Consider the following 115,343-nt stretch of genomic DNA (forward strand, 5'->3'; position numbering starts at 1 on the left):
ATGCCTGACGCACCAAGGCAAAGAGGGCCTGGTGGGACCGATCACCAAGATTGACGTTTGCCGCCTTGGGTTTGTTTTCGTTTTGCAAGGGGTGAGCCATGATTCTTGAAAGAATGGCCGGACCCTAGCCGCCGCAAAGCGCGCGGAAATTCACATATGTTATATGTTTGCGGAATTGCCGATACCAAATGTGTCGACGTAACGCATGTTACTTAAAACCAATCTTTTCCGTTGCTTAGAGGAGCCAGGCGCAGCCGGTCAGGCGGATGACAAGGACTCTTGATCGCCCATGTCGATCTTTTCCGCATGACGTCGCGCAGCGGCGCGGAGGGACGCCGACATGGCACGAACAAGACGGATGCGACTGGTGACTTCGCCATCGTCGAGCCGCACCGGTTCAGGGTCGAATTCGCGCGGCGCGGGCTCGGAGCGCTTCTGTGTAAGAAGCGTCGAGACGACATCGATGAGCACTGCTTCGTCATAGGGCTTATCGAGGCGCGGAACGCCACAGAACCTTTGCGGCACCGGCGCACCGGTGGCGGTGAAGACGACCGGTACGCTACGCCGGACGAGTTCGTCGGCGAGGCCAAACACCGGGATGCCATGAAGGAGATCGTCGAGAATGGCCAAATCGACGCCCCGCCGGCCGAGGAGATGCATTGCATAATAGGGTGTCGGCGCGGGGCCAAGAACCACCGCTCCGAGGCGGCGAAGAGCCTGAGCCAGATCATCGGCGAGGTGCTGATCGTCTTCAACGAGAAGAATGCGCTTACCGTTGAGCAAGGTCTATCTCTCCCATCGGAAAATTCTTTGAAAGCGGACGCGACGGCACGCTGGCGCACCGGTGAACGGTTCATAGAGTTAAGTCGGAGAAACGGCTGTGACACGCCCCTTATGTGTAAAAGACACTAACCTAGTTTAATGCGGGTGCGTTGACGAGACCGGTACTGTGAGGGCCATTCGAAGGGAATCGGCGTGAACGAATACACCGTGATCGACTGCCGTGCCGCGGTCATCAATTCAGAACAAACGATCAAGGCACGCTCGCCCGAAGAGGCAGCGATGCTGGCCATTGGCGAGCCGCTGGCGCGCGGCGGCCACCACCGTCATCTCGTCTGCCGCGTCTACTGGCACCATGAAGGTCAGAAAAACATGGTCCGGCTCTATGCCAAGGCCGCCGCGTAAGGGCAAAAGCCGAGCATTTCTCCAGCGATGACGCTGCGCGGGGTTTGCACCGATCATAACAAGGAACGCTGTCATCGCCGCAAAGATTTTCTGCGGCTGAAGTAGGCCGTGCGCCCTGGCGAATTTGCCATCAGCTGGCAGGAAACCGGCGGACCGCCGGTTTCGCCACCCGAGCGTAGCGGGTTCGGCACGACGCTGTTGCGCCGCGCCCTGCCCGATGACAGGTTACCCTCGAGTACCGTCGAGAAGGACTGGTGTTTCAAGCGGTGGCGCCAATTGTTGGTTGAGAGGCTGTTCGACAGCCGGCAGGGCGCCGGGGCGACCAAAAAGGTAGCCCTGAGCAATGTGGCACCCGAGAGCGGCCAGAAGATCGAACTGGGCTTCCGTTTCGACGCCTTCTACGACGACGACGAGGCCTAGGCGACGGCCGAGCGAAACGATGGTTTCGACGATGCTGGCATTGCGCGGATTGGCCAACTGGCGGACGAAGGACTGATCGATCTTGAGCTTGTCGAGCGGCAGGCTCGATAGATAGTTGAGCGAAGAATAACCGGTGCCGAAATCGTCTATGGCGATCGAGGCGCCAAGGTCACGCAGTTTTTCGAGCGTCTCGACGATCGCGCCGCCCTGAGCGAGAAGGCTCTCGGTCACTTCGATATCGAGCCGGTTTGGCGGGAAGCCACTTTGCAGGAGCGCCGAGGCGATCATGGCGACCACGTCGTCCTGGGTGAATTGAAGCGGCGAGACATTGACGGACAGCCGGCCCGGCCAGTTGTTGGCGACGGCAAGGCGGCAGGCTTCATGCGCGACCCAGGCGCCGATTTCGACAATGGTGCCGTTTTCTTCGGCAAGCGGCACGAAGACGGCCGGCGAGACCGCGCCATGCTCGGGACTGGTCCACCGAAGGAGCGCTTCGACGCCTATGGTGAGGCGCGTTTCCATATCGACCTGCGGTTGAAAGACGAGGCTGAACTCGCTCCTTGCGACGGCACTGCGCAAGGCGAGATCGATCGACTGACGATATTTGAGATCGGCATCGAAGGCGGGATCGTAGTGCGCGCCGCGCTCTGCACGATGGGTTGCAACGGCAAGGGCCATGCGCGCCTGATTGAGGCCAGTTGCGGCCGTTTCTGCATCGCTCGCCCCCCAGCGCAACTCGACGATGATGCGGTGGCCATCTACCTCATAGGGCTGTTCGAGACGGGACAGAATGGTCTCGATCTGGCTCGGGACAAGCGGCTGATCGAGAGCGACGGCAAAGATGTCGCTTTCCATCCGGCCGATGGGTGATGGCGACAGGGCATGAAGGCGCTCGAAAAGCTGGCTGACAGCGGCTTCGACGGTTTGAAAACCGAGGGCGGCGGCGACCTGATCGAGCCGGCGAATCCGCAGAAGGAAAATCCAGACGAGCTGGGTTTCGAGGCGATGATCGACTTCGTCAAGCCAGGCCGCGTGGGACATGGCGCCGGTGCGGACATCATGATTGGCGAGGTAGGCCAGCCGGGCCCGATGCTGGGTCAGTTGCCGGCGGCGGATGGCGCGCTCTTCGAGAAGCCGGATGACCAGGACCGCGACCCCGGCGAGATGGATCGGCATGATCGACAGCGTCAGGCCATAAGCTTCGAGCAGGGCGAAGGCGGCGATCTCCGCGCCGATGGAGATAGCGGCAATCGAGGCGCTGATGCGGACGAGGGCAATGCGCGGCAGGAGGGCGCTGATGGCAAGAAGCAAGGCGCCGACGAGAAGCGTGGGCCAGAAGCCGGGCCACTGAAGGCTGCGGCCGAGCTTAAGTGTTTCGGCGGCGGCGATCTGTACGACCGGGCCGGGAATGATGCCATAGCGCGGAACGAGGAAGAGATCGTGCAATTCGAGCGCGCTGGCGCCGATAACCACCTGGCGATCGCGGATGAGATCGGTATCGACATTACCCGAGAGGAGATCGACTGCCGAGATGCGGGGAATACGCGTCAGATCGATACTGTAGTCGATGCGGATTTCGGCAGGCAGCGGACTTCCGGGCGAAAAACGAGCGGCAATGGATGGGATGTCGCGATCTCGCGCGCGGGCGGGCAGCGCCCAGAGGAGACCGCCTTCGATGGAATCGACATTGACGAGCGCCAGATCGGCATGGGCGGCAAAATCGGGGATCGGAATGTTCCAGACCTCGCGGCCCCCGGCATCGAGCTGACGGAAGGCGGCGAGGTAAGCGTAGCCCCCTGCCCGTTCGAGGCTATCGGCAAGGGCCTGATCTTCGGCGGGGCTCGAGCGGGTGCTGAAATCGATATCGAAGGCGACCTCATAGGCGCCGAGATCCATCAGGCGATCGAGGAGGCGCGCATGGATTGAGCGCGGCCAGGGCCACTGGCCGACTTCCAGCAGGCTGCGCGCGTCGATGTCGACGAAGACGATGTCGCCGGTGGGGACACGGTTCTGCAGGGTGAAGCGGGCTTCGGCAAGACGCGCATCGGCGGGGCCCCAGACGCCGAAGCCGGTGCTGGTGAGGAGAAGCAGCATCGCGAGCGCAGCGGCGATCCAGCGAAACTTGGCGCCGACGGACAGAGGAGCGGTCAAAGTGGCCTGCTTCTGGTCAAAGGGTTTGAGCCTACGATGTGAATGCAGCGCCTGCATTCACATCGGGCCATAAGCACAATCCCATAGCCAGGCTTGCAGCACCTTTAAGCGGGACAGCGGGGATAAGATGAATGCAAACGCGGTGAACGAAGCGTTGCCAATTGAATCTGTTGGCAAATGGCGCCGTGAAGCTGACAAAACGCTGACAAACCGACCTTAATTCCTGTTGATATTGCAGGGGGTTATGGAAACCGGTGAGGGCTTTCGGCGTTGTGGCGCTAGATAGGGTTCGCGGGTGCAGACTGGCTCTCGCGACGGTGGACGAGCAGCGAGGACGATCATGATGATGATGACACGGCGCGCCCGGCAAAGGCGGATGAAACTTGCCCAGATGGCGCTTGTCGCGGGGCTCGCGACGATCATTTTCCTGCCGCGCCTTGAAATGCCGAATTTCGACGGGCTGCAATTGCCGATGGTTTCGACGGTCAACGCTGCGGAAGCCGGCGCGGAATAATTTCTCCGAGCCGCCAAATCCCAGCCAAGCCGCCTACCAATATTAAACATTACAGTTTGCTGACAACGCTAGCCATCTGAAAACAATAATAAATATTTCTGCCTTTCGGAACTTCGATATCGCGGCTGAGTTTCCATCACCGTTGCCTTTGCGACTTTTATGGAGACTTAAAATGCGAAAGCTCGTTATTGGCCTTATGGCTTCTGCTGCTTTTATCGTTCCGTCCATTGCCATGGCGCAGGACGTCGTTGTCGTTGACTCGACTGAAAAGGCTGCCGGTGGCGCCGTTGTCGGCGGTACGGCAGGCGGTGCGACGGGCGCAATCGTAGGCGGCCTCATCTTCGGGCCGATCGGTGCTGCCATCGGCGGTTTTGCCGGCGCGACCATCGGTGCTTCGGCTGGCGTTGAAGCCAACGACATCGACTATGTCCGCATGCACCCGACCGATCCTGTCGTGATCGACGGTACGGTTGACGTGGGCTATGCCATTCCGGAAGCCATCGTCGTGCATCCGATCGAAGGCAATGCCAATGTCGGCTACTTCTATACCAATGACCGCGTGTATTTCGTCGACCTGTCGAACCGCACCGTTGTCTACTCGCCCGGCACGGTTGTTGCTGCGCAGTAATCCCGGAGATGCGGCTGCTCCGGCAGCCGCTCCTCCCACCGCTCAAGCGCCCACTGCCTAGAGGCGGTCAGGGCGCTTATTCATGCCGTCCATCAGGGCCTGTTCGAGGTCCATCTGCTCGAGCACTTCGCGCAGGACGTTGTCATCAAGCTCGCGCGCATCGCGGGCAGCGATAAGTCGGCTGCGGCGCGCCTCAAGAAGACGCTGACCGAGGGCCAGGGCTTCACGCGGATCGGCAGCAAAGCCGCTTTCCTCATTGGACGACGTGCGTAGCGAGCGCCGCGTCATGATATCGGCGAGCCGCTGGGCTTGGGGCGATGGATTGGCCTGGCGGAAGGCTGCCAGCACTTCGAGATTGGCTTCGCTGGCGAGGCGCCGGGCGAGATCGTGTTGCTCCTGAGCAATGGCTTTGTCGTGTCCATCGTCGAGATCGAGCCGTTCGATGAGCCAGGGCAAGGTGATGCCCTGGACGAGAAGGGTCGCGATGGTGACGAGGAAGGCCAGAGCAACGATGGCCTCGCGGTACGGGAACGGCTCGCCGCTGGCGGTGAAATAGGGAACGCCCGCAGCGGCTGCGAGGGTGACGACGCCGCGCATGCCGGCCCAGGAGAGCACGATGTTTTCCTTCGATGTCAGCGGGATCTGGAGGGTCACGCGGCGGCGCGGATCGGGATGCGTCGAGGCTGCAAGGTAGCGGCGGCGCGCGAGAAACGCGGTGGTAAAGACCCAGGCGAAGCGGATGAGAACGGCTGTGGCGAAAATCGCGAGGCCCGCGGCCAGCAGGTCGGTCATGTCGAGGCCGGCATCCATGGCGTCGTCGATGACGAAGCGCAATTGCAGGCCGATATAGGCGAAGACGAAGATCTCGAGGAGCGTGTCGATGGTGCGCCAGAACTGACGCTCCTGCATGCGCTCTTCGTAGCCGGACTGGGTGCCATGATGACCGAGGGCGAAGCCGGCAGCGACGACGGCGAGGACGCCCGAGGCGTGGAGCTCTTCAGCCAGGAGATACGCGGCGAAGGGCACGATGACCGAGATGACGGTGGCGAGCGACGGATTGGAGAGGTGCCGGCGCGCGAACTGGGCGCCCTGCCCGATAATGAGACCAAGGGCGATGCCGACAAGCGCGGCATAGATGAAATAGGTCGGGGTATTGTCGATGAAGGCGTGCGTGCCGGTGGTGGTGGCGACGGCAACGGCCAGAAGCGTCAACGCGGCGGCGTCGTTGATGAGGCTCTCGCCCTTGAGGACGGTCATGAGGCCCGAGGGAAGCCCTGACCTGCCGCCGATGGCGATGGCGGTGACGGCATCGGGCGGGGCAACGATGGCGCCGAGGATCAGCGCGGTGGCCAGCGGCATGCCGGGGATGGTCCAGCTCGCGACAGTGGCGATGGCGATGGCTGAGGCGAAGACCAGGAAGACGCCGAGATTGACGATGGAGCCCAGGCGGCGGGCAAAGCTCGTGAACGAAAAGCCGGACGCGGCCGAAAACAGCAAAGGCGGCAGCACGATGCCGAGAATGACTTCGGGGGCGAGCTCGAGCCGGTGGAGGCCGGGAATAAAGGAAGCGGCGAGCCCGACTATGGCGACGAGAAGCGAGGGCTGGAAATTGCTGCGCTCGGCAAAGGCGCTGATGCCGATGGCGACGATGACCACGATCAAGATTTCGGCAAACATCACGCACTTCCGATTGGCGGATAGACTTTCGGTTTAGCCTGCGTTAAGCCTAAGTGAAGCAGTTTCACCTATCAAAATCAGCAAAACTTAACATTTCCACGGCAGCCTGTTGCGGACTGCAATCGGCAGGCTGGGCTAGGCCGGGGGACGTTTTGGCACTGTCTGATACGCAAAAGGAATTGGTCAGTATCGCCTTTGCACTCGTTGCGCTGGGTGGATGCGTGGCATTTGCCGCCGAGACGGTGACGGTGGTGCAAAAGGATCGGCGATTTTCGTCTGACAGCGTGACGATCGCAGCGGGAGACACGATCCACTTCACCAATGACGACCCCTTCATCCATCAGCTTTATACAGAATCCGACGCGTTCAGTTTTGCGACGCCCGAACTGGCCACCGGTGTTCCGACCGATGTGACTTTTCCGGTGGCGGGCACGTATCAGGTGCTGTGCAAGATTCATCCGCGCATGAACCTGACGGTCAACGTCGAATAGGCCCAGCCGCCGTGCCGGGAGGCACCGTTTCATGTCCATCCGCGTCAAAATCCTCATCGCCTGCCTTAGCCTCACACTGATTACGGTGTTGATGGGCTTGTTCAGCCAGCGCTCGCAGCACGAGCTTGGGAACATCGCCACGCGCATCTATGACGAGGCCTTCATGGCCGTGAGCTATATGCGCGAAGCGCAGAACGGGCTGATGAGCCTTGCCGTCGAATATTCAAAACTCGGCGAGAATGCCGGGCAGAACGAGACGGCCAAGCTGCTGACAGCAAAGGTGCCCGATATTCTCGAAAGCCTGCAGGTGGCGCACGACCGGGCAATGTCCCGCGAAGGCTCGGCGGCGACCGAGAGGCTGATCGGGGAAATCGAGCATCTGGGCAATGGTGCAAGCTCGCTCGTGCCGGGCGGGCTCTTCCCCGAATTCGTGCATCTGCAGGATGGGTTCAACACTGCCGTCGAAGTCTATGCCGGAGACGGCTACCTTTACCGGCAAAGTGTCGAACAGACGATCGAGCGCTCGACCCAGGATATCGGCATCGTCATCGCGCTTTCCGTCATCGCGGCTTTCGGCATCACCATCATTCTGAGCCGCTCGATCATGCCGGCACTGCACGAAGTGGTGCGGATCGCCAAATCAATCGCCGGGGGAAAGCTCGACAATGCCATTGCCGAGGGCGGACGCGGCGAAACCGGGGAAATGCTGGTGGCGCTATCCGCCATGCAGACAAGCATTGCCGAGAACGTGGCGCGCATCAATGCGTTGATGGCCCAGCAAGCCTCGAGCCATGCCGGAGAAATGGCGATCCAGCATGGCCGGTTCGAAGCGGCCCTCAACAACATGACGCAGGGCCTGTGCCTCTTCGACGCAGACGGCAAGCTGACCATTTTCAACTGGCGTTTCGTCGAGATGTTCGGCGAGCCGACGGTGGGCACGGCGGGCGACACGCTGATGGCGGCGCTCGAACTCAGCCCGCGACCAAGCCTTAAGGATAGCGGCGTATCGCTCTGCGACCTGCCTGACGGGCGCGTGGTGGCGGTGGCGCATCAGCCGGTCGAGGGCGGCGGTTGGGTCGCGACCTATGAAGACGTGACCGAGCGGCGGCGCGTCGAGGCGCGCTTTGCCCATATGGCGCGGCACGATGCGCTGACGGGCCTGCCCAATCGCGTGCTCTTCCGCGAACATATCGAAGCCGCCCTCACCCGCAGCCGGTTCAAGGCCTTTTCGGTGCTGAGCCTCGACCTCGACGGCTTCAAGACTATCAACGATACGCTCGGCCATCCTGTGGGAGACCGGCTGCTCGAGGGGGTGGCCCAGCGCCTCCAAACCGAAGCGGCCGAGGCCGATATCGTCGCCCGGCTCGGCGGCGACGAATTCGTGGTCATCCAGCAAAATTCGATCGACATGCCCGCACTGGCGCAAAGGCTGATCGACGCGCTGCGCCAGCCGTTCTCGATCGATGGGCACACCGTTACCGTCGGCGTCAGCATCGGCATTGCCTCGACCGACGACCTCAAGGAAGAGCCGGATACGGCGGTGGCCGATACCCTGCTCAAAAATGCCGACTTGGCGCTTTATCGAGCCAAATGGGATGGCCGCGGCACTTATCGCTTCTTTGAAGCGGAGATGGATGCACGATTGCAGGCGCGGCGCGAAATGGAAATGGACCTGCAAACGGCGCTCGAAAGCGAGCAGTTCGAGGTCTACTACCAGCCGCTGGTCGACACCGAGCGCAATCGCGTCGCCAGATTCGAGGCTCTGCTGCGCTGGCATCACCCCACGCGCGGCAAGGTGCCGCCATCCGAATTCATTCCGGTGGCCGAAGAAACCGGCCTCATCCGCGCCATTGGCGCCTGGGTGCTCGAGCAAGCCTGCCAGCAGGCGGCCAACTGGTCGGATGACGTCAAGATCGCGGTCAATCTCTCGCCGGTGCAGTTCAACGGCAATCTCGTGAATATCGTCGCGGGGGCGCTGATGAAATCGGGGATCCGGGCGCAGCGGCTGGAACTCGAAATCACCGAGAGCCTGCTGCTGCAGGACAATGGCTCGGTACTTGAGACGCTTCACCAATTGCGTGCACTCGGCGCCCGTATCGCCATGGACGATTTCGGCACCGGCTATTCATCGCTGAGCTATCTGCAGCGCTTCCCCTTCGACAAGATCAAGATCGACCAGGCGTTCATCCGCCAGCTGCCGGAGAAACACGACAGCGTCGCGATCGTGCGGGCGGTGATCGGGCTCGGCAAATCTTTGGGCATGGCGATCATCGCCGAAGGGGTCGAGACGGCGGAGCAGCTCGCCATGCTGCAGGCTGAGGGGTGCTGGGACGTGCAGGGCTACTTTTTCAGCCCGCCGCGCACGGCGCAGGACGCGACGCGCTTTGTCGATACACTCGAACTGCGCGCCGGCGCCGCCTAAGCCAGGAGACCGCGGCGAATGGCTTCGGCAACGGTATGCACGCGGTTGCGAGTGCCGAGCTTGCCGGTGATATTTTCGATGTGCTGATTGATGGTGCGGGTGGAAATGCCGAGCTCGGCAGCGACCGCTTCGGAGGTGAGGCCGCGCGCCGAGAGCTCCATGATCTGGCGTTCACGCGGGGTGAGGATGGCTTCGCTCGTCGTCGCATCTTCACGCAGACCACGCGCCTGCATCAGCAGGGCATAGCAGACGATCTGCAGCGGCAGGATGAGTGCGGACAGATCGCGCTCCTCGCCGACAAAGGCGGCGACGCCGCGCGTCTTGCTTTCAAAGGTGATCGGCACAAGCGTTGTGCTCACGAAGTCGTATTGGACTGCAAACGGATGACGCGGATCGTCCACTGCAATGACATCATGCTGGACGCCTCCACGCGCGAGATTGTCGGCGAGTGACCGGCTGATGGAGTTGCTGCCATTGTCGGTCACAGCGAGCCACCAATCGCGGCGGGCTGGATTGCTGTCCCAGAGGCGAACCGAGTCTTTTTTAGCAAGCGGGAAATCGAGCAGGAAGGCGCTACGGTATAGAAGTTGGGAGGCCAGATCGCCGAGAAGCTGTTCGATCTCGGCGTCGCTCGCAGCAAGATGAATGCGCTGGAGCATATCGTCTACGAATGGCAGCATGCCGCGCGGGTCCCTCCCCCGGTAGTCGTTCTAGAGTAGATCGCGCTTGAGCGCTTCGGCGACCGTGTGGACGCGATTTTTGGTGCCGAGCTTTTCGGCGACGTTATCCATGTGCTGCGTGACAGTGCGGGCGGACATGCCCAATTCCTCGGCCACTTGCTGGGCACTGAAGCCTTGCGAGGAAAGCGAGATCACCTCCCGTTCGCGCGGCGTCAGGCTCGGCCGGCCAGCGAAAACGCCGGATGTGCGCAGGACCCTCGCCTGCGCAAAAAGACTGTAGCTCAGCATCTGCAGCGCCCGTTCCTCTTCGGGCGACAGGTGCTTTTCGCCGCAAAGGGCAATGAGACCGGCGACATCGTCGGTGAACTTGATCGGCACGATGGCAAGGTTAATCATGTCCGTCTTGCGGGCGAAGGCGAACACGGGATCGCGCGGGTCGGAAAAGCGCGTTTCGTCGAGATATTGTACGCCGCCTTTATCGACGATGTCCGCGGCGACTTTGGTCGAAGTTCGGAGACCGTTCGAGACATATTGATCCCACCAACCGGCGCGCGCGGAGCTGCTGTCGAGGATCAGCGCGGCGGACTTGAACGCATTGGCATATTCGACGAGATAACCGCTGCGGAAACCGAGGTCGGCCGAAAGATCAGCCAGGATATCGATGATATCGGTGTCGTTAAGGGCTTTGCGAATGCGCCCGAAATAGGTCTCGGCAAGAGCGAGCATGTTTGGCGTACCGAACCGCGAAAACGGAACAATCGGCTGCTTGGACTAGAATCCTTCTCCAGAATACGCATGCATTGGAAGAACTTCCATCGTCATTTTTACGGAGTACAGACAATGGCCCCGGCAAAAAAGACGATGTCAAAGCTACCGATTTTCCGAGATATCCGAGAGGGTTAGTGTGATCTGGCATGACGCCGATAGCGTCACGCGAAACCCGCTTCGGTCTTGAGGCATTTGCCTGCGTCCCCCCGCGCCGAAGCGGGCTCGCGCGATTCGTTCAGCCCCTGTCCGCTGCCCCCGGTTCGATCAGCGAATGCGCTTGCCATCCTTGCCGAAGACGAGGAGCGCGGAGGGATGGAAGCGCGCCTGATAGCGATCGCCGGGCTTGAGGGTGCGGTTATTGTCGGTGGCAAGGGTGAGAAGCGTACGGCCTTCGCCGCGGGCATAGGCATAGGTTTCGCCGCCCAGATGCTCGATAATCTCGACCTTGGTCTCGAGCGCGGCGGCGCCTTCGGGATCGAAATGTTCGGGACGGATGCCGACGGTTACGGGCGTGCCGGCGGGGACGGCGACCGGAGACGGCAGGAGCTGGCCGGGGAAATCGGCCAGGCGAATGCCGCCCGCTTCGGCGGTGCCATCGAGAAGGTTCATCTTGGGCGAGCCGATAAAGCCGGCAACGAAGAGATTGTCCGGATTATCATAGAGTTCGAGCGGCGAGCCGGCCTGCTCGATGATGCCATCGCGCAGCACGACGATCTTGTCGGCCAAGGTCATGGCCTCGACCTGATCGTGGGTGACATAGATGATGGTGGTCTGGAGTTCCTTGTGGAGCCGGGCGATCTCGATGCGCATATGCACGCGCAGTTCCGCGTCGAGATTGGAGAGGGGTTCGTCGAAGAGGAACACATCGGGATGACGGACGATGGCGCGGCCAATGGCGACGCGCTGGCGCTGGCCGCCCGAAAGCTGCTTGGGGAAGCGGTCGAGCAATGCGCCGAGTTCGAGAATGCGGGCGGCTTCGCCGACGCGCTGGGCGATTTCTTCCTTCGAGGCGCCGGCGAATTTGAGCGCGAAGCCCATGTTTTCACGCACCGTCATATGCGGATAGAGCGCATAGGACTGGAACACCATGGCGATGCCACGATTGGCGGGATCGACGTCGTTCATGCGCTTGTCGCCAATGAAGAGGTCTCCCGAGGAGATCTGTTCAAGCCCGGCAATCATGCGCAGGAGCGTGGACTTGCCACAGCCCGAGGGGCCGACAAAGACGACGAACTGCTTGTCTTCGATATCGAGATCGACGCCCTTGATGACGTTGACCGAGCCGAAGGACTTTTTCACATTGCGAAGTTTCAACCCGGACATGCGAGCACTCCTCAGACAGCGGTGAGCGTTGCGACGGTGCGGCCAAGCCGCTCGTTGGTGACAGTGACGGTGATCGGGCCCTTGCCGGTCGAGCGTAGCCAGAAGCCGGTGGAACCCGCGCGGAGCGGGACAAGACCGGGGCCGATGCGGGTGGCGGCACCCGAGACTTTGATCGAGACCGGTTCTGGGAAGAAGGGCAGCTTCTTGCCGGACTGATCGAGAGCGCGGACGAGAACACGGACCGTATCGCCTTCCGAACCGATCTCGGTGGCGTCGGGCACGACCTGCAGTTCATGGGCGATGGGGTCGGCGATGAACTTGACGGTTTTGACCGCCTTGCCATCGATATAGCCGGTGATGGTGGCATCTTCCCAGGACATGCCCCAGAGACCGAGCTCTTCTTCGCTGAGGTCTTCGCGCTTGATAACGACCGGCGCGTGGGGGAGATGCGGGAAAGCCTGACGATCGGGGCCGAGGCGCTTGGGCGTGTTGTTCCCGTAGGCGAGTTCGACTTCGTCGCAATTGGTGAGGATCATCAGCGGCAGAACGCCACCGATATTGCGCTCGCCACGGGCCCAGAAGGTGACGGGCTTGAGGATGATCTCGTCTTCCGGCTCGCATTGGCTGGCATAGGCGAAGGCAGCAAATTTCGGCTCACGGAACATATCCATGACGCCGTGGTGGCAGAGGCGATCACCCGAGCCAAAGTCCTTGTGCGTATTATAATCGAAGGCGCACCAGCCGATGCAGCCGGCGATCTGCGGATCGCCATAGGCAGCATTCATGACTTCGAGGTGCCGGCGCACATGCTCGGCCTGGCGCTGCTCCTGATCGTAGGACTTGGTCGGGTACATGTGACCACCATATTCGGTGATCATGTAAGGCACGACGCGGTCCAGGCCGGTGACTTCCTGCTGCGGACGCAGCGGCGTGCGCGGACGGTTGCCGCCCCATTCCTCGTTGCCGAGGATAAAGTCGTTCATGGTGTAGACGTCTTCGAGCAGTTCGCTATCGGTGATGTAGCGGACGCCGCCGGTGGGGCGGGTTGGGTCGAGTTCGCGCGCCAGCTTGTTGGTGCGGACGTAGAAGTCGTGATTGTCCTGCGATTCATTGATGCGGACGCCCCAGATGACGATCGAGGGGTGGTTCCAATCGCGCGTAACCATGCGGCGGACGTTTTCGACCGATTCATCCTGCCATGCGAGCGGACCGATATGCTGCCAGCCGGGGATTTCCTCAAAGACGAGGAGGCCGAGTTCGTCGCAGGCGTCGAGGAAATAGTGGCTCTGCGGATAGTGCGAGGTGCGCACCATGTTGAGCTTGAGCTCGTGCTTGAGGATTTCAGCATCCTTGACCTGGGCCGATTTGCCGAGGGCATAGCCGATATAGGGGAAGGACTGGTGGCGGTTGAGGCCACGAAGCTTAAGCGGCTTGCCGTTGAGCTTGAAACCTTCGGGGGTGAACTCGGCGCTGCGGAAACCGAAGCGGATATTTGCTACGTCCTGGCCGGTGGCGGTGTCGACGGTGACTTCGAGGCTATAAAGGGTCGGGGTCTTGAGATCCCAAAGCGTGATGCCTGAGAGGTCGTTGAAAGCGACTTCGACCGTCTCACCGGTGATGGCGGCATCGGTCGTGGCGATGGTGTTGCCTGAGGCGTCCTTGATTGCCGCGACAAGCGTGCCCGAGAGCGCTTGATCTTGCGGATTGGCCAGCGCGATGCGGGCGCGGACGGATTTTTTGTCGGCGAGGACGTTCGGCGTTTCGACTTTGGCATTGCCGACAAAGATGGGCGCGGTGACGCGGAGCCAGGCTTCGCGGTAGAGGCCGGCATAGGTCAAGTAGTCGATCTGGCCGCCGAAGGGCGGGATCTCAGGGTTTTCACTGCCATCGATCGTGACGGTGAGGACGTTTTCGCCATCATTCAGCTTGCCCGTCAGGCGGCCTTCGAAGGGCGTGTAGCCATCTTTATGGGCCGCGATTTCCTCGCCATTGAGGAGAACACGGGCATTGGCCATGGCGCCATCAAACACGACTGAGACGTCCTTGCCCTGCCAGGCGGGGTCGGCGGCGAAGCGCTTTTCGTAGGTGAAGACGCGCTGATAGGTCTTCTCGTCGAAATAGGAGAACGGCAGCTCCACGGCGTTGTGGGGCAGGCGAACGGTCTCGCTGCCTTCGAAGAGCCAGCCGGAGTTAAAGTCGATCAAGGGACGCATATTCAGTTTCTACTTAACGGCGCCCAGCATGCCTTCGACGAAGCGGCGCTGGAGCAGGAAGAAAATAACGAGGGTGGGAAGCGTGGCGAGCACGGTGCCAAAGAGCAGCATGCCGTAATCGGGCGTGTAGGCCGAAGTCAGCGCCGAAAGGATCAGCGTGATCGTCTTGTTGTCCGCCGTTTGCAGCACGATCAGCGGCCAGAGGTAATTGTTCCAGTTGGCCATGAAGACAATGATGGTCGCGGCCGCATAGGTCGAGCGCATCACCGGCATGTAGACGTAAAGAAAGATCTGCCACTCGTTGAGGCCGTCGATCTTGGCAGCATCGCGCAGCTCGCTCGGGAACGCTTTGGTTGCCTGGCGGAAGTAGAAGATGATGAAGATCGAGGCCACGGTCGGCAGGATCGCCGCGACGAAGGTGTTCACGAGCTTTGCCTGCGAAAACATGACAAAGAGCGGAACCATCATGGCAGCAAACGGGATCGAGAGCAGGAGCAGCAGCAGCGCGAAGAGCTTTTCGCGGATGCGCGAGCGGAACATCTCGAAGCCATAGCCAGCGAGCGAAGAAACGACGAGCGTCAGCGCCGTGCCGACGACGGCGATGATGGCCGAGTTCATGAAGATGCGAGGGGCATCGACCGTGGCAAAGAACGTGGCGGCATTGGCAAAGAGCGCACCGCCGGGTGTGGTCTTGCCGCGGATGATATCTGCCGACGCGTTGGTCGCGCCGATGATCATCCAATAGAACGGGAAGACCGAGATAAAGGCGGCAAGGCTCAGAAGCGCATAGACGAGGCCGCGGCGGAGAAGAGCGGGGTTCATGACGACTTCACCTTGCGATCACGCGCCACGAGGAATTGCAGGAAGCTCAGGATGGCGACCACCAGCACGATGACCCAGGACACGGTGGCCGAATAGCCGAAGCTGGGCATGAATTTGAAGGTCAGGTTGTAGATATAGAGCGACAGGGTGACGGTGGAATCCGAAGGGCCGCCAGTGCCGCCAGTGAGGTTGAAGACCTCGTCAAAGAGCTGCAGCGTGCCGATGGTGGAGACGACAGTGGTAAAGAGGATGACCGGCTTGAGCATGGGGATGGTCAGGTAGCGGAACCGGGCCCAGGCTGGAACGCCATCGATGCGCGCAGCTTCATAGATCGAGCGATCGATGTTCTGAAGCGCTGCCAGATAAAAGATCATGTTGTAGCCGGTCCAGCGCCAGGTGATGGCGATGATGATGGTGACCTTGGCCCAGAAGGGGTCGCCCAGCCAGGAAATCGGCGAGGCGATGAGATGGAGCGCCATGAGCGTCTGGTTGATGATGCCATCGACCGCGAACATCGACTTGAAGATGGTGGAATAGGCGATCAGCGAGGTGACGCAGGGCAGGAAGATCGCCGTGCGGAAAAGACCGCGGAATCTGAGGGTCGAGTCATTGAGCGCGACGGCAAAGAGCAGCGCCAGCGTGATCATGATCGGCACCTGCACGATGAAGAACGTGAAGGTATTGATCAAGGCGCGGATAAAGACGGGGTCTTTGGTGAGGCGCTGGATATTGGCGAAACCGCCGAAGCTGAGGTTCATGCCCTTGCCGACCTGGAAGCTCATCCAGAGCGACCAGACGATTGGATAGATCATGAACAGCCCGAGCAGGACCAATGCCGGCATGACGAAAAGCCAGCCATTTATCCGCTCACTGCGCGCGAGACCCGATTGCGCCACGACAGACTCCTTGCCCTTGGAGTGATCTCATAGCCATCCCTCAAGCCGGCTCATCGAACCTAAGGATGGCATCAAACAGAACCGTCCAACCCACACCATGGGTGCGCTCCAAGGCCCCGCGATCGCTCGCGAATCCCAGGGGAGGACGGAAAAAGGGGAGCGGATGAACCGCTCCCCTTCGCCATTACTGCATCTGCTGCTGGGCCTGATCGTTGATGGCCTGGAGGGCCGCATCGATATCGCCACCCTGGATGATGGTGGGCAGCTGGGCCGCCACGGCGGCATCGACTTCGGCAGTAAAGGTGCCGTAGTCAACGCTCGGGATCTGACCGAGCCAGGTCGAGAAGTTCTGCCAGACGGGCGCGCCGCCGAAGAACTCGTCGGATGCCTTATAAGCTTCGCCTTCACGCGCCGAGAGGAGCGAACCGACGGCACCGCGCTTGATCAGGATGTCCTGGTAGAAATCCTGATCGCCAGCCCAAACGGTCTTGAAGAAGTCGATGGCTTCTTCCTTGTTGTCCGAGGAGGACAGGAGGAACCAGCTCGAACCGCCCTGATTGGACGCATTGACCGAGCCTTCCATGTCAAGACGCGGAATGGGAGCGACAGCCCACTTGCCGGACTGATCGGCATTGGCCTTGATGGTAGCGGTGATCCAGACGCCGACCGGCACCACGGCAACTTCGCCATTGGTGAAGGCACCGGTATATTCGGCCCAGCCGGAAACCGGCTTGACGAGGTCAGCCTGATAGAATTTGGCGTAGGTTTCGAGGGCCTTCTTGAGGGCGGCATTGTCCGTGATGTGAAGCGAGCCGTCTTCGTTGAAGTACCATTCGCCAGCCGACTGCATCATCATGCGGATGACGCCGGTGTCGTTCATGTCGAGGTCGAGAAGTTGCTTGCCGGTCTTTTCCTTGACGGCCTGGCCGATTTCGACAAGGCGATCCCAGGTGATGTTTTCGAGATCGGCAGCGGTAAAACCGGCTTCTTCGAGGTAGTCCGAGCGGTAGAAGAGACCGGTCACGCCGGAGTCGAACGGCACCGAGTAGGATTTGCCATCGAGAGTTGCGGCAGCGACCTTATAGGGCGCGAAGACCGACATATCGATCGAGTCCGAGAGCGGCTCGAAGGCGCCAGGGAATGACTGCAGGTATTTCTGAGCAATGTCGTCCTGGATCAGAACGATATCGGGAAGACCTTCGGTGCTGCCAGCAAGAAGCTGGGTCTGGAGCTTGGCGCGGATGTCGTCCTGGCTCGCAGTGTCATCGACATTGAAGGTCGTTTCCGGATGGGCCTTGGTGTAGATTTCACCAGCTTCGCGCATGGTGTCGCCATTGAAGGCCTTATCCCAGACCCAGACCGAGATTTCACCGGCCGAGGCAGACGCCGCAGCGACGGTCACGATGCTGATACCGGTCAGAGCAACGCAAAGGGTGCGCTTCCAGCGCGTGGACATATCTGTCATAGTTTCCTCCCATAGAGGTGGTCCTCTCCACCTTGAAGGAGACTGTAGCCGCTAAAATTCCAGCGCGCAAATAATTTCAGTAAATTTTTACTGCGTTATTTTTCAACGGGTTGGCGGGTGCTTGCGCGCCAAACCAGTTTGGATGCCAGGGTGATCTGCTTGGCAAGATCACGCCCCCCTACCCGCTCGAGCAGAAGCTCGATTGCCGCCTCGCCGATCTCTTCGGCGGGCAGATGGACCGTGGTCAAAGGCGGATTGAGGAACTGGGCCACGGAAATATCATTGAAGCTCGCGACGCCAATATCAGCCGGAATCGCGAGGCCGCGCTCATGGATGGCGCGATAGGCGCCGATGGCCATTGAATCGTTAAAGGTGACAATGGCATCGAACGGACGGCGATCGGCGAGCAGTTCGCGGGTGAGGCGATAGCCGCCTTCTTCGGTATTGTCGCCGGAGCGGAAAAGGCGATCATCAAACCAGCCGGCAGCCGTCATCCAGTGAACGAAGGCCTGAGCGCGCCGGTCGCCCCAACCGATATAGGCAATGCGGCGATAGCCGCGCTGAGAAAGGGCCGCAAGCAGCTTTTCCATCGCCGACCAGAGATCGGCCGAAACGGAATCGATGTCGTCATCGGGCGGGACGTGATCGGCAAAGACGATCTGGCGCGAATGGTGGCGGAGCCACTCGGTTTCTTCTTCGTCGTGGCGGCCGATGACGATGGTACCGGATGCATCCTGAAGGAGGTTGGCAGCGGGACGCGCGTCTGTGTGGTAAACTTTTACCGTTTCGATCTTGAGGGCGGCGCAGCGGCGCTCGATGCCGAGGCGCATGGCGACATAGTATGGATCGACCAGCTCGCGTTCTGGAGCAAGGAAATGCACCAATGCAACCTTGGTCAGGCCCTGCTGCTGGTTGGCGCGATTGCGGCTCCGCGGGGTCGAATAGTTGAGCGCTTCCGCTGTCTCGATGATCGCCTGGCGCTTGCGGGTCGAAATCGAGAGCGTCGTATCGTAATTGAGGACGCGCGAAACCGTAGCGCTCGAAACGCCGACTGCCGCTGCGATTTCCTTGAGGGTGACCATGGGGCGGCACGCTACAGGCAGGGGCCGCGCCGGGTCAACATCGCGTGCTAACGACACGCTGTTCGGTCAAGTGAGTTTTTCTCACCGTTTTGGACGGCGGTAGTGCTGATCGACGCGGCGAACGTTTCTACGCCTAGGCACCGGGGCGGACGAGCACCCGGCCCTTGATGGCGCCCCTGAGGATGCGGGAGGCCGCTTCGGGGAGTGCGTCGAGGCCGATCTCTTCGACCATTTCGGCATAGGCGGCAATATCGAACAGTCCGGTAAGGCGCGCCCAGGCGGCGATGCGGCGATCATAGGGTTGCATGACACTATCGATGCCGAGGAGATTTATGCCACGCAGCAGGAACGGCAGTACGTTGGTGTTGAGGCCGATGCCGGCGGTGTTGCCGAGCGCGGCGACCGAGCCGCCATACTTGACCTGCTTCAGCGCCTTGCCCAGCACATTGCCGCCGACGCAATCGACGACGCCGGCCCAGCGCGCTGGCTCAAGGGGCTTGTCTGGTTCATTTAGGAAATCCTCGCGCCCCAGGATGCTGGATGCGCCCAAGGCAGATAGAGCGCCGGCATTTTCCGGGCGGCCGGAAAGGGCGGTGACGGCGTAGCCGAGGCGCGAGAGGATCGAGACGGCGATGGAGCCGACGCCGCCGGATGCGCCCGTGACCAGGACGTGTCCGCCAGCGACGTTGAGGCCTTCGGATTCGAGCCGATCGATCGCAAGCATCGCGGTTAGGCCGGCTGTCCCGACAATCATGCTGTCGCGGGCAGAAAGGCCCTTGGGGAGCGGCACGAGCCAATCTCCATTGACGCGGGCGCGCTCGGCGTAACCGCCCCAATGGTTTTCCCCGACGCGCCAGCCGGTGAGCACCACAGCATCGCCGGGGGCATAACGGGCGTCGGAACTTTCGCGGACCGTGCCGGTAAAATCGATGCCGCAGATATGGGGATAGGTGCGGACGAGACCGCCCTGCCCTGTCAGGCACAGGCCATCCTTATAGTTGAGGCCGGCCCATTCGATGTCCACGGTGACGTTGCCCTCGGGCAGGCGGACATCGTCGAGGGTTTCAACCGCACTGGCGACGGAGCCGTCATCGGCCCGATGAGTGACAAGGGCACGGAAACTCATGGGGCACTCCTCAGCGCGGGGTTTGACTCAAAATAGACTTGATGGGGACAATGTCAAAACCGGGTTCGGGCCACCGGATCGGAAAGGGCGATATGTAGAATTGTCCGGAAAACCGGCCTCGGATGACGGAAATATTGCAGGCGACTTGATTGGTTCAGGTTTTTTGATAGACACTGGATATCCTTCAGCCTGAAAGCTTTATGTCCCATGAGCCGCAATTTTCTGGTCGTCGACCCGGAAGAGGACATCGAGGTTCTCAAGGGCCTGGCCTCGCCGATCCGGGTGCGGATATTGAAATTGCTGCATCTGCAGGGGCCGATGAACGGCAATGACATTGCCGACAAGCTAGACCTGCCGCAATCGACGGTTTCGACTAATCTGCAGATCCTTGAAAGCGCCGGGCTGATCCGCACCGAGACGCAGAAGGCGCGCAAGGGCAACCAAAAAATCTGCCACTCGACGTTCGACGAAGTGCTGGTGATGTTCAAGGACGACATCCAGCCGCTCAGTTCGAACACCATCGAGGTGGCGATGCCGCTCGGGCTTTATACGAGCTGCGAAGTTTCAGCGCCGTGCGGGCTTTGTTCGACCGAGGGGATCATCGGGCTGCTCGATGTGCCCGAGACCTATCTCGAGCCCGATCGCATGAAGGCGGGGCTCATCTGGTTCACCAGGGGCTTTCTCGAATATCAGTTTCCCAACAATGCCAAGCTGGCTCAGAATACAATCGAAGTGCTTGAATTTGCACTGGAATTGAGTTCGGAAGTGCCGGGCACATCGGCAGATTGGCCGAGCGATATCACGCTTTCGGTCAATGGCAACGAGATCGGCACCTGGACCTCGCCGGGCGATTTCGGAGACAAGCGCGGCGTCTATACGCCGGACTGGTGGAAGCTCAAGGGCAGCCAATATGGCAAGCTCAAGAGCTGGCGGGTGACCAATGAGGGCACCTATGTCGACGGGGTCAAGATTTCACCGGTTTCACTGGTGGATCTAGATCTTTCCAATCACCACTCTATCCGCCTGCGGATCGCGGTGAAGCCCGAAGCCAAGCATCCGGGGGGCATCAATATTTTCGGGCGCGGTTTTGGAAACTATGACCAGGACATCATCATGCGGCTGCAGACGGCGCGGTAGCGCTTGGGCGGACCATTGGCGGCTTTGAAGCGGCGCCGATCAAAAATCATACAAAAGCGGACTTGGCGCCTTGCGCAGGCCGATATGCGTCCTCTATAACCGTTTTACTGATCCAAATCAGAAAAACGGATTGAATGGGAGGACGGGGTGAAGGCTTCTGTCATTGCAAATAAGGACTACACGATCTCTAAAATCGATGATCGTGTCTATGGGGCATTTTTGGAGCACCTCGGCCGCGCCATTTACGAAGGGATTTACGAGCCTGACCATCCGACGGCCGACAAGGACGGGATGCGTGGCGACGTCGCCAAGCTCGTAAAGGACCTCAATGTACCTGTGGTGCGCTATCCCGGGGGTAACTTCGTTTCCGCCTATAACTGGGAAGACGGGATTGGACCGCGTGAGGAGCGCCCGGTTCGTCTCGACCTTGCCTGGCACACCTCGGAAAGCAACGCCGTGGGCGTGCATGAATTTGCCGACTGGTGCGCCACCGTCGGCACCGAGATGATGCTGGCCGTCAACCTTGGTTCGCGCGGCGTCGACGAGGCCCGCAGCTTCCTCGAATACGTCAATCATCCCGGCGGCTCCTATTGGAGCGACCTCCGCATCAAGAACGGCCGCAAGGAACCGTGGAACGTCAAGATGTGGTGTCTCGGCAACGAGATGGACGGCCCCTGGCAGGTCGGCCACAAGGATGCCGATGAATATGGCAAGCTCGCCGCCAATACCGCCCGCGCCATGCGCATGTTCGACAAGAACCTCGAACTAATCGTCTGCGGTTCGTCGCATTCGGAAATGCCGAGCTTCCCCGATTGGGAACGCATCGTGCTCGAACATACCTATGACCATGTGGATTACATCTCGCTCCACATGTATTTTGCCAACCGCGACGACAATACGCCGAACTATCTCGGGCTCAGCGAAAAGCTCGACCGCTATATCGAGACGGTCGCTTCGACGATCAAGCAGGTCAAGCACAAGAAGCGGTCCAACAAAGACATCTACATCTCCTTCGACGAATGGAACGTCTGGTACCATTCGAACAAGAAGGACCGCGAAATCCTCGACGGCAATGGCGGCTGGCCGCACGCGCCGGGGCTGCTCGAAGACATCTACAACTTCGAAGACGTGCTGATGGTGGGGCTGATCCTCAACACCTTCATTCGCCGCTCGGATGTGGTCAAGATCGCCTGTATCGCCCAGCTCGTGAACGTGATCGCTCCGATCATGACCGAGAAGGGCGGCCCAGCCTGGGCGCAGACCATCTACTACCCCTATTACTTTGCTTCGGTCTTTGGCCGCGGCACGGCCTTGCAGCTCGTCACCAGTTCGCCGGGCTATGAAACCACGCACGCCAAGGACACCGCTTTCGTCGACGTCTCGGGCGTCCACAACGAAGACGAGGGCACGCTGACCTTCTTCCTCGTCAATCGCCACACGAGCGACAGCATCGAAACCGAAGTCAGCCTGCAGGGCTTTGCCGGCGGTTCGGTGATCGACCATCAGGTCATGACCCACCCCAACCTCAAGGCCGTCAACACGGCCAAGAACCAGGATGAGGTGAAGCCGCGTAAGGGTGATGGCGCCAAGGTCGACAGCGGTAAACTGACTGTGACGCTGCCGCCCTATTCCTACCAGATGGTGCGTGTGAAACTTTGACCGCTTCCGCTAACATTCCGTTAGCATCGAAAGCCTCCCAAGGCCGATATGGGCACACATCAGCAATGGTGTGTGCCCTGTCATTTCATATCATGTTTCCCGATTTATATCAGAAGATAGGTTGACACTGCGCAACCCCTGGTTAAGTATGACTAATGACGGCACTGGAGGGTGCCGACCGGGGCCTGCAAGCGCCCTGACATGGGAGGAAAGATATGGATAGACGTAGTTTCCTGATCGGAACCACGGCAGTCGGTGCATTGATGGCGGCGGGCAATGGCCTCGCCTTTGCGCAAGAGGCTGCAGAAGGCAGCGCGCCTGACCTGACGCAATTTCCGCGCAACGAGACGGTGATCGTCCACAATCCGGAAGGCATCATCCGCAATCCGTCGTGGTTCAATTTGTGGGCCGTGGGCGCCGGCAATGGCGTATCCAATGGCCTGCATCAGCTGACCACCGATACGCTCTGGTTCATCGATCCCGATGCCGGCATCGAGGGCGCGAGCGAGAACGCGGTCTACAATTCGCTGGCCGACGATATCTGGCAGTACAACGAAGACTTCACGGAAATGACCGTGAAACTCAAGCAGGGCATCTATTGGAGCGACGACGTCGAGTTCACCGCCGACGACGTGGTGTTCACCGTCCAGAAGCAGGCGGCAACGCCCGGGACGCCTTATAACGGCGCGTTCTCCGTACAGGTCGCCGAAGTCACCGCGCCGGACAAATACACCGTCCACTTCAAGCTCAACAAACCCAATTCGCGCTTCCATACGCTGTTCTCGGTGCGCTGGACGGCTGCGTGGATCATGCCCAAGCATGTCTACGAAAAGGTCGAGGACATCCTCAGCTACGAAGCGAACCCACCAGTGTCGATCGGGCCCTATACGCTCCACTCGTTCGACCCGAACGGCACCTGGTATATCTGGCAGCGCCGCGAGGACTGGCAGCGCACGGCCATGGGCATGATTTCCGAGCCCAAGCCGAAGTTCATCATCTACCGGAACAATATTTCGACCGACAATCGCCTCATCGAGATCCGCAACGGCAATCTCGACATGGTGCACGACCTGACGCCGGAAGGCACATTCTCGGTGGTGCAGCAGGACCCGCAGATCCAGGGCTGGTTCCCGGGCTTTCCCTATGCCCACCCCGATCCGACGCTGGTCATGGCGATCCCGAACCACCAGAACCCCAAATTCCAGGACAAGCGCGTCCGCTGGGCTCTGGCGCTCATGCTCGATGCGCGCACCATGTCGATGGCCTCCTATCGCGGCGCGGCAACGCTCTCGGCCATCTCCGTGCCGCCCACCGGCACGCATCCGCGCGACTACCATGCGCCGCTGCAGGACTTCCTCATCAATTACGAAGTGGAAGCGGGCGGCAACAAGGTAAAGCCCTATGATCCCAATGTCGGCATGCAGATCGCCGACATGGTTCGTGGCCAGTTTGGCGACGCGGTGCCGACCGACGAACAGGCCGTGCGCAACGCGTTCGGCTATGGCTGGTGGAAGCAGGACATTCCGACTGCTGAAGCCCTCCTCACCGATGCCGGTTTCACCAAGAACGGCAATCAGTGGATGATGCCCGACGGCCAGCCGTTCACCTTCTCGGTGATGGTGCCGCAGGAAGGCGTGGTCAACCGTCTCGGCGTGATCATCGCCCAGACCTGGGCCCAGCATGGCATCGGCGCCACCGCCGAAGTCGATGCGGACACCTGGGGCCGCCAGCGCGTCGGCAATTTCGAAGTCAACATCGCCTGGGCCGTGGAAACCTGGGGCGGTCACCCCGACCTCTCGTTCTTCCTCGACAGCTACCACTCGGCCTATGTGGCAGAGCCTGGCCAATCGCAGCCGGACCGCAACTGGATGCGCTGGAAGGATCCGCGTCTCGACGCGATCATCGAAGAAATCCGCGGCACCGACTTCAACGACCCCAAGGGCACCGAGCTCGGCCACGACTTCGTCAAGCTTCATCTCGAAGAAATGCCGAACATTCCGATCATGGCCTATAACGTGTTCTCCATTCAGTCGAACCGGTTCTGGACCGGCTGGCCCAATGCGGAAAACAACTATGCCAACCCGGTGACCAACTGGTCCAACGGCCGCTACATCTTCACCCAAATCACTCCGGTTGAAGGCGCGGCGTAACAGTCCTCCCTGGTGACCCGGTCTCTTGAGGCCGGGCTGCCCCCGGGATGCGCGGGCCACTGCGCATCCCGTGGAGTTTCTGGTTTTTCGACCTGCTTGTTTTGCTGAGGCAAGTCGCGTCGAATTGCCGCTCTCGCGGGAATGACGCGGTGTACCGGGAAAGCTCTGACCGTTTCATTTCACTGGATGTCACCCTGGCTCTGGGCCGGGGCCCAGCCTGAGATGACGTCGCGGCAACCGGGCTCGCGATCTGCAGGGGATGGGCCCCGGCCCAGAGCCAGGGTGACATCGGAGAGTTGGCGGCCTTCGTGGATTTGCCGCTCCCTTTCCAAAAGAATTGGGACGAGGAGTCCGTATGAACGGTTATCTAGTATTTGTCGGGAAGCGCGCGCTGCTGATGTTTGCGGTGATCTTCTTCGGCATATCGGCCATGTTTCTGGTCACTTATCTCTCCCCGATCGATCCGGTAGAACAGGTCCTGGGCCGGCTTTCGGCGCGGTCGAATCTTTCGCCTGAAGCCATTGCCTCGACGCGCGAGGCGCTGACGGCGATGTTCGGCACCGGGCAGCCGATGCATGTGCAATATTGGAATTTCTGGACCCGCCTTTTACAGGGCGATCTCGGCGCTTCGCTGATGGCGTTTCCGACACCGGCCATGGAACTGGTGATGCGCGGCATGCCCTGGACGCTCGGGCTCTTGCTCACTTCGACTGTCATCACCTTCGTCGTCGGCAACCTGATGGGCGGCCTAGCCGGCTATTTTCAGAACAACCGCTTCTTCAAGGCCTTTGGCATCGTGACCATGGGCCTCCAGCCAATCCCCTACTATATCGTCGCCTTCATCATCCTCATCATCTTCGGATTCCTCTGGCCGGTGCTGCCGATTTCGGGCGGGTTCAGCATGGACGTGCGGCCGAGCTGGACCATGCCGTTCATTCTTTCGGTGCTGCAGCACTCGCTGCTGCCGGCCTTTTCGCTGGTGCTCGTGGGGCTCGGTGGCTGGTTCATCGGCATGCGGGCGCTGGTCTCCAATATCGTGACCGAAGACTATGTGACCTATGCCGAACTCGCCGGGGTCAAGCGCGAGACCATCGTCAGCGGCTATGTGATGCGCAATGCGCTGGTGCCGCAGGTGACGGCGCTCGCCATGGTGATCGGCGGGGTTTTCTCCGGTACGATCATCACCGAGCAGGTCTTTAATTATCCCGGCATGGGCTCGCTGCTCGTCGATGCGGTCAATGCGGGCGATTATTCGACCGTGCTGGCGGTCTGCACCGTCTCGATCACCGCCGTCGCCTTCGCCATCTTCATCGTGGACTTGCTGCATCCGCTGCTCGATCCACGCGTGCGTACGGAGTAAGGCCATGTTCGCCGTTTTTCGCGACCTTATCCGCTACAACCTCGAATTCACCATCGGCCTCGTCCTGGTTGGGATCGTGGCGATCTTTGCGGCGCTGTCGTTCTTCTCGCCGGTCGATCCGACCCTGATCTACATGGCAATCCCCGACCAGCCGCCTTCGGCGCAATATTGGTTCGGGACCAATTCGCGCGGGCAGGATCTCTTCTGGCACCTCTCGGCCGCCTTCCGGAACAGCTTGATGTTCGGCATCACTGTCGCCGTGCTCTCGCGCATCATTTCCATCACGGTGGGGCTCGCCGCGGGCTATCTCGGCGGCTGGGTCGACCGGATCCTGATGTTCATCAACGACATCTTCGTTGCCGTGCCGATCTTCCCGATCCTCGTGCTGTTCTATTTCGTGCTGCGCAACAACATGGACAGCTTCACCATGGCGCTGATCCTCGCGTGTTTCGGCTGGCCGTTCGACGCCCGCCTGATCCGCTCGGTGGCGCTGGGGCTGAAACATCGCGAGTTTACCCGCCACGCCGTCTTTGCCGGCATGTCGACGCGAAAAGTGCTGCTCGAAGAACACCTGCCCTATGTGATGCCAATCGTCTTTTCGACCTTCATGAACAACATGCTCTGGTCGATCGGCATGGAAGTGACGCTCGCCGTCCTCGGCTTCACCAATATCAACAATCCGACGATCGGCACCGTGCTCTACTGGGCCAATTCGCACTCGGCGATGGTGGTGGGCACCTGGTGGTGGATCGTCATTCCGGTGATCCTGATCGTCATCACCTTCCTCGGACTGTTCCTGCTCGCCGTCAGCATGAACGAATATATAGACCCGCGCAGCCGCCTGCGCCGCATGGGGGCCTGAGAATGACCCGCGACAGCAAACCCGATCTGCTCAAGGTCGAAGGGCTCAAGGCCTATTACCAGATGAACTACTATGGCGTGGAACGCGAAGTGCGCGCCGTGGATGGGATTTCGATGAACATCAAGCGCGGGGAGGTTTACGGCATTGCCGGGGAAAGCTCTTCGGGCAAAACAAGCTTCATCAAGGTCCTCGCCGCCGCCATCCGCCCTCCGCTGCGGGTGGTGGAAGGTACGGTCAAGTATGAATTCAAGAATGGGCCGATCGAGGTGACGACGGCGAGCCCGGCGCAAATCGAGGAGGTGCGCTGGAAGCACCTCTCCTACATCATGCAGGGCTCGATGAGCGTGCTCAATCCGGTGCGCCGGATCGGCAAAACGTTCAAGGATTTTGCGCAGCGGCCGCTGGGGCTGACGGGCGCGGCGTTCGAGGATCGGGTGATCAAGCACCTGGCCCGGCTCAAGCTGCCGCCGGAAGTGCTGAGAGCCTATCCGCACGAGCTTTCAGGCGGTATGCGGCAGCGCGTGACCATTGGGCTCGCGACGGTCTGCCATCCCGAATTCATCATCGCCGACGAGCCGACGACGGCACTCGACGTGGTGGTGCAAAAGGAAGTGCTGAGCCTTATCCGCGATATTCAGAAGGAGATGGATTCATCCGTGGTCTTCGTGACGCATGACATGAGCGTCCATGCCAATATCGCCGATCGGGTAGGCATCATCTATGCCGGGCGCCTCGTCGAGGAAGGCCCGACCAAGCAGATGTTCTTTACGCCCAAGCACCCTTATACGGCGCATCTGGTGGCGAGCCTGCCGCGCATCGGCGACACGACGCAGCGGCCCGCGCTCGAAGGGCGGCCGCCGAACCTGGCCGATCCGCCGCAGGGGTGCCGCTTCCATCCGCGTTGTCCGCTCGCCGTCGACAAATGCCGGCAGGAAGTGCCGCCGCTTGAAACCGTGGCCCAGGATCATCGCACGGCATGCTGGCGCTGGCAGGATGTCAAGCCGCTCGTGGGTTCGGCGCATCCGGCAGGAGTTATGGCATGACGACGCTTCTCGATGTGCGCAATGTCTCGAAAAGCTTCACCATGGGCGGCATTTTCGGGCGCAAAACCGTCAATGCCGTGATGGATGCGAGCTTTTCGCTTTCGGCAGAAAAGCCGGAGATTTTCACCATTATCGGGGAATCCGGCTCGGGCAAGACGACGCTGGCGCGGATGATTCTTGGGCTCGAGGATCCCAGCGAAGGGGAAATCCTCTTCCAGGGGCAGAAGGTCAGCCGGCATGCGAGCAAGGCCGAGCGCCTGGCGTTCATGTCCAAGGTGCAACCGGTGTTCCAGAACCCGTTCGAGGCGTTCAATCCGCTCAAAAAGATCGAGCGGTATCTGGAATCCACCGCGCGGCAGTTTCTCCATACCAAGGACCGGGCGGCGATCGACCGGGCGATGGACGAGGCGCTGCAGAAGGTTGGCCTCAGCCTTAAAGAAGTGCGCGGACGGTTTCCGCATGAAATGAGCGGCGGGCAGTTGCAGCGCTGCGCCATTGCGCGGGCGCTGATCCCCAACCCGCCATTGCTGATTACCGACGAGCCCGTATCGATGGTCGATGCGTCGCTCAGGATGAGCATCGTCAACCTGCTCAAGAGCCTGCGGGATGATCTGAAGGTGAGCGTGATCTACATCACGCATGACCTTGCGACGGCCTATTACATTTCCAACCGACTGATCATCATGCAGCGCGGGCGGATCGTCGAAATGGGCGATGCGCGGACGGTGCTCGATAATCCGCAGCATCCTTATTCGCAACTTTTGAAAGCTTCGGTGCTGTCGACGGATGATGCGGGGGCAGGCAAGCTCGCGACCGATCCGGACATGGTCAAGGCGGCCAACGGGTTGGTGGGCCAGGCCGGGAAGCTGGTTGTGCGGCCGGATGGGCGGGAGGTTCGGGTTTATGGGTGAGATCGCGGCCATCCCCTCCTAACCTCCCCTTGCCAAGGGGAGGGACGCATCGAGTTTGGGATGGCGACTGCGGGCCACCGGCAGATTCCTCTCCCTTGAGGGGGAGGTAGGTGGTGCGGCTCGCTCTCTTATGTGGTCGCCGCCGCACTGACCTCGATGGTCCATGCGGAGGAGAGATGGATTGCCGGGACAAGCCCGGCAATGACGATGGGGGGTGTACTCAGGCCTGTCGGACACAGTCGGCGCCGCACAGAAAAAGCTACCGCTTTTGTGGGAATGATGCCGCGGTGGTCGTGGCGTTTGTTTAACTTGGCCGCCCACCCCCTCCCAACCTCCCCCTGTCCGGGGAGGTGCAGAATTGTGTTTGCCTGACATAAGGGATCCAAAAAAATGAGTGCGCCGATATTTCGGGATCCGGTTCAGGATGGGGCGGCGGATCCGGTGGTGGTTCGCAAGGAGGGGACCGAAGAGTGGTGGATGTTTTACACCAATCGGCGGGCAGCTTCCGGGGGCGAGGGGTTTTCGTGGATCCATGGATCGCCGATCGGGGTGGCGGTCTCGACCGATGCCGGGGCGAGCTGGACGTATCGGGGGACCGCGAAGGGGCTCGATGCGCCGGGGGATGAAGGGCTCAATACGCATTGGGCGCCGGAGGTGATTTTTGCCGAGGCGCAGTATCACATGTTCCTCAGCTATATCACCGGGACGCCGACACATTGGCAGGTGCCGCGGACGATTACGCATTTCGTCAGCGATGATCTCGAGACCTGGCAGCGGGTGGGACCGCTGAAACTGTCGAGCGACCGGGTGATCGATGCGGCGGTCTATCATTGCCCCGATGGGCTTTGGCGGCTTTGGTACAAGGACGAGAACAACGGCTCGGCAACGTGGTGTGCGACGAGCCAAAATCTCTTCGATTGGACGGTCGAGGGCGAAGTAATCCCCGGCTCGCCGAATGCGGCACCGCATGAGGGGCCCAATGTGTTTGCGCTCGGCGGGTTCATCTGGATGATCGTCGACGAATGGCACGGGCAAGGGGTTTATCGCTCGATGGACGCGAAAAACTGGGTGCGGCAGGGGGTGATCGGCGGCGAGGCTGGCATGGACAAGGGCGACATTCGTTTCGTGCGGCATGCCGATGTCGTAGCGTTCAACGATCATGCGGCGCTCTTTTATTTCACCCATCCAGAATGGGACGAGCACAGCCAGGCTGAGGGGCCGCGCAATGCGGCGGAGCGGGCAACGGTCATCCACCATGCGCGGCTGACGGTGGAGGATGGTGTGCTGGTGCTCGATCGCGATATTCCGGCGGATGCGGCGCTGTTGCGCGAGGGGGGCTGATCTCGCGAAAGGGGGAGTTGGGTCCGTCCAATTTGGCGGGAATGACGTCGTGGGTGTCGAGGGCTCGCCTGCTCGTTCGTCGCGTTGGCGTTGCTAATGGAGGACAGGATGAATCCTAAGTTCCGGGATGATGGGCTCGAGATATTTGCCAAGGATGGTCCCCCTGCCCTGCCGGCGGGTGGAGCGCTTCTCGATCGGGATGGCGCGAGGATCTGGCATGCGCACTATGGTGCGGGACCGGCGGTGATGCTGCTTCATGGCGGCATGGGCAATGCCAACAATTTCGGGCATCAGGTCCCGGCTTTGATCGAGGCGGGCTTTTCCGTCGTGGTGGTAGACAGCCGCGGGCACGGGCGGAGTTCCTGGGATGGCGGCGCTTTCAGCTATAGTCAATTTGCCACGGATGCGCTGGCGGTGCTCGACCGGCTCGGCATCGGCAAGGTCGCCGTGGTCGGCTGGAGCGATGGCGCCTGCACGGGGCTCGCCATGGCCAAGGCGGCGCCGGAGCGGATTGCCGGCGTGCTGTTTTTCGCCTGCAATGTGGATGAAAGCGGCAGCGTGCCATTCGTTTTCACGGAGACCATCGGCAATTGCCTGACCCGTCACAAAAAGGACTATGCGGCACTATCGCCAGAGCCTGAGCGGTTCGAGGAGATGAGCCAGAAACTGCAGGTAATGCAGGGCACTCAGCCCGATTATTCCGCAGACGACCTGCGGAGCATCGCCGTGCCCGTGATCGTCCTACAGGCAGAACGGGATGAGTTCATCAGCGCCGAACATGCGCGCTATATCGCCGACACCGTGACGGGAGCGCGATATGTCTGGCTCGCGGACGTCAGCCATTTTGCGCCCGTGCAGCGGCCCGAGGCATTCAACGCTGAGGTGCTGGACTTTCTGCGAAACCTGACATTCTAGCCGCTAGTTCGGATAGATCAGCCAATGGGTGTAGGTCAGCATGGTGATGAAGGCACCTAAGGCTATAGCGACCGGGATGGTGAAGCTTGGCTGGTTCCAGGGATCGGGTAATCGGCGGCGAAATATCCGAACGATCAACCAGCCGATCAAGCCATACACTGTCAGATTGACAGCAATGGCGATCCACATGATGTCCATGGTGAGGCACCTACGCGACGAGTCAGCGCCCCCGCGCATGGACTGACGTTGAACAGCAGTGGGCCGGATCTGTCAACCGCTGGCGCTGAACAGGCTAAGTGTGTGCCAAGCAAGGAAATTTTGGCAGCACATACACCTCGCCTGCCGGCTTCTGCTCGTTGCCGACGCTATTCGGGCTTCCAGACCGCAGTGTCGGTCTCGCGCTGCAAGGGACCCATGCGGGTGATGTCCTCGCCCCGGCGCATCGCGATGTTCATGCGGAAGGAGTTGCCGATGCGTTCGGAGCGTTCGGTAAAGAGCGCGGCGATCTCGGGCGGACAGAGGGCCTCGACGGTTTCGCGGAAGAGGCGGAGCCAGCGCATGAAGTGGGCGTCGCTGAGTTCGGGGATGGCCATGTGCTTGGGCATGGGGCGGCCGCCATATTTTCCGGTGCCGAGTAGCATGGAACTCCAGAAATCGGTGATGGTGGCGATATGAGCCGGCCAATGCTCTTCGGGGATGACGCGGTTGAAGACCGGGCCGATGACTGGGTCGCGGCGGGCGGCAGCATAGAAGGCGTCGACCACGCGGGCGATCATGGCTTCGTCGAGCCCCTCGGGCGTGTCCCAGCCGATGCGATGAAGGCGCGTGCCGGCGGGTGGGCGGGAATCGGTCATGACCTTGTCCCGGACGTGATGCGATAGGAGCAGCGGCGGCCGCCGGCGATGATATGCTCTTCGCGCTCGACCTTGGTCTCCGGCCCGAGCACGGCCTGGAAAACCGCCAGTTCGGCGCGGCAGAAGCCCTGGCAGGCGCTCGCGGCAGCACAGATCGGGCAATGATTTTCCGTCAGCAGCAGCGAGCCGTCCGGGTCTTCGCGCCAGCCGGCCATATAGCCTTCCCCGCTCCGCAGCTGGGCGAGGGCCTCTACGCGTTCCTTGACCTGAGCCTTGCCAGCTACGGCCTGCTGATAGGCTTCGCGCGTCATGGCTTCGCGCGCCGAAATGATCGTGTCGAGCGCAGCTTCGCCAAGATTGGCCCGGATGAGGTCGAGCAATTGAAGGGTCAAGGCTGCGTGGGTATCGGGGAAGCGGCCCTCGGCAGCTGCAGTCAGCGACCAGGCCTGTGTGGGGCGGCCAACGCCGGCGGAAATGTTCTGCGCTTCGACGAGCCCCTCCTGCGCGAGACGCAGCAATTGCTGGCGCGCCGCCTCGCCGGTGATGCCGAGCTTTTGGCCGATTGCGGCAGCCGACAGGCCAGACTGCATCTTGAGCGCCATCAACACGCGCTCGCCTGGACTACGCGGCGACCACGCTGGATTTTCCAAGGGAGAGCTTGACATATCGGCCGGCAGGGTTTTCAAAGTCATTGCTTGGAAAATACATGAGACCCTTGCGCAAGGCAAGTGGACCGAAAGAGGAGCCCCAAAATGGCATTTGAGCTACCCACCCTGCCCTATTCCGTGAATGCACTGGCCGCCAATGGCATGAGCCAGGAAACGCTGGAACTGCACTACGGCAAGCACCACCAGGCCTATGTGACCGCGCTCAACGGCTTTGTGGAAAAGAACCCGGATCTGCAGGGCAAGAGCCTCGAAGAAATCGTGCTGTTTGCCAAGGACAAGGCCGACCTGGCGCCGGTTTTCAACAATGCCGGCCAGCACTGGAACCACATCCACTTCTGGAACGCGCTTTCCCCCAATGGCGGCAAGCTGCTGGGCAAGCTCGAAGCCAAGATCAATGAAGACTTTGGTTCGGTCGATGCGTTCAAGGACGCGTTCAAGACTGCAGCCACGACACAGTTCGGCTCAGGCTGGGCCTGGCTGGTGCTTGGCAATGACGGCAAGCTCAAAGCGACCAAGACCGCAAACGGCTCGAACCCGCTAGCCACCGGCGAAGGCAAGCCGCTCTTGGGCCTCGATGTTTGGGAACACTCCTACTATGTCGATTTCCGCAATCGCCGCCCCGACTATGTGACGAACTTCCTCGACAAGCTCGCAAACTACGAATTTGCCGAAGCCAATCTGGGCTAAAGCCGGGTTTGACGCGTTGTGAGAGCGACCTTCGTGTTGCTCTCACTTATTTTCTAGAGGCGTGAGTACGGCCTTGGATATGACGATAATGGCCGATTTCGACCTGCCCGACACAATGACGCTTCGCCCGACCGACCGGCCAGTGGTCACGGCGGCGGAATTTCGCGCGGCGCTGTCTTCCATGGGGTCGAGCGTTTCCGTGGTGACGGGGCGCCGGGGCGACGAACGCGTGGGACGAACGGTGACCGCCGTCATGTCGCTTTCGGCGACACCGCCAAGCGTCCTGATCTCGATCGATATCGTTAGCCGCCTTGCTGATTTCATCGCGAAGACGCGGCAGTTTTCCCTTGCCATGCTGGCATCCGATCAGGCCGAGATTGCCGATGCGTTTGCGGGCAAGGTGCCGGCGGAAAGCCGCTTCAGCCTGGGACGCTGGACCGAGTGGCCATCCGGAATGCCCTTGCTCGATGGCGCCATGACGGTGATCGATTGCGAAGTCATCGGCTCTATCGAGACCGGGACACATGTGCTGTTTGCCGGGGCGATCGTCGAAGCCGAAACGCATGCCGGACGTGCGCCCCTAATCTGGCAGCGGCATGGCTATCACGCATTGCAAGGCGTGGACTGAGGCCGGACAAACTGCCACATTGAAATCGATTTCCCGATTCACTCTGGAACCGGCAACCGCTGCGCCAGCGCCCGCGTTTGCCACCTCTCCAGGAGGCAGCAGTGCCACGCTACTTTTTCCACTATCGCACCGATGAGGAACTGATCCGCGACGAAGCGGGCAGCGACCACCCCGATCTCGAAGCGGCGGAACATCAGGCGGCTGAACTGGGTAAGGCGATCATCGACCGGCTGGCCGGTCAGAATGGCGCCGTCGGCCTGCCCCGGACCATCGAAATCACCGATGCCACAGGGGAAGAACTGCTCTATGTGGTGTTTTGGGCCGGTCCGAAGATCGGCGATGGTTCGGGCGGCGAAATCACGCCGGCCACGGTGCACTAGGCAGGCCGGAAGGCGCGAGCCGACGGCGTTTTGCCCGGCTTAGGCTGCACACTGAAATCAGAAAAACAGCGGACCGGCGTGAGCCGTGACCATGAAGCCCAGAACGAGGGCTGCTGCGAGCGCCGCATAGGAAACGAGCATTGAGTAGTTTGGCATGTGGGCCCCACCGCTGATTGCGACAAAGACTACCAGATGGGTCGGCATTAACAAGATGTAAATGGTTCGTACCGGCCCGGGACGCAGAAATGCTTTACCTCTTTGTGACGTTCCAATGAAATGCCGCCATGGTCATCGGCTTGTCCGAGATTTGCCGCATGAGGGCGTCTGAGTGGCGACAGGCGAGCCGAGCCTGATAGACTGGCGCGGCAAATCATCGTGGGAGCGGCGTATGGACGAGCGGACCTGGGCTTTTTTTGACAAGGCCAAGGCTGTGGCTGGAAGCGATTCGAGTCTCGAGCGGTTTCTTTTTGCGGCGATCAAGGCGACCGACCCGGACGATCTCGCCCGGCAGGATCCCGAGACGTTCCTCACGGCGCTGAAGCGGAGCCATGCGGCGGCGATTTTCGGGCCGCTCCAGGAAACGCGCATCCAGATGACGCCGCCGACGGCGCCGGGCGAACTGCTCGCGATCGATGTGATTTCGCCCGATATGCCGTTTATCGTTGATTCCACTCTGGCAGCCTTGCGGGCGATGGGTGGGACGATCCGGCTTTTTGCGCATCCCGTAGTACATGTGAACCAGGCGCAGGTGGTCGAGACGGGGGGCGCGGCGATCAGCGTCCTCAATATCCTCAGCGAACCGGTGGCGGACCTTGCGGCGCTCAAGGAGGAAATCCGGGCGACGCTGACCGATGTGTCGCGGGCGGTGGTCGATTGGCGGGCCATGCTCGACCGGGTGCGGCAGGCGATGACCGGGCTCAATGGCGTCAAGCCGGCGCTGCGCGATGAACCGGCGCGGTTTCTCGAATGGCTGACCGAGCATAATTTTACGTTTTTGGGCGTGCAGGAATATCGGCTCGAGGGCGCGGAACTGGTGCCCATGGCCGGAACCGGGCTGGGCCTCTGGCGCGACGAAAACCTCAAAGTGCTGCGCAATGGGCAGGTCTATGTGGATTCAACGCCCGAACTCGTGGCGTTCTTGCAGACGGCAGAGCCGCTGCTAGTGACCAAGGCCAATGTGCGCTCGCGCGTGCATCGGCGGCAGCACATGGACTATGTGGGGGTCAAGATTTATGGGGCCGATGGCGCGGTGCGCGGGGAATTGCGCATTGTCGGGCTCTTTACGGCCCAGGCGCTGGCGACGCCGCATACCGAAGTGCCGATCATCAGGCGCAAGATTGCCGAGGTGATGCGCAAGAGCGGGCTCGATCCCTTGGGGCATGCGGGGCGGGCGCTCCTGAGTGCGCTTGATTCTTATCCGCGCGACGAGATGTTCCAGATCGACATCGCGCAACTGGCCGAATTTGCCGAGGCGATTGCAGGGCTTTACGACCGGCCGCGGGTGCGCGTCCTGCCGCGTATCGACAGGTTCGACAATTTCGTCTCGGTGCTCGTTTTCGTGCCGCGCGATCGCTATGACGGCGACGTGCGGGCGCGGATCACGCGCTATCTCGCCGAGGTCTATGACGGGCGGGTTTCGGCCTATTATCCGCACTTTCCCGAGGGTGAGCTGGTCCGGCTGCATGTGATCATCGGGCGACTGAGTGGGCCGACGCCGAAGCCGACGCGCACGGTGCTCGAAGCGCGGGTTGAGGGGCTGACGCAGGATTTTTCGGACCTTTTGCAGGCGCGTGCAACAGACCCGGCCGAGATCAGCGACTATCGCTCGGCTTTTTCGCAGGCCTATCAATCGCGCAATACGGCCGAGGATGCACTGGCCGATATTGCCGCCTTGCGGGCGCTGGCCGAGGGGCAGATTGCCCTTAAACTACGGACGCGCGAGGGCGCGGAGGGGGCGCTGGGGCTCAAATTCTATTCCAAGGGTGGGGCGATTGCGCTCAGCGATCGCGTGCCCATGCTCGAGCACTTTGGGTTCAAGGTGATCGACGAGCGGACCTATACGGTGGTGCCGCGGGATGGGGTCGAGCGGTTTATCCATGACATGGTTTTGGCGCCGGCGACCGGGGGCGAGCTCAACGTGGCGCTGCGCGGCAAGGCGATCGAGGATGGGTTGCTGGCCGTCTGGGCGGGGCTCGCCGAAAGCGACCAGATCAATACGCTTGTGACGCAGGCTGGGCTCGACTGGACGGAGGCAGCACTGTTGCGTGCGCTGTCGCGCTATCTCAGGCAGATCGGGATTTCCTATTCGCAGCGCTATATCGCGCAGGTGCTGGTGACGCAGGCGGAGGCGGCCAAGGCGCTGGTGACGCTCTTTTCAGCGCTGCACGATCCGAAGCTCGAAAGCCGCGGCATGGCGGAGGCGGCGGCGCGCGACACGATCGCGGCGCAACTCGAAGCGACAAGTTCGCTCGACGAGGACACGATTATCCGGCGGTTTTTGAACCTGATGGATGCTTCGCTGCGGACCAATGCGTTTCAGCGCGACGAGACGGGCGCAAGGCGGCCGGCGCTGGCGATCAAGTTCGATTCCGCTGCCGTCGCCGGGATGGTGGCGCCCCGGCCTTATCGCGAGATTTCGGTCTATTCGCCGCGCGTCGAGGGCGTGCATCTGCGCTTTGGCGCCATTGCTCGAGGCGGCATTCGCTGGTCGGACCGGCCCGAGGATTTCCGCACGGAAGTCTTGGGACTGGTCAAGGCGCAGCAGGTCAAGAATGCAGTGATCGTGCCGGTGGGCGCCAAGGGCGGGTTCGTGCCCAAGCGGCTCGTGACCGGGATGGCGCGCGAGGCGTTCATGGCCGAGGGGACCGAGAGCTATAAGATTTTCATCGGCGCGCTGCTCGATGTGACTGACAATCTGATCGAAGGCGCTGTCGTGCCGCCAGCCGAAACAATGCGGCGGGATGGCGACGATCCCTATCTGGTCGTCGCGGCCGATAAGGGCACGGCGAGCTTTTCGGATACGGCAAATGCCATCGCCTTGGGGCGCGGCTTCTGGCTCGGCGATGCCTTTGCCTCGGGTGGATCGGTTGGCTATGACCACAAGAAGATGGGCATTACCGCGCGGGGCGGCTGGGAAGCGGTGAAGCGGCATTTCCGCGAGATGAACCGCGATATCCAGCGCGAGCCGTTCAGCGTGGTCGGCGTTGGCGATATGAGCGGGGACGTTTTCGGCAACGGCATGCTACTTTCGCCGGAAATCCGGCTCAGGGCGGCGTTCGATCACCGCGATATTTTCATCGATCCCGAGCCCGATGCGGCCAAGAGCTTTGCTGAAAGGCAGCGGCTGTTCGCCCTGCCCCGGTCGAGCTGGCAGGATTACGACAAGAGCCTGATTTCGGCCGGGGGCGGCGTGTTTCCGCGCAGCCTCAAGGTGATTGCGCTGACCGAGGAGATGCAGGCGCTGCTGGGGCTGAAAAAGGCCACCGCGACGCCGGCCGAAGTGATGCGGGCGATTTTGACGGCGCAGGTCGATCTGCTCTGGTTCGGGGGCATCGGCACCTATATCCGCGCAGCGGAAGAAGACGACGCAGCCGTGGGCGATCGCGCCAATGACGCGATCCGCGTGACGGCGAGTGAGGTTCGGGCCAAGGTGATCGGCGAAGGGGCTAATCTTGGCGTCACGCAGCGCGGGCGCATCGCTTTTGCGCTCAACGGTGGGCGGATCAATACCGACGCCATCGACAATTCGGCGGGCGTGAATTCGTCTGACCTTGAGGTCAATATCAAGATTGCGCTGGCGCCCGTCGTCGCTTCGGGCGCGCTGGCTGAGGACGCGCGGAATGCGTTTCTGGCGACTATGACCGATGAGGTGGCCGCGCTTTGTTTGCGGAATAATTATCTGCAGACCCTGGCGTTATCGCTGGCTGAGCGCGCGGGGACGGCCGAACTGCCGGATCATCGCGGGCTGATCGAGGCACTGGAAGAGCGTGGGCGGTTGGATCGGGCGGTGGAGTTTTTGCCGAGCGATGCGGTGCTGGATGCGCGGGCAGCGCAGGGCAAGGCACTGACGCGGCCGGAACTGGCGGTGATCCTTGCCTATGCCAAGCTGTCGCTGTTCGACGACCTGATGGCGAGCACGGCACTCGACGCGCCTTATCTTGCCAATGAACTCTTCCGTTATTTCCCGCAGACGCTGCACGAGGCCTATCCAGAGGCCGTTGAAGGGCATCGGTTGAAGCGCGAGGTGATCGCAACAGTGCTGGCCAATGCGATGATTAATCGCGGCGGACCGGCTTATGTGTCGGAGCTGACGGCGGGGACGAGCGCGAGTGCCGGGGATGTGGCGCTGGCCTATGCGGCGGTGCGCGACATCTATGGGCTGACCGAGCTCAATGCCGCGATCGACGCGCTCGACACCGTGGTGCCGGGCAGCGTGCAACTGGCGCTTTATGCGCAGGTCGAGGCCTTGCTGCGGCGCGAGACGCTGTGGTTCCTGCGCAATGGCAATGTGGCGGGGAGCGATGTCGCCGATCTGGTACGGAGGCATCAGGCCGGCGTCGAGACGCTCCGGAGCAAGGTCGACACGCTGCTGCCGGCCAAGGAACGCGAGGCGCTTTCGGCGCGGGTCAACGCTTTGATCAGCCATGGGGTCGCCGAGGACCTGGCGCGGCGGATCGGGCAGATGCCGGTGCTCAGTTTTGCGAGCGACGTGGTTTTGGTCGCCGAGCGGGCCGGGGTCGAACATGACGAGGCGGCGCGGGCCTTCTTTGGGGTGGCAGGGCTGTTCGATTTCTTCCGCATTGTCGAGGAAGGGCGAGCGATTGCGCTGAGCGATCGGTTCGACCGGATGGCGCTTGATCGGGCGCTGGCCAACCTCATGCGCGCGGTGCGGGATTTGACGGCGGATGTGCTGGCGGCGGGGGATATCGATGCTTGGCGGGCCAAGCATGATGCGGGGATCGCGCGGACGGTGAAGGCGGTGACGGAGCTGACGGGCGGCGCAGCGACAGTGTCGCGGCTGAGCGTGGCGGCGGGGTTGCTGGGGGATTTGGCGCGGGAGGGGTGAGGCCCCCTCACCCGACGCTTCGCGTCGACCTCTCCCCCAAAGGGAGAGGTGGTGGCTCCCTGTCTCATAAGCCCAAAGTCTGTCTTGTTCGTTTGGTCCTAATGACCAGAGTGATCGCCAAACATGGAGTTGCCTATGACCACGCTTGCCCAATGGCTTGAGACTGAGACGGATGATGCGGCGCTGGCTTCGGTGGTTTTGAGCATGGCGGCGGCGAGTGCGGAGCTTTCGGGGGTTTTGCGGGAGGCGCCGATTGCCGGGCAGACGGGGCTGGCGGGGCACACCAATGTGCAAGGCGAGGCGCAGAAGGCGCTCGATGTCATTTCCAATGATGTCGTGCTCAAGCACTTGACCGGTAATGCGGCGGTGGCTGTGTTGATTTCGGAGGAGTTGGATGAGGCGGTACATCTGGCAGAGGGGGGCGCCTATCTCGTCGCGACCGATCCGCTCGATGGGTCATCCAATCTCGATGTGAATGTCACTGTGGGCACGATCTTCTCCGTGTTGCCGAGCGCGGGTGGGTTGTTGCAGCAGGGCAGAGCCCAGGCGGCGGCGGGGTATGTCGCCTATGGGCCGGCGACGAGCCTGGTCATCCGGATCAAGGGCGATGTCTCGGTGTTTACGCTCAGTGCTGCGGGCGAATGGCTGCAGACAGTGGTGGCGGCGAAAGTGCCGGAAGCCTCGGGCGAGTTCGCGATCAATACGGCGCGCGAGCGGTTTTGGGATGCGGCGACGACGGGATATGTGAAGGACAGCGTGGCGGGGGAAACGGGGCCGGCCGGCAAGCGCTATAATATGCGCTGGGTGGGGTCGATGGTGGCCGATATCCACCGCATCCTGATGCGCGGCGGGATTTTCCTTTATCCGCTCGACAGCGAGACGGTGAGCAAGGGCGGACGCTTGCGGCTGCTTTATGAGGCGAACCCAATGGCCTGGCTGGTCGAGGGGGCCGGTGGGCTTTCGACGACCGGGACGATTGGGATTTTGGAGATCGTGCCGACGGGGATCCACCAGCGTGTGCCAGTGATCTTGGGATCGGCGGAGGAAGTGAAGCGGGTTGAGGGGTGGTATGCCAAGGGGTGATTGCTCGGTGAGCACTGCTTTGTAGCTTGACGTCATTGCCGGGCTTGTCCCGGCAATCCAGTTTGCAGAAGAATGGACGGCGTGAGATCGCGCTCTCTAAATGAGAGTTAGCTGACTACATACTGAAAAATTGCAACGTTGCGATTGTGTCGGTAGAAGCGTGGCAACATCCGGCAGTGATGGCCGGAGGGGAGATATGATGAGCGAGCCGACCCTTTCCCTGCCCCGCACCAATGCCAGCCCGTGGCAGAAGCGGCCTTTTCACCGTCAGTATCTGATGCGGCAGGCCAACGACCTGTTCGACTTTTTCGAAGCCGCGTCGATCAACCCCAAGGGTGGGTTTTTCGAACTCGACGATGACGGCTTTCCGCTCGGGGAAGACAATGGCCTGCGGCAGATCCATGTAACGACGCGCATGATCCATTGCGCCGTGATCGGCAGCCTGATCGGGCGGCCGGGATCGGACGAGATCATCGATCATGGGATGCGCTATCTTTGGGAAAAACATCGCGATGCGGAGCGTGGCGGCTATTTCTGGTCGCTTGATGACAATGGGGTAAAGGATAGCGTCAAGCAGGCTTATGGGCATGCCTTCGTGCTGCTGGCCGGTTCGAGCGCCAAGCTCGTCGGGCATCCATTGGCCGATAAGGTGATCGCCGATGTGACCGAAGTGGTCGAGCGCCGGTTCTGGGACGACAAGGCCGGAGCGGTACGCGAGGAATTTAGCGCCGACTGGGTCGAAGTGCCGGGCTATCGCGGGCAGAATTCGAACATGCACCTGACCGAAGCGCTGATGGCGGCGTATGAGGCGACGGGCAACAAGGATTATCTGAAGAAAGCCGAGCGGATCGCGCAGCGGATCATCCGCGACAATGCCGTGCCGCTGGGACATCGGGTGGCCGAGCATTTCGACGAGAACTGGGGCGTCGACAAGAATTATAAGCACGAGAACGAGATGTTCCGCCCGTCCGGCACGACGCCGGGGCATTGGCTCGAATGGTCGCGGCTGCTCTATCAGCTCTGGGTGCTCGGGCAGAAGCAGCATAGCTGGATGACCGATGCGGCGCGGAGCCTCTTCCGCGCCTCGGTCGACCTTGGCTGGGACAAGGTGCATGGCGGTTTTTTCTATACGCTAGACTGGGACGACAAGCCGGCGATCCGCGAAAAGCTGTGGTGGCCGGTGGCCGAGGCGATTGGCGCAGCGGCTTACATTTCGGCCCATGACAACGAGGATTATTTCCAGGCCTGGTATCGCAAGCTCTGGGACTATGCCGAGAACCATGTGATCGACCATGCGCGCGGCGGCTGGCTCAGCGAATTGTCCGAAGACCTGACGCCGGCGTCAAACCTCTTTGTCGGCAAGCCCGATATCTATCACGCGCTACAGGCCTGCCTCATTCCGCTTTATCCGGCGACGGGAAGCTTAACGCACGGCATTATCGAGCAGGACCATACGACGCGCGGCAGCCACTAAGCCCGCCTCGTCACGAGAGATTGGGGCGTCGGGGTCAACCCTGGCGCCCTTTTTGCGTTCTGGCTCTCGAACAGGAGAAAACCATGAACGATCTGAGCAACAAGGCGGCGCTGGTAACGGGAGCCGGTTCGGGGCTGGGTAAGGCAACGGCACTGCGCCTGGCCAAGGCGGGCGCGAAGGTGGCTGTCTTGAGCCGGACCAAGGAAGAGATCGATAAGGTGGCCGCGGAAATCGAGGCGGCGGGCGGGACGGCGATCAGCATTCCGGGCGATACGTCGAGCGATGCGGATATGAAAAAGGCCATCGAGACGGTGGTCGAAAAGTTCGGTAGCCTCGACATTGTCGTTGCCAATGCCGGGATCAATGGGGTCTGGGCGCCGATCGAGGATATTACGCCTGATGAGTGGGACAAGACGACTACGGTCAATCTGCGCGGCACCTATCTCACGATCCATCATGCCGTGCCTAAGCTTGAAGCGGCCGGTGGCGGGGCGATCGTGATCATTTCCTCGATCAACGGTACGCGCACGTTTACGACGCCGGGCGCCTCGGCCTATTCGGCGACCAAGGCCGCGCAGGTGGCCATGGCGCAGCAGCTGGCGCTGGAACTGGGGCCGCGGAAAATCCGGGTGAATGCTATCTGTCCAGGCGCCATCGAGAGCGAGATCGACGACAATACCGAGCAGCGCGGGACGGAGAAGACGGAGATTCCGGTAAAATTTCCGAAGGGGGATATTCCGATCACCGATGGCAAGCCGGGCAAGGCCGAGGATGTGGCCGAGGCGGTGTTGTTTCTGGTGTCGGATGCGTCACGGCATATCACGGGATCGCCGCTTTGGATCGATGGCGGGCAGAGTTTGCTGCGGTAGGGGTTACCCCCACCTAGCCTCCCGCTGGTAGGGGGAGGGATCGGCCGGTGGCTCGCGGGTGGATATAGAGCCGTGATTGTCAGGGCGGCGGGAGAGGCGTAGAGAACGGCGGATTTCTTTGCGCAAGTGTCCGTCATGTCCGATCCCCTGCCCGCTTCGTTTCAGAGCTTGACCGATCTTGCCGTTACGGCGGCGATTGCGGCGGCACAGGTTATTCTCGAGGTTTATGCTCGGCCGATCCATGCGGTCAAAAAATCTGATGGGTCGCCGGTGACCGAGGCGGATGCGGCGGCAGAGAAGATCATCATTGCCCATCTTGCCGGGACCGGGGTGCCGGTGCTCGGGGAAGAGAGCGTGGCGGCGGGGATTATTCCCGAACTGGGCGATCGGTATTTCGTGGTCGATCCGCTCGATGGCACCAAGGAATTCATCAAGCGGAACGGGGAATTTACCGTCAATATCGCGTTGGTCGAAGACGGCAGGCCGACAATGGGCGTGGTGCTGGCGCCGGTGACGGGCGAGATTTTCGTTGGCGATGCGGATGGTGCATGGGCCGGCAAGATAGTCGACAGCGTCGTGACGGCGCGCGCACCGATCAGCATCGGATGGCTGCCGCGGCTGCGGATCGTTGCCAGCCGATCGCATGGCCATGCGGCGCTCGAACAGCTTTGCGAGAGCTTTGATGTCGAAAGCGATGTGTCGGTGGGATCGTCGCTCAAATTCTGCCTTTTGGCGCGCGGCGACGCGCAGCTTTACCCGCGCTTTACCCCAACCTGCGAATGGGACACGGCGGCGGGCCAAGCAGTGCTGGAAGCAGCCGGCGGGGCCGTGGTAACACTCGATGGTGCACCGATGCGCTACGGCAAGCACACGCTGGGTTTTTTGAATCCCTATTTCGTCGCCGCAGCGAGCCTTGACTTGGCACAGCGCGCCGCCAAGGAGATGCAGGTCTTGCTCGCGTAACGCTGCCGCAATCTGACACCCCTAAAGACTGTATTGGGGAAATTTCGGGCGGCATGCAAGGGACGCTTAACTGATCTGCGCGATCCCGCGCCCCGTAAATCTTGCCGTGCGAGGGTGGAGGTTATATAGCCCGAGCATATATCGGACCGAAATAGGTCTCAGGATGGTGCTTGATGAACGTGCGGACGCTTTGCCTATCGGTTCTCTATGAGGGCGAAGCCACAGGCTACGATATCCGTCGCATGGCCTCGGAAGGCGAATTTGCCTATTTTACCGAGGCGAGCTTCGGCTCGATCTATCCCGCGCTCGCCAAGCTCGAGGAAGATGGGCTGGTGACGAGCCGCACCGTGCCGCAGGAGGGAAAGCCCGCGCGTAAGGTCTATTCGATCACCGAGGCGGGCCGCGAAGCCTTCGCGGAAGATTTGTCCGGCCCCATAGGGGAGGACGTTTTTCGCAGCCCGTTTCTCCTGCTGGCACGATTTGTCAGCATCTTGCCGCAAAACCTCGTGGCGCAGCGGGCTGAAGAACATATCGAGCGCATTGCCAAAGATCGTCAGCGGCTGGAACAGGGCCAGGCGGATGGAAAATGTAGCCCGGCGGACTGCTGGGTCATCAATTACGGTCGTGCCGTTTTGGACGTTGCGGAAAATTATCTGCGCACCCATATGCACGAACTGATCAACTTATCGCGAGCCGAGCAACGCAAGGACGCGGCGGAATAAAGGGGGCGACTATTCTATGCGTGCATTGTTTTCCTATGGGCTCGCGCTGCTCATTCTTCTGGGAGCCGGTGCGTGGCTTTCGACCGGAACACTCGTCATGGGCGGGAATGGTCCGGGAAAGGGCGAAAAGCCGATCATCTCGGTCATCGAGGGCGAGGACCATGGTCCGGTCGCAACGGCATTGGCCGATGCCGGCGTTTTGGCCGAACACCATGAACCCGAAACCGATCCGGCACTGACGATCGCCCAGCGCAACGAAGAAACAACAGGGGCGAATGCCCCAATGCCGGATGTGCGGACGCAGACTTTCACTGCGCAGCCGATGCCCATCGAAGTGCCGCTGCGTGGCCGCACCCAGGCCAAATCGAGTGTCACCGCCGTCGCCGAAACCGCCGGCACGGTTGATGTCGTGCATGTCACCAAGGGTCAGCGGGTCAATGTGGGTGATGCCCTCTGCACGCTCGACCAGGGCACACGCGCTGCTGCCGTCGCCCAGGCGCAGGCTGCTGTCGATCAGGCCAATGCCGCGCTCGCCCAGGCGCAGCTGAACTTTGATACCAATGCCGACCTGCGCCAGCGCGGTCTGGCCGCCGCCAACACGGCCAATGCTGCCGAAGTGGCACTTGCCCAGGCCAAGGCCGGCGTGAGCCAGGCTGCCGCCGGGCTTGACAATGCCCAGGCCGAACTCGATCGCACCGAAATCACCGCCAAGGTGGCCGGGCTCGTGCAAGACCCTGTCGCGACGGCGGGCTCGATGCTGAATGCTGGCGGAGCGTGCGCCACCATCGTCCAGCTCGACCCGATGGTCTTTGCCGGCATGGTGCCGGAAAAACATATCGGGCTTGCCAAGATCGGGCTTGAGGCAAAGATCACGACGGTGACGGGCCAGAGCGTCGAGGGTAAGGTGACCTATATCGCCTCACAGGCCGACAATGCGACCCGCTCCTTTCCGGTCGAAATCGAAATTCCGAACCCCGACTTTGCCATCAAGGACGGCGTGACGGCGGAAGCCAAGGTCAATCTCGGCGCTGCGCCCGGCCATCTGCTGCCCCAGTCGGTGCTGACGCTCGACGATGAAGGTACACTGGGCGTGCGCACGGTGGAAAATGGCGTTGTCGCCTTCCACGCTGTCACCATCGTCAGCGACACGCGCGAAGGCGTGTGGGTAACGGGCCTGCCGGTGACCGCCGACGTGATCACCGTCGGCCAGGAAAGTGTGACTGCCGGACAGGCCGTGAAGGCCAGCCCCGCGACTGCGACTGCCCCTTCTGAACCCGTAGCCGGCTAAGGACGCACCCCATGCTCGATTTCATCGAAAAAATCCTGAGGATGCCCAGGGTCGTCCTCACCGTCATGGTGATCGTCCTGACGGCTGGTACGGCGGCCTACCTTTCCATGCCCAAGGAAAGTTTCCCGGCTATCGACGTGCCCTATCTCTACGTGTCGATCAGCCAGACCGGTGTTTCGCCGCGCGACGCGGAAAACCTGTTGGCCAAGCCGGCCGAAGAAGAACTGGCGAACCTGCCGGGGCTGCAGAACATCTCGTCGACCTCGACCACCGGCCATGCTTCGGTGCTGCTCGAATTCGACATCAACACCGACAAGGACCAGGCGCTGCAGGACACGCGCGCCAAGATGGACGCCGTCAAGGCCAAGCTGCCTGCCGATGCCGATGACCCCACCGTCAGCGAAGTCGACTTCATCGGCCCGATCATGTCGGTCGCCGTCTATGGCACCGCGCCGGAAAAGGAACTGACACGCCGCGCCGAAGAGCTGCAGGACGCGCTCGAAGCGCTGGGCGATGTGCGCGAAGTCAAGTTGTCGGGCTCGCGCAAGGAACAGCTTGAAGTCCGCATCGACCTCTTGCGTCTTGAAGCCTATGGGCTCACCGCAAGCCAGTTGCTCGATGCGCTCTCGCGCAACAACATGGTCGTGCCCGGCGGTACGCTCAACACCGGACAGGGCTCGTTCAATATCGAAGTGCCGGGCCTGATCAGCAATGCGCAGGACGTCTACGACCTGCCGATCAAGACCGATGGCAACACGGTCGTGACCTTCGGCGATGTCGCGACCATTACCCGGACGCTGGCCGACGCCACCGAATATACTCAGGTCAATGGCTCGCCGGCGCAGATCCTGGGCGTTTCCAAGAAAATCGGCACCAACATTATCGACGTGTCGACCAAGGTTCGGCAGACGACCGAGGAACTGGCCAAGAGCTGGCCAAACGGGGTGAGCTACAGTTTCTTCCTTGACCAGGCAGAGACAACCACCAACCTCTTCCGGTCGCTCGAAGCTGCCGTTCTGACCGCCGTCGCACTGGTGCTGATCACCTGTATCGCAACGCTGGGTGTTCGCCCCGCGCTGATGATCGGCCTATCGATCCCGCTCTCGTTCATGATGGCGTTTCTCGTTGCCGAAATGCTCGGGATGACCATCAATATGATGGTGATGTTCGGGCTCGTCATCGCCGTCGGGGTGCTCGTCGACGATCCTGTTGTGGTCGTCGAATATGCCGAGCGAAAGCTGCAGGAGGGCGTGCCGAAGCGCGAGGCCTTTATCATGGCCATGCGCAAGATGTTCGTGCCGGTGGTGGGCGCCACCGCAACGACGCTGGGCGCTTTCATTCCGCTCCTATTCTGGCCGGGCATCATCGGCAAGTTCATGAGCTACCTGCCGATGATCGTGATCATCGTCATGATCGCATCGTTCATCTCGGCGCTGATCTTCATGCCGGTGATCGGTTCGGTGATCGCCTCGACCCATGTCGATCCGGTGGCGAAAGCCAAGGCCGATATCGTCATGTATCCGGACAAATTCGACACCAAGAAGGTGTCGGGCATTACCGGGTTCTATGTTCGGGCGATGGAGAAGCTGATCTCCTGGCCCATACCGACGCTAGCCGTGGGGTTCGGCATTATCGTGGCGATCTTTGTCGCCTATTCGATGAACCCGACAGGATCGGAAGCCTTCCCGGCCTCGGAACCGGAATATGCAACAGTGGCCGTTGTCGGTCGTGGCAATTATTCTCCCGAGGAGGTCCGCGATATGCTGATCGAGGTCGAGGACCAGCTCTTGCAGGTGCAAGGCATCCAGGACGTGATCATGCAGTTCGGCACGACAGGCGCCTTTGGCACCATGCCGCCCGACACGATCGGCAATTTCCAGCTGCAGCTCGTCAACTGGAACCATCGCGTCAAGGCAGAGCAGATCTTTGGCGAAATCCGCCAGCGCGTTGCCGGTATTGCCGGGCTCGATATCCAGGTTCTGGCGGCGGAAAATGGTCCGCCGGCGGGCAAAGACCTGAACATGCGGGTCGAGAGCAAGAACTATGACGACCTCCTGCCCGTCGTGACTGCGATCCGCGATCATCTGGCCACCTGGCCCGAAGTGGTCGACGCCGAAGACGGCCGCCCCTCCCCCGGCATCGACTGGCAGATCACGGTCGATCGTGCCGAGGCGGGCAAATATGGGATCGGCGTGCGTGAGCTCGTGCCTTATGTGCAGCTGATCACCAATGGCGTGAAGCTCGGCACATATCGCGACGAAGAAGGCGACGAGCTCGATATCCGCGTTCGCCTGCCCAAGGACGAGCGCACCTTTGACGCGCTCGACTCCATGCGGATTGCGACGGCGAACGGGATGATCCCGGTCTCCAACTTCATCAACCGCACCCCTGTGCCCAAGGTCGCCAATATCGAGAGGCGCAACCAGGTCTATGTGATGAACGTGGCTGCGGGCCTGCAAAACCTGCCCGAAGGCGTCTTTGCGGCCGATAAGGTCGCGGAGTTGCAGAAGTGGATCGGCGAGCAGAACTTCCCCGAAAGCGTCAATGTCGCCTTCGGCGGCGCGGAAGAGCAGATGGGCGATGCCAATGCCTTCATCGTTTCGGCGATGGGCATGGCCATGGCGCTGATCTTCTTCATCCTGCTGCTCGAATATAACAGCTTCTACCAGGTGATGGTGACGCTCTCGACCGTCATCATGTCAGTGGCCGGCGTGCTCTTGGGCATGCTCGCGACAGGCATGAGCTTTTCGGCGATCATGACGGGCCTTGGCATCGTGGCGCTGGCGGGCATTGTGGTGAAGAACGGCATCGTGCTGATCGACACCTATAATGACTACAACCGCCATCAGCATGTGGAGCCGGTCAAGGCTATGCTGCTGACGGTCAGCCAGCGTGTGCGCCCGGTGTTGCTGACCGCGTTCCTGACCGCACTCGGGGTTATCCCGATGTGGGCCAATGTCGAGTTCGACTTCATCCGCCGCGAAATCGTGGTGGGTGGGCTTGCAGGATCGTGGTTCATCCACCTGTCGGCCGCGCTGGTTTCGGGGCTCTTTTTCTCGACGGCGCTCACGCTGGTCATGGTACCGGTGATGGTGACGGCCCCAAGCGTGATCTGGCGCCAGATGAAGGGCACCGCTAGCTGGATCGGGAGCTTCCGCCGTAAACCGGCGATGGCCACTCCGGCAGGCTTTGACGGCATGGCGGTCGAGATTCCGCCCGATGCCGATGGAGCACGGCGCTACATCGTCTCCAAGGAAGCCGGCCTCGGCGATAAGGACGAGCGCCGCGACGCTGCGGAATAGGTTTGACGACAGAGAGGAAAAGGCCCGCAACGATGCGGGCCTTTTTTCTTAGCGGGTACGCAGCGTCTGCTCGCATTGCTTTATTGCTCAGTAGCTTGATTTAGCCGGCCACGAACTCATGCATCCGCCAGTTGTCGCCATCGACTTGAATGTCGCGAGTGGTTGGGGCCCGAGCCGAGAGGACTTTGCGCCAGAAGAGTTGGGCGGCGGTGTTGGCGTGGGGGACGGCGATGTGCCACTGGCCGGGGTGAGCAGCGAGGGCTTGCGTGACGGAGGAGCGGCCAGTGCCGCTTTGACGATAGGCTTTCAGGACGAAAAATTCGGCCATGAACCAGCAAGGAGCGCGCCCGGTCAGTGGACATTCATCAACAACGAGAGCGAAGCCGGCGATCTCGTTGTTGCTCATGATGAGATAGGGGAAACGCCAGAAGCGGTCGAGGAAGTCGTATTGGTAAAGCCCGTCCTTGCCGATCGGGAACGGCATGGAGGCGGTCATGTCGTGGAGGTAGAGCTGGATCAGATTTGCGATGACCGGCTTTTGGTCGGGCCGCGCGGGGTTGAGGTGGATTGCCATGGCGGGAGGTTAGGCGGAGTGGGATGTCGGGGTAAGGGGCTTGTTTTACAATCGACCCGGTCCTTTGAAAGCAAACCCCTTATGCTCCCTTCGAGCCCCTTCTCCCACCAGGGGAGAAGGGGACGCCGGTGGTTGGCGATGTAGAGCGCCCCGCCCCAAACTACTCTGCTGCCGGCGCGCCGCGTTTGACGAAGCCGTCGGGGTCTTCGCGGGTGCGAGCCAGGGCTTCTTCGGCTTCGGTGGCTTCGCGCTGGCGGCTCCACATCTGGGCGTAGAGGCCGTTCTGGGCGAGGAGATCGGCGTGATTGCCGCGTTCGGCAACGCGGCCTTCGCGGAGGACCAGGATTTCGTCGGCGTTGATCACGGTCGAGAGACGGTGAGCGATAACGACGCTGGTGCGATTGCGCGAGACTTCGTCGAGGGCCGCCTGGATATCGCGTTCGGTCTTGGTATCGAGGGCGGAGGTTGCTTCATCGAGGATGAGGATCGAGGGGGCTTTCAGGATCGTGCGAGCGATGGCAACGCGTTGCTTTTCGCCGCCGGAAAGCTTTAGGCCACGCTCGCCAACCGGGGTTTCATAGCCCTTGGGCAGGCTTTCGATGAAGGGGCCGACCTGGGCCATGCGGGCGGCGGCGTGGATGTCTGCTTCCGAGGCGCCGGGGCGGCCATATTCGATATTGTAGCCGATGGTGTCGTTGAAGAGCACCGTGTCCTGCGGGACCATGCCTATGGTCGAGCGGAGACTTTCCTGCGTCACGTCGCGAAGATCCTGGCCATCGATGGTGATGCGGCCGCCAGTGACGTCATAAAAGCGATAGAGGAGACGCGAGATCGTCGACTTGCCGGCGCCGGTGGGGCCCACAATGGCGACGGTCTTGCCGGCCGGGACTTCAAAGCTGACGCCTTTGAGGATCGGGCGATCGGGATCATAGTGGAAAGAAACGTCTTCGAAGCGGATGACGGGGCCGGTCACCTTGAGCGGGGCGGCATCGGGCTTGTCGACAATTTCCGGATCCCTATCGAGGAGCTTGAACATCTCTTCGATATCGGTGAGGCCCTGACGGAGCTCGCGGTAAACGAAACCGATGAAATTAAGCGGGCGATAAATCTGCATCAGGAAGGTGTTGAGCAGGACAAAATCGCCGAGCGTCAGGCGGCCGGCCATGACGCCATTGATCGACATGATCGAAATGATCAGGAAACCGCCATAGAAGATAACCGCCTGGCCGAAGTTGAGCCAGCCGAGCGAGGTCCAGATGCGGATGGCCGAGCGTTCATAGCTCGCCATGGCGTCGTCATAGCGCTCGGCTTCCATCTTCTCGTTGGCGAAGTATTTGACCGTTTCATAATTGAGGAGGCTGTCGATCGCCTTGCCATTGGCGTCCGTGTCGGAATTGTTCATGTCCCGGCGGATCGAGATACGCCAGTTGGACGCCTTGATGGTGAAATAGAGATAGGCCCAGATCATCACCACCAGGACGCCAAGATAGCTGACGCCGAAGAGCCAGACGAAAATGATGGCGACGACGATGAACTCGACGATGGTGGGCGCGATATTGAGCATGGCGAAACGGACGACCGTTTCGATGCCCTTTACGCCGCGCTCGATGACGCGGGAGAGGCCGCCGGTGCGCCGCGCGAGATGGAAGCGCAGCGAGAGGCGGTGCATGTGATGAAAAGTCTGGAGCGCGAGTTTTCGAACCGCATGCTGGCCGACGCCGGCAAAGAGCACGTCGCGCAATTGCTGGAAGCCGGCGTCAAAAACGTTGCCGAGCACATAGGCGACGACGAGCACGATCGGGACCGCGAGGCCCATGATCAACTGGCTATCGGCGTCCGTACCATCGAGGCTGTCGATGATGCCCTTATAGGCAAAGGGCACGAGCGTAGTCGCGACCTTGCTGAGGAGGAGAGCGCCGATGGCGAGCACGACCTGCAGCTTCAGATCGGGCCGGCCATCGGGCCACATATAGGGCCAGAGATTGCGAACGGTAGAAAATACCGAGCCTTCGTCCGCGTTAACGGACGGCTTCTTTTCATTGGGATTGTTAGCCATTAGGCCGGTTCCGCTTCCTTATGGGGGGCTCGGAGATTGAGACCTTCAATCAAACCGCCGAAGGCGGTGCCGAGTTCAGCCAATCGATCCTGCCGGATCATGTAGCGATTGCGGGTACCATGGGGCTTGCGCTCGATCAGCCCGGCATCGAGCAGCACTTTTATGTGCTGGGAGACGGTGGACTGGGCAAGCGGCAGGGATTCGGTGACATCGCCACAGCAACATTCGCGCTGCTGCTGGCTCGCGAGGAACCGCAGGATGCTGAGCCGAACCGGATGGCCAAGGGCTCTCATGATGTTGGCAATGTCGTCGTCGTGCATGGGGCTGGCAGATTTGATCGGTGAATGGCGATGAACATGGTGAGGATTGACGGCAAGGTCAATCCCCGGGGTACGGTGCGGCGGAGATAAAGGTGGTTTTGGGCAGGGATGAGCGAGCGAGGCGGATTACACGCCCCCTTCCGGTCTTTCCATCAGCTGGAAAATCTGGAGGGATAAGCTCGCTGTCCGCACCAAACGAAAATGGCGCCCGGAGGCGCCATTTTTTATTGAGGGAGGCTGAAGACCTGGCCTGGATAGATGCGATCGGGGTCGCGGATCTGGCCGGCATTGGCCTCATAGATGGTCGTATATTTCATGCCCTCGCCATAAACGCGGCGGGCAATGGTCCAAAGATTGTCGCCGCGGCGGATAATGGCCTTGCCAGAGGCAAAGCGCTGGGCATCGGGACCGCCGACGGATACGGCGACCATGGTGGGGACGGCCGGTTCGGCGGCAGGCTGTGGCTGCGCAGGTGCCGGCACTTCGCTAGGTTCTGGTGTTGCGGGCGGGGCAGATGGTTCGCTCGGCTCGGTGGCTGGAATCTCAGCCTCAGCGACCGGGGCTGGGGCATCGGCGGCGGCCTGGGTAGTCGTTTCCGCCGGCGGATTGGCTGCGGGCGAGGAAGGCTTTGGCGCGGTCACGGCGGGCGAGGTTGAGCTAGGCTCCGCTGGCGCTAGCTGTTCGGCAGGCACGGCATCGTTGCTGGCAACTGCAGTCTCACTGCCCTCGCCTGCCGGCACGTCGACGACGAAATCGACTTCGACCCGGGCGAGAACGTCGGACGATCCAGGGCCGAGAAGGTCAGCGCGAACGCGCTGGCTTGGCGCAGCGAGAACCGCGCCGGCCTCGACCAGCCAGCGGCCACCTTCAATCGTGGTATCGGCGATGAAGGTATCATCGACATAAAGCCGAACCACGCCGCCGTCGGGACCACCGCCAGCAAAGAAGGTGCGATCGCCTTCGATTTCGATGGCATCGATGGTCGGCGGGATATCGGCAAGCTGCTGAGCTTCGACCGGTGCCGGCGTGGGCTCTACAGCGGGCGCTGCGGCAACGGTGGTTTCTTGCGGAGCGGCAGGCTCGGTGGCCGGCGCTGCAGGAGACGCCGTTTCAGTCGATGGAGCTGGCGCGGCTTCGGGGGCCGGAACTGGCTGCGCCGGCTGATTGGTCCCGGCAATTGATTGGCTGGGCGTCGGCGTGGCCGGGCTAGCCGGCGTTGGCGACGGCGCTGTTTCCGGTGACGGCATGGCCGGAACCGTAGCCGGCGGCGTGGCCAGAGCGGACGGTTGCTCGGCGGGTGCAGGCGTGGTTGGCGCCTCTGCCGATGGCACGGGCGCTGCTGTCGCGGTGGTGGGCGGCGTCGGCGTTGCGGCCGGCGCTGCCGGTGCCGGCGCTGGGGTGACGGGAGCCGTTTGCTCGGCAGTCGCAACCTGGGTCGGCGCGGACGGCGCCGGACGGTCCAAGCCTTGCAAGACTTCGCTCGCCTGGCCGGGAACGCTGGCGACGACGAGCGGCTGGCTGGTCTTGTCGTCATTGATGACAACGACAAAGGATTGCTCGGACTGTGCTTCCTTGCCGCGCTCGGCCAGGGTGATCTCTACGCCGCCGGGCGGCAGAGGCGCATCAGGCACGAGCACCCAGTCTCCGCTATTTTCGACGGTGGCGCTGCCCAGCAGTGCGCCATTGGAAAAAACTTCGACCTCGCTGCCCGGCGTGCCGCTGCCGGCGATGACCACCGAGCCGTCGGGTTCGGCGCGTAGCAGCCCGAAGGTTGCAGCAACGACCTTATCGGCTGCGCCTGCTTCAGGCTCTGCCGGCGGCGTGACGTCGAGTGCGGGCGGCGTCAGAGCGGTGTCAGCCTCGGCGGGCGCTTCCGGAGCGGGTGTCGGCGTTGCGGCTGGCGCTTCGACGGCGGCGACTTCAGTGGTCGTTTCGTTGGGGAAGAGACCGGCTTCGGCAAACTTGCCGCGGATGCACTGGCCCATGCCATCCGGGCTATTGAAGCAGGTGACGACCGTGGGGGCGGAAAATACGGCAGCAATGACGAAGATAGTGACGGCCGCAGCTCCAATCGTCAGAGCAAGAGGTCGTTTCGGTGCGGTCTCGGCCAGTTTACCCTCCCGGGCGTGTTCATCCGGCAGCTTTCTGGGCCAGCCGTGCGGTCGTCGATACTGCGGACGACTGCGAGGCTTCAGTCTTGAGCAGCTTGTATGTGATTGATTCATACAGAGCTTCAAACGAGGCATCAATGATGTTGGAAGAAACACCGATCGTCGTCCAGCGCTCGCCTGTGCTGTCCTTGCTTTCAACCAGTACACGGGTGACCGCGCCCGTGCCGCCGTCCAGGATACGGACCTTGAAATCAACGAGTTCGAGGTCTTCGATGCGCGAAGAATAAATGCCGAGATCTTTGCGCAGCGCCTGATCGAGCGCGTTGACGGGACCGTTGCCTTCGGCGACGGACATCAGCAATTCGCCCTGGACGCGGACCTTTACAACGGCTTCGGTGACGGTGATTTCTTCGCCCTGCGCATTGTGGCGGCGCTCGACCATGGCGCGGTAATGCTCGACATCGAAGAAGCTCGGCAGCGTGCCGAGCACAGAGCGGGCAAGGACGGCAAAGGAGGCATCGGCGCCGTCATAAGAATAGCCGCGCGCTTCGCGTTGCTTGACGGTGGCGAGGAGCTTTTCGAGGCGTTGATCGTCCTTTTCGAGCGTGATGTCGTGGCGCGCGAGGGCCGTCAGAAGGTTGGATTTTCCCGCCTGCTGGGAGACCATGATGGCGCGCTCATTGCCAACGCTTTCGGGCGGGACGTGCTCATAGGTCGAAAAATCCTTGAGGAGCGCCGAAGCATGGATGCCGGCTTTCGTTGCAAAAGCGGAGGCGCCAACATAGGGCGCCTGTCTTGCTGGCGCACGGTTCAGGCGATCGTCGAAGGCGCGGGAGATGTGAGTGAGGCGTTCGAGGTGGGCGGGGGTGATGCCGGTTTCGAAGCGCTCGGCGTAATAAGGTTTTAAAACGAGCGTTGGGATCAGGGTGATCAGATTGGCATTGCCGCAGCGCTCGCCGAGGCCGTTGAGCGTGCCTTGAACCTGGCGCACGCCAGCCTCCACCGCCGCGAGGGCATTGGCGACGGCTTGGCCGGTATCGTCATGGGGATGGATGCCGAGCTTGTCGCCGGGCGCGAACTTTAGGACCGTGCCGACGATTCCGCGGATTTCGGCGGGCATGGTGCCGCCATTGGTGTCGCAGAGGACCACCCAGCGGGCGCCGGCATCGAGGGCCGTGGTGACGCAGGAGAGTGCGTATTCCGGATTGGCTTTAAAGCCGTCGAAGAAGTGTTCAAGATCGATGAGTACTTCCTTGCCGGCGGAGGCGGCGGTGCGCACCGTGTCGGCGAGGCCTTCGAGATGCTCGTCGGTGGTGGAGCCGAGGGCGAGTTCGACCTGATAATCCCAAGCCTTCGCGACAAAGCAGGTAGCGGCGGCGGCGGAATTGACCAAGGCTTGGACACCGGGGTCATTGGCAGCCGAGCGCCCTGTCCTTTTAGTCATGCCGAAGGCGGTAAATGTGGCCTTCTTGGTGCGCTTTTGTTCGAAAAAGGCCGTATCGACCGGATTGGCGCCCGGATAGCCGCCTTCGATATAGTCGACGCCGAGCTCTTCCAGGAGACCAATAATGGCGACCTTGTCCTCGAGCGAGAATTCCACGCCGGCCGTCTGCGCGCCATCGCGAAGGGTCGTGTCGAAAAGGTAGAGGCGATCTCGGGACATTTTTGGTCTCTGGTGTTTTTAGGCTTTTGGTGGCCAGGTGGCCGTGTCGTGGTCGGGGTGTTGGTGGTTGGAGGTTGCGATTGCGGCAGCACTTTCGGGCGCGCGTTCCTCGATGGGCGCAACATCGGGCAAATGGCCGAGATCATTGACCCAGGAAATGCGGCTATTGGTGCCGTGCTGATCCTCGGGCGGAAAGGCTTCGGGGTGATCGAGCGAGCCGATGGAAACGCTCATCCAGGTACCGCCGACATGGGCAAAGCTCAGTGGTGTGCCACAATCGCGACAAAAGCCACGCTCTACGGGCTCGGAAGAGCGGAAGAGAGCGATTGTGCCGCGTGTCACTTCAAAGGTGTCAAGCGGGCCGCCGACCAGCGGCGCGTAGAAGGCGCCGAATGCCTTTTGGCACATGCGGCAGTGGCAGATATGGGCGCCCCGCGGCTTTGCGGTGAAGCGATAGCGCACGGCGCCGCATTGGCAGCCGCCGGACCAGGTTTCAGTCATTTCGGCTCTTCCTTCGGCGGCCAATCGGCGGTGTCGTGGTCGGGGTGCTGGTTGGAGTGGATACCGGACAGAAAATCCCGCCATTCGTCGCTGACTTCGTTGCGAACCGGAAGGCTGGTCAGCGTATCGAAAAACGGCAGTTTGTCGTGCGGATTGACCTGGATTTCGGGTGCCGCGACGGTAGGGTCGTCGAATGCGCCGATGGCGAGTTCGAGGCCGAAGCGGGTTTCATAGGCGAGCGGGGTGCCGCACTCGCCGCAGAAAGCGCGGCGAGCAGCGTTGGAGCTCTGGAACCATTTCGGTTCGCCACGGGTCCAAGTCGCGTTGTGGGCGGTGACCAGCGGACCGAAGAAGCCACCAAATGCCTTCTGGCACATGCGGCAATGGCAGATCGAGGGACGGCCGAGGCGCGTGACGCGGAAACGCACCGCGCCACACTGACAGCCACCGGTATGGGCCTCACCGGGGGGCATGACAGACCATCTCGATGTTGTTGCCGTCCGGATCGAAAACGAAGGCGGCATAGTAGTTTTCGCTATAGTGCGGACGAAGGCCGGGGCCGCCATTGTCGCGGCCGCCAGCAGCCATGGCGGCGGCATAGAAGGCATCGACGGCAGCGCGGGTTTCGGCGACGAAGGCATAATGGCGGCCGGGGCCGGTGTCCTTGGCTTCGGTCAGCCAGAAATCGGGATGGCCTTTGCCATAGCCACCGACCTTGACGCCGCCAGTGAACTGCTCGGGAACTTCTGCAAGCATCGTGTAGCCGAGGGGGGCGAAGGCAGCGTCGTAGAAAGCGCGGGATTTGGTCCAGTCTGCGACGAGAATTCCGACGTGATCAAGCATTGGGGAGGCTCCTTTGGTGAGGAGGGCACGAAGACGGGTGGGTGGTGACAGGCGGTGTCAGCATGGCGGCGAAACACACAATCACCGCTTCACTTCCCACTTGGTCGCCCGCTGGCCATTCTCATCCTTGTAGTCGAGCAAGGCCACGCCCTGCTCTGCCAGTTCGTTGCGGATGGCGTCGGCCTTCGCAAAATCCTTGGCGTTGAGGGCGGCTAGGCGCTCGGCTATGGCGTTGGCGATGTGGGCCGGGGCTTCCCAGCCGTCATTAGAGTCGAGAAGGCTATCGAGGGTGAAGCCGAGGAATTTGAGGGTGGCGGCGAGGCAATGTTTGGCGTTGCCTTCTTCCCGGTTGGCTTTCTTGGCGATGAAGTCGAGAGCCACGCTGGCGCGATGGAAGTTGAGGTCGTCGGCCAGTTCAGCAATCACCGAGGAGTCGGGCTCGTCGCCCTCAGACAGAACCGCGCCGCGGGCGGCACGCTGCCAGTCGCGGAGCTTAGCTTCGGCTTCTTCGAGGCGTTTGACCGTGAAGTCGATGGGCTCGCGATAGTGCGTCATCAGCATGGCGAGGCGCAGGACTTCGCCGATCCAGGCGCGGCCGCCCATGGCGCCGGTTTCGAGGAGTTCATTGATGGTGACGAAATTCCCCAGGCTCTTGGACATTTTCTGTCCTTCGACCTGGAGGAAGCCATTATGCATCCAGACATTGGCCATGGCGTGGGTGCCGTGGGCGCAACGGGATTGGGCGATTTCATTTTCGTGGTGCGGGAAGATCAGATCGAGCCCGCCGCCATGAATGTCGAAGGTTTTGCCGAGATAACGCTCGGACATGGCGGAGCATTCGATATGCCAGCCGGGGCGGCCGCGGCCCCATGGGCTGTCCCAGCCGGGTTCGTTTTCGGAAGACAGCTTCCAGAGGACGAAATCGGCCGGGTCTTCCTTGTGCGCATCGACGGCGACGCGGGCGCCGGCAAGATTGTCCTCGAGATTGCGGCCCGAAAGCTGGCCATAATCTTCCATCGAGCGGGTGCGGAAAAGCACCTCGCCATTGGCGTTATAGGCGTGGTTCTTGTCGATCAGCGCGGAGATGAGGGTTTGCATCCCGGCGATGTTTTCCGTTGCGCGGGGCTGGTGTGTGGGCGGCAGCGTACCCAGAGCCTTCACGTCGGCCAAGAACTGGCTCTCGGTTTTTTCGGTGACTTTTCGGATGGCGTCGTTGAGCGGCAGGTCCGGAAAATCGCGCAGGGCGCGGGCGTTGATCTTATCGTCGACGTCGGTGATGTTGCGCACATAGGTTACATGGCTCTCGCCATAAACGTGGCGCAGGAGGCGGAACAGCACGTCGAAGACGATGACGGGCCGGGCATTGCCGATATGGGCAAAGTCATAGACCGTGGGACCGCAGACATACATGCGCACATTGCTCGCATCCATGGGCTCGAAAGGCGCCTTGGTGCGGGTGAGCGTGTTGTAGAGGCTGATCTGCGGCTTTGCCGTGGTCATCAAGAGGTCCCTATTGGCCAGACAGTACTGTGCTCTGGCGTGAGCCTCTATCTTCCGGAAATTTTGGATGAAGAAGACTGCTCCGCCAACGCTTGGGTTAGCAGGTAATAATGCAGACGATAATGGTGCACTTGGTCTTCATGACGGTAAGATTGGCCGGGCGGGCCAAATAAATCAAGAGACAAAAGAAAAGAGGGCGGCCCGAAGGCCGCCCATTTCGCTTTGGAGGCGAACATCATCCAGGGAGGATGATCTTTTTGGAGATTTCTGCCCCTGTTCGTGGACAGCTCCGAAACTGTCGAGGCCCAGGCCACGCGACCGATCAAAACGAACGGCCGGAGACGCGGAAGGCCTACCACTCCACAGATGAGAGTGGCACGCCGAGGTGGCATGCCCAATGTCAACACGGGAATGTGACCGGATCAGGTTCGCGACGCGAGGGCGACCACAGTTTGCTGGATATCGCCAAAAACCGACCGGCCACCGGCCAAAGCCGCCATGCGAAGACGATCGCCCGGCTTGAGAAACGGCGTGCGCGCCTTGCCGAACTTGACCTTTTCGGCGGTCCTTGCCTCGGCAATGCAGGCAAAGCCGATACCATCTTCGCGAATAGGCAGGGTCTCATCGTGATGATTGGCGATGGTGCCGGAGCCGATGATGGTGCCGGCGCCGAGCTGGCGGGTGCGCGCGGCTTCGACGATGAGATCGATGAAATCGAAATGCACGTCGACGCCGGCATTGGGCCGGCCATAGAGGGTGCCGTTGACCTCGACGCGAACCGGCAGATGGAGGCGATTGTCGCGCCAGTGCTCGCCGAGGCTATCGGGCGTGACGACGACCGGGGCAAAGGCCGTGGACGGTTTGGAATGGAAAAAACCGAAGCCATTTTGCAGATCATCGGCCACCAGGCGGCGCAGAGACACGTCATTGCAAATGGTTACGAGGCGGATGGCGGCGGCCGCCTGGGCACGGCTGGGGCGCATGGGCACGTGCCCGATGATAATGGCGACTTCCACCTCGAAATCGAGCGCCAAATCTTCGTCCGGAATGAGGATGGGGTCGGACGCTGCCGATAAAGAATCGGACCCACCCTGGTAAAGCAGGGGGCGGATCGACTGCAGCTCGGCGTCCTTGCTGCCCTTGAGCGAGCGCACGCGTTCAAGGTGGCTCATATAGCCCGAGCCATCGATCCACTGGAACGCGCGAGGGAGCGGGGCGAGCGCGGCAGAAGGTTCGAAGGTCTGGCCGGCGATGGCGCCCTTGTCGAGATCCTTCGATAATTCGGCAAGGGCGGGCTTGAGCCGATCCCAATCATCGAGCGCCGCCTGCAGGGTCGGGGCGATCCTTCCGGCGGAAACGAAGCGAGTCAGATCGCTCGAAACGACCACCAATTGCCCATCGGGCCGGCTCGCGCGCAGCGTGGCAAGTTTCATAGGCCGACGATCTCCCTCATGGTGTTGCCCGGTCGCGCTATGGAACGAGGCTTTGATTGCTATATTGTTGCCATGCGCCCTGACGATGTCTTAAGGCGACAGACGGCCACAGGTTGCGGCCGACGAACAGGACCGATTCGTGATATCTAAATTTAACGGCCTCCGCGTGCCTATCTTGCTGCTTTTGGCAGCATTGATGTTTTCGCTCGATGCGCAAGCGGTCTATGCGCAATCGACACAATGCCGCCAGCTTGAAAATGCGCTCCGGCAATTCAACCGCAATGGCGACTTCAGCCAGATGCAGGACAATTCCGGCGCGGCGCGTCAATTGCAGCGCGATGTGCAGAATGCGGAAAGCCAGTATATCCGGGAAGGCTGCAACGATGCGGCCAAGGCCGGGCAACAGCTGACACCGCAATGCCAGCAGATCGCGCGCGTGGTGCTTCGCCTGCGCGACGACTATGCCAAGGTGTCCCAATCGGTCGATACCGGCAATGCCGTGGCGCAGCAGCGCGAGGCTATCCTCCAGGAAATGGCGCGCTTCGGCTGCAATGCCGGCTCGAACGCCAATTTCAGCCAGGATCGGCAGTCGGTGTTCGATCGTGTCTTCGGCTCGACGTCCGAAGGCGATTTCACCAATGGCGATTTCATCGACGGTGGCGACTACTGGGGAAACCAGGGCTACAGTACCGTCCGCACGGTGTGTGTGCGTCTTTCTGACGGATACTTCTGGCCGATCAGCTATTCAACGCTGCCCGAATATGTCGGCAACGACGCGATGCAATGTCAGGCCGAATGCCCCAACACGGCGGTCGATCTCTATTTCTATGACAATCCCGGACAAGAGCCCGAGCAGATGCGAAACATGTCGGGGTCGCCCTATACGTCGCTGCCGACGGCATTTGCCTATCGCAATCAGTTCGATCGGTCGGCCAGCTGCAAGGTTGCGCCGCAGTCGAATGGCGCGATTAAGATGACGGCCAGCGCCGATGGGGCAAGCCGGGCGACGCTCGATATCAATGGCATGAGCATTCCCCTGCCCATCCGCGATCCGCGCGGCATCGCGCCTGTCCAGGCGGCAGAGCCGGTTCAGGCTGTTGCGACCGTTGCGCTGGTCGATGTTCCCCTGCCCCGCCCCCGGCCGACCGGCCCTGGAGAGGTCGCGGCGCGGCCCACGGCGGCTCAGACGACGGAAGCGGCACTGCGGATCGTCAAGTTCGGCGACAAAACCGTCAGGGTAGTCGGTCCAGACACGCCTTACGCCCAAGCAGGACAAGCAGGCTCTTAAGCTCGGGGCCATCGTGGCGGCCGGTGAGCGCCATGCGTAGCGGCAGAAAGAGCGCCTTGCCTTTGCGGCCGGTGGCGCCTTTGAGGGCGTTTGTCCAGGTGGACCAGGTGGTTTCGTCCCATGGCTCAGCCGGCAGCATGGCTTTGGCGAGGGCGAGGAATTCGCGATCTTCCTCGGCAATGACCGGTTCGATGGGCCCGGTTACGAGCTTCGACCACTCGGCAATATCTTGAAAACGCACGAGATTTTCGCGCAATAGGTTCCAGATCGCTTCGCCTTCGAGGCCCATGGACGAGAGGCGCGGGAAGGCTTCTTCGTAGGGCATGGCATGGAGAAGGCGGGCGTTGAGGCTATCGAGTTCGACCGGGTCGAAGCGGGCCGCGCCGTGCGAAATCATCGAGAAATCGAGTTTTTCAGCGATCGCATCGAGGTTTTTATAGGGCTCAATGGGTAAGCTTGTGCCGGTTAACGTTGCCATTACGGCAACCGCGAGCGGCTCATAACCCTCATTCCGGAAATCGGAGATGGACTGAGAGCCGAGGCGCTTGGAAAAGCCCTGCCCCGCCGCGTCGGTGAGCAGATTGTGGTGGGCAAATGTGGGAACCGCACCGCCGAGCGCTTCGATGATCTCGATCTGGGTACCAGTGTTGGAGACGTGATCCTCGCCGCGGATGACGTGGGTCACTTCAAGATCGATGTCATCGACGACGGAGGGCAGCGTATAGAGATAGGAACCATCGGCGCGGATCAGCACGGGATCGGACATCGAAGCGGTGTTGACCGTCTGCGGACCCTTGATGAGATCGTTGAAATGGACCGGGCGTCCATCGAGTTTGAAGCGCCAGTGGGGCTTTCTGCCTTCGGCTTCGTAAGCGGCCTTCTGTTCGTCGGTCAGGCCAAGCGCGGCGCGATCATAGATCGGGGGCTTGCCGAGGAGACGGGCGCGGGCGCGCTTGCGATCGAGTTCGTCTTCAGTTTCGTAAGCCGGGTAGAGGCGGCCGGAGGCGATGAGCTTGTCGCGCGCGGCGTCATAAAGCGCGGTGCGTTCGGACTGGCGGACGAGAAGATCGGGTGTGACGCCGAGCCAGGCGAGATCGACCTCGATGCCATCAGCAAATTCGCGGGTCGAGCGCGCGAGATCCGTGTCGTCCATGCGCAGAATGTAGCGACCGCCGGTGCGGCGGGCGAAGAACCAGTTGAGCAGCGCCGGTCGGGCATTGCCGAGATGGATGCGGCCCGTGGGAGACGGGGCCCAGCGAACAACGGTCATCCTACGGTCTGGTCCTTATAGCCATTGGTGATGGGATATTTGCGGCCAAGGCCGAAGGCGCGCGGCGTCAGCTTCGGGCCGGGTGCAGACTGGCGGCGCTTGTGTTCGGCGATATTGAGGAGACGCTCGATGCGCTTGACCAGCGCCGGCTCGTGTCCGCGCTCGACGACTTGGCCAAGGCTCATCTCGTTTTCGACAATCGAGCGCAGGATATCATCGAGCACCGGATAGGGCGGCAGGCTGTCCTGATCCTTCTGATCGGGACGGAGTTCGGCGCTGGGAGCCTTATCGATGATGGACTGCGGAATGACTTCGCCGCCGGGGCCCAAGCAATCGCCGGGCATATGCTTGTTGCGCCAATCGGCCAGGGCATAGACGTCCATCTTGAACATGTCCTTGAGCGGATTATAGCCGCCGTTCATGTCGCCATAGATAGTGGCGTAGCCGACGCCCATTTCGCTCTTGTTGCCTGTGGTCAGCAGCATGGAGCCCAATTTGTTGGAAACGGCCATCAGGATGGTGCCGCGCATACGCGACTGGATGTTTTCTTCGGCAAGATCGGGGGGACGATTATTGAAAATGGGCTGGAGTTCGCGGAGCGCGCCGTCGACGGGATCACCGATGGCGACGACATCGTAGCGAACGCCGAGGCGGGCAGCGCAATCCTTGGCATCGCGAAGGCTGTCTTCCGAGGTATAGCGATAGGGCAGCATGATGCAATGGACTTTTTCGGGTCCGAAAGCATCGACGGCTATGGCGGCGACGACGGCGCTGTCGATGCCGCCTGAAAGGCCGAGGACGACGTGCTCGAAACCGTTTTTATGAACGTAATCGCGAAGACCCAGAACGGCGGCGCGCCATGGCGCTTCGTCCGTCGATGGCAGGGTTTCGACCCGGCCTTCCGTACAGGTCCAGCCATCGTCACCGCGCTGCCAATCGGAGAGGATGAAATCGCTCTCGAAACTCTTGCCCTGAATGACGAGGCGATCGCCCGGCTCTATGGCGAAGGAGGCGCCATCGAATACCAGCTCATCCTGACCGCCGACCTGGTTGAGATAGAGCAAGGGCACGCCATGGTCGGTCGCGTGCTTGCGGACCAGCTCCTTGCGGATGTGCTGCTTGTCGGTCCAATAGGGCGAGCCATTGGGGCAAAGGAGGATTTCGGCGCCTTCGCGCACGAGATGTTCGCAGACCCAGGGGTGCCAGATGTCCTCGCAGATCGGGATGCCGACCGAGACGCCCTTGATCGTTACCGGCATGGGCAAAGGACCAGGGGCGAAATAGCGTTTCTCGAAAAAGACGTCGGTATTCGGCAGTTCGCGCTTGAGGCGCAAGGCGAGGATTTCACCTCGCTCAGCGACGACTACGGCATTATGGAGACCCGTCTGGTCCTGCCAGATGGTAGGCAGGATGAGGACGACGTCACTGTTTCGCGTTTCGGCAACGAGCGCGCGCGCCGCATGCATGGCATCGGCGACAAATTGCGACTTGAACAGCAGATCGTCCGGAAAATAGCCGGTGAGGAAAAGCTCGGAGAGCAGCAGAATATCGGCGTTGGCGGCGGCGGCATCGGATAGTGCCTGAAGCGCCAGGGCGAGGTTGCCTTCCAGATCCCCCACCTTTGGGTTGAGCTGGGCGAGCGCTATTCTGAGCTGGTCGGTCACGGAAATTGCCTGATCGAAAGGGGCGAACCGCCCGGCCCGCGGCCGAACGCGGGCAAGACTTAGCCTCTGGCCCTTTCGAGAGCAAGCGCGGCCATGGCTTAGAAGCTGCCGGCAATCTCAAGCAGGGCGCCGTAGCGCAGCATGGAGAATGGGTTGTTGTCTACGATATAGGTTTGACGTGCAACGGAAGGCGTCGTTGAGGGCGGTGTCGGCTGAATGACGCGAACCTCGTCCCATGTCGCATCATACTGACCAGTAAGGTACGACGCACGGCCGCCAACGCGGATGGCCAGGTTCTCAGTGGGCTTGAAGCCAACCATCAGCTTGCCGCTTGCACCATAGCCGTGGCCGTTGATCTTCACGGACGAAGCCTGTGAATCATAAGGCCCAACGGACGAGGCCTGGACCGCGCCATAGGTGCCGTTGACCCAGGAATAGGGAATGGCTGTTGCTTCACCCGAAATGTCGAACCCGCCCATATCGACTTGTGCACCAAGGCCGAGCTTGAAGGAATGGATGTCGAAATTGTTTATTTCGCTGTCAAAGCCGCTGAGCTGGTAATCGACACCATTGAAGGCGGTGCCACCGGTGGCGAAACTGGCGCGCCCGGTATCGGGGGAGTCGTTGCTGTATAAATATCCGGTTACTAGGCCGAAGCCCGCATTTTCAGTGCCGAGGGGCAACCATCCAAAGTCGAGGCCGACATAACCGAGACGCGCTGCGGGAAGCGCGGTAGAGGGACCGCCGTTGACGGAGTATGATCCTTCATGGGCGATGCCATAACCACCGAAGGCTTCGACATAAGAGCGCGTCTCATGGTCAAGGACACGGCCGAAGGCTTCCCCGACGTGAGACTTGCTATCGATCGTTTCGCGGTAGGCACCGACCGAATGCTTTTGCTGGCCGATCGAATACCAGTAACGGACGCCCAGTTCTATGCGAAGCGGGTCGGTTTCTTCCGGTTGCCACTCTTCGGGATAAGACGGCCGCAGATCACCAAAGTAATCAGCAGATATTGCGGGATGCGCGACGGCAATCGACAGAATCGAGACGGCCCCGCGGACAAGACGCTTCATCACACACTCCCGATCACACTAAGGGTTGAAGATCGTGCTACGGTTGTGAATGATTAGGGTTAATGTTCCACTAAGTCGGTTTCGGCAAAATTGTGCCTTTAGTAACTTCCCTGACGCATGCTGAACTCAACGTTCGATACATGCCTCGTGTGCAACCGCATCCGATGTCAGGCGTTGGAACCGTTGAATCGAAGTGCATCCAAGAAGACAACTCATGTCGTGCCGCATCCTAATCGTTGAAGACGAGATATTCGTAGCCACCGAAATAGAGCAGATCGTATCGGAGATGGGCCATTCGCCCGTTGCGATCGCTGCAGACAAGAAAGCCGCTCTACGTCACGCAAGCGAGGCAGAGCTGGCGCTTGTCGACCTCAACCTGCGCGATGGCCCAACCGGCATCGAAATCGGAAAAATCCTGGCGCAGACCCACGGGGTGAGCGTCATCTTCCTCACCGCCAATCCCGGGCAGGTGGCAAGCGGCGTACCGGGTACGATCGGCGTGGTTTCCAAGCCCGTAACAGAACGCGACTTGCGCGAGATCGTTGAATTTGCCGCTGCGCGACGCGCTGAAGCCGATGCAAAGCCGCCGCGCCGGTTGCGGCTTTTCGACTGGTCCGGCGGCTCGCTCGCGACCTGATCCTATACTGCCGGAGCCGGCTGCAGCCGACTCGAGCGTTTGAGGGACGACAGCGGCAAGCTCAGTTCCACCCGCAGTCCATCGGTTTCCCAAATGCGTTCGACTGCACCCCGCATCTGACCGCTCACCGACAGTTCCAGCAGTTTAGAGCCGAAGCCCGAGAGTGACTCGACCTCGGCAATATCGGGACCGCCATGTTCCTTCCAGGTCAGGTGGTAATGGTCGTCATCAAGGCGTCCCGTGAGGCTAATCCAGCCGTCAGGCCTGCTCAAGGCACCATATTTAGCGGCATTGGTCGCAAGCTCGTGGAAGATGAGTGCAAGCGGGGTTGCAGCGGCGTCGTCGATGGCCGTGTCGTCGCCTTCGAAGCGGATGGGCGACTTGCCATCCTCGCCGTCATAGGCGCGGGTCAGGCGGGCAACGAGTGCCGAGAGGTTCCCCTGCCCTCCCGGATTGGGCGAGAGATAATTTTGCGGGCGGACGAAATCATGGGCTTCGCCCAGCGCAAAGATGCGTTGGCGAAGTTGATCGGCGAACGGCTTGATATCGGGACGGCCGCGGGCCGAGAGCGAGACAATGCCGGTGAGCACCGCAAAGATGTTCTTGATGCGGTGGCTCAATTCCTGCGCGACGAGTTCGCGCTCCTGAGCGGCGCGCTTTGACTCGTTGATATCGGTGCAGGTGCCGATCCAGCGCACGATCTGACCGGAAAGGTCGCGAATAGGCAACGCGCGGCCAAGCGTCCAGCGATATTCGCCGCTATGGTGACGCAGCCGGTATTCGATCTGATAAGGCTCGCCGGTTTCGAGCGAGCGGCGCCAAGCTTGCCAGGCGCGCTCCTGGTCTTCGGGGTGGAACATGTCGTTCCAGCCCGCGCCATCGGTGGTGCCGGGCGGGGTGCCGGTAAATTCGTACCAGCGTGCATTGTAGTAATCGTGATAGCCGTCCGGCCGCGTCGCCCAGATCATTTGCGGCATGGTGTCGGCCAAGGTGCGGAATTCGAGTTCGCTCTTGGCGAGAGCATCGGCATAGCGATGCTGTTCGGTGACATCGAAGACGACGCCGGGGAAGCGCCGCACCTTGCCATCGGCGCCCGCGCGCGGGCGACCGGAGGCGACGACCCAACTGATCGATCCATCGGGACCGATCAGTCGGTATTCGGATTTATAGGGCGTGCCAGCAACAATGGCGGCCTGAATTTCCGCGCCGACGCGCGTCACGTCGTCAGGATGGATAGCCTGGAGAAAATCTTCGATCGGCACGCCGAGGCCAGCGCGCAACGGGTCGAGATTGAAGAGCTTGGCAAAACGATCATCGGAGGTCACCCGATTATTCTCGACATCCCAATCCCAGGTGCCGACCAGATCCGTGCCGTTAATGGCCAGGGACATGCGTTCTTCGCTGCGGGCCAGCGCCTGTTCGGCAAGGACGCGCGTCGTGACATCGATGACCACACAGACAGTACCAAAGGTCTCGGCGGCATCGTCAAACAGCGGGCTATAATGAAGATCGAGCCAGACCGGCTCAAGTTCGCCATGTCGATTGAGCATCAGATGCTGGCCGACAAGGCTGAGCCCCTCCCCGCGCAGGCCCCGATCGATGTTCTCGCGGTTGAAATCGGCAATCTCGGGCCAAGCTTCTTCCGCAGGCATGCCAAAGATTTCGGGATGCCGGGGGCCGGCAAATTCTGCATAACCCTGATTATAGAGCAAAATACCACGTTCGCCGACCAGCATGGCCATTGGCGTCGTCGCGACCATCATGGTGCGCACAGCCGATTTCAGGCTCTCGGTCCACCCCGGGATAGGGCCTAGGGGATTGTTCGACCAATCGAAGGTATTGAGCAGTTTGATCGTCGGGTCTTGCTCGAGCCGTTCACGCGCTTCTGGGGTGGCATTGGGGAACAGGGATGTTGGCATTGCCTACTCGTTCAAACGCAGCTCTATTCTTTGCCTGATATGCCGGCAAAGAAAAGGCCGCGCGGCTTGAAAAGAACGCGCGGCCAAACCATTCAGTTCATTTGGCTTCCGGACTATTCACCGGCGAGCCGCCGCTGCGCCGGCGGCTTTTGGGAATGAACTTCCTCGGCAACGAGGAACGCCAGCTCAAGCGCCTGACTGGCATTGAGGCGCGGGTCGCAATAGGTGTTGTAGCGGTCCGATAGCGTCGTTTCGGTGACCGCCGAAAGGCCACCGACGCATTCGGTGACATCGTCGCCGGTCATTTCGATGTGGACGCCGCCGGCGTAGGTGCCCATTTCGCGGTGGACTTCGAAGAAATTGCGCACTTCGGTGAGGACGCGATCGAAGGGGCGGGTCTTGTAGCCGGTTGAGGCCTTGATGGTATTGCCGTGCATCGGATCGCAGCACCAGACGACGGTGCGGCCGGCTTTCTGAACGGTTTCGACAAGGCGCGGCAGATGCTCGTGCACCTTATCGGCGCCGAAGCGCGAGATCAGCGTGATGCGGCCGGCTTCGTCGGTCGGGTTGAGCCGATCGAGAAGACGCAGGAGATCGTCATTGGCCAGGCTCGGACCGCACTTGATGCCGATGGGATTGTGAATGCCGGCAAAATATTCGACATGGGCGCCATCGGGCTGGCGGGTGCGGTCGCCGATCCAGAGCATGTGGCCGGACGTGGCATACCAGTTGTTGGAGATGGAATCGCGGCGGGTGAGCGCTTCCTCGTAGCCGAGAAGCAGGGCTTCGTGGCTCGTATAGAGGCTTGTTTGCTTGAGCGCCGGAGTATTGTCCGGGTTAAGGCCGAGCGCGGACATGAAGGTGATGGCGTCGTCGATCTTGCGGGCGACTTCCTCGAAGCGGACGTTCCAGTTGGACCCCTTCATAAAGCCCATAGTCCATTCATGGATGCGCGTCAGCTCGGCATAGCCGCCCATGGAAAAGGCGCGGAGGAGATTTAGCGTTGCGGCGGACTGGCGATAGGCCTGGAGCATGCGATCGGGATCTGGCACGCGCGCGGCCTCGGTGAACTCGATGGCGTTGATGATGTCGCCGCGATAGCTGGGCAGTTCGACGCCTTCGATGGTCTCGGTATCGGCGGACCGGGGCTTGGCGAACTGGCCGGCGACGCGGCCGACCTTGACGACGGGCTTGGAGGCACCGTGGGTCAGCACCACCGCCATCTGCAGGAAGACGCGGAAGAAATCGCGAATGTGATCCGCGCCGTGTTCGGCAAAGCTTTCCGCGCAATCGCCACCCTGGAGCAGGAAGGCTTCGCCGCGGGCAACGGCGGCAAGCCGGGATTTTAGTTCACGCGCCTCGCCTGCAAAGACCAGCGGCGGAAAGGTCGCGAGCTGACGTTCGGCTTCCGCCAGCGCAGCGGGATCGGGATAGGCGGGAACCTGAAGTACAGGCTTCTCGCGCCAACTGCTGGGGGTCCAAGTGGTCATCATCATCTCGCTCACGCGGGGCATCTTGCGGGTTGGGGCGGTCTAGCAAGGCCGGCGCGGACTGCCAAGCCCTGAGGGAGGGCAGAGCGTCTAGCCGACCCTGCTGCCATTGCGATAGGTGTAGCTCGGCGACTTGAAGGTCACGAGCTCTTCGGCGGCGGTCGGATGCAGGGCGATAGTCCGATCGAGGTCCTTCTTCGTTGCGCCCATAGCCACGGCGACGCCGACCAGCTGGATCATTTCGCCTGCGCTTGGCCCGAAGATGTGGACGCCGAGCACCTTGCCCTCGTCCTTTTCGGTGATGAGCTTGATCACCATTCGCTCGGTTCGCGTCGACAGCGTGTTCTGCATCGGGCGGAACCGGGCGACATAGATGTCGATATCGCCTTGTGCCGCCGCGTCGGTTTCCGTCAGGCCGACCACGCCGATCTCGGGCTCGCTGAAGACGGCCGTCGGGATCAGGGAATAGTCGACCTTCTGCGGATTGTTGTTGTAGACGGTCTCGGCGAAATACCAGCCTTCGCGGATGGCAACAGGCGTGAGCTGGGCCCGGCCGGTGACATCGCCCACGGCATAGACCGAGGGTGCGGATGTTTGCGAGAACGCGTCGACTTCGATGCTGCCATTGTCCTTGAGCTTGACGCCGGCCGTTTCGAGCCCGAGCCCATGGGTATTGGCGCGGCGGCCGGTGGCGAACATGACGATATCGAAAGGCGCGGTGACGCCGTCGCTGAACGTGGCCTGGACGCGATCGCCGGCATTGGCAAGCGAGGCGATGGTCGTCTGGTAGATGGTGCGCACGCCACGATCGGTGAGCGAGGCTTCAAGGGCGCGACGCATGTCGTCGTCAAAACCGCGAAGGATGCAATCGCCGCGATAGATCAGGGTCGTATCGACGCCGAGGCCGGCAAAGATGGTCGCGAACTCGACGGCAATATAGCCGCCGCCTTCGATGAGGATGGTTTTGGGCAGAACCGGCAGATCGAAAGCCTCGTTCGAGGTAATGCCAAACTCGGCGCCCGGAATATCGGGAATGTAAGGATGGGAGCCCGTGGCGATAAGGAGCCGCTCGGCCGACAGCTCGCGGCCCGAGCTCATCAGGCGCAGGCTATTGGGGCCGGTAACGACTGCTCGATCCTTGATGATCTCGACGCCGGGCTTTTCAAGGTTGGCCGTATAGGCCAATTCGAGCCGGGTGATTTCCTTTTCCTTGTTGGCAACAAGAGTTGGCCAATCAAAGCTCGCATCGACCTGCCAGCCGAAGCTTGGCGCCAGATCGAACTGATCGGAAAAGCGGGAAGCATAGACATAGAGCTTCTTGGGCACGCAGCCGCGGATGACGCAGGTGCCGCCGACGCGGAACTCTTCGATGATCGCAACCTTGGCGCCATAGGTTGCCGCCATGCGTGCCGCCCGCACGCCGCCGGATCCTGCCCCGATCACCAAGAGATCGTAATCATAAGCCATATTCGCCCCGCGCTTTATCGTAATTCACCGATATATCTAAGTCGTCACGCCACATAAAAAAAGACCCCGCTCGGAGCGGGGTCGATATGCTTATTCTCTGGAGATTAGAGTTCGATGCCCTGCGCGCGCAGCTCGGCACGGACCTTGGCGAAGAACTCGCGCTTGAGGTTGTTGGAGAACACCTGCATGACGCGCTGGAGATCGGTATTGGCTTCGGCATTGGTCTGGGCCAGTTTCTGGCCGGTCGGCGACTCGTAGAAGTCGACGATTTCCTGGAGTTCCTGCTGGGTGAAGCGCAGCGCATAGACGCGCGCAAACTGATCGAGCAGCTCGCCCTTCCGGCCACTATATTCGGTGATCACCTTGGTGATCGCCTCATTGGTCTTGTCGATGATTTCCGGGTTCTGCTGGACGATCTGCTGCATCGTCTCGACGCCGGTTTCGACGATCGTGGTCTCGTAAACCGCGCCGCGATCGGTCAGGTCGATATATTTACGCGCGAGCGCCAACTGCTCGGGCGCGACTTCCTGTGCAAAGGCGGGGGCAGCGGCGAAGCCGATCATGCCTGCGGTCACCACAGCCGCAAAGATCGTCTTGGCGCCGCGCATAAAATCCTTGTTCATCCGGTTCCCCATGTCTGTTCCGGGCTTGCTCACTGGCCCTTGATAAGAGTTTTTACGCCATCCGGCGCCGCCACATAAGCCTTGCTGCACATATTGAGGAACAGTCCATGCTGGACCACTCCCGGAATGTCCAGAAGATCGCGTGACAGCGCTTCTGGCTGCGAAATGCGGCCAAAAAAAGCATCGAGGATCAGGTGGCCACCGTCCGTCACGAAGGGTTCGCCGGCATCTGCTCCACGCAGCTTGAGGCCATCTTCGGCACCATGGGCGGCCATGACCGCTTCGACCGCATGCCGGGTGGCGGCAAGACCAAAGCGATTGACCTCGATCGGCAGCGGAAAGCGTCCCAGCGTTTCAACCAGCTTGGTGCTGTCGGCGATGACGATCATGCTGGCCGAGGCCGCAGCCACGATCTTTTCGCGCAGCAGCGCGCCACCGCCGCCCTTGATCAGATTGAAGTCATGATCGATCTCGTCGGCTCCATCGACGGTCAGATCGAGCTGGCCGAGCGTTTCGAGATCGGACAATGGAATATTGAGACCGAGCGCCTGGCGCGCCGTCACTTCCGAGGTCGGCACGCAGATGACCTCGAACCCCGCAGCAACCTTTGCCCCCAGCAAATCAACGAAGTGGCGCGCGGTCGAGCCGGTGCCAAGACCAAGACGCATGCCGGGGCGCACGTCTTCGACAGCTTTGGCGGCGGCATGGCGCTTGAGATCTTCGGACATCTTTATTCCCTCTTGGCGGGGGTGATGCCGGTGCCCTGCCCTGTCTGTCAAGACTTTCACAGCGGAGTAATCACGCATTGGTGAATAGCGACTGTAACCGCTCAGCAACACAATAAGGCAACGCTGTCACGTATGTGGCGAAAAGGTGACTGTTAACTCTTCTCGCGTAAATTGCGCGACGGTAAATAGCGCCATCCGTATGGCTACCGAATCACGCGGTCCCATACATTTGCAGAGGCCTGTAAGAGCATGAACTTTATGAAAGCCGCGATGGCATTTGGGCTGTCGATCATCTTGGCGGTTGGCATGGCGGCTCCCAGCCAGGCCGCGCGTGTCTACAATCCCGACACCAATACTTGGGAAGAGCCCTCCGCCGTCGTGACGCGCAGCCGTGGCGGCAGCCCGATCAAGAAGCAGATCGTCGACTACTCGACGAACTACAAGCCCGGCACCATCGTTGTGGAAACCGGTGAGCGGCGGCTCTACCTCGTCATGGAAGACGGCAAGGCCCTGCAGTACGGCATTGGCGTGGGCCGCGATGGCTTCACCTGGTCGGGCACGCACCGCATCACCCGCAAGGCAGAATGGCCCGGCTGGACGCCGCCTGCTGCCATGCGCAAGCGCGTTCCCGATCTTCCGGCCTACATGCCGGGCGGCCCGGAAAACCCGCTTGGCGCCCGCGCGCTCTATATCGGTTCGACCCTTTACCGCGTGCATGGCACGTCCGAGCCGTGGTCGATCGGCCAGGCGGTTTCCTCCGGCTGCATCCGTCTCACCAATGATGACGTCACCGACCTTTATGAACGCGTCAAGGTCGGCGCCCTGATCGTCGTCAACCACTAAGGCTGTCATCGCCAGAGAGTTCGAGGGGTCGCTTCGGCGGCCCCTTTGCTTTTTGCAGGTGACAATTGTCGGAGATGGCAATTTCCATTCTCGCGCCGAACTCCTACAATGGGATCATGAACGCGCCTTTTGCCCCGTCTCGACCGCTGATCGACAGCCATGGTCGCACCATCAGCTATTTGCGCATTTCGGTGACCGATCGCTGCGACTTCCGCTGTGTCTATTGCATGTCCGAAGACATGGTCTTCCTGCCGAAAAAGGATGTGCTGAGTTTCGAGGAGGTCGAGACCATTGCCTCGGCCTTTATCGCGCGCGGCACGACCAAGATCCGCCTGACCGGCGGAGAGCCGCTGGTGAGGCGCGACATCATGGAGCTGGTCAAGTGCCTCGGCAGCCGGATCGGTCAAGGGCTCGAAGAGCTCACCATCACCACCAATGGCAGCCAATTGGCCAAGCACGCCGAAGGGCTATTTGCCGCCGGCGTGCGTCGCATAAATGTTTCGCTCGATACGCTCGATCCCCAGCGCTTCAATGCGATCACCCGGCGGGACCGGTTCAGCGACGTCATGTCCGGGATAGACGCCGCACAGGCGGCCGGACTGGCCCTCAAGATCAACATGGTGGCGATGCGCGGCGTCAATGACGACGAGATCGAGCCGATGATGGCCTGGGCCCATGGCAGAGGGCTCGGGCTGACGCTGATCGAAGGCATGCCGCTCGGCGAAGTCGGCATCGACCGCGTCGAAAGCTACCTGCCGCTGCGCGAACTGCATGAGCGCCTGTCGCGCCGCTATACGCTGACCCGCCTCGACAAACGCACAGGCGGCCCCGCGCGCTATGTTCATGTCGCCGAAACCGGCGGCGTGCTCGGCTTTATCACGCCGATGAGCCATAATTTCTGCGAAAGCTGCAACCGCGTTCGGCTGACGGCTACCGGTCAGCTGTTCCTGTGTCTGGGGCAAGACGATCAGGTGAACCTGCGCGATGCCTGGCGCGAAGGCGGCCCGGCAGGGCTCGATGCCGCGCTCGACCACGCCATGCGCATCAAACCCAAGGGGCACGACTTCGTTCTGGACCGCAGCCGTCCCGAACCTGCCGTTGCCCGGCACATGAGTGTCACGGGCGGCTGACCGTCATACCGTTAGCGCGCCGAGGCGCGCTCGATCAGTTCGACCAGGATGCCGTCAGGATCGCGGACGAAGGCGACGCGGCGGATCATTTCCCGATTGTGCGCATCGCGCGGCTTTTCGGCGACCTCGACCCCGGCCGCGACCAGTCTTGCGAACATCTCATCGACGCTGGTGACGGCAAAAGTGATGTGGCGCAGGCCTGCTTCGGCTGCCGGCACGTCGCGGAACCGCTCGATGGGCGCGTTGGTGGCAAAGATTTCGAGCATGCCGCTGCCGGTGTCGAAAAAGCCGACCTCACCCTGCCCCGCCGGTTTGCGCAGGGCCAGCTTGAGACCGAGCAGGCCGCAATAGAAAGCGACCGCGCGGTCCATGTTCGAGACGGTCATGCCGACATGTTCGAAACCAAGCAGCATCTTACTTGTCGTCGTCGACGACGATGGCGAAATCGAGCGGCAGGGCGGTCGTATATTTGATCTGGCCCATGGCGAAGGCCGAGCTGACATCGGTCAGATTGATCTTGGAAATGAGGCGCTTGTAGAAGGCATCATAGGCCTGGATATCGGGCACGACGACACGCATCAGATAATCGACATCGCCACTCATGCGGTAGAATTCGACGACTTCGGGGAATTCATCGATGACACCCGAAAATTTCCGCATCCAGGCTTCATTGTGCTCATTGGTCTTGACCGAGACGAAGACAGTAACGCCGACATTGACCTTGGCCGGATCAAGCACGGCCACGCGGCGCTGGATGACGCCGTCTTCTTCCATCTTCTGGATGCGGCGCCAGCAAGGCGTCGTCGAAAGGCCTACCTTGCGGCCGATTTCGGCGACAGGCATGGTCGCGTCCTTCTGCAGCAGCGTCAGTATCTTGCGGTCGATCTTGTCCAGTGCCATTCGGCCCTCTTGATGAAATCAGATTTTTCTTATTGCAGATTTTCGGGGCATGTCGGCACGGGAAACTGCCATAGCACCGACTGAAGAGCAATAAAATTGCTCAGGACACTTGTCATATGACTTTACAGCGTAGTGCCGGCAGCAGTTGTCCACATCGGCCAGAGCCGTTCGCTCGGCTTCACCGTGTATTAACCACGCTCCCCCTAAGTTTGGCACCGAGCGTAAGCGATGGCCGTTGCTGTCGCATGAGTTAGTAATGAGTACCGTTCATGCCGTCTCAGCCGGCCATAAACGCTGACGTCCGCGCCCAGATGGGCCGTGACGGCAAGCGTGGCGCCCAGAAGACCGTTTTGGAAGCACGACAGAGGCTGACCTCCAGCTCTGGCACGCGCGCCGAATTCGATTTCGAGCTTATGCGCGACTATGCGGGCGCCCGGCGTGGCGCTGCCCTGCCGATGGCCGCGATCGTCGGCATCCTCGCCATTATTTCGAGTTTCTGGGTCCCGGTGATCTTTGCCGCCTTCTGGGCGGGACTCGCGATCACCGCCCTTCTCGTCGTCGTGCTTGTCGCCAGCCGCTTCCTTGACCAGGACCCGGCAAAATTCAACGCGACGCGCTGGACGACGAGCTTTGTAGCCGCCGAAACGTTTTATGGCGTGACGCTGTCGCTGCTGGCGTTTTCGACCATGGTCGCAAATCCGCATGACGTGGCCCCGGTGATGTTCGCGATGGTCCTCGTCAGCATCGCTGCCAATGCGGTTGCAACGCATACGCTGCCGCAGGCGACGCTGATGAGCACGCTGCCGGTCACGGTTACCGTAAGCATCAGCCTAGCGCTGCTCGGCGGCACGCTCGCCTATACGCTTGCGGCCGTGGCCGTGTGCGGCGAAATCTTTTTCGTGTTCCTCGCGCGCCAGCTTTACAACGGCGACCTCGAGACGCTGTCGCACCAATCGGAGAAAGACTCGCTGATCGCCGAACTCGAAGAAGCGCGGCATATGTCGGACGAGGCGCGGCGGCATGCCGAACAGGCCAATATCGCCAAGAGCCAGTTCCTGGCGACCATGAGCCACGAGCTCAGGACGCCGCTCAACGCCATTATCGGCTTTTCCGAAGTGCTCAAATCGGAGCTGCTCGGCACCCATCAGGTGCCGCAATACAAGGAATATGCCGGCGACATCCATGCCAGTGGCCAGCACCTGCTCAACCTCATCAACGAATTGCTCGATCTGAGCCGTATCGAGGCGGGCAAATATGAGCTGCACGAGGAGGCGGTTTCGATCGTCGACATCGCCGACGACTGCCAGCGCATGATGCAGCTGCGCGCCAAATCCAAGGGGATCGAGCTGCAGTTTTCTTATGGCGAAAACCTGCCGAAAATATGGGGCGACGAGCGCGCCATCCGCCAGGTCGTGCTCAATCTTTTGAGCAATGCCATCAAGTTCACGCCCCAGCACGGCAAGATCGTTCTGCTCGTGACCCGCAGCGCCGATGGCGGGCAGCTGATTTCGGTCAAGGATAATGGGCCCGGCATTCCGGAAAACGAGATCGAGACGGTGCTCTCGTCGTTCGGCCAGGGCTCGCTTGCCCAAAAGACCGCCGAGCAGGGCGCGGGTCTCGGACTGCCCATCGTGCAGCGGATCATGGATCTGCATCAGGGCCGGTTCGATTTGTTCTCCAAGCTGCGTTTCGGGACCGAAGTCATCGCGACGTTCCCGCGGGCACGGGTCATGGATGCGCTGGCTCCGGTCACCGAGCGCCGCAACAAGCTCGAGATCTATTCGCAGGCAGGTTGATCCAAGAGGCTAAAGGTCCCAAATTGGCCCTATCATGCCGTCGGGGACGAGGGCTTTTTTGGGGGAAGACACGTTTGAACCTTTTGCGCCACTGCCTGATCCTTGCCTTGCTGCTCGTGCCGACCCTGGCGCATGGTCAGGGGGCAGATGCTGCCGATTTCGATACAAGCTACCGGCAATCCGCGATCATCAGCGCCAGGATCGAAAAGCAGTTTCTTGACAACATCCGCTGGACCATCGGCACCGAGGCGCGCGACAACGTCGCTGCGGCCTTCGCCGAGCGTCCGGCGCTCGATGTCTGGGCGGAACTGGTGGCGCCGGATGGACTAAAGCGGGGAAACGTCGCCGATGCCCTGACCGCCTATTGGGTCTTGAATTGGGTAACCGCGAATGCGCGCTACACGCTCAAGGTCGACAATGGCCCGATCCAGGCGCAGATGCGCAAGGCGATGGCCGGGGACATCAATTTCCGCAATTTCAGTGATATCCAGAAACAGGAAATGGCCGAGGGCTATATACTGAGGTTTCTGGTCGAACATGCCGCGCTCAACGACGCGATGGCGCGCAAGGACGTGGCGGCGCTGGGCCGCCTCGCCATGGCTTCAGTGACGCGCTTTCGCCAGGAAATGGGCGTCGACCTTCTGGCGCTCGAGCCCGGACCGAACGGCCTTCTGCCGAAGGCTGCCCAGACTAAACCTGCCGACTGACGCCAGCGCTCTCAAAGGTCGCCATATTGGCGTGAAGATGCAGAGCGGTCTTTGCGAGGACGACGCCGAGCGCCGCGCCGGTGCCTTCGCCGAGCCGCATGCCGAGATCGAGCAGCGGCGCCTTGCCCAGATGGGCCAGGACCTTGCCATGCGCGCCTTCAGCGGCGACGTGGGCAAAAAGGCAATGGTCTATGGCTTCGGGATTGACCGCATGGGCGATGGCGGCGGCGGCTGTGGCCACATAACCGTCGATCACCACCGGGACCTTCTGGTGCCGCGCGGCGATCAGCGCGCCGAGCATGGCGGCAACCTCGCGTCCGCCGAGGCGGGCAAGAATGGACAACGGATGATCGAAACTATCCTTATGGAGCGCCAAGGCGCGGTCGACGGCGTCGATCTTGCGGGCCAGGCCGGCATCGTCGAGGCCGGAGCCGCGGCCGACCCAATCGGCACCAGTGCCGCCATAAAGAGCAGCATAGATCGCGGCGGCGATGGTGGTATTGCCGATGCCCATTTCGCCAAGACCGATGAGGTCCGGTTTACCCGCCACCGCTTCCATACCGTAGGCGATAGTCGCGGCGCACATCTGGTCGTCCAGCGCGGGCTCCCGGGTGATGTCGCCGGTGGGCAGTTCGAGGGCGAGTTCGAAGACGCGCAGATTGATCTCGTGGAGGCCACAGATCTGTGAGATCGCGGCACCGCCATTGGTGAAATTGGCGACCATCTGCGCGGTCACGTCCTGCGGATAGGCCGAGACACCACGGTCAGCGACGCCATGATTGCCGGCAAAGATCGTGACCATGGGATTTTCGAGCCGCGGCACAGCGCGATGCTGCCAGCGGGCCAGAAATTCCACCAGGTCTTCGAGCCGGCCAAGCGAGCCGCCGGGCTTGGTCAGATCGGCATCACGCTTGCGCACAGCGGCGACGGCCGCCTCATCACCATCGGGCACGGCGGTCAGCAGTTCGACGATATCGGCAAAGGCGGGATTTAGGGCAGGCATGGTCGGTCCGGCGGCAAGGAAGGGTGCGGACTTGTTGCCCAGATCGGCGGCAATTGCAATTGAGCGCGGAGCGGGCTTTTTCGTGCGTGTTCGTGCCTTACGCCGAACACTGGCCATAAAGGCTTGAAATCTTCGCCGCTCGCACCTTAATCCATCTCAAGGCAAGCAGAGGAGCCATAGGCATGATCTTTATCGGGCTCGCACTGCTGGTGGTCGCAGGTCTCGTCCTGCTCATCAATGCCGACGCCGGCAGCCTCGTCGGGCTCAGCCAGACGCAGACGGCGCAGCTCCTGCCGCTCCTCATCATCCTCATCGTCTTTGCCGGTGGAGCCTTTACCCGGCGTCGCCGCGCAGCCGAGCTTTTAGGTGGCGTCGCCATCTGGGCCGGGCTCTTTGCGGCCATCGGCATTGGCTATGCCTATCGCGACGAGCTTCTGGGCGTTGTCAGCCGCGTTACCGGCGAATTACGCCCTGGCGTTGCGGTCGTCGATAGCGACGCGGGAACGGCCGTTTTTCGCCGCGGCCTGGGCGGTCATTTCGAGATTGCCGCTACGATCAACGGCCATACGACGCCCATGATCTTCGACACAGGCGCCAGTGCCGTGGTTCTAACCCGCGAAGATGCCGAGGCGGCCGGCATCGACCTCGACGGTCTTCGCTATTCCATTCCGGTCTCCACCGCCAACGGCACGGGCATGGCGGCACGCACCCGGCTCAAATCCATCGAAGTCGGCGGCATCGTGCGCCGCAACGTCATGGCATTCGTCACCGATGAAGGCGCGATGGACACCAGTCTCCTCGGGATGACGTTTCTTGAAACGCTAACCCGGTATAGCGTGACGCAGAATTCGCTCGAGCTGCAGGATTGAGGAAGTGCGAGATCGATCAGATCGAAGCGCGCGCCGCCTGAAAACTAGCTCGCGACGGCTTCGGCGCGATCTTCGACAACGGACAGAGCGTGCATGAAGACCTCCGGACCCGCCTTGGGGCGGCAGGCATCGACGCTGAGGATCTGACGGAACTGGCGGGCGCCGGGGCGGCCATTGGCCAAGCCGAGCATGTGGCGCGCGATATTATTGAGGCGCTGGCCCTGCCCCAACTGCACTTCCGCATAGGAGGCCATTGCGGTCATGATCTGGAGGAGGTCGAGACGTTCCACCTCGGCGCCAAAGAAGCGCCGATCGACTTCGGCGAGCAGCATCGGATTGTGATAGGCGGCGCGGCCGAGCATGACTCCGTCCATGTGCTCGAGATGCGCTTCTGCCGCTTCGAGCGTTTCGATACCGCCATTGATCATCGTCGGCAGCGGCGCCATGCGTTGGCGCAGGCGATAGACGCGGGGATAATCGAGCGGCGGAATGGTGCGGTTTTCCTTGGGGCTCAGGCCCTGCAGCCACGCTTTTCGCGCGTGAACATAAAGGGCTGCAACGCCAGCTTCGGCCATCTTGTCGGCGAAACGATCAAGGCTTTCCTCGGTGTCCTGATCGTCGATACCGATCCGGCATTTGACCGTTATCGGGCGATCGGTCGCGTCGCGCATGGCGCGAACACATTCGGCGACGAGATCGGGCTCGGCCATCAGGCAGGCACCGAATTTGCCGGATTGAACACGATCAGACGGACAGCCGACATTGAGGTTGATTTCGTCGTAGCCGAAGTCGTTGGCGATGCGGATGGCCTGCGCGAGCTCGGCCGGGTCCGAGCCACCGATCTGGAGCGCGATCGGATGTTCGACGGCCTCATCGTAGCGCAGGTGACGCGCAGCATCGCCATGAACGATGGCGCCGCTCGTGACCATTTCGGTGAAGAGCAAGCTATGGCGCGAGAGAAGGCGGTGGAGCTGACGGCAGTGCCGATCAGTCCAATCCATCATCGGAGCAATAGAGAAGCGACGGGCCGTTTCGAGTGAAACGGCGGGGCCGCGCCAGGCCTTTGTCATCGGCACGCAGTGGTTTAGTGTGTTGAAGGGGCTCAATTAGCGATTTTCGGACGCGGGGGCAAGCTTGCCTGATCTGGATCAAAGCGGCAGCGGTCGCGTTGTTGTCTTGTCCATGCGTCAACACCAGGGGGTATTTGCCATGTATTCGCGCATCATCTGTGCCATCGACGGATCCGATCTCAGCAACAAGGCGCTCAACCATGCCTTCATGCTGGCGAACAAACTGGGCGCCGAACTGACCGCCGTCACGATCACCGACCCGGCCGTAATGCTGATGCCAGGCGCCGACGCCATCATGGTCGATACCGGCGCCGTCGCTGCCGAGCTCGAAAAGGCGAAGGATGCTTCGGCCAAGGCCATCCTCGCCAATGCCGAAAAGCTCGCGGCCGCAGCGGGGGTCCCCCTCAAGACCCTGCACCTGCCCAGCATGCCGGCTGCCGAAGGGATCGTCCGCGGCGCCAAGGATGTGGGAGCAAACCTGATCGTCATGGGATCGCACGGCCGGCGCGGGCTCGGCCGACTATTGCTCGGCAGCCAAGCAGCCGAAGTGTTGGCGCACTCGGACATCCCGGTCCTGATCGTCAAATAGGACAAAGCTTGGCACGCAGCTCTGCGGAAAGCCTTGAGAAGTTTTCCGCGGGGCAGCACTAACATGTCAGCTATGGCGTGGCCGCTTTTTCTCCGCTAAGGGGACTTGATCGAAGCCGGAGCCTTGCGCCATGACCGAGCCCCTTCCCCGCCATATCGCCGTCATCGATATCGGCAAGACCAATGCCAAGGTGGTATTGATCGACGCGGGCACCGAACGGCAACTGGGGGCGCGGAGCAAGCCGAATACGGTTCTGCGCAATGCGCCCTATCCGCACGCGGACGTGGACGGGCTTTGGGATTTCATCCTGGCAAGTCTTGGCGAGCTACACCGCGAACACGGGATCGATGGCATTTCCATCACGACACATGGAGCAACCGCGGCCCTGATGGCAGGAGACGAGCTGGCCCTGCCCGTGCTCGACTATGAATATGACGGCCCGGAGGCATCAGACGAGGCGTATGATCGCGCCCGCCCGGGTTTTACCGAGACACTTTCGCCGCGGCTGCCGAACGGGCTCAATCTCGGAGCGCAAATTTTCTGGCAGTCGCGGGCTTTTCCGGAAGACTTCGCCAAGGTCACGGCAATCCTGACCTATCCGCAATATTGGGCCTGGCGGTTGACGGGCATCAAAGCAAGCGAAGTGACGTCCCTTGGGTGCCATACTGACCTCTGGTCGCCGGACAGAGGGGACTTTTCAACGCTTGTCGAAGCGCAGAACTGGCGGAGCCTTTTTCCGCCTGTGAAGCCGGCGGCTTCGGTGCTCGGGCCGATCCTCAGGACGCTCGCAGACCTAACGGGGCTTCCAGCAGATACGCCGGTGACCTGCGGCATTCACGATTCCAATGCCTCACTCGTTCCGCATCTTGGGCGCCCCGAAACGCCGTTCACTATTCTTTCGACCGGTACCTGGGCGATCTCGATGACGGTGGGCGGGGATACGAAAAATCTCGACCAAAACCGCGATAGCCTTGCCAATGTCGATGCCTTCGGCCGCCCGGTGCCCACGGCGCGTTTCATGGGCGGGCGGGAGTTCGATACGCTTGTGCCCAAGATTGCCGAGCCAACAGCGGAGGATATCGATGAGGTCATCGGCAACGACATTCAGGCACTGCCGACCTTTGCCGCGGGCGTCGGTCCTTTTGGCGGCAAGGCCGGGCGCTGGACTGTCGAGCCGAACGATCTGACGGCAGGCCAGCGGACTGCCGCAGCATCGCTTTATCTCGCGCTTGTCGCCCGCGAGTGTCTCGATCTTTGCGGCTTGGGCAAATCCATCACCATCGAAGGGCCGCTCGCCCGCAATGGCCTGTTCGGCGCGGCGCTGGCAGCGCTGAGTGGCCGGCCCGTTCATGCTTCGGGCGATGGGACGGGAACAAGCCTGGGCGCCAGTCTGTTGTTCGGTGGACAGCCCGCGCATGAGCAGCACGACGCACCCATCGCGCCCTTCGCCCATCCGGGTTTTACCGGCTATGCGGCGCGGTGGCGAGAGCGCCTAAAGGCGTAACACCTTCGCGTCATTGACGGCGCCCGGCCCGGACCTACCTTGGAGAGGCAGACATGGAGGCCGATATGAGCAGAAGCAGGCAGCGCATCGTCATCATTGGCGGAGGCTTCGGGGGCCTTGCTGCCGCGCAGTCGCTCAAGCACGCCGATGTGGATGTGCTGTTGATCGATCGGCGCAATCATCACCTATTCCAGCCCCTGCTCTACCAGGTCGCAACCGCAGCGCTCAGTCCGTCGGAGATCGCTTGGCCGATCCGGCATATCCTGCGCCGGCAGAAGAATACCAAGGTGATCATGGCGACCGTCACAGGGGTCGATATGGCGGCAAGGCAGGTGCTTGTCGAGGATGGTCCGCCCGAGCGTTATGATAGCCTGATCATCGCAACGGGCGCCCAGCACGCCTATTTCGGCAATGACGAATGGGCTCAGTTCGCCCCGGGGCTCAAGACGCTCGAGGACGCGACGGCTATCCGCCGGAAGCTGCTGCTGGCGTTCGAGGCGGCGGAACGCGAACCGGATGCGCAACGGCGGCGTGCGCTTCTGACCTTCGCCATCATCGGCGCCGGGCCGACGGGTGTCGAAATGGCGGGGGCCATCAGCGAACTGGCTCGCGCGAGCCTTGCAGGGCAATTCCATGCGATCGCGCCCGAGGATATCCGCGTGGTGCTCATCGAAGGCGCAGATCGGGTTCTGCTCAACTTCAAGCAAGAGCTTTCCGCCTATGCCCTCAAGTCGCTGCGCGACCGGGGCATCGAGGTGGAGTTGGGGCAGAAGGTCAAGACAATCGACGCCGAAGGGGTCAGCTATGGCGACAAGCGGCTCGACACCAAGACGATCATCTGGGGCGCAGGTGTTGCTGCCTCGCCCGCCGCGCAATGGCTCAAGGCGCCGGCGGACCGCTCGGGGCGCGTGAAGGTGGAGCCGGATCTTTCAGTGCCGGGGCACGGCGAAATCTTCGTCGTCGGCGATACGGCGAGTGTCGTTCAGGAGGATGGCAAGCCTGTGCCCGGCGTGGCACCGGCAGCCAAGCAGGCGGGCGCGCATGCGGCAAAGGTGGCGCTGAGGCGCCTTGCCGGAGACAGATCGCCCATGCCGTTCAAATATCACCATGCCGGCGATCTCGCGACGATCGGCAAACGCGCCGCCGTTCTTGATTTCGGCCGGATCAACCTCACCGGCGGACTTGCCTGGTGGGTGTGGGGCATTGCCCACATCTATTTCCTGGTCGATGTGAAAAACCGCGTCTTCGTGGCCATGAGCTGGCTCTGGATCTATCTCACCGGCCAGCGCAGCGCGCGGTTGATCACCCACGGCTTGGCGCCGACCGCCGAACCACTGCAGGAGATCGACAAGGAGCCCGAGCTTAATGTGGCGCGGTGATCGGCGGCTCGGGTTTTGCGAGCCTGCGTTCGCGCAGCCAGATGTAGAGCCCGCTACCGATGACGATTGGCGCGCCGAGAAAGAGCCAGACGTCCGGGGGCTGGGCAAAGATCAGCCAGCTCGACAGAGCCATGAAGATGATCTGGAAATATGAGAATGGCGCGAGGACGGATGCCGGCGCGAGGCCTGAAGCGACGGTGATGAGCTGGTGGCCGAGAAAGCCGAAAATGCCCACGGTAAAGAACGCGATCCATCCGTCAGGTGTCGTCGGCCAGGACCAGAAGAAGACGACCAAAGGCAGGAGCAGGACGGTCGCGAAAATGCCGGCGTAGAACTGGCTCGTCGCCGCGCTGTCTATGGCAGAGACGCGACGCGTCAGGAGCATGTAGAGCGCCGTGCTCATCGCCGCGACGAGACAGAGCAGCGAAGCGGGGTGAAAAGCGTCCGACCCGGGGCGTACAATGATCAGCACGCCGACGAACCCGACCGCAATCGCCGTCCAGCGCCGCCAGCCGACGGTTTCGCCCAGCATCGGCACCGACAGGGCGCAAACAAAGAAGGGGACGGTGAAGGCAATAGCGCCGGTGACGGTCAGCGGCAGATATTGGACTGCGACGAAATTGCAGCCGGTCGACGCCAGCAGCGTCAGCGCGCGCAGGGATTGCAGCCGAAGGCTGCCAGTACGGACCAGAGAGCGGCCGTGGCGCGGCAAGTGGATGGCCGCAACCAGCGCAAGATGAACCGCATAGCGGAGGAAAACGATCTGGATCGCTGCGATGCCGACAAGCCCGAGCCATTTGGCTGACGAGTCGATGCCGGTGAACATGACATAGGCGGCAAAGGCTAGTCCGATGCCCAGGAGCCGGCGCTCCGTGGGCGGGACAAAAGGAACAGGCATGGCGAATCCAATGAACCGCAAGAGGAGAGCGGCGCAAAGGCAGCGTTGAGGAAAGCGGCGGTCAAGTCAATGACCGCCACCCATTCTTGTATGGAAGTTAAAATGTTTCTGCGAGATTGCGAACGCGCAAGGACGGTGCAAGGTCACTCGCGCTATAGCTGGCGCCATGGCGCGGAGTGAAGACGATATCCACCGGGCGCCCCGGGAGCAGGGTGACCGCATTATCCGAGAAATAGCCGGGCGCGTCGACCGTCGCCGTGGCAAAGAATGCGGGTTTGTCGGCTTCGAGGGTCAGGACAGCCTGGCCGCCATGGTCGGACCACTTGGTCGAAATCGTCGGCTGCACCAGTTCATAGGCCTTGTAGGGCTGCGGGAAGTAATCATTTTCGCCCAGCACCGCGCCGGCTGCATCCTTCCAGGTGAAGTAGAGGAACTCGTCGACGGCGATGTCAGCCATGGCCAATGTCGCCACTGCGACCGCCGCGTCGGGACCGACGGCGGAGTTGCCTGAAAAGACGGTTCGGGTTTCGCCCGTGACGGTGACTGCAAGCACTTCAAGGGCGATCGACACGGGGCGGCCAGTGTCGTTGATGGCCTTGAGCGTGATCTGCGTGTTTTCCGCATTCGGCACGGCCACGAGGTTGACCAGGCGGAAGAAGCGCTTGGCCATATATTGCATGAGCTTCCACTGCCCGCCGTAATCAAGGCTCGACCAGCTCGCGACCGGCCAGATATCGTTGATCTGCCAATAGAGCGTGCCCATGCAGCGCGGCTTGGTCGAACGCCAGTATTCGATGGCCGTCTTGATGGCGAGGCCTTGCTGGATCTGGGAGAGGAACACCATCTGGTCGAAATCGCGCGGGAAGCGGAAATAGCGCGTCATCGTTTCGATGATGCGGGCATTGCCGCCATTGTTACGCTGGTGGTTTTCCATCACCGGCGAAGACGGGTTGCGATCCTTCGGTTCGGCGAAGGTCTCGATGACGTTCATCGAGGTGAAAGACTGAAAGCCGAATTCGGAAGCGAAGCGAGGATTGACCGAGCGATAGGCATCGAAGCTCTTGGCCGAGTGCCAGACGTCCCAATAGTGGAGATCGCCGCGCGTATCGGAATGCCAACCGTCGGAAAAATCCATGTAGCCAAGCGACGGCGAGGACGGCCAGAAGCGACGGGCCGGATCTTCATCCTCGACAATCCGGTGCAGCATGGAATTGAGCCGGTCGTAATTGGCGATGTAGCGCTCCTTGTCGGCACGCGTTTCCGGATACCAGTTGAGCGAGCCAATGACCTCGTTGTCGCCGCACCATAGGGCGATGGAGGCATGGTGGCTGAGACGACGGACCTGCTGGGTGATTTCTGTTTCGACCGAGGCGAGGAACTCCCGGTTCGACGGGTAGCTCATGCACGAGAACATGAAATCGTGCCAGAGGAGGATGCCGAGCTCGTCGCAGAGATCGTAGAAGTAATCCGGCTCGTACTGCCCACCTCCCCAAATGCGGAGCATGTTCATGTTGGCGGCCTTGGCGCTTTCCAGAAGGTCGCGGATGATGGCCGGCGTGATGCGTGAAGGGATGGCGTCGGCAGGAATCCAGTTGGCGCCCATCATGGTGATGTCACGGCCATTGATGCGGCACTTGAACGAGTGGTCGATCTCGTCCTTTTCGATGATCCATTCGAGTTTGCGCAGGCCGATTTTGCGCGTCGTGACTTCGCCTTCGAGATTGGTCGTCAGCTCATAAAGGGGCTGGGCGCCCTGCCCGGCCGGCCACCAGATTTTCGGGTTCTGGATGGTGACATTGTGGGTGAAGACGTTTTCGCCCTTCTGGACAGCGACCTTATCGGTGACGGTCTGGCCGTCGATCGTGTGTTCGAGTTCGACCTCGCCATGAGCGAAGGCGAAGATGCGGGTCTTGATGGAAAGCTCCACCGCTTTCTCGCCGTGGGTCTGGTTGACCTCGACGCTTTCCTGGCGCGCGAGGCGCGATTTGCGAAGGGCCATGGTGCCATAGACACCAATGGGCATGGTGCAGATGCCCCAATCCCAACCCGCATGGCACGCCGCCTTGCGGATGAAGTTCATGTGGATGCCCTTCAAGCCGTTGGTCTGGTAATTGTAGGTGAAGGGGATCGGGAACGGGTGGGCGTCCGCGCGGGCCTTGGCGACGTCCGGCGCGATGCCGAATTCGATGCGAAGCGTATTTTCGCCCGCGTGCACCTTGCCGCTAACGTCGATATCGTGGCGCACGAAGCTGTTGTCGGTTTTTGCGACGACTTCGCCATTGAGGAGGATTGTCGCGATGCAGTCGACTTCAGAGAGCGTCAGCGTCAGGTAACCATCGAGATCGGCGGCAGAAACATCGAAGCGGCGTTCAACGGTCCAGGCGGTTTCGTTGACCCACATGACGAGCTTCTCGTTTTCCCCGAAATAGGGATCGGGGATGAGATCGGCCGCGAGCAGTGCGCCATGGACATCGCCCGGCAGAGTTATCGCCGTCGTAATATTGCGGGCGGGCGCGGTGAGCGCGAATTGGCCGCGCAGGGTCACCGCGGAATTGAAGCTTGGGATGGTCAAGTCGTTCTCCTGCCGGACAGGTCCGGCCCCTAAGTGCAGCGGACTGGGCGGCTGCTGCAATCGATTTCGGAAGCGCTTTTAGCCCGAAGCCATGGCAGTTGGAATGCCCGCGCAGGCGCATTTTCTATCTTTTGCATCGTCGCAATCGGCAGGAGAGGAGAATGCGCGTTCGGATTTACTGATCTATTAGGAAGTTGCTGCTTAGTCTTCGTCCGTTAGGGGCGTTAGATGTCAGTTTTCCGGCAATTTTGCCGCAACCTATTCAGTGGGAATGCGACGGCAGAGCTAACGCTTGCGCAGTGGAATGCGCTACGCCTGCAGGTGCCGTTGATGTATATCATGCTGCTGACCAACTCGGTCATTCTGGCAGCTACGCATTATGCTGTCGCCCCCCATGCACTGACGCTGATCGTTCCGGCCGTTCTGACTATCCTCTGCACCCTTCGCATTTTCGTCTGGATTCGGGATGGGAAACGTCCTGTGACGGTCGAGAAGGCAAGGCGCGGGCTGCGCATGCTGGTGATCCTAGGGCCGCTGCTGGCCGCTGGCTTTACCTGGTGGTCGCTCAGTCTTTTTCCTTATGGCGATCAATATCAGCAGTCCCATGTGGCGTTTTTCATGGGCATCACTGTCATCGGCTGCATGTTCTGCCTTCTGCGCGTGCGTCAAGCAGCGCTGGCGATCAGTGCTATCGTCATCATCCCATTTCTCCTCGTTTTCGGATTGGCGGGCGAGCCAACGCTGCTGGCCATCGCTGTCAACATGTTGCTTGTGACGGCTACGCTGACGGTGATCCTGTTCGGCAATTATCGCGACTTTGCCGGCCTCGTCGCCTCGCGCACGGCGATTACGCAAAAGCAGGCAGAAACACAGGCGTTGCTCGAGGAGAACCATCGGCTGGCCTGGCTCGACAGCCTCACGGGCGTCCCCAACCGGCGCTCGTTTCACCAAACGTTGGACACCTGCCTTTCAGAGGCCTCGGCGGGGGGCCGGAGCCTTGCGCTCGCCCGCCTAAATCTCGACGCCTTCAAAGCTATCAACGAAGTGTTCGGCCAAATGATGGGCGATCAGGTGCTGCGGGAAATTGCCCAGCGGCTCGATCGTGCAAAACCGGCACGCTCATTCTTTGCACGGCTCGACAGCGACAATTTTGCGCTGATCGTTACGGAGAATACCGACGCTAAAAGCCTGGAACGGCTTGGCAAGCGACTGTGCGACATCGTCAGTCAGCCAATTACGCTGGTGCAAGGCACCGCCCATGTCACCGCCTCGATCGGGTTCGCCGCATCGAGCACCGACGCGACACCGGAAACGCTCTTCGACCACGCTGACTATGCCAGTTGGCTGGCCAAACGCGACATGCGTGGGCGCTGGATGATCTTTTCGGCCATCGATGCACATGATCTCCGGCAGATCCGGCGTATGGAGCAAATGCTGCACGCTGCAGATCTCGATAAGGAAATCTACATCCTGCTGCAGCCACAGTTCGACGTTTCCATCGGCCAGACCACCGGATTTGAAGTGCTGGCACGTTGGAGGAGCCCGCATCTGGGCGAGGTTTCGCCCGCTGACTTCATTCCAATGGCCGAGCGCATGGGACAGATCGGCCGGATCACACAGGTCGTCCTGCGCAAAGCAATCGAGGTCAGCAAAGATCTACCGCGCGGGGTGCGCCTTTCGGTCAATCTTTCCGCGCATGACATCGGTTCGGATTCCGCGGTCGATGCTGTCATAGCGCTTATGGAGGCGGCGCCGCAGCCGACCCGGATTGATTTCGAAATCACCGAGACCGCCGTATTGCGCGACTTGCACCAGGCAAAGGAAGCGGTTTCGCGGCTGCTGAACCTGGGTTCACGCATTTCGCTCGACGACTTCGGCACCGGCCATTCGAGCCTGACGCATGTTCAGCGCCTGCCGTTGCATCGCATCAAGATCGACCGCAGTTTCGTCAAGGAGGTGACGACTGACCTGACGAGCCGCGCCATCGTCAAGACAGTCGTCGACCTCTGCCGCAATCTCGGCATGTCCTGCGTCTTCGAGGGCATCGAAACGCAGGCGCAGCTCGATGCGCTGGTCGCCCTCGGCGGCTCGGTCATGCAGGGCTACTTTTTCGGCAAGCCGATGAGCGTCGAACTTGCGCTGGCGCATGCCGAGAGAAACGGCGTCAGTTCGCCCAGTGACGCCCTTTATCGGCTCGACACAGCGAGCTGATCCAACTTTTTCTCGCCTCGGATGTCGAAATCCGCCAGGCTTCTGCGTCGCTCAGACGAAGGGGGCCGGGTGGTCCTTCAATCGTAGGGACAGGATTATGATCAAGGCGGGTTGGGTGATGAGCGTGCTGGTTGTGCTTTTTCTACTAGGCGCATCGGCAGCGCCAAAGCTGATGAACTCTCCACTGGCGCTTGAGCCGATGGAAGTCGTTGGCTGGCCAGCAAAATATATGCTGCTGATCGGCATTATCGAGATAATCTGCGCCGTACTCTATATCATCCCGCGTACTGCGCTTGTGGGAGCCGTGCTGATGACGGGACTTCTAGGCGCGGCACTGGCGGCCAATGTGCGGGTCGACAACCCGCTCTTCACCCACACGCTGTTCAGCATTTATCTCGGGGTTTTCGCTTGGGTCGCGCTTTGGCTGAGGGAGCCGAAACTGCGGGCACTGTTTCCGCTCGTGCGATAGCGATATCTAGTCGTCACAGACGGGCTCGTCTTGCCGCCACAATCGAAGATGGATTGCCGGGACAAGCCCGGCAATGACGTTCAAGGTTTGGCGTTGAAGAAAAAGCCCCGGCATCTGGCCGGGACTTTTCATCATTGGGCGGCTTCCAGGTCCAGAAACCCGCCGGACTGGCGTTCCCAGAGCATTGCATAATGTCCGCCGTTGGCGAGGAGCTGGGCATGGGTGCCCTCCTCGACAATCCGGCCCTTTTCGAGCACGACAAGACGATCCATGGCTGCGATGGTCGAGAGGCGGTGGGCAATTGCGATTACCGTCTTGCCCTGCATTAGCTTGGTCAGCTGTTCCTGGATCGCCGCCTCGACTTCGGAGTCGAGGGCAGAAGTTGCTTCATCGAGGACAAGGATCGGCGCGTTCTTGAGCAGAACGCGCGCGATGGCGACGCGTTGGCGCTGGCCGCCCGAGAGCTTGATCCCACGCTCGCCCACATGGGCGTCATAGCCCTTGCGGCCCTGCGGATCGACGAGACCCATGATGACCTCGTGGACATTGGCCTGTTTGGCCGCGAGCATCATTTCCTCGTCGCTCGCCGATTGGCGACCGTATTTGAGGTTTTCGCGTACCGAGCGGTGAAGCAGCGAGGTATCCTGGCTGACAAGGCCGATGGCACCGCGAAGGCTCTCCTGGGTCACCGAGCGGACGTCGAGTCCGTCGATCCGAATGGCGCCGTCCTGCACGTCGAACATGCGGAGGGCAAGGTTGACGAGGGTCGATTTGCCCGAACCTGAGCGGCCTACAAGCCCAATCTTCTCGCCTGGATTGACCGAGAGATTGAAGCCATCGATGACGCTGCCTTCCTTGCCGCGCCAGTAGTTGAAGCTGACATTGTCATATTCCAACTGCCCGAACTTCACCTCGATGGGCTTTGCATCCGGCACATCGAGCATGGTGAGGGGCTGAGCGATGGTATCCATCGAGTCCCGCGTCGTGCCGACCTGGCGGAAGATGTTAGAGCCGATTTCGAGAATCCAGCCGCTCATGTTCATGATCTGGAGGGCAAAGGGGATTGCCGTCGCCACCGCAGCTGCGTTGAGCGTGCCGTTGTTCCAGCCCGAAAGTGCGAGCCAGGTCACCGAGACGACGAGGCCGGCATTGAGCAGGAAGAGGGTCGACCACATGTAGGTAAAAACCCGCATGAGCTTGCGGAAGCTCTTGGCATGGTCGAGGACGCTGTCGGCAACATAGCGATCTTCGTGCTCGCCGGTCGCGAAGGTCTTGATCGTCTGGATGTTGGTGTAGCTGTCGACGATGCGACCGGTCATCACCGACTTGCTTTCCGAGAGATCCTCGGAATAGCGGGCGATGAGCGGCATGGTGATGGTGAAGAGCACCGCATAGAACAGCAGCCACACACCGATAGGCACAAGCAAGAGCAGATCGAGCTGGGCCAGCACGACGACAGCCACCACCACGAAGACGAGCGCGTACCAGGCTGCGTCGATGGTCAGATTGACGCCGATCTCGATGGCTTCGCCGACCTGGATCACTTTATTGGCGATGCGTCCGGCAAAGTCGTTCTGGAAATAGGTCCAGCTCTGGCGGATGACGTGCCAGTGGCTCTGCCAGCGGATGAGGTCGACGAGATTGGGCACGATGCCATGGTTGCGGATCAGCGTGTCGAGAAGGAAGGCGAGCGGGCGAACGAGGACGACGACGAACACCATCCAAAGGAGGGTCTGCGTGTGCTGGTTAAAGATCTCGCCGGGATTGGTGGTTGCCAGCATGCCCACGACCATGCCGACGAAGACGGGCATGAGGGCGTCGGCGATCGATCCTATGGCGACAAGGCCGATGCGGATGGCGAAGGCTGCCTTGAACTGGCCAATGAAATAGCTGACGAAAGCCTTGAGACCCATGGGCGGCTGGCGGTCTTCAGCCAGGGCGACGGGCGAATAGAGATTGTCGAAGAAATCGATGACGCGGTTGAACATTTTCTGCTCATTGAATTGAGCCGCGCCTGAAGAACCAAAGTCTGCGGTTCGTATCAGGTTCGGTGCCGATCGGTGGGTTTGGGTTGGCTCGGGGCAAATGCCGTGCGGTTGCCCTGGTGTCGCGTCATATTGAAATCTCCCATTTGGGATCTCCTTTGATTGGCGCCTTCAAGCGTAAGGCAGTCTGAAACGTCCTGGACAAGGGCGCTTATTGCGCCGCGTCCTCCTGTTGATCCATCTCGAGGAAACCGCCGGATTGGCGGGCCCAGAGCTGGCTGTAAATGCCACCCGAGCCGACAAGTTCGGCATGAGTACCTTGTTCGACGATCTTGCCCTTATCGAGCACGACCAGCCGGTCCATCATGGCAATGGTCGAGAGCCGATGAGCAATGGCGATCACCGTCTTGCCGCGCATGAGCAATTCGAACTGGCTTTGGATGGCGGCCTCGACCTCGGAATCGAGAGCCGAAGTCGCTTCATCGAGGACAAGGATCGGCGCGTTCTTGAGCAGGACGCGCGCAATGGCGATGCGCTGGCGCTGCCCGCCCGAGAGCTTCACGCCTCTTTCGCCGACATGAGCGTCATATCCCTTGCGGCCCTTGAAGTCCGAGAGGCCCAGGATGAAGTCATGCGCTTCGGCAAGGCGCGCGGCCTCGAACATATCCTCGTCGGTCGCATCGGGGCGGCCATAGATGATATTTTCGCGCACCGAGCGGTGAAGCAACGACGTATCCTGGGTCACGACGCCGATATTGGCACGGAGGCTATCCTGCTGGATTTCCGCGATGTCATGCCCATCGATGAGAATGCGGCCGCCCTGGCGATCGTAAAAGCGGAGCAACAGGTTGACGATCGTCGACTTGCCGGCACCTGAACGACCGACAAGGCCGATCTTCTCGCCGGGCCGGATATCGAGATTGAGCCCCTCGATGACGCCCGCATCCTTGCCGTAATGGAACGAGACATTTTCGAAACGGATATCGCCTTCGACGCGACCGATCGGCTGAGCTGATGGCTTATCCGACACGACGCGCGGCAGCGAGATGGAATTGATGCCATCGCGCACCACGCCGATATTTTCAAAGAGCGCCGACATTTCCCACATGACCCACTGGCTCATGCCTTGGAAACGGAGGACGAGCGCAGCGGCAACGGCGATGGCGCCGGGCGTCATATTGCCGTTGAGCCACTGCCAGATGCCGATGGAAAAGACGGCAAAGAGCAGCGAGCAGTTCATCAGCGTGATCGTGACCTGCAACAGGGTGACGAGGCGCATCTGCTTGTAAACAGTGCCGAGAAAGCCATCCATCGCTTCGCGGGCATAGGATTCCTCGCGCCGCGAATGGGAGAAGAGCTTGACCGTTGCAATATTGGTGTAGCTGTCGACGATACGCCCCGTCATCATCGAGCGGGCATCGGCCTGTGCCTCTGAAATCTTGCCGAGGCGCGGGATGAAATAGCGCAGGAGCGCAAGATAGGCGACGAGCCAGACAATGAACGGCACGGCGAGCCAGAGATCGCTCATAGCCGCCAGGACAACGGCGCCAGAGAAATAGACGACGACATAGACGGTGACGTCGAGCACCTTCATCATCACTTCGCGGACAGCAAGCGAGGTTTGCATCAGCTTGGCGCCGATGCGGCCGGCAAACTCATCCTGGAAATAGCTCATCGACTGGCGAATGAGATAACGGTGCGCCATCCAGCGGATGCGCTGCGGGAAGTTGCCCAGCAGGGACTGATGGATAATCAGCGCATCGACAATCTGGAAAGTGGGGATCACCACCAGCAGCACGATGCCCATGCCGATGAGCTTCCAGCCTTCGGTGGCGAGGAAATTCTGGCGATCGGCAGCGCTCAGCCAATCAACGATCGAGCCCATGAAGCCAAAGAGCGAAATTTCGAGAAGCGCAATGCCCGCGCCCAGCACTGTCATGGCGGCCAACCACTTCTTGGCGCCGTGGCTGTAATGGAGACAAAAGGCGAGCAATCCCTTGGGCGGTTCGGTGGGGTCCGTCTGCGGATAGGGATCGAGGCGCTTTTCAAACCAACTAAACATCGTCGTCACCATATAGCTTCCCGGCAGGCACCGTGGCCGAACGTTCAGCGACGGCGATGACAATAGCCGTCAGCAGTGAAGGCGATGGTGGACCATCCGGGGGAAATTTATCGACCGCGCTCGATACGTTCCAAGGAAACGCAGAGGAGCTGCGTGGCGTTTAGCCCGTTCCTCCTCCCCAATGCCGACCCATTTGGCATTGAAGAATTGGGCTATGCAGCCAAGAGCGGCGTAGCATACACAAATGTCTAGAGTCGGCTGTTGCCTGTCGGCAACATTCCAAGACCAGAAAATAACGTTGCACTGGACCGCTGCATGCGCACCGAAAACGAGCACACCATCTTCCTCAAGGACTATGCGCCGACCCCATATCGCGTGGTCTCGGTGGACATGGACTTCAAGATCACCGAGGCAGTAACGCGCGTTCGGACGCAAATGACCATCGAACCGCGAGCCGAGACGGCGCCCGGTACACCGCTGGTGCTCGATGGCGATGGGCTGACGCTCGACTCCATCGCCATTGACGGCTTGCCGCTGATGCTTTCAGCCTATGCGGCGAACGAAGCGGGACTGACGCTGGTCGAGCCGCCGTTCCGCCGCTTCGTGCTCGAGACGGAGGTCAACCTCAAGCCGGAAGAAAACAAGAAGCTGATGGGGCTTTATCGCTCGAGCGGCACCTGGTGCACGCAGTGCGAGCCGGAAGGATTTCGGCGCATCACCTATTACCTCGATCGCCCCGATATCCTGGCGCCATTTAAGGTGCGGATCACTGCGCCGCGGGAAGTTGCCCCTGTTCTGCTCTCGAACGGCAATCTCATCGAAGCAGGCGATGCCGGTGACGGCATGCACTTCGCACTCTGGGAGGACCCCTTCCCCAAGCCCGCCTATCTTTTCGCGCTCGTAGCGGGCGCTCTCGGCTCCATCACCGACACGTTCACGACGATGAGCGGGCGGAAGGTAGATCTCGCGATCTATTGCACTCATGGCAAGGAGCCGGAATGTGCCTATGCCATGGATAGCCTCAAGCGCTCCATGGCCTGGGACGAGAAGCGCTTCGGGCGGGAATATGACCTCGACGTCTTCAACATCGTGGCGGTTGCCGATTTCAACTTCGGCGCCATGGAGAACAAGGGCCTCAATATCTTCAACGACAAGCTGGTGTTTGCGCTTCCCGAGACGGCGAGCGACGCCAACTATGCCAATATCGAGCGTGTCATCGCGCACGAGTATTTCCACAACTGGACGGGAAACCGCATTACCTGCCGCGATTGGTTCCAGCTCTGCCTCAAGGAAGGCCTGACGGTTTATCGCGACCAGGAATTTTCTTCCGACGAGCGCAGCCGTCCGGTGCAGCGCATTCATGACGTCGAAAATCTGCGCATAACGCAGTTCCCCGAGGATGGTGGACCACTGGCCCATCCGCCGCGACCCGATCGCTATCGCGAGATCAACAATTTTTATACGACGACTGTTTACCAGAAAGGCTCGGAAGTCGTGCGCATGCTCGCGACGCTGCTTGGCGAAGCGGGCTTTCGCAAGGGCATGGACCTCTATTTCGAGCGCCATGACGGAGAGGCGACGACGATCGAAGCCTTCCTCAAGGTTTTCGAAGACGCCAGCGGGCTCGACCTTTCCCAGTTTGCGCGCTGGTATCTGCAGGCCGGCACCCCGACTGTTACGGCGAACGACAGCTATGATGCTGCGAGCCAGACCTATACGCTGACGCTGTCTCAGACGACGGCGCCAACGCCGAACCAGCCAGACAAACCGCCTTTCGTCATTCCGATCAAGTTTGGCCTTATCGGACCCAATGGCAGCCCGATGGGCTGGACGGGTGTCAGCGGCGGCACGGTCAAGGACGACATCATCGTCCTCGATGGCGACACTATCACCCTGACTTTTACGGGCGTCGCCAATCGTCCCGTCCCGTCGCTCTTCCGCGGGTTCTCGGCGCCGGTGCGTCTTGCAAGTTCGCTCAGCCAGCAGGATTTGTTGTTTCTCGCCCGTCACGACAGCGATCCATTCAATCGCTGGGATGCCCTGCAGACGGTAACGACGAACCTCATGGCTGGAAGTGCAGCCGGCAAGGCGCCGTCGAATGGCGATATCGATGCCCTGCGGCAGGCCATTCTCGATACTCTTGGAGATACCTCGCTCGACCATGCCTTCAAGGCGCAGGTCATCGCCATGCCGGACGAGGCCGTTATCGCACGCCAGATCGGCGCCAATGTCGATCCTTTTACAGTCGCGCAATCGCGGAAGGCGTTGATCGGCGCCATCGTCGGCCCCGCAGCCGATCGGCTGTCCGCCATTTACGAAGACCTTTCGATCAACGAGCCTTATAGTCCGGATGCGGCGCAAGCCGGCCGGCGGTCTTTGCGCAACGGGCTTTTGTCCCTTCTGACTGCGGGCTCGGAGCGCGGAGCGGCGCTTGCCGAAGCGCAGTATTACGCAGCAACCAATATGACCGACCGCTACGCAGCGCTGGCGATTTCGGCGCGCAACTGGACGCCCGCCGCCCTAGCGCTACTCGGCGACTTCCGCACCCGGTTCGGTGGTGACCCACTGGTGTTCGACAAGTGGCTGGTGGCGTCGTCCCAGGCGCCCGACGAGGGTGTCATTGAGCGCATGCGCGCAATCTTGGCCGCGCCCGATTTCCCGCGCACCAACCCCAATCGACTGCGATCGCTGCTCGGTAGCTTCGTGATGAGCAATCCGGCACAGTTTGCGAGAGCCGATGGACTTGGTTTCCGCTTTGTCACGGAAGCTGCCGCCGAGATCGACCACGTCAACCCGCAGGTCGCGGCGCGGGTGCTAACGGGCTTCCGCATCTTGCCGCTTCTCGAACCGAAGCGCCGGGAGGCTGCTCGTGCCGCGCTCGAGGCTCTCAAAAATCTGCAGGGTCTCAGCCGCAATACCGGGGATATCGTAGACCGTATCCTCGCGGGCTAAAAAACTGACGGCCAAGGAAAAAACAGACCCTCGCGCCTCCCGCGCGGGTGTCTATCCCCGATATCCACAGGCTTTGTATCCCGACCACGACCAGCTGCAATCTTCTGGAAGGATTTTTCTTTACCGCTAAGTGATTCAAGAGACTCACGTTTTGGCGCAGGTCGCTTTCGCTCGTGAAGACCCCTATGGACAACGCACCCGTCCTTGATTCATTAGTTGTTAACGAACAAATCGCTTCGGCATTAAGTCCTTTAGGAAATTGGAGAATTTTATGCGGTCGTCGGGGGCATCCGGCGCTGGCGCCAACGGATTCGGCGCGAGCGATGGACAACAATTCTGGCGCCTCCGCCGGCCGCAGGAGACGGCTTTCGGAAGGCTTAAATCGGCTTTTCACACCCCGATTACCCTTGCCGTTGCCACCACTGCCTTTGTCGCTGCAGGGCTCTTTGTCGGCTACGACGCCACAACGACAATAGTCGGGTTTAACCACACCGGCGCACAGGCCGGGGACTCTCGCACGGCGAACGGCGCAAACGAGCCCGACGAGATCGCGGCCGACCGGGCAGAGGTCCTCGCCGAGTTTCCCGACTTGATCGAAGCCAGCCTTGTTTCGGATGCATTGGCTGAGCGCGCCTTGGCAACCGCCTCTCCCGAAACGGCGCAGGATCTTTTGAGCGCTGCCGAAAGCGAAGGCGGGGCGCTGGCAGGTGTTGCCGGCCGTGGGGGCGCAGCCTTTGCCCTGGCAGGGATTTTCACCGCTTTGACGCTCCGGCGCCGCCGCAATGGCGCCATGCCAGACCCAGTGCAACGGCACAACTACGCAACGCTTGCCTCCGCGATCCCGATGGGCGTTGCCTGCTGGACGGCGGAAGGCACAATGATCGTCTGCAACACGAATTATCGCGCCCGGCTCAAGCTCGATGACGATCAAATGACTTATCCCGAGGCGCTGCGCACGCTGCTTGCCGGGGGCTATATGAAACTTGTGCGCGAAGACGACCAAAACCGGCTTCTGGAGCTGCATCAACAGGATGGTTCGTGCCTCCTGATCGACGAGCGCCCCTTGCAGGACGGCGGCTTTATGACACTGGTTTCCGACGTCACCGAGCGAAAACGCACCGATGTCCTGCTCTCGACCATTCGCGAGGAGCAACGCCAATTGGCGCGGCGCTATCACGAAGAAAAAATCCGGGCAGAGGCGGCCAGCCGCGCGAAGACCAATTTCCTCGCCCATCTCAGCCACGACATACGCACTCCGCTCAATCACATCATCGGCTTTGCCGAACTGATGCAGCAGGAGACCTATGGCGAACTCGGCGATCCGCGCTATGCCGAATATGTGCATTCGATCAAGAGTTCGGGCGAGCACCTCCTCAACACCTTCGCTGCCATTCTCGACCTTGCCGAGCTTGAGAACGGGCAGAAGGTGCTCAGATCCGACACAGTGCCGGTCGACGAAGTCATCGACTCCGTCAGCCGCCGCTTCCGCGGCCAGGTCAACCGCGCCGGCATCGATCTCGTGGTTACGGCTGATTGCGGTGCCGTGCTGCGCGGCGATCGACTGGCGCTGGTTCGGATGGTGGGCAACATCGTCGAGAACGCCATCCGCTTCACCCCGCCGGGCGGCCGCCTGACGCTGGCCACCTTTGCGGCAGACGATGGCGTCGTCATCGAGATAACCGATACCGGGATCGGGATGAGCCAAGAGCGGCTAAGCGGCCTCAGCCAGCCCTTTGCGCTGGGCGATGCAACCTTTACCCGCGACGGCATCGGGCCAGGCCTTGGAATTTCGATCTCACGAGCCATTGCGGAGCTGAGTGGCGGCAGAATGGTAATCGACTCAACGCCCTCGATCGGAACTACTGTGGCGATCTCGCTGCCCACCGAGTCCAACCTTCCCGGCATCGTCGCTGCAGAGTGACGTTTTCGACGCTGTCACCCTGTTCGTCAGCCAAACTTGCTCAAGTCATCAAGATCGAACGCCGAGGATGCGCGCACGCGTATACCAATCTGCAGCTGCGCTGGAGACCTCTGTCTGCATTCGCCCAATATCGAGCGCCAATCGGCCAAAATCCGGATAGTGTGTCAGTTGGGCAAGGAGATCTTCAAAGGCTGGAGACCAGGCATCGGCCTTGAACGGGCTGACGAGCGCAGAGCTCATCACCTGTAGCACGGTTGAATAGAGGGCGTAGATTTCGGCCAGACGCTGCCCTTCGGGCACCAGCCCGATCTCTCCGAGGCGTGCCAGTACGCGGGACGGCGGCGCCTGGGGAAGTCCTATACGCTCACCCGCAACGAGCTGAGCCGATTGCGCGATGAATTCAAGATCGACAAGCCCGCCCTCAGCAAGCTTGAGATCGAATGCGTGACGCGGTTTTCGCTCCTTGGCCATCAAGGCGCGCATCGAGAGAACGTCATCGACGATCTTGCTTGGATCGCTGGGCAGGGCCATGACCTCGGCAATTTCGCGCTCGACGGCCTCCGGCAATACGCCTGAGCCTGCCACCACGCGTGCCCGGCTCAATGCCAGATGTTCCCAGGTCCAGGCTTCTCCACGTTGATAAGACCGGAAGGCGGCCAAGCTCGTTGCAAGGGGACCGGCGTTGCCCGAGGGTCGGAGGCGCATATCGGTTTCGTAGAGCACGCCTTCGCTGGTGGGGGCCGCCAGGGCCGAAACGAGACGCTGCGTCAGGCGCGCAAAATAGTGGGCTGGGGCCAATGGCCGCTCGCCATCGGATTCTGTGTCGGGCGCGTCGTAGAGCAAGATGAAATCGAGATCGGAGGTATAGGTCATCTCCCGGCTCGCCATCTTGCCGAAGGCGAGGAGCGCAGTCGACGCGCCCTCGATGCGACCGTGGCGGCGCGCGAACTCTTCCTCGACGTTGGCGAAAAGGCGATGCAGCAGCGTTTCGGCGAGTGCGGTGAATTGCTCGCCAGCCACCGCTGCCGTCACCGTGCCTGACAACAGACCAGCCGCCACGAGGAATTTTTGTTCCTGCCCGATGATGCGTGCCCGGTCGATCAGGTCTTCGTACGAGCGTGCATCGGCGAGAAACGCATCGACCTTGGCCACTAAAACGTCTCGATGGGTCACATCGTTGGCGAAAGCAGGGTCGATCAATCCATCGACCACGTGGGCCCGATGAATAACGGCTTCGGCCATGCGGGGCGCCGATGCCATGAACTGAACGAGCAGCGAGCGCAATTGCTCGTGGTTTCGCAGCAGCGCGAAAAGCTGCACACCAGCAGGCAGGCGGGACAGGAAATCATCCATGCGCGCCAGGCCCAGATCAGGACTACCGGCAGCGGCAAGCGTCTTGAGAAGCGCGGGCAAAAGCTCGGTCAGGTGAGCGCGCGCCGCCGCGCTTCTCGTCGCGGCGTAGCTGCCGTAATGCCACTTGCGGACGGTTTCGATAGCCTTACGGGCATCGGCAAAACCCAGCGCGGTCAGCGTTTCGAGAGTTTCCGGATCGTCGTCGCTGCCGGTGAAAACGAGATTACCTTCGCCAGTGCCCAAGGTTTCGCCTTCAGCGAACAGCTCGACATAATAGCGTGCGACGCGTTCAAGCGCCGCCCGATAGTCTTTCTCGAACGCCTCTAGATCGGGCTGTCCCATTAGCTTGCCGATAACCGCGACTGCCTCGGGCGTGTCGGGCATGACATGGGTCTGCTCGTCGCGCAGCATCTGCAGGCGGTTTTCGACGGCGCGCAGATACCAATAGGTATCTGTCAGTTCGCGGGCCGTGGTGTCGTTGATCCAGTTTGCAGAGGCAAGAGCGGCCAGCGCTTGCGCCGTGGGACGCACCCGGAGCGTCTTGTCGCGGCCACCCGCAATAAGCTGCTGGGTCTGAGCGAAAAATTCGATCTCGCGGATACCGCCACGCCCGAGTTTGACATTGTGGCCCTCGACGCGGATATCGCCGACGTTCTTGGAAACGTTGATCTGGCGTTTCATTGCCTGGATATCGGCAATGGTCGCGAAATCGAGATGCTTGCGCCACACATAGGGAGCAAGATCCCTGATGAAGGCCTCGCCCACGGCCTTATCGCCGGCGCAGGGGCGGGCCTTGATCCAGGCGGCGCGTTCCCAATTTTGGCCCCGCACTTCATAATAGGCGAGGGCGGCATCTATCGAGAGAGCAACCGGCGTCGAGCCGGGATCGGGACGCAGTCGCAGGTCCGTGCGGAAGACATAGCCAAAAGCCTGACGATCCTCCATTAGCGCAACGAGGCGCTGCATCATTCGTGAATAGATTTTCGTCGCTTCGCCCGGGTCAACGAGCACGGATTTTTCGGGATCGAAAAAAGCAACGATGTCGATGTCGGACGAGTAATTGAGCTCCCGGCCGCCATGCTTGCCCAAGGCAAACAGCGCCAAGCCCGAATTGGCTGCGCGCGCCTCCTCTCGCGACAGCACTAACTGCCCCTTGTCGGCGGCCTGCCGCATGAGAAAGTCGAGTACTGCTTCGAGCGCTGCGTCGGCGAGGTCGGACAGGGCTTCGGTGGCGCGCGCCGTCGTCCAGACGCCGCCAGTTTCGGCGACAGCGGCAATGAGCGCAGTCCGCCCCTTGGCGATCCGCAAGGCCTGACCCAAGGCTGCTTCATCCGCGCAGAGACCGGCGTCCTGCACGTTTCCGATGATGCCAGCAAAGGCTGGATCGGGGCCATCATCGAGGGCCGAGGCCAACCAATCGGCATGGACGCGGGACAAGTCCAGAAGGTACGGTGCAGACTGGAGCAGCGGACCCAGCGTTGGGGCAGCTCTGGAAAGACTTGCCGCAATGGCTTCCGGCAGTTCGGCCAGGAGCGCGTCGAAAAGGGGATGGGGAACGGGCGGCAGGGGCGCGAGGGAGATGCTCATAAAAGAGGCATAACGTGATGCGTCAGCCGCAGCAAGCAAGGCTTAGCTTTGCCGATTATCGTCTTCGAGCTCGGCCAGGACCCGATTTTCTGCGTCACTGAGCGCAGCAGCCCCAGCGGATGGCGCTCTGCGGCGCATGGCCCAGAAGAGCGCACAAAGCCCAGCGATCAGCAGCAAGGGCGCAGCGATCCACAGCAGGATCGTATGGGAATTGACGCGTGGGTTGAGCAGGACAAATTCGCCATACCTCTCGACGAGATATTGCTCGACCTCGGCATTGGTATCGCCTTTCACCAAGCGCTCGCGCACCAGCAGGCGCAGGTCGCGCGCGAGTTCGGCGTCGCTGTCATCGATCGACTGATTTTGGCAGACGAGGCATCGCAAGCCTGCAGAGATATCGCGAGCGCGCTGCTCAAGCACGGGATCCGAGAGCACCTCATCGGGAGACACGGCAAAGCTGGGGACGGCCAGACACGCCACCAAAACCAGCGCGAGAAGCCGCTTCATTCGGCGGGCTCCAGGACCGATTTCGTCGCCCGCTTCGGCGCGCCGACACGCAGGCGGCGATCGGTGAGTGACAGGATCCCCGCTCCGGCCATGATCAAAGCACCGATCCAGATGAGCAAGATATAGGGCTTGTACCAAAGGCGCACGACGTGGGTGCCGTCGATCGGTTCGCCGAGCTGGAGATAGAACTGGGAAAGGCCATAGGTAGCGATGGCGGCTTCCGTCGTCGGCATACCACTGGCCACATAGGTGCGCCGCTCAGCGTCCAATTCGGTGGTGCCGCCGCTCGGTGCAGTGACGATGAACCGGCCGGTATCGGCCATGTAGTTCGGCCCAGGCACCTGCTCAAACTTTTCGAACGACACCGTATAGCCGCTGAGCTCCGCCCTCTCGCCGGGGTTGAGCGTCGTGACGTTTTCGGTTTCCCAGGCGGTCACCGAGACAATGCCGAGCACGGTCAGGCCGAGGCCGAGATGGCCGATGGCCGTTGACCAGATCGAGCGCGGCAGTCCGGCGAGGCGGCGAAGGCTCTCGCTGAATGGGACGCGCCCAAGCCGGCTGCGTTCGATGACTTCGGCGATGGAGCCAAACGCGACCCAGAAGCCCAGCAGCAAGCCAAGTGGCGCCAGCGATATCGAGAGCCCGCCGAGGGATGACACCAGGATAGTCAGGAAAATGGCAAGGGCCGCGGCGCCAGCGAGGCGCTGCGCGGCCGCAACGAAATCCGCGCGCTTCCAAGGCAGCAGGGGACCGAAGGGCAAGATCAGGAGGAGCGGCGCCATCAGCGCGCCGAAAGTCAGGTTGAAGAACGGCGCGCCAACGGAAATCGTCGTACCGGTCAGCGCGTCGAGCAAGAGCGGATAGAGCGTGCCGACAAGGACTGCGCCAACAGCCGTCGCAAGAAACAGATTATTGAGGATCAGCGCCCCTTCCCGGCTGATCGGCGCGAACAAGCCGCCTTGGCGGAGAGCGCTGGCGCGCAGGGCGAACAACAGGAAGGCACCGCCGATGAGGGCTGCGAGGATCGTCAGGATGACAAGACCACGGGTGGGGTCGCTAGCAAAGGTATGAACCGATGTCAGGATGCCCGAACGCACGAGGAATGTGCCGAGGAGCGACAGCGAAAAGGTGATGATGGACAAAAAGACCGTCCAGATCTTGAGCGCATTGCGCTTTTCCATCACCAGCGCCGAATGCAACAGCGCCGTGCCGGCCAACCATGGCATGAAGCTGGCGTTTTCCACCGGGTCCCAAAACCACCATCCGCCCCAGCCGAGCTCGTAATAAGCCCAGTACGATCCCATGGCGATGCCAAGGGTCAAGAACGTCCAGCTCAGCATAGTCCAGGGGCGCACCCATCTGGCCCAGGCCTGATCGATGCGCCCCGAGATCAGCGCCGCTATCGCAAAGGAAAAGCAGATCGAAAAGCCGACATAGCCGGCATAAAGGAGCGGCGGGTGGATGGCGAGGCCAATATCCTGAAGAACCGGATTTAGGTCGGCGCCTTCGAGCGGCGGCTGCACCAGCCGGGCGAAGGGATTGGAGGTAAAGAGCGTAAAGCCACCGAAGGCAGCAACAAGAAGGCTCTGCGTGCCCTGCACCAGGTTGAAGAGATCGGCCGGCAATCTACGTCCGAAGGCTGCGACCAGCGCGCCGAACAGTACGAGAATGAGGATCCAGAGAAGCAAGGACCCCTCGTGATTGCCCCAAACGCCAGAAATCTTGAAGATCAACGGCTTGAGCGAATGAGAATTGTTGGCGGCAAGCGCGAGGCTGAAGTCGGAGGTCGCAAAAGCCTGAACCAGCGCCAGAAACGCGACGGCGATAAGGACGAATTGCAGGAGGGCCGACTGTGCGAGCACTCCCGCCAGCCGCTGGCCACTCCGCCAGAAAACAAGGCCGCCAAGTGCGGACACAAGGGCGATAGCGCAAGCCAGAATGAGGGCAAAGTGCCCAAGTTCAATGCTCATGGATTGCCCGCCTCCGGCCGCCACTCGCCCTGCGCCTTGAGTGCCTCGACGACTTCGCGCGGCACATATTTTTCGTCATGCTTGGCAAGAACATTGTTGGCGTCGAACGAGCCGTCGGCGCCAACTGCACCTTCTGCCACGACGCCCTGCCCTTCACGGAAAAGATCGGGCAGAATGCCGTTGTAATGCGCAACGATCTCCGTTGCGCCATCGGTCACGATAAACGTATTTGCCTGCCCTTCGCGCTGCCAGCTGCCTTCCTTGACGAGGCCGCCGAGGCGAATGGCCTGCCCGGGCTGAACGCCACGCGATACCACTTCCGTTGGTGAATAGAAAAAGACGATCTGATCGCGCAGCGCTGTCAGGACGAGTCCCGCGGCCAGCGTCAGTACGACGCCGAGACCGACAATAATGCCGAGCCGTTTTTGCTTGCGCGACCAGCCCTTGCGGCGAACGGCCTGCGGCATTGTCATGGTTGCGCTCCATTCAGTTTGAGGCCGGCGCCAAGGGCGATACTGTCGAGTTCGCCACGATCGAACGCTGCGGGGTACGCCGCAACGGCGCGATCATAAGCGATCTGGGCATTCGGCAGGTCGCCGAGCACGATGTAGGAGCGGACGAGCTGCGACCACTCCTCAACACTGCCGCCCTCAGCGTAAAGGCGCGACGACAGGCTCCCAACCATGCCGCGGATCATTTCGGCCTGATCCTCTGCCGATGTATCGACGCCGTCGTTTTGAGCAACGGCGAGTCCCTGACGCGCGGCAGGAAGCCAGGGCTCGTTGCGTTGCGCCAGATCGATGGCGGCCTGCCAATATTGGGCCGCTTCGGCATAATCCGCCATGCGCGTCAGTTCGGCGGCGAGATAGAGCCGGGATTGGGCATGTTCGGGGTCAAGTTCGACAGCCTGGCGCAGAAGCTGCACGGCTTCGTCCGAACCTTGACCACCCGCTGCAAGCAGCAACGCCTCGGCACGATCGGTAAGCAACTGCGCCGTTGGCGCTGAAAGAGCGATGATACGACCATAGGCATTTGCGGCTTCCGCATAACGCCCGACTTCGGTCAGGGCCGGCGCCAGAACCGTCCAGCCCCTAAGGTCGTCGGGCCGCGCCTCAAGTTCGCTTTCGATGCGGGCGATGGCCGCATCGATGTCCATGTTCTGCGCGGCGACGTCAGTGCGTGCAGCCAGCGGCTGGCTTGGCATGTCGGGGCTGCCGAGGACGGCATAGATGCCCAGCGAGACAACAACGATGGCTGCAACACCCGAGAGCAGGATGGCCTGGCTGATTTCCCCCGAAGCCTTTATTGGGTCGGCCTTGGCGCGCAGCATTTCGCGGGCCAATTCACCCTTGGCGCCGAGGGCTTCTTCGGGCGCAATCTTGCCGGCAGCCAGGTCAGCGTCGATACCAGCCAGAATCTGTCGGAAATGGCTGTTGGTATCAGCCGCTTCCAGCGCGCCCGCGTTGACCGCGCGACCGCGCCCCGCGTACAACAACGCGGCGCAGGCAATGGCGGTAACTGCTATGGCGACAAACCAGAAAATCATTGGCCCCAGACGCTTGCTGTCCTCGATAAGCAAAGCTGAGACCTCTATAAGCCCATTGCGGCGAAAAACCATAAAAACAAGCGTGTTTCTCGCGGACGCATTGCCACAGGTCTCGCCAAGCCTTCGAGGGTTTTTGCGATGAGCGAAGCCATCGCAGACTTTGCCGTTTTTGGCTCGACCCCGCTGGCCGGGCTTGTGGCCGGGCTCCTCGCACAGCGCCACCAGGCCAAGGTCATCGCCGTTGGCGAAGGCCCGACGCGCTATCGGTTGCCGCGCATGCTCGATCTCTCCGTCGCTGCCATCACGCGCCCCGAGACTTGGGCGGTGCTGACGGCAACCGTACCGGAGACGGCCCGCTTCATCGGCAGGCTGGCCGGCCGGCAGGCCATCCGCCGGGTCGATCCGATCTTTTTTGCCGATTCTGCGGCCGCCAAGGAGTCTCTGGGCCACTTCGCGCACATGGCGCGGGGCTTTGGTCAAAGTCTGGAGGCCGTACCGAACACCAGGCTGGGCGCCGGCCGTAACGGCTATCGTCTCATTGATGCCATGATTATTGACCGCGCTGCGTTCGAGCCTTCTCTAGAAGCCTGGCTTGCAGGGCAAGCGGTACGCTATAAAGCGTCCCAAGCCATTGAGATGACGCCCGAAGGCAGCGCGCAGGTCCATATCGATGGCGCGGTTATTGAAGCCCGCCAAGTTGTGCTGATCGACGACGCGGCCATTATCGAGTACCTGCCGCCTGCGCTTTGGCCTGCACTGCTCTTGCGCCAGGCCCGATCCACCATCCTGACTGTGTCCAATCGCAGAATGGCGGGGCCGCTCATGCTGGATGTCGAGACGGGCACGATGCTCCTCCAGCATGAAGAGGACAGCCTGGTTGCCACAGGGCCCGGCAGGCTCGCTCAATTGTCCGCGCGGCTGACTCGTCTCGTTTCCAATTCCGGCCAACTCCAACAAGCGGGCCAGGTAGGCTTCGAGGGTCTTATGACGCTCGACGGCGCGCCACTCCTTGGACAGACAATGAATAAGGGGCCGATTTTCCTGACGGGACTTGGTTCTCTTGGCGCCTTTCTTGCACCGATGCTGGCGCGCTGGATCGCGGGGGAGGCCAGCTCTGAAGAACTCGAATGGTGCCAGACTCGCCGGCCTGACCGGCAAGGAAGGCATCAGGCGATCGCCGAGTATGCCGGTCGCGAAGAGCATGCGGCATGAAGCAGCAAATCAATCGGCTCCCCGCTGACACGGGCAAGGGTCTGGCCGGGCGGCTCATCGACCGCAGTCGGCCGATCCGCTTCACCCTCAATGGCCGGAGCGTCCATGGCTTTGCCGGTGACACCGTCCTCAGTGCGCTCATCGCGTCCGGCGTCGACACGCTCGGCATTCATGACGATCATGCCATAGGGCTTCGCCCCGGCGCCGCGCCACCGATCGCCTATACCGGCTCGACCGGCGATGCCCTGCAAGCCTTGCCGATGGAGCGAACGCCTGCGCGCGATGGCGCGGATTATGCGATCTTTGCCCATGACGCGGCGCCACGCTTATTCAATCGCCTGTTCCAGCCCGGTCGCAGCCTTGGGCTGTCGCTCGATGGCCACGCCAAAAGCCTCGCGCGTCCCTGGCGCAGTGTCGCTGGCCATTTGGAAGCGCCGACCGATCTCGTCGTCATCGGCGGGGGTGTCGCCGGGATGGCAGCGGCGCTTGCCGGCGCGAAGGCTGGCCTTGCGGTTACTCTCCTTGAAGCAAGTGCGCAGCTCGGCGGCTATTCCGGTCTCTTTGGCACTCAGGATGGCGAAAGCACGCCCGAGGATAACGTCGCGGCCTTAGCCACCGAACTCGCCGCAACCGATCGCATTCGCGTTGAGACGCTGACGGAGGCCTTTGCCATCGGCGAAGGTCTCGTGCGGGCACATCGGCTAGAGACTGCCGCCGCACGGGTCGAAGCAAGCGTCATCGACCTGCCGACCCGGTTCATCGTCATCGCCAACGGCGCCTTCGAACGCCTGCCAACGATATCTGGAAACCGCCTTCCTGGCATCGCTGGAGCGCAGGAAGCGTTCGAGCTGGCTCATCGGTACGGGATCTGGCCAGGACAATCCTGGCTTTTGGCTACATCAAGCAATCCCGCTTATCGCCTCGCCACGCTGACGGCCGAAAGCGGGATCAGACTCGACCGCATCCTCGACAGTCGGGATCGGGCCAGTTCGCGCTATATCGAGTTCTGCAAGGCCTATGGCATTCGCCAGTTTCCGGGCACCATGCCTATTTCCGTCGCAGGCCAGAAGTCGGGTGGCCGTTTGGCCGTGCTCCTGCCACACGTGGACGCCGTCACAGTCGACCGTCTCGTTCTCTGCGGAGGCTGGCAGCCTGATTTGACGCTCTGGCACATTGCCGGCGGTCGCAGTCGATGGAACGGGGAAAAGCAGAGACTGGAACCATCAGGGGGCCTGACGGGCATCGTGCTTGCCGGCTCCGCTGCAGGCTACCTCACCAGACGCGGCTGTGTCACAAGCGGTATCGATGCTGTCGATCGGCTGCTCGGCCGTCGCGGTCGTGGCGTGGACGATCCGGTGATCGATGCGTTCTACGAAACGCCCGATGCGATAATGGCGGGCTCCGTGCCCGATGAACCCGCGGCGCCAGCCTATCTCGATGCCGATAGCGCGCTTCTGATGCGTCCTTCAGAGATGCGGAAATCCTGGCGGGATATGCTCGGCGGAAAGCGTTCGGGTTCGATCAGTGTTCTCGCCGAGGCGCCACAATCGCTATCGATCGGCGCCATTTGCTCAGGTGTCGGCCTCGGCCTAATCCCGGCCGAATCCGCTGGCGTTATCGCGCAGGAGCGCGTTGCGCTTGTGCCGCTGGCGACGGCCGAACAACAGAGCGCAGAAGAGGCGCCGCTTCCTGAAATACCCATCTATCTCGAAAACCGCTTCGGTCCGGACGCTGCCTTGGTCACCCTCGCGCATGACAGTTCCCGGCAGGTGGGCAGCGGCGCCCTCATCTATGCCAACGAAGACCTGACCGATCCGCGGCAAGCAATCGGCGTCGTGCTGCGATCGGCGGAAGGCAAGACCAAAGCGCTGATTGCTGCAGGCTCGATTGCCGCCAAGCGTCCCGTGATCGTGCGCGATCTCGGCCAGGCTTTTCAAGCCGCGATCGTCGCCTGAGATTAAGCGCGGCGCTCTGCCGCCTGGCGTGCTCGCTTCAAGGTCTCGGCATATTCGGGCGAGAACCGGATCTGCGCCATCTGGATCACGGCATCGAGCCGCGCCATGGTGTTGGGATCGTCCGGATTTTCCTTGAAGAGTTCCATGTTGCGCTGGATGTGAATTTCGAGCGCTTGGCCCGACTGGTTCCAGGCCTGCTCGAATACGGTGTTGAGCGCCAGCGAATCCCGGCAATCTCGCACGGTCGCCAGAAGATAGATTCCCCCGACTGCTGCGAGCAGTTTATCGGTGTCGAGCCGATCGCTGGTGTCCCGGCGGCGCATGGCCTGGTTGAGATCGGTAACGACATCCTTGATCCGCGGCTCGATGCGATCCGACACATGCTTGGTAATCGCGGAGAGCGTCGTCGTCGAATGGCTCCCACGCGAAAATTCGAGATAGCCGGTGAGCGACCGCACGAGGCGATGGAAGCGTTCAAGCGCCCGGCAAACCATGTCGACGTCGGCGAATGGACCGTTGACTTGAAAGAACCGAAGCTGGTTTTGCGCGTGAGCGATATGGGCTTCGATCAGCGGCCCAAGCCCAACGCGTTGCACCGCCCCTTCCGTGGCAGCGCCAGCAAGCTTGATCGCAGCCAGGATCATCTTGGTGGGATTGGCGACCTGACCCGTTGCGGCATGAAAGACCAGGGCAGCGAGGGGTGGATCCTGCAACGGCATGGCGTGCATCGCGGTGCCGAGCGCTGTTTCGTCGGAGATGGAATTGGTGGCCCGGCCGAAGGCCTGCGCCTTGCCCAGCAGCGCACGATTGCGTAGCGCCAGCATCAGCGTCGGCAGGTGCTGCCGTACATCTTCGCGGCCCAACTGCGCGGCCAGCCGGCGTGCTCCTTCGGCATCGGCCTGGCCCTGCGCCAGACCGGCCTTCATGCGGGACAGGATTTCCGGCATTGCCGCTTCGACATCGGCGGCCATCAGCGTGCCCGCGCTCAGGGCCTCAGGCGCGAAGATATCGTTGCAGAGATCGCGGGTCACCCAAACCCAGATCGCCTGCGCAGCATCATGTGGCACCGAGCCCGAAAACGTCTCGAGCACCGGTTCATGAACGATCACGGCGTCAATCAGGCCACAGAATGGCCCCGAGGCTCTCATTCCTGCACCGGGCTTGGATGAAGCCGGCGCAACAGTATCCATGCGGTTGGCAAGCTGGGTCATACGCAGTTCGATCAGAGGATTGTCCGCCTGCCAGCCTAAAGCCTGCAGGTAAACAATCCTTATCTGTCGAACCCGGTGTTGAACCTAAGCGCGTTACGCAGCGCCTTGAACGACGTTCCAGTTGCCGTTCTGCTCGCGGCAGGCGGTGCCCTTCTTCACGTAGTCCGCGCCATTGATCTTCACGGTGTGGGTGAAGTCGCGGCAGTCGATCTGGTTGACCTTCACATAGGGGCCAACGGCTACCGAGCCGGTGGTACCCTTGTCGCCGGCCCACTGGCGCGGAGCACCCGGGCGGCCAAACTGCAGCGCGTAGAACTGGGCGCTATTGGCTTCGCTCGAGTCCTTCGCCGTCATCAGCGCCAGCGCTGCCGGATCGACGAAACCGCTCGAAACGCTGGTCGTCAGGCGCGCCTGCTGCACCGTCTGGGCGGAGCTCGGCATGACGGGCTGGACCACGACCGGTGCGGCGGCGACCGGGGCCTGCACCACAGGGGCGGTTCCGGTGCTGGAGCAGCCGGCAAGCGCCACGGCAAGCAGAGGCAGAGCGAACAAGGCGAAGCGATTCATCTGTAAGACCTTTTCAGCATTCGGTCGGTTCTTGTTGAGCCATTGCGGCGAAAGTGCGTCACGCCGCCGCGGGCCGAACGATCCCGCCTAGCCGGGCAGTCGGCAGGCGGAGTTCGACCAGAAGCCCGCCCAGCGCCGAACGTTTCAGCTCGAGACTTCCGCCGTAGACATCGACCAGTTCTTTGACAATATCCAGTCCAAGTCCGGTGCCCGGTGTTTTCTCGTCGAGCCTGACACCGCGGCGCAACACTTTGCGCGCGTCGTCATCGGAAAGCCCTGGTCCGTTGTCATCGATGCGGATCAAGAGCTGCGTACCCTTGGGTGTGCGTTCGCTCGAAAGCCGCACCCCGACCTGCCCCTTCGACCATTTACACGCATTGTCGAGAAGATTTCCCGCCATCTCTTCGAGATCTGCCTCGTCGCCCCGGAACCAGGGAAGCGATGCGTCGGGACGCTGGAACGCTATCGTCACGTCGGGATGAATCTTGCGCATGACGCGCGTCAACCTGAGCATGATCATGGTCGAATCGGCCTTCTTGCCGACAATCGAGGTGCGCGCAGCAAGCCTTGCCCGTTCGAGATATGTCGAGACCATGTTGCTCATTTTTTCGGTCTCGGCCTGCACGACGTCAGCCAGGGCGCCCTTTTTCGAGGCTGCCTCGTTCCTCAGCACGGCGATCGGGGTCTTGAGCCCGTGAGCCAGGTTTCCGACCTGATTGCGCGCGCGCTCGATGATCTGCGCGTTCGAACGCAGGAGTTCGTTGACCTCCTCGGCAAGCGGCGCGATCTCGGTGGGGTATTGTCCGGTGATCTCGGTGCTGTCGCCCTCCCGCACGCTTTCTATTGCTGCGCTGAGCTTGTCGATCGGGCGCATGGCAAAGCGCGCAACGATCACGCTCATGATCGCGAGCATCGCGCCCACCGCACCAAGCACGATAAACGTCTGCCCGCGAAAATCCTCGACGAGGCCGAGTATCTCGGTGAGATTTCCGGACACTTCGATGCGATAGGTTTTGCCATCAAGCGTCACGCTGCGCTCGATGACGCGCAACTGCGTCCCGAAAGCGTCGGTGAGAACGCCTGTCCGCCTCCCCTGGGCATCGAGCGCGCCTGAGAGTTGCGGCAGGTCGATACCCACCACCGATGTCGAGAGATTGACCAGGGCGCCACTGTCGCCGCGGATGATCCAGTACCAGCCCGAGCGCGGCCGGTCGAAGCGCGGATCGGCCAAGGCAATAGTCGGGTCGCGCGGATCGCGTGCCTCAAGCAGAAAGCCGGTGAGGCTTTCGACATGAAAGTCGAGGGTTTCAGAAAGCGTGGTGTCGAGTGCCCGCGAATAAAGATCGGTGAGCAGAAAGCCCGTCGCGAGCAGTGCCACCACCAGCCAGCCAGCTGTCAGCCAGAAAAGCGAAGCCGCGATCGATCCCTTGCGCGGCCAGTTCTTGCCCGCCTTGCGTTGCGGCGGCTGGGGTTCGGCTTCGCTCGCCACGTCGGTTCCTACTCGCCGACGATCTGGTAGCCGAGCCCACGCACGGTCTGGATACAGTCCTCCGGCAGCTTCTTGCGCAGCCGTCCGACAAACACCTCGATTGTATTGCTGTCGCGGTCAAAGTCCTGATCGTAAAGATGCTCGGTCAGTTCGGTCCGCGAAACGACCTTGCCCTTGTGATGCATGAGATAGCTCAGAAGCCGCAGTTCGTGACTGGTGAGCTTGACCGCCTGACCATCCACAGTAACCCGGCCGGAACGCGCGTCGAGCCGGACAGGACCGGCCGTAATCTCATTGCTCGCATGACCTGCGGCGCGGCGCACCAGCGCACGGATGCGGGCCAGAACTTCTTCCATGTGGAAGGGCTTGGCGACATAATCGTCTGCGCCGGCGTCGATGCCCTGCACCTTGTCGCTCCAGCGGTCGCGCGCCGTCAGCAAGAGCACCGGCGTCGTCTTGCCGGCGCGGCGCCATTCTTCAAGCACCGACAGCCCGTCCATCTGCGGCAAGCCGATGTCGAGCACTATCGCGTCATAGGGTTCGGTGTCGCCAAGGAAGTGCCCCTCTTCCCCGTCTAACGCCACGTCGACGACATAACCAGCCTCCGTCAGCGCATCCTTGAGCTGCCGGTTAAGATTGGTATCGTCCTCAACTACGAGAATACGCATGACTGCCCCGCCCTCAGTGCCTTATTGCGCGTTCAGAACTAAATTCTGCGCCTGCCCGTCTGCCGTCAAGACACCAATGATATAGACCAATTGGCCGCCTTGGTCGCAGACCTGGACATTGAGGATTTCGGCGCTCGGATCGACACCCGCCGCGGCAAGAACCGCGTCGAGCGACAGGATCTGGCCGGACGTCACGGCTTCCTGGATTTGTCGCCGGTCAAGGCACGCCTGCGCCTGGCTCGTGCCCGTGCCCGCCAGGGCAATAGCAACGGCCAGCGCGAGAGCGGCGGCGGCAGAGGGTTTTGCGGCTTTCGTTTTCATAAGACCAAAACTACCGGCACCTTGCTGAATGGGACATGAATAAGGCAATCCCCCTATTGTTTGGCCTGTATCGGCCGGTCTTAGACGCTGCCAGTCTCGTTTTTGAGGCCCTTGCGCAGGAAGATGATCGCCAGCGCTTCGAGCATCAAGCTCCCTGCCGAACCACCATCGAGCGTTGGGAGATCCACCCCCAGCATTTGCGCCACGCCTGCCAGAAGCATGAATGCCGCCACGACATAGGTTCTGTACCCCGAAAGAATGTCCATAACTGTTCTCCGTTGCATTGATGAAGATTTCTCCGCGGCAGCGATGGCTGCGGCACGAATGGCGGCGACCCGGCGCGTCCAGCCGCGTCCGAAGGTGGGAAAGGTCGCCAGACTTTCGAGAAAGCGGAGCCGCCGGTCGCAAAGCGCGTTGACGAGCCCCTGCGGATCGCCCTTGGCAATTGCAGTCAATGTTTCCGGCCCGATCTCGCCATCCGCCGCAACGCCCAGCGTGGCTTGCAGGGTGCGCACCGCGCGATCGACACCCGAATTGACGGCAAAATCGAAGAGTGCCAGATCGAGTCCAGGCGGCAATGCATTCGCTTTCGAAGCATTCCAATAATTGGCCCGATAAATCTGCCCTGCCTCGCCGCGCGTCAGCGTCGCCACTTCGGCTTTCGGCAGCGCGGTCCACGGACTGACCTTGCGCCATCGCGCCAGGGTCTTGCGCGTGATCCCCATATTGGTCGCGCCTCCGGGATCGCTTGGGTGATCGCTATAACCGCCTTCATACCGGAGCACTTCGCTAAGGCACGTTTCGAACCTGTCAGCCATTGAAAATCCCCTCGCCTACATGGCCCTTTCCGAGCACCGCGCTCACCTGCGCCACCGTGAACCTGAAGCTTGCGGCGGGTGTTCCGAAGTCGAGCAGTTGCTCGGCCAGCCCGTAGCTGAGGCCGGCAACATCCGTTTCGAATCCGCGCTTCAGCGCCACACCATCGAAAATCTCGACGCGATAGCGCTCCGGCGCATGCTCCAGCCCAGGCTCGGCCAGGCCCCAACCATCGTCATCGGCGCGGCTCCGCCGCATCCAGGAGAGAGCGACATCGCCCGATGCCAGGCGCTTTGCCCGCAGATGCACTGGCGACAGCGGCAGCGCAGGAGCGAGGTCCGCGCCCATTGTCAGCGATTGTCCCACCAGATCGTGCGGTCCGGCATAGGCCTCGACCGTCCGGCTTTCACCCAGCCTTCCGGCATCCACCGAAAGCGTCGCCACCCGCCCATCGAGCACCAGCACGCGCCGTCCGGCCGAGACGGGACCCATTGCCCAGTCGGTACCCAACAGCCCGCGCAGGAGTTTTTGCAGCCGATACTGTCCCGGCTCGACGAGTTCGGCCTCGGCAAAGCCGATGACCTCCCAGTCTCCGGCATCCGTTTCGATGGCGAGCCGATTGCTTCCCGCCAGCACGGCTGCTTCCGCCCCATCTGCGACATGCCCGGCATAGAGTTTGACTGTCAGGTCCGAGCTGCGGTCCCAGAGCGAGGCCGGTCCCGCCGATATGCCTTGGACGACCTCGCCCATAAGGGCCGGTCGCATCAAATCGACCACTGCCGCGCCGGTTGCCGCATCGGCAATCCGCACCGGTCCCGGCCACGGCTTGCCATAAGCGGCAATCATCATCCGGCTGGCGCCCGCGTCAGCAGCCCAACCCGGCAGATGCGCAAA

At 61.3% G+C, this 115,343-nt stretch carries 95 protein-coding genes (2 of these 95 only partly in view); 41 read left to right on the forward strand and 54 right to left on the reverse strand.

What is annotated here, in order from left to right; all coding sequences use genetic code 11:
- Window positions 1–2, reverse strand: a 2-nt sliver of a protein-coding gene (locus VW35_RS03495) for a Crp/Fnr family transcriptional regulator (RefSeq protein WP_046141554.1). The gene continues 745 nt to the left of window position 1, outside the view; just 2 of its 747 coding nucleotides fall inside the window; only part of the start codon is in view: it crosses the left edge, with 2 bases visible at window positions 1–2; the stop codon falls past the left edge of the window.
- A gap of 256 nt (window positions 3–258) precedes the next feature.
- Window positions 259–783 carry a response regulator gene (locus VW35_RS20385; protein WP_052951461.1) on the reverse strand — a complete coding sequence of 175 codons (525 nt, stop codon included), beginning with the start codon at window positions 781–783 and terminating at the stop codon, window positions 259–261.
- 192 nt (window positions 784–975) lie between these two features.
- Between VW35_RS20385 and VW35_RS03505 the strand changes: the two genes are divergently transcribed.
- Window positions 976–1,185: a hypothetical protein gene (locus VW35_RS03505; protein WP_046141555.1), complete on the forward strand. Its 210-nt coding sequence runs from the start codon at window positions 976–978 to the stop codon at window positions 1,183–1,185.
- Window positions 1,186–1,410: 225 nt separating this feature from the next.
- Here the strand turns inward: VW35_RS03505 and VW35_RS03510 are convergent, their stop codons facing one another.
- Window positions 1,411–3,756 carry a putative bifunctional diguanylate cyclase/phosphodiesterase gene (locus VW35_RS03510; protein WP_161796848.1) on the reverse strand — a complete coding sequence of 782 codons (2,346 nt, stop codon included), beginning with the start codon at window positions 3,754–3,756 and terminating at the stop codon, window positions 1,411–1,413.
- Between the two features lie 340 nt (window positions 3,757–4,096).
- Between VW35_RS03510 and VW35_RS21465 the strand changes: the two genes are divergently transcribed.
- A complete protein-coding gene (locus tag VW35_RS21465) occupies window positions 4,097–4,270 on the forward strand; it encodes a hypothetical protein (protein ID WP_161796849.1) in 174 nt (57 codons plus the stop codon).
- A gap of 172 nt (window positions 4,271–4,442) precedes the next feature.
- Window positions 4,443–4,898: a DUF1236 domain-containing protein gene (locus VW35_RS03515; RefSeq protein ID WP_052951462.1), complete on the forward strand. Its 456-nt coding sequence runs from the start codon at window positions 4,443–4,445 to the stop codon at window positions 4,896–4,898.
- Window positions 4,899–4,955: 57 nt separating this feature from the next.
- Here the strand turns inward: VW35_RS03515 and VW35_RS03520 are convergent, their stop codons facing one another.
- Window positions 4,956–6,575, reverse strand: coding sequence for a Na+/H+ antiporter (locus VW35_RS03520; RefSeq protein ID WP_046141557.1), 1,620 nt, complete (start codon window positions 6,573–6,575; stop codon window positions 4,956–4,958).
- A gap of 152 nt (window positions 6,576–6,727) precedes the next feature.
- On the opposite strand from VW35_RS03520, the gene VW35_RS03525 reads away from it, so the two are divergent.
- Complete coding sequence (locus VW35_RS03525) at window positions 6,728–7,066, forward strand: cupredoxin domain-containing protein (protein WP_052951463.1); 339 nt, start codon at window positions 6,728–6,730, stop codon at window positions 7,064–7,066.
- Between the two features lie 31 nt (window positions 7,067–7,097).
- Window positions 7,098–9,488, forward strand: a complete 2,391-nt coding sequence (locus VW35_RS03530) for a putative bifunctional diguanylate cyclase/phosphodiesterase (RefSeq protein ID WP_052951464.1) — start codon at window positions 7,098–7,100, stop codon at window positions 9,486–9,488.
- Here the strand turns inward: VW35_RS03530 and VW35_RS03535 are convergent.
- The 9 genes from VW35_RS03535 to VW35_RS03575 form a co-directional block, all read right to left on the reverse strand.
- Window positions 9,485–10,168, reverse strand: a complete 684-nt coding sequence (locus VW35_RS03535; protein WP_083982376.1) for a helix-turn-helix transcriptional regulator — start codon at window positions 10,166–10,168, stop codon at window positions 9,485–9,487. The two genes, VW35_RS03530 and VW35_RS03535, sit on opposite strands and share 4 nt — an antisense overlap.
- Before the next feature lie 30 nt (window positions 10,169–10,198).
- Window positions 10,199–10,894 (reverse strand): LuxR C-terminal-related transcriptional regulator, encoded by a 696-nt coding sequence (locus VW35_RS03540; RefSeq protein WP_046141559.1) that lies wholly within the window; start codon window positions 10,892–10,894, stop codon window positions 10,199–10,201.
- Window positions 10,895–11,200: 306 nt separating this feature from the next.
- Window positions 11,201–12,259: an ABC transporter ATP-binding protein gene (locus VW35_RS03545; RefSeq protein WP_046141560.1), complete on the reverse strand. Its 1,059-nt coding sequence runs from the start codon at window positions 12,257–12,259 to the stop codon at window positions 11,201–11,203.
- An 11-nt stretch (window positions 12,260–12,270) separates the two neighbouring features.
- Window positions 12,271–14,472 (reverse strand): glycoside hydrolase family 2 protein, encoded by a 2,202-nt coding sequence (locus VW35_RS03550; protein ID WP_046141561.1) that lies wholly within the window; start codon window positions 14,470–14,472, stop codon window positions 12,271–12,273.
- A gap of 9 nt (window positions 14,473–14,481) precedes the next feature.
- Entirely contained in the window at window positions 14,482–15,294 is an 813-nt protein-coding gene (locus VW35_RS03555; protein WP_046141562.1) for a carbohydrate ABC transporter permease, read from the reverse strand.
- Window positions 15,291–16,136: a carbohydrate ABC transporter permease gene (locus tag VW35_RS03560; RefSeq protein ID WP_046141737.1), complete on the reverse strand. Its 846-nt coding sequence runs from the start codon at window positions 16,134–16,136 to the stop codon at window positions 15,291–15,293. The genes VW35_RS03555 and VW35_RS03560 overlap by 4 nt, the downstream gene beginning before the upstream one ends.
- 238 nt (window positions 16,137–16,374) lie before the next feature.
- Window positions 16,375–17,655, reverse strand: a complete 1,281-nt coding sequence (locus VW35_RS03565; RefSeq protein WP_052951465.1) for an ABC transporter substrate-binding protein — start codon at window positions 17,653–17,655, stop codon at window positions 16,375–16,377.
- Window positions 17,656–17,750: 95 nt separating this feature from the next.
- Window positions 17,751–18,737: a LacI family DNA-binding transcriptional regulator gene (locus tag VW35_RS03570; RefSeq protein ID WP_046141563.1), complete on the reverse strand. Its 987-nt coding sequence runs from the start codon at window positions 18,735–18,737 to the stop codon at window positions 17,751–17,753.
- Between the two features lie 133 nt (window positions 18,738–18,870).
- Window positions 18,871–19,863, reverse strand: coding sequence for an acrylyl-CoA reductase family protein (locus VW35_RS03575; RefSeq protein ID WP_046141564.1), 993 nt, complete (start codon window positions 19,861–19,863; stop codon window positions 18,871–18,873).
- 207 nt (window positions 19,864–20,070) lie between these two features.
- Between VW35_RS03575 and VW35_RS03580 the strand changes: the two genes are divergently transcribed.
- The 9 genes from VW35_RS03580 to VW35_RS03620 all read left to right on the forward strand — a co-directional run bounded on the left by VW35_RS03580 (window position 20,071) and on the right by VW35_RS03620 (window position 31,241).
- A complete protein-coding gene (locus VW35_RS03580; protein ID WP_046141565.1) occupies window positions 20,071–21,000 on the forward strand; it encodes an ArsR/SmtB family transcription factor in 930 nt (309 codons plus the stop codon).
- Between the two features lie 147 nt (window positions 21,001–21,147).
- The gene (gene arfA / locus VW35_RS03585) at window positions 21,148–22,659 is read left to right on the forward strand and encodes an arabinosylfuranosidase ArfA (protein ID WP_046141566.1); all 1,512 of its coding nucleotides are present in this window, start codon (window positions 21,148–21,150) and stop codon (window positions 22,657–22,659) included.
- Window positions 22,660–22,874: 215 nt separating this feature from the next.
- Window positions 22,875–24,809, forward strand: coding sequence for an ABC transporter substrate-binding protein (locus VW35_RS03590; RefSeq protein WP_083982378.1), 1,935 nt, complete (start codon window positions 22,875–22,877; stop codon window positions 24,807–24,809).
- Window positions 24,810–25,164: 355 nt separating this feature from the next.
- Complete coding sequence (locus tag VW35_RS03595) at window positions 25,165–26,169, forward strand: ABC transporter permease (RefSeq protein WP_046141568.1); 1,005 nt, start codon at window positions 25,165–25,167, stop codon at window positions 26,167–26,169.
- A gap of 4 nt (window positions 26,170–26,173) precedes the next feature.
- A complete protein-coding gene (locus VW35_RS03600) occupies window positions 26,174–27,031 on the forward strand; it encodes an ABC transporter permease (RefSeq protein ID WP_046141569.1) in 858 nt (285 codons plus the stop codon).
- A 2-nt stretch (window positions 27,032–27,033) separates the two neighbouring features.
- On the forward strand, window positions 27,034–28,074 hold the full coding sequence (locus VW35_RS03605; protein ID WP_046141570.1) for an ABC transporter ATP-binding protein: 1,041 nt from the start codon (window positions 27,034–27,036) through the stop codon (window positions 28,072–28,074).
- On the forward strand, window positions 28,071–28,985 hold the full coding sequence (locus VW35_RS03610) for an ABC transporter ATP-binding protein (RefSeq protein ID WP_046141571.1): 915 nt from the start codon (window positions 28,071–28,073) through the stop codon (window positions 28,983–28,985). The genes VW35_RS03605 and VW35_RS03610 overlap by 4 nt, the downstream gene beginning before the upstream one ends.
- A gap of 390 nt (window positions 28,986–29,375) precedes the next feature.
- Complete coding sequence (locus tag VW35_RS03615; RefSeq protein ID WP_046141572.1) at window positions 29,376–30,326, forward strand: glycoside hydrolase family protein; 951 nt, start codon at window positions 29,376–29,378, stop codon at window positions 30,324–30,326.
- 108 nt (window positions 30,327–30,434) lie between these two features.
- A complete protein-coding gene (locus tag VW35_RS03620; RefSeq protein WP_046141573.1) occupies window positions 30,435–31,241 on the forward strand; it encodes an alpha/beta fold hydrolase in 807 nt (268 codons plus the stop codon).
- 3 nt (window positions 31,242–31,244) lie between these two features.
- Here VW35_RS03620 and VW35_RS03625 read toward each other — a convergent pair whose 3' ends face one another.
- The 3 genes from VW35_RS03625 to VW35_RS03635 form a co-directional block, all read right to left on the reverse strand.
- A complete protein-coding gene (locus VW35_RS03625) occupies window positions 31,245–31,439 on the reverse strand; it encodes a hypothetical protein (protein ID WP_152662461.1) in 195 nt (64 codons plus the stop codon).
- 167 nt (window positions 31,440–31,606) lie between these two features.
- Window positions 31,607–32,095 carry a group III truncated hemoglobin gene (locus VW35_RS03630; RefSeq protein WP_052951466.1) on the reverse strand — a complete coding sequence of 163 codons (489 nt, stop codon included), beginning with the start codon at window positions 32,093–32,095 and terminating at the stop codon, window positions 31,607–31,609.
- Complete coding sequence (locus VW35_RS03635; RefSeq protein ID WP_244465813.1) at window positions 32,092–32,697, reverse strand: helix-turn-helix transcriptional regulator; 606 nt, start codon at window positions 32,695–32,697, stop codon at window positions 32,092–32,094. The genes VW35_RS03630 and VW35_RS03635 overlap by 4 nt, the downstream gene beginning before the upstream one ends.
- A gap of 150 nt (window positions 32,698–32,847) precedes the next feature.
- Between VW35_RS03635 and VW35_RS03640 the strand changes: the two genes are divergently transcribed.
- The 11 genes from VW35_RS03640 to VW35_RS03690 all read left to right on the forward strand — a co-directional run bounded on the left by VW35_RS03640 (window position 32,848) and on the right by VW35_RS03690 (window position 49,224).
- A complete protein-coding gene (locus VW35_RS03640; protein ID WP_046141575.1) occupies window positions 32,848–33,450 on the forward strand; it encodes a superoxide dismutase in 603 nt (200 codons plus the stop codon).
- An 88-nt stretch (window positions 33,451–33,538) separates the two neighbouring features.
- On the forward strand, window positions 33,539–34,078 hold the full coding sequence (locus VW35_RS03645) for a flavin reductase family protein (protein ID WP_161796850.1): 540 nt from the start codon (window positions 33,539–33,541) through the stop codon (window positions 34,076–34,078).
- Between the two features lie 101 nt (window positions 34,079–34,179).
- Window positions 34,180–34,458 (forward strand): DUF6894 family protein, encoded by a 279-nt coding sequence (locus VW35_RS03650; protein ID WP_046141576.1) that lies wholly within the window; start codon window positions 34,180–34,182, stop codon window positions 34,456–34,458.
- Between the two features lie 388 nt (window positions 34,459–34,846).
- Window positions 34,847–39,523 (forward strand): NAD-glutamate dehydrogenase, encoded by a 4,677-nt coding sequence (locus tag VW35_RS03655; protein WP_052951467.1) that lies wholly within the window; start codon window positions 34,847–34,849, stop codon window positions 39,521–39,523.
- Between the two features lie 135 nt (window positions 39,524–39,658).
- Complete coding sequence (locus VW35_RS03660; protein ID WP_046141577.1) at window positions 39,659–40,606, forward strand: class 1 fructose-bisphosphatase; 948 nt, start codon at window positions 39,659–39,661, stop codon at window positions 40,604–40,606.
- A gap of 196 nt (window positions 40,607–40,802) precedes the next feature.
- Complete coding sequence (locus tag VW35_RS03665; protein ID WP_083982380.1) at window positions 40,803–42,080, forward strand: AGE family epimerase/isomerase; 1,278 nt, start codon at window positions 40,803–40,805, stop codon at window positions 42,078–42,080.
- 83 nt (window positions 42,081–42,163) lie between these two features.
- Window positions 42,164–42,949: an SDR family oxidoreductase gene (locus VW35_RS03670; protein ID WP_046141578.1), complete on the forward strand. Its 786-nt coding sequence runs from the start codon at window positions 42,164–42,166 to the stop codon at window positions 42,947–42,949.
- Between the two features lie 135 nt (window positions 42,950–43,084).
- Entirely contained in the window at window positions 43,085–43,912 is an 828-nt protein-coding gene (gene cysQ, locus VW35_RS03675; RefSeq protein WP_046141579.1) for a 3'(2'),5'-bisphosphate nucleotidase CysQ, read from the forward strand.
- Window positions 43,913–44,085: 173 nt separating this feature from the next.
- Complete coding sequence (locus VW35_RS03680) at window positions 44,086–44,634, forward strand: PadR family transcriptional regulator (protein WP_046141580.1); 549 nt, start codon at window positions 44,086–44,088, stop codon at window positions 44,632–44,634.
- Between the two features lie 16 nt (window positions 44,635–44,650).
- Window positions 44,651–45,922: an efflux RND transporter periplasmic adaptor subunit gene (locus tag VW35_RS03685; RefSeq protein WP_052951468.1), complete on the forward strand. Its 1,272-nt coding sequence runs from the start codon at window positions 44,651–44,653 to the stop codon at window positions 45,920–45,922.
- An 11-nt stretch (window positions 45,923–45,933) separates the two neighbouring features.
- A complete protein-coding gene (locus tag VW35_RS03690) occupies window positions 45,934–49,224 on the forward strand; it encodes an efflux RND transporter permease subunit (protein WP_052951469.1) in 3,291 nt (1,096 codons plus the stop codon).
- 100 nt (window positions 49,225–49,324) lie between these two features.
- Here the strand turns inward: VW35_RS03690 and VW35_RS03695 are convergent, their stop codons facing one another.
- From VW35_RS03695 to VW35_RS03740, 10 genes are all read right to left on the reverse strand, one after another.
- Window positions 49,325–49,798: a GNAT family N-acetyltransferase gene (locus VW35_RS03695; RefSeq protein ID WP_046141581.1), complete on the reverse strand. Its 474-nt coding sequence runs from the start codon at window positions 49,796–49,798 to the stop codon at window positions 49,325–49,327.
- A gap of 160 nt (window positions 49,799–49,958) precedes the next feature.
- Window positions 49,959–51,854 (reverse strand): ABCB family ABC transporter ATP-binding protein/permease, encoded by a 1,896-nt coding sequence (locus VW35_RS03700; RefSeq protein WP_046141582.1) that lies wholly within the window; start codon window positions 51,852–51,854, stop codon window positions 49,959–49,961.
- Entirely contained in the window at window positions 51,854–52,174 is a 321-nt protein-coding gene (locus VW35_RS03705; protein ID WP_083982382.1) for an ArsR/SmtB family transcription factor, read from the reverse strand. Before VW35_RS03705 ends, VW35_RS03700 begins: the two co-directional genes overlap by 1 nt.
- A 224-nt stretch (window positions 52,175–52,398) precedes the next feature.
- Complete coding sequence (locus VW35_RS21900) at window positions 52,399–54,159, reverse strand: LysM peptidoglycan-binding domain-containing protein (protein WP_052951470.1); 1,761 nt, start codon at window positions 54,157–54,159, stop codon at window positions 52,399–52,401.
- Between the two features lie 145 nt (window positions 54,160–54,304).
- Entirely contained in the window at window positions 54,305–55,948 is a 1,644-nt protein-coding gene (gene cimA / locus VW35_RS03715) for a citramalate synthase (protein WP_046141583.1), read from the reverse strand.
- 18 nt (window positions 55,949–55,966) lie between these two features.
- Window positions 55,967–56,449 carry a GFA family protein gene (locus VW35_RS03720; RefSeq protein ID WP_046141584.1) on the reverse strand — a complete coding sequence of 161 codons (483 nt, stop codon included), beginning with the start codon at window positions 56,447–56,449 and terminating at the stop codon, window positions 55,967–55,969.
- The gene (locus VW35_RS03725; protein WP_046141585.1) at window positions 56,446–56,922 is read right to left on the reverse strand and encodes a GFA family protein; all 477 of its coding nucleotides are present in this window, start codon (window positions 56,920–56,922) and stop codon (window positions 56,446–56,448) included. The genes VW35_RS03720 and VW35_RS03725 overlap by 4 nt, the downstream gene beginning before the upstream one ends.
- The gene (locus VW35_RS03730; RefSeq protein ID WP_046141586.1) at window positions 56,909–57,292 is read right to left on the reverse strand and encodes a VOC family protein; all 384 of its coding nucleotides are present in this window, start codon (window positions 57,290–57,292) and stop codon (window positions 56,909–56,911) included. Before VW35_RS03730 ends, VW35_RS03725 begins: the two co-directional genes overlap by 14 nt.
- An 81-nt stretch (window positions 57,293–57,373) precedes the next feature.
- Window positions 57,374–58,792 carry a cysteine--tRNA ligase gene (cysS, locus tag VW35_RS03735; RefSeq protein WP_046141587.1) on the reverse strand — a complete coding sequence of 473 codons (1,419 nt, stop codon included), beginning with the start codon at window positions 58,790–58,792 and terminating at the stop codon, window positions 57,374–57,376.
- Window positions 58,793–59,214: 422 nt separating this feature from the next.
- Entirely contained in the window at window positions 59,215–60,225 is a 1,011-nt protein-coding gene (locus VW35_RS03740; RefSeq protein WP_046141588.1) for a fumarylacetoacetate hydrolase family protein, read from the reverse strand.
- Between the two features lie 139 nt (window positions 60,226–60,364).
- Here VW35_RS03740 and VW35_RS03745 point away from each other — a divergent pair, with 139 nt between their 5' ends.
- Entirely contained in the window at window positions 60,365–61,513 is a 1,149-nt protein-coding gene (locus tag VW35_RS03745; RefSeq protein WP_152662463.1) for a DUF2865 domain-containing protein, read from the forward strand.
- Here the strand turns inward: VW35_RS03745 and gltX are convergent.
- The 3 genes from gltX to VW35_RS03760 form a co-directional block, all read right to left on the reverse strand.
- Window positions 61,458–62,783 (reverse strand): glutamate--tRNA ligase, encoded by a 1,326-nt coding sequence (gene gltX, locus VW35_RS03750; protein WP_046141590.1) that lies wholly within the window; start codon window positions 62,781–62,783, stop codon window positions 61,458–61,460. The two genes, VW35_RS03745 and gltX, sit on opposite strands and share 56 nt — an antisense overlap.
- Window positions 62,780–64,447 (reverse strand): NAD+ synthase, encoded by a 1,668-nt coding sequence (locus tag VW35_RS03755; protein ID WP_083982385.1) that lies wholly within the window; start codon window positions 64,445–64,447, stop codon window positions 62,780–62,782. The genes gltX and VW35_RS03755 overlap by 4 nt, the downstream gene beginning before the upstream one ends.
- 98 nt (window positions 64,448–64,545) lie before the next feature.
- Complete coding sequence (locus tag VW35_RS03760) at window positions 64,546–65,523, reverse strand: hypothetical protein (RefSeq protein ID WP_046141592.1); 978 nt, start codon at window positions 65,521–65,523, stop codon at window positions 64,546–64,548.
- Between the two features lie 214 nt (window positions 65,524–65,737).
- Here VW35_RS03760 and VW35_RS03765 point away from each other — a divergent pair, with 214 nt between their 5' ends.
- Window positions 65,738–66,160: a response regulator gene (locus tag VW35_RS03765; protein ID WP_046141593.1), complete on the forward strand. Its 423-nt coding sequence runs from the start codon at window positions 65,738–65,740 to the stop codon at window positions 66,158–66,160.
- Between the two features lie 2 nt (window positions 66,161–66,162).
- On the opposite strand, the gene VW35_RS20395 is transcribed toward VW35_RS03765, so the two are convergent.
- The 5 genes from VW35_RS20395 to rpiA form a co-directional block, all read right to left on the reverse strand.
- On the reverse strand, window positions 66,163–68,079 hold the full coding sequence (locus VW35_RS20395) for a PAS domain-containing sensor histidine kinase (RefSeq protein WP_052951471.1): 1,917 nt from the start codon (window positions 68,077–68,079) through the stop codon (window positions 66,163–66,165).
- 113 nt (window positions 68,080–68,192) lie between these two features.
- The gene (locus tag VW35_RS03775; protein WP_046141749.1) at window positions 68,193–69,572 is read right to left on the reverse strand and encodes a class II 3-deoxy-7-phosphoheptulonate synthase; all 1,380 of its coding nucleotides are present in this window, start codon (window positions 69,570–69,572) and stop codon (window positions 68,193–68,195) included.
- Window positions 69,573–69,659: 87 nt separating this feature from the next.
- Window positions 69,660–71,036 carry a glutathione-disulfide reductase gene (gene gor / locus VW35_RS03780; protein ID WP_046141594.1) on the reverse strand — a complete coding sequence of 459 codons (1,377 nt, stop codon included), beginning with the start codon at window positions 71,034–71,036 and terminating at the stop codon, window positions 69,660–69,662.
- A gap of 104 nt (window positions 71,037–71,140) precedes the next feature.
- Window positions 71,141–71,659, reverse strand: coding sequence for a DUF2059 domain-containing protein (locus VW35_RS03785; RefSeq protein WP_046141595.1), 519 nt, complete (start codon window positions 71,657–71,659; stop codon window positions 71,141–71,143).
- A 29-nt stretch (window positions 71,660–71,688) separates the two neighbouring features.
- Window positions 71,689–72,387, reverse strand: a complete 699-nt coding sequence (rpiA, locus tag VW35_RS03790) for a ribose-5-phosphate isomerase RpiA (RefSeq protein WP_046141596.1) — start codon at window positions 72,385–72,387, stop codon at window positions 71,689–71,691.
- Between the two features lie 258 nt (window positions 72,388–72,645).
- On the opposite strand from rpiA, the gene VW35_RS03795 reads away from it, so the two are divergent.
- Window positions 72,646–73,230: a L,D-transpeptidase gene (locus VW35_RS03795; RefSeq protein ID WP_425283740.1), complete on the forward strand. Its 585-nt coding sequence runs from the start codon at window positions 72,646–72,648 to the stop codon at window positions 73,228–73,230.
- A gap of 74 nt (window positions 73,231–73,304) precedes the next feature.
- Complete coding sequence (gene moaA / locus VW35_RS03800; protein ID WP_046141598.1) at window positions 73,305–74,360, forward strand: GTP 3',8-cyclase MoaA; 1,056 nt, start codon at window positions 73,305–73,307, stop codon at window positions 74,358–74,360.
- A gap of 11 nt (window positions 74,361–74,371) precedes the next feature.
- Here moaA and VW35_RS03805 read toward each other — a convergent pair whose 3' ends face one another.
- On the reverse strand, window positions 74,372–74,773 hold the full coding sequence (locus tag VW35_RS03805) for a VOC family protein (RefSeq protein ID WP_046141599.1): 402 nt from the start codon (window positions 74,771–74,773) through the stop codon (window positions 74,372–74,374).
- 1 nt (window position 74,774) lies between these two features.
- On the reverse strand, window positions 74,775–75,254 hold the full coding sequence (locus VW35_RS03810) for an Lrp/AsnC family transcriptional regulator (protein WP_046141750.1): 480 nt from the start codon (window positions 75,252–75,254) through the stop codon (window positions 74,775–74,777).
- A gap of 275 nt (window positions 75,255–75,529) precedes the next feature.
- On the opposite strand from VW35_RS03810, the gene VW35_RS03815 reads away from it, so the two are divergent.
- Together VW35_RS03815 and VW35_RS03820 are read left to right on the forward strand one after the other, a co-directional pair.
- Entirely contained in the window at window positions 75,530–77,056 is a 1,527-nt protein-coding gene (locus VW35_RS03815) for a sensor histidine kinase (protein ID WP_046141600.1), read from the forward strand.
- 74 nt (window positions 77,057–77,130) lie between these two features.
- Entirely contained in the window at window positions 77,131–77,763 is a 633-nt protein-coding gene (locus tag VW35_RS03820) for a DUF6683 family protein (protein WP_046141601.1), read from the forward strand.
- Here the strand turns inward: VW35_RS03820 and cobT are convergent.
- Window positions 77,747–78,766, reverse strand: coding sequence for a nicotinate-nucleotide--dimethylbenzimidazole phosphoribosyltransferase (gene cobT / locus VW35_RS03825; protein WP_046141751.1), 1,020 nt, complete (start codon window positions 78,764–78,766; stop codon window positions 77,747–77,749). The two genes, VW35_RS03820 and cobT, sit on opposite strands and share 17 nt — an antisense overlap.
- Before the next feature lie 182 nt (window positions 78,767–78,948).
- On the opposite strand from cobT, the gene VW35_RS03830 reads away from it, so the two are divergent.
- Window positions 78,949–79,635, forward strand: a complete 687-nt coding sequence (locus tag VW35_RS03830; protein WP_046141602.1) for a retropepsin-like aspartic protease family protein — start codon at window positions 78,949–78,951, stop codon at window positions 79,633–79,635.
- A gap of 44 nt (window positions 79,636–79,679) precedes the next feature.
- Here VW35_RS03830 and dusA read toward each other — a convergent pair whose 3' ends face one another.
- Window positions 79,680–80,705 carry a tRNA dihydrouridine(20/20a) synthase DusA gene (gene dusA, locus VW35_RS03835; protein WP_046141603.1) on the reverse strand — a complete coding sequence of 342 codons (1,026 nt, stop codon included), beginning with the start codon at window positions 80,703–80,705 and terminating at the stop codon, window positions 79,680–79,682.
- Window positions 80,706–80,844: 139 nt separating this feature from the next.
- Here dusA and VW35_RS03840 point away from each other — a divergent pair, with 139 nt between their 5' ends.
- The 3 genes from VW35_RS03840 (at window position 80,845) to VW35_RS03850 (ending at window position 84,177) form a co-directional block, all read left to right on the forward strand.
- Window positions 80,845–81,294, forward strand: a complete 450-nt coding sequence (locus VW35_RS03840; RefSeq protein ID WP_046141604.1) for a universal stress protein — start codon at window positions 80,845–80,847, stop codon at window positions 81,292–81,294.
- 130 nt (window positions 81,295–81,424) lie between these two features.
- Window positions 81,425–82,798, forward strand: coding sequence for an FGGY-family carbohydrate kinase (locus VW35_RS03845; RefSeq protein ID WP_046141605.1), 1,374 nt, complete (start codon window positions 81,425–81,427; stop codon window positions 82,796–82,798).
- 65 nt (window positions 82,799–82,863) lie between these two features.
- Entirely contained in the window at window positions 82,864–84,177 is a 1,314-nt protein-coding gene (locus tag VW35_RS03850) for an NAD(P)/FAD-dependent oxidoreductase (RefSeq protein ID WP_046141752.1), read from the forward strand.
- On the opposite strand, the gene VW35_RS03855 is transcribed toward VW35_RS03850, so the two are convergent.
- Together VW35_RS03855 and VW35_RS03860 are read right to left on the reverse strand one after the other, a co-directional pair.
- On the reverse strand, window positions 84,161–85,075 hold the full coding sequence (locus VW35_RS03855) for a DMT family transporter (protein ID WP_046141753.1): 915 nt from the start codon (window positions 85,073–85,075) through the stop codon (window positions 84,161–84,163). The two genes, VW35_RS03850 and VW35_RS03855, sit on opposite strands and share 17 nt — an antisense overlap.
- Window positions 85,076–85,172: 97 nt before the next feature.
- Window positions 85,173–87,647, reverse strand: coding sequence for a beta-mannosidase (locus VW35_RS03860; RefSeq protein ID WP_046141606.1), 2,475 nt, complete (start codon window positions 87,645–87,647; stop codon window positions 85,173–85,175).
- Window positions 87,648–87,875: 228 nt separating this feature from the next.
- Here VW35_RS03860 and VW35_RS03865 point away from each other — a divergent pair, with 228 nt between their 5' ends.
- Both VW35_RS03865 and VW35_RS03870 read left to right on the forward strand, forming a co-directional pair.
- Entirely contained in the window at window positions 87,876–89,858 is a 1,983-nt protein-coding gene (locus tag VW35_RS03865; RefSeq protein WP_046141607.1) for a putative bifunctional diguanylate cyclase/phosphodiesterase, read from the forward strand.
- 97 nt (window positions 89,859–89,955) lie between these two features.
- Window positions 89,956–90,327: a DoxX family protein gene (locus VW35_RS03870; RefSeq protein ID WP_046141608.1), complete on the forward strand. Its 372-nt coding sequence runs from the start codon at window positions 89,956–89,958 to the stop codon at window positions 90,325–90,327.
- A 131-nt stretch (window positions 90,328–90,458) separates the two neighbouring features.
- Here the strand turns inward: VW35_RS03870 and VW35_RS03875 are convergent, their stop codons facing one another.
- The gene (locus VW35_RS03875) at window positions 90,459–92,315 is read right to left on the reverse strand and encodes an ABC transporter ATP-binding protein (protein ID WP_046141609.1); all 1,857 of its coding nucleotides are present in this window, start codon (window positions 92,313–92,315) and stop codon (window positions 90,459–90,461) included.
- 208 nt (window positions 92,316–92,523) lie between these two features.
- Window positions 92,524–94,374 carry an ABC transporter ATP-binding protein gene (locus VW35_RS03880; protein ID WP_083982403.1) on the reverse strand — a complete coding sequence of 617 codons (1,851 nt, stop codon included), beginning with the start codon at window positions 94,372–94,374 and terminating at the stop codon, window positions 92,524–92,526.
- A 315-nt stretch (window positions 94,375–94,689) separates the two neighbouring features.
- Between VW35_RS03880 and pepN the strand changes: the two genes are divergently transcribed.
- Together pepN and VW35_RS03890 are read left to right on the forward strand one after the other, a co-directional pair.
- On the forward strand, window positions 94,690–97,326 hold the full coding sequence (gene pepN, locus VW35_RS03885; RefSeq protein WP_046141611.1) for an aminopeptidase N: 2,637 nt from the start codon (window positions 94,690–94,692) through the stop codon (window positions 97,324–97,326).
- A gap of 271 nt (window positions 97,327–97,597) precedes the next feature.
- Complete coding sequence (locus VW35_RS03890; protein ID WP_046141612.1) at window positions 97,598–99,247, forward strand: sensor histidine kinase; 1,650 nt, start codon at window positions 97,598–97,600, stop codon at window positions 99,245–99,247.
- A 48-nt stretch (window positions 99,248–99,295) separates the two neighbouring features.
- Here the strand turns inward: VW35_RS03890 and VW35_RS03895 are convergent, their stop codons facing one another.
- From VW35_RS03895 to ccmI, 5 genes are read right to left on the reverse strand one after another with little or no spacing between them, the layout of a single operon-like run.
- Entirely contained in the window at window positions 99,296–102,187 is a 2,892-nt protein-coding gene (locus VW35_RS03895; RefSeq protein ID WP_052951474.1) for a bifunctional [glutamine synthetase] adenylyltransferase/[glutamine synthetase]-adenylyl-L-tyrosine phosphorylase, read from the reverse strand.
- Window positions 102,188–102,229: 42 nt separating this feature from the next.
- Window positions 102,230–102,694 carry a cytochrome c-type biogenesis protein gene (locus VW35_RS03900; protein ID WP_046141613.1) on the reverse strand — a complete coding sequence of 155 codons (465 nt, stop codon included), beginning with the start codon at window positions 102,692–102,694 and terminating at the stop codon, window positions 102,230–102,232.
- A complete protein-coding gene (locus tag VW35_RS03905; RefSeq protein ID WP_046141614.1) occupies window positions 102,691–104,664 on the reverse strand; it encodes a heme lyase CcmF/NrfE family subunit in 1,974 nt (657 codons plus the stop codon). The genes VW35_RS03900 and VW35_RS03905 overlap by 4 nt, the downstream gene beginning before the upstream one ends.
- Window positions 104,661–105,137: a cytochrome c maturation protein CcmE gene (gene ccmE, locus VW35_RS03910; RefSeq protein WP_244465815.1), complete on the reverse strand. Its 477-nt coding sequence runs from the start codon at window positions 105,135–105,137 to the stop codon at window positions 104,661–104,663. The genes VW35_RS03905 and ccmE overlap by 4 nt, the downstream gene beginning before the upstream one ends.
- The gene (gene ccmI / locus VW35_RS03915) at window positions 105,134–106,210 is read right to left on the reverse strand and encodes a c-type cytochrome biogenesis protein CcmI (RefSeq protein WP_161796851.1); all 1,077 of its coding nucleotides are present in this window, start codon (window positions 106,208–106,210) and stop codon (window positions 105,134–105,136) included. Before ccmI ends, ccmE begins: the two co-directional genes overlap by 4 nt.
- Window positions 106,211–106,405: 195 nt before the next feature.
- Here ccmI and VW35_RS03920 point away from each other — a divergent pair, with 195 nt between their 5' ends.
- Window positions 106,406–107,422, forward strand: coding sequence for an FAD-binding oxidoreductase/lyase (locus VW35_RS03920; RefSeq protein ID WP_152662464.1), 1,017 nt, complete (start codon window positions 106,406–106,408; stop codon window positions 107,420–107,422).
- Window positions 107,419–109,377, forward strand: coding sequence for an FAD-dependent oxidoreductase (locus tag VW35_RS03925; protein ID WP_046141618.1), 1,959 nt, complete (start codon window positions 107,419–107,421; stop codon window positions 109,375–109,377). Before VW35_RS03920 ends, VW35_RS03925 begins: the two co-directional genes overlap by 4 nt.
- A gap of 2 nt (window positions 109,378–109,379) precedes the next feature.
- On the opposite strand, the gene VW35_RS03930 is transcribed toward VW35_RS03925, so the two are convergent.
- The 7 genes from VW35_RS03930 to VW35_RS03960 all read right to left on the reverse strand — a co-directional run.
- Window positions 109,380–110,588: a hypothetical protein gene (locus VW35_RS03930; protein WP_046141619.1), complete on the reverse strand. Its 1,209-nt coding sequence runs from the start codon at window positions 110,586–110,588 to the stop codon at window positions 109,380–109,382.
- Between the two features lie 93 nt (window positions 110,589–110,681).
- Window positions 110,682–111,155: a hypothetical protein gene (locus VW35_RS20400; RefSeq protein WP_052951475.1), complete on the reverse strand. Its 474-nt coding sequence runs from the start codon at window positions 111,153–111,155 to the stop codon at window positions 110,682–110,684.
- Between the two features lie 58 nt (window positions 111,156–111,213).
- On the reverse strand, window positions 111,214–112,644 hold the full coding sequence (locus tag VW35_RS03940) for a sensor histidine kinase (RefSeq protein WP_052951476.1): 1,431 nt from the start codon (window positions 112,642–112,644) through the stop codon (window positions 111,214–111,216).
- Between the two features lie 8 nt (window positions 112,645–112,652).
- On the reverse strand, window positions 112,653–113,312 hold the full coding sequence (locus VW35_RS03945) for a response regulator transcription factor (RefSeq protein ID WP_046141620.1): 660 nt from the start codon (window positions 113,310–113,312) through the stop codon (window positions 112,653–112,655).
- Between the two features lie 21 nt (window positions 113,313–113,333).
- Window positions 113,334–113,633: a PepSY domain-containing protein gene (locus VW35_RS03950; protein WP_046141621.1), complete on the reverse strand. Its 300-nt coding sequence runs from the start codon at window positions 113,631–113,633 to the stop codon at window positions 113,334–113,336.
- An 80-nt stretch (window positions 113,634–113,713) separates the two neighbouring features.
- A complete protein-coding gene (locus tag VW35_RS03955; protein WP_083982391.1) occupies window positions 113,714–114,451 on the reverse strand; it encodes a glycoside hydrolase family 108 protein in 738 nt (245 codons plus the stop codon).
- A protein-coding gene (locus VW35_RS03960; RefSeq protein ID WP_046141622.1) for a baseplate multidomain protein megatron crosses the window boundary here: on the reverse strand, window positions 114,444–115,343 show its 3' portion. The gene runs 2,820 nt beyond the window's last position; only the last 900 of its 3,720 coding nucleotides appear in the window; its start codon lies off the right edge, out of view; its stop codon occupies window positions 114,444–114,446. The genes VW35_RS03955 and VW35_RS03960 overlap by 8 nt, the downstream gene beginning before the upstream one ends.

The sequence above is a fragment of the Devosia soli genome (assembly GCF_000970455.1).
Lineage (GTDB): Bacteria > Pseudomonadota > Alphaproteobacteria > Rhizobiales > Devosiaceae > Devosia > Devosia soli.

Coding starts and splice junctions, on each gene's coding strand:
- VW35_RS21465 (WP_161796849.1), top strand. CDS start 4,097: ATGATGATGATGACACGGCGCGCCCGGCAAAGGCGGATGAAACTTGCC.
- VW35_RS03515 (WP_052951462.1), top strand. CDS start 4,443: ATGCGAAAGCTCGTTATTGGCCTTATGGCTTCTGCTGCTTTTATCGTT.
- VW35_RS03520 (WP_046141557.1), bottom strand. CDS start 6,575: ATGTTTGCCGAAATCTTGATCGTGGTCATCGTCGCCATCGGCATCAGC.
- VW35_RS03530 (WP_052951464.1), top strand. CDS start 7,098: ATGTCCATCCGCGTCAAAATCCTCATCGCCTGCCTTAGCCTCACACTG.
- VW35_RS03535 (WP_083982376.1), bottom strand. CDS start 10,168: ATGCTGCCATTCGTAGACGATATGCTCCAGCGCATTCATCTTGCTGCG.
- VW35_RS03540 (WP_046141559.1), bottom strand. CDS start 10,894: ATGCTCGCTCTTGCCGAGACCTATTTCGGGCGCATTCGCAAAGCCCTT.
- VW35_RS03545 (WP_046141560.1), bottom strand. CDS start 12,259: ATGTCCGGGTTGAAACTTCGCAATGTGAAAAAGTCCTTCGGCTCGGTC.
- VW35_RS03550 (WP_046141561.1), bottom strand. CDS start 14,472: ATGCGTCCCTTGATCGACTTTAACTCCGGCTGGCTCTTCGAAGGCAGC.
- VW35_RS03555 (WP_046141562.1), bottom strand. CDS start 15,294: ATGAACCCCGCTCTTCTCCGCCGCGGCCTCGTCTATGCGCTTCTGAGC.
- VW35_RS03560 (WP_046141737.1), bottom strand. CDS start 16,136: ATGCCGGCATTGGTCCTGCTCGGGCTGTTCATGATCTATCCAATCGTC.
- VW35_RS03565 (WP_052951465.1), bottom strand. CDS start 17,655: ATGACAGATATGTCCACGCGCTGGAAGCGCACCCTTTGCGTTGCTCTG.
- VW35_RS03570 (WP_046141563.1), bottom strand. CDS start 18,737: ATGGTCACCCTCAAGGAAATCGCAGCGGCAGTCGGCGTTTCGAGCGCT.
- VW35_RS03575 (WP_046141564.1), bottom strand. CDS start 19,863: ATGAGTTTCCGTGCCCTTGTCACTCATCGGGCCGATGACGGCTCCGTC.
- VW35_RS03580 (WP_046141565.1), top strand. CDS start 20,071: ATGAGCCGCAATTTTCTGGTCGTCGACCCGGAAGAGGACATCGAGGTT.
- VW35_RS03590 (WP_083982378.1), top strand. CDS start 22,875: ATGGATAGACGTAGTTTCCTGATCGGAACCACGGCAGTCGGTGCATTG.
- VW35_RS03595 (WP_046141568.1), top strand. CDS start 25,165: ATGAACGGTTATCTAGTATTTGTCGGGAAGCGCGCGCTGCTGATGTTT.
- VW35_RS03600 (WP_046141569.1), top strand. CDS start 26,174: ATGTTCGCCGTTTTTCGCGACCTTATCCGCTACAACCTCGAATTCACC.
- VW35_RS03605 (WP_046141570.1), top strand. CDS start 27,034: ATGACCCGCGACAGCAAACCCGATCTGCTCAAGGTCGAAGGGCTCAAG.
- VW35_RS03610 (WP_046141571.1), top strand. CDS start 28,071: ATGACGACGCTTCTCGATGTGCGCAATGTCTCGAAAAGCTTCACCATG.
- VW35_RS03615 (WP_046141572.1), top strand. CDS start 29,376: ATGAGTGCGCCGATATTTCGGGATCCGGTTCAGGATGGGGCGGCGGAT.
- VW35_RS03620 (WP_046141573.1), top strand. CDS start 30,435: ATGAATCCTAAGTTCCGGGATGATGGGCTCGAGATATTTGCCAAGGAT.
- VW35_RS03625 (WP_152662461.1), bottom strand. CDS start 31,439: ATGGACATCATGTGGATCGCCATTGCTGTCAATCTGACAGTGTATGGC.
- VW35_RS03630 (WP_052951466.1), bottom strand. CDS start 32,095: ATGACCGATTCCCGCCCACCCGCCGGCACGCGCCTTCATCGCATCGGC.
- VW35_RS03635 (WP_244465813.1), bottom strand. CDS start 32,697: ATGGCGCTCAAGATGCAGTCTGGCCTGTCGGCTGCCGCAATCGGCCAA.
- VW35_RS03640 (WP_046141575.1), top strand. CDS start 32,848: ATGGCATTTGAGCTACCCACCCTGCCCTATTCCGTGAATGCACTGGCC.
- VW35_RS03645 (WP_161796850.1), top strand. CDS start 33,539: ATGGCCGATTTCGACCTGCCCGACACAATGACGCTTCGCCCGACCGAC.
- VW35_RS03655 (WP_052951467.1), top strand. CDS start 34,847: ATGGACGAGCGGACCTGGGCTTTTTTTGACAAGGCCAAGGCTGTGGCT.
- VW35_RS03660 (WP_046141577.1), top strand. CDS start 39,659: ATGACCACGCTTGCCCAATGGCTTGAGACTGAGACGGATGATGCGGCG.
- VW35_RS03665 (WP_083982380.1), top strand. CDS start 40,803: ATGATGAGCGAGCCGACCCTTTCCCTGCCCCGCACCAATGCCAGCCCG.
- VW35_RS03670 (WP_046141578.1), top strand. CDS start 42,164: ATGAACGATCTGAGCAACAAGGCGGCGCTGGTAACGGGAGCCGGTTCG.
- cysQ (WP_046141579.1), top strand. CDS start 43,085: ATGTCCGATCCCCTGCCCGCTTCGTTTCAGAGCTTGACCGATCTTGCC.
- VW35_RS03680 (WP_046141580.1), top strand. CDS start 44,086: ATGAACGTGCGGACGCTTTGCCTATCGGTTCTCTATGAGGGCGAAGCC.
- VW35_RS03685 (WP_052951468.1), top strand. CDS start 44,651: ATGCGTGCATTGTTTTCCTATGGGCTCGCGCTGCTCATTCTTCTGGGA.
- VW35_RS03690 (WP_052951469.1), top strand. CDS start 45,934: ATGCTCGATTTCATCGAAAAAATCCTGAGGATGCCCAGGGTCGTCCTC.
- VW35_RS03695 (WP_046141581.1), bottom strand. CDS start 49,798: ATGGCAATCCACCTCAACCCCGCGCGGCCCGACCAAAAGCCGGTCATC.
- VW35_RS03700 (WP_046141582.1), bottom strand. CDS start 51,854: ATGGCTAACAATCCCAATGAAAAGAAGCCGTCCGTTAACGCGGACGAA.
- VW35_RS03705 (WP_083982382.1), bottom strand. CDS start 52,174: ATGCACGACGACGACATTGCCAACATCATGAGAGCCCTTGGCCATCCG.
- VW35_RS21900 (WP_052951470.1), bottom strand. CDS start 54,159: ATGGGCCAGTGCATCCGCGGCAAGTTTGCCGAAGCCGGTCTCTTCCCC.
- cimA (WP_046141583.1), bottom strand. CDS start 55,948: ATGTCCCGAGATCGCCTCTACCTTTTCGACACGACCCTTCGCGATGGC.
- VW35_RS03720 (WP_046141584.1), bottom strand. CDS start 56,449: ATGACTGAAACCTGGTCCGGCGGCTGCCAATGCGGCGCCGTGCGCTAT.
- VW35_RS03725 (WP_046141585.1), bottom strand. CDS start 56,922: ATGCCCCCCGGTGAGGCCCATACCGGTGGCTGTCAGTGTGGCGCGGTG.
- VW35_RS03730 (WP_046141586.1), bottom strand. CDS start 57,292: ATGCTTGATCACGTCGGAATTCTCGTCGCAGACTGGACCAAATCCCGC.
- cysS (WP_046141587.1), bottom strand. CDS start 58,792: ATGACCACGGCAAAGCCGCAGATCAGCCTCTACAACACGCTCACCCGC.
- VW35_RS03740 (WP_046141588.1), bottom strand. CDS start 60,225: ATGAAACTTGCCACGCTGCGCGCGAGCCGGCCCGATGGGCAATTGGTG.
- gltX (WP_046141590.1), bottom strand. CDS start 62,783: ATGACCGTTGTTCGCTGGGCCCCGTCTCCCACGGGCCGCATCCATCTC.
- VW35_RS03760 (WP_046141592.1), bottom strand. CDS start 65,523: ATGAAGCGTCTTGTCCGCGGGGCCGTCTCGATTCTGTCGATTGCCGTC.
- VW35_RS03765 (WP_046141593.1), top strand. CDS start 65,738: ATGTCGTGCCGCATCCTAATCGTTGAAGACGAGATATTCGTAGCCACC.
- VW35_RS20395 (WP_052951471.1), bottom strand. CDS start 68,079: ATGCCAACATCCCTGTTCCCCAATGCCACCCCAGAAGCGCGTGAACGG.
- VW35_RS03775 (WP_046141749.1), bottom strand. CDS start 69,572: ATGATGACCACTTGGACCCCCAGCAGTTGGCGCGAGAAGCCTGTACTT.
- gor (WP_046141594.1), bottom strand. CDS start 71,036: ATGGCTTATGATTACGATCTCTTGGTGATCGGGGCAGGATCCGGCGGC.
- VW35_RS03785 (WP_046141595.1), bottom strand. CDS start 71,659: ATGAACAAGGATTTTATGCGCGGCGCCAAGACGATCTTTGCGGCTGTG.
- rpiA (WP_046141596.1), bottom strand. CDS start 72,387: ATGTCCGAAGATCTCAAGCGCCATGCCGCCGCCAAAGCTGTCGAAGAC.
- VW35_RS03795 (WP_425283740.1), top strand. CDS start 72,646: ATGAAAGCCGCGATGGCATTTGGGCTGTCGATCATCTTGGCGGTTGGC.
- moaA (WP_046141598.1), top strand. CDS start 73,305: ATGGCAATTTCCATTCTCGCGCCGAACTCCTACAATGGGATCATGAAC.
- VW35_RS03805 (WP_046141599.1), bottom strand. CDS start 74,773: ATGCTGCTTGGTTTCGAACATGTCGGCATGACCGTCTCGAACATGGAC.
- VW35_RS03815 (WP_046141600.1), top strand. CDS start 75,530: ATGCCGTCTCAGCCGGCCATAAACGCTGACGTCCGCGCCCAGATGGGC.
- cobT (WP_046141751.1), bottom strand. CDS start 78,766: ATGCCTGCCCTAAATCCCGCCTTTGCCGATATCGTCGAACTGCTGACC.
- VW35_RS03830 (WP_046141602.1), top strand. CDS start 78,949: ATGATCTTTATCGGGCTCGCACTGCTGGTGGTCGCAGGTCTCGTCCTG.
- dusA (WP_046141603.1), bottom strand. CDS start 80,705: ATGACAAAGGCCTGGCGCGGCCCCGCCGTTTCACTCGAAACGGCCCGT.
- VW35_RS03840 (WP_046141604.1), top strand. CDS start 80,845: ATGTATTCGCGCATCATCTGTGCCATCGACGGATCCGATCTCAGCAAC.
- VW35_RS03845 (WP_046141605.1), top strand. CDS start 81,425: ATGACCGAGCCCCTTCCCCGCCATATCGCCGTCATCGATATCGGCAAG.
- VW35_RS03850 (WP_046141752.1), top strand. CDS start 82,864: ATGAGCAGAAGCAGGCAGCGCATCGTCATCATTGGCGGAGGCTTCGGG.
- VW35_RS03855 (WP_046141753.1), bottom strand. CDS start 85,075: ATGCCTGTTCCTTTTGTCCCGCCCACGGAGCGCCGGCTCCTGGGCATC.
- VW35_RS03865 (WP_046141607.1), top strand. CDS start 87,876: ATGTCAGTTTTCCGGCAATTTTGCCGCAACCTATTCAGTGGGAATGCG.
- VW35_RS03870 (WP_046141608.1), top strand. CDS start 89,956: ATGATCAAGGCGGGTTGGGTGATGAGCGTGCTGGTTGTGCTTTTTCTA.
- VW35_RS03875 (WP_046141609.1), bottom strand. CDS start 92,315: ATGTTCAACCGCGTCATCGATTTCTTCGACAATCTCTATTCGCCCGTC.
- VW35_RS03880 (WP_083982403.1), bottom strand. CDS start 94,374: ATGTTTAGTTGGTTTGAAAAGCGCCTCGATCCCTATCCGCAGACGGAC.
- pepN (WP_046141611.1), top strand. CDS start 94,690: ATGCGCACCGAAAACGAGCACACCATCTTCCTCAAGGACTATGCGCCG.
- VW35_RS03890 (WP_046141612.1), top strand. CDS start 97,598: ATGCGGTCGTCGGGGGCATCCGGCGCTGGCGCCAACGGATTCGGCGCG.
- VW35_RS03895 (WP_052951474.1), bottom strand. CDS start 102,187: ATGAGCATCTCCCTCGCGCCCCTGCCGCCCGTTCCCCATCCCCTTTTC.
- VW35_RS03900 (WP_046141613.1), bottom strand. CDS start 102,694: ATGAAGCGGCTTCTCGCGCTGGTTTTGGTGGCGTGTCTGGCCGTCCCC.
- VW35_RS03905 (WP_046141614.1), bottom strand. CDS start 104,664: ATGAGCATTGAACTTGGGCACTTTGCCCTCATTCTGGCTTGCGCTATC.
- ccmE (WP_244465815.1), bottom strand. CDS start 105,137: ATGACAATGCCGCAGGCCGTTCGCCGCAAGGGCTGGTCGCGCAAGCAA.
- ccmI (WP_161796851.1), bottom strand. CDS start 106,210: ATGATTTTCTGGTTTGTCGCCATAGCAGTTACCGCCATTGCCTGCGCC.
- VW35_RS03925 (WP_046141618.1), top strand. CDS start 107,419: ATGAAGCAGCAAATCAATCGGCTCCCCGCTGACACGGGCAAGGGTCTG.
- VW35_RS03930 (WP_046141619.1), bottom strand. CDS start 110,588: ATGACCCAGCTTGCCAACCGCATGGATACTGTTGCGCCGGCTTCATCC.
- VW35_RS20400 (WP_052951475.1), bottom strand. CDS start 111,155: ATGAATCGCTTCGCCTTGTTCGCTCTGCCTCTGCTTGCCGTGGCGCTT.
- VW35_RS03945 (WP_046141620.1), bottom strand. CDS start 113,312: ATGCGTATTCTCGTAGTTGAGGACGATACCAATCTTAACCGGCAGCTC.
- VW35_RS03950 (WP_046141621.1), bottom strand. CDS start 113,633: ATGAAAACGAAAGCCGCAAAACCCTCTGCCGCCGCCGCTCTCGCGCTG.
- VW35_RS03955 (WP_083982391.1), bottom strand. CDS start 114,451: ATGGCTGACAGGTTCGAAACGTGCCTTAGCGAAGTGCTCCGGTATGAA.